Genomic DNA, 111,492 nt, shown 5'->3' on the forward strand with positions numbered 1-111,492 from the left:
GGTCACGACCCGGCTCGGCCCGGGCCGGCCGCACGCAGGCGGCGGCCGAGGCCGAGCGGGTCGCGAAGCTCTGGGGTTAGAACACCCTCCGCCGGGTGCCGCCCATCGGCACCAGGTTGAGCACCAGACCGACGACCAGCAGGATCGCTCCCACCGTCGTCAGGACGGGGATGCTCGCCACCAGTCCGATGATGAGCAGGATGAGTCCGAGGATGACCATGGTCTTCCTCCCTTTCTGTTCTGTTGTCAGGCTCCCGATTCCCTGACCGACCAATGCCCGTCGGCTGCTTCCGCCATACCGGCTCACCTGCCACGATGCAGCGGTGGCGCACCCGCAGATGTTCGACGACGACGACCCGGTGCTGGCCCGGGTGCGCGAGCTCGCGCTCGCCCTGCCCGGCGCGGGCCAGAAGGTCTCGCACGGGCGGCCGGCGTTCTTCACCACGAAGGTGTTCGCCTACTACGGCGGCTCGCTGCGCGTCGACGGCAGCTGGGTCGAGCACCCCAGCTGCCTGCTGGTGAACCTCGACGAGGCCGAGACCGCGGCGCTGCTGGAGGAGGACCGGTGCTTCGTGCCGGCCTACCTCGGCGCCTCGGGCTGGACGGGCGTCGACCTCGACGGCGTGCGACGCACCGACTGGGCCGAGGTGGCCGAGCTGCTCGACGCGTCGTTCCGCCGCACCGCGCCGGCGCGGCTGGTGGCCCAGCTCGACGATCAGCTCGACGCCCGCTGAGACCGCCCGGCTCAGACCGCCCGGCTCAGACCGCCCGGCTCAGAGCGGCCGGCTCAGAGCGGCTGGCGCGCGCGACGTACGTAGGGCGCCACCGGGGAGAACCGCAGCGCCTCGGGCAGCAGCAACCGCAGGTCGCGCGGACCGTCGAGCCGCACCAGGCCCTCGCGCACGGCGCGCGGCAGCTCGATGACGCCCTCCCAGACCTGGTAGAGCGACGACAACGTCGACTCCAGGGTCAGGTCGACCTCGTGCCCGGGGTCGGTGAAGCACAGCGAGACGTCCTGGGGGGTGATCACCAGCCAGTAGCGCGTGCGGCGGGCCTCGCTGAAGTGGACGTGGAGCACCACCCGGCGCTCGCCGAACGGCGTCGGGTCGATGCCGCCGCGGATCCACCACATCAGCACCGTGGGGTCGAGCTCGTCGGGTCGCGGCTCCCCGAAGGCCCAGCGGGCGCCCCACTCCGCGAGCCCGAAGATGATCGGGTGGAGGTCGCGGCAGGCCGGGGTCGGCAGGTAGCCGCCGTCGGCCCGGTCGACCAGTCCGTGGCGCTCCAGCTGGTCGAGCCGCTTCGAGAGCAGTGCCCGCGACATCCCGGGCAGGCCGCGCGCGAGCTCGTTGAACCGGGTGGCGCCGACGAGCAGGTCGCGCACCACGAGCAGGGTCCACCGGTCGCCGAGGATCTCCAGCGACCGCGTGATGGGGCAGTACTGCCCGTAGCGGGACACCCCGCCATGGTGACGCGCCCGGTTCAGTTTGTGAACTAGTAGCGGCCGGCCCCGGGCGCCAACCTCGAGGCATGACGATCACCCACGACGCCCCGGCCACGACCGGGGTCACCGACGACGAGATCCTGACCATGGCCGCGACGGTCGGTGCCGAGGCGGCCCGGCACGACGAGGCCCACGACCGCGCGGCGACGTTCGTCTCCGAGGCCTACGACGCCATGCACGAATCGGGCTACCTGGCCCTGCCCGTGCCGGTGGCGCTCGGGGGACGGGGCGCGACCCTGCGCCAGCTGGTGCTCGCCCAGGAGGAGCTGGGCACCCACTCCGGGGCGGCGGCGCTGTCGTCGACCATGCACCTCTACCTCACCCTGGTGCAGTGCTGGCGGCTGCGCCGCGGGGCGGCGGACGCCGAGGGCGTGCTCCGCAAGGTCGCCGACGACCGCCTGGTGCTGGCGACCAGCGGCGGCTCCGACTGGGTCTGCCCCACGACGGTCGCCACCGAGGTCGAGGGCGGCTACCTGCTGTCGGGGCGCAAGGTCTTCTGCAGCCAGGCGCCGGTCGCCGGGGTGGTCTCGACGAGTGCGGTGGTCGGCGCGCCGGGCCCGGACGCCGCGGTCATCCACTGCGGCGTGCCGCTCGCCGCCGACGGCGTGCGGGTCGAGGAGACCTGGGACACCCTGGGGATGCGCGGCACCGCCAGCCACGACCTGGTGCTCGAGGACGTCTTCGTCCCGCGGGAGAAGGTGCTCGGCACCCGGCCCTACGGCGCCCTCGCCGGCCCGCTGCTCGTGGCGGCAATCCACTTCGCCCCGCTCGTCGGCGCCGCCTACCTCGGCGTCGCCCGGGGAGCGTGCGAGGAGGCCACCGCGCTGCTGCGCCGCCGTCCCGAGCCGGCCGCGGCCGCCGTCCGCCAGGTCGGCGAGATGACGGCGCGGCTGCGGGTGGCCCGCTGGGCCCTGCTCGGGGCGGTGGCCGAGACCGGCGAGGACCTCGCGCCGGACGAGGACACCCTCGAGACGCTGATGACGGCCAAGCGGGAGGCCCTCACCGCGGCCCGGGTGGTGGTGGACACCGCCCTCGAGGTGGCGGGCGGGTCGGCGTTCTTCCGCGGGTCGCGCCTCGAGCGCGCCTACCGCGACGTGCGGGGAGGCCCGTTCCACCCGCTCACCCCCGAGGCCACCCTCGAGCTGGTCGGCCGCCGCCGCCTCGCCGGCTGAGATCGGCCTGCGTCACCGACCGTCACCGGCCCACCGGGGTCAGGCCGGGGACGTGCCCTGCTCCTCGACCAGCGCCTCGATCGCCTCGTGGATCTCCAGGGTGCGGCGGGCCGACTCGACGTGGAGGTTCTCCACCATCCGGCCGTTGTAGGTGACCACGCCGGAGCCGGCGCCGTCCTCCCAGGCCTGCAGGATGCCGCGAGCGTCCTCGACCGCCTGCTCGCTGGGGGCGAAGGCGCGGTTGGCGCCGTCGACCTGGCCGGGATGGATCAAGGTCTTGCCGTCGAACCCCATCCGGCGGCCCTGCTCGCACTCGGCGAGGAACCCGTCGAGGTCCTTCACGTCGTTGTAGACGCCGTCGATGATCGCGATCCCTGCGGCCCGGGCGGCCAGCAGGGCGGTGTGCAGCGAGGGCAGGATCGGCGCCCGGCCGGGCACGTGCTCGGCGTAGAGCTCCTTGACCAGGTCGTTGGTGCCCATCACGAACGCGCCGAGCCGGTCGGAGGCGCCGGCGATCGCGAGCGCGTCGAGGATCGCCACCGGCGTCTCGATCATCGCCCACAGCTTGGTGGTCTCGGGGGCCCCGGCGCGGTCCATCTGGGCGCCGAGGGTGCGGACCTCCTCGGCGCTCCCGACCTTGGGCACCACGATCGCGTCGGGCGCGGCGGCGCTGGCGGCAGCGATGTCGTCGGCGTGCCACTGGGTGTCGAGGCCGTTGACCCGGATGGTCAGCTCGCGACCGCCGTACTCACCCGAGGTGACGGCGGCGACCGCGGCCTCGCGGGCGGCCGGCTTGGCGTCGGGGGCGACGGCGTCCTCGAGGTCGAAGATGATGCCGTCGACCGGCAGCGTCTTCGCCTTCTCGAGCGCCTTGGCGTTGGAGCTCGGCATGTAGAGGACCGAGCGGCGGGGGCGGAAGCTCACGGGGTCACCTCGATCTCGTCGTAGGCCGCCTTGAGGTCGGGGTCGATCGCCGCCAGCTGCTCGGCGAGCTCGACCATCACCAGGCACTGCTTGAGGGAGGCGTCGTCCTCCATCTTGCCGTCGAGCATCACCGCGCCGGTGCCGTCACCCATCGCGGCGACCACCCGCCGCGCGTGCCGCACGTCCTCGACCGAGGGGCTGAACACCTTGGTGGCGATCGCGATCTGCTTGGGGTGCAGGCTCCAGGTGCCGACACAGCCCAGCAGGAACGCGTTGCGGAACTGGTCCTCGCAGGCGACCACGTCGGTGATGTCGCCGAACGGCCCGTAGTAGGGGTAGATGCCGTGGGTGGCGCAGGCGTCGACCATCCGCGCGATCGTGTAGTGCCACAGGTCCTGCTGGTACGTCGCGCGGGTGGCGTCGACGTCGGCGACCCCCAGCTCGTTGAGCGGCGGGTCCTGGCGCACCAGGTAGCCCGGGTGGCCGCCGCCGACCCGCGTGGTCTTCATCCGCCGGTCGGCCGCCAGGTCGGCCGGGCCGAGGGAGAGGCCCTGCATCCGGGGGCTGGCGCCGCAGATCTCCTCGACGTTCGCCATGCCCCGGGCGGTCTCGAGGATGGCGTGCACGAGGATCGGCCGGTCGAGCCCGGCCTTCGCCTCGAGCTGAGCCAGGATCCGGTCGACGTAGTGGATGTCCTCGGGGCCCTGCACCTTGGGGACCATCACCACGTCGAGCTTGTGACCGATCGCCGGCACCAGCGTGGTGAGGTCGTCGAGCGCCCACGGGCTGTCGAGCGAGTTGATCCGGGTCCAGAGCTGGGTCGTGGCGTCCGGGCCGCCGAGGCCGTCGGTGTCGCCCGCGATCCGCACCAGCCCCTCGCGGGCCGCGACCTTGTTGTCGGCCTTGATGGCGTCCTCGAGGTTGCCGAGCAGCACGTCGACGGTGCCGACCATCGCCGGCACCTTGGCGGCCATCTTCTCGTTGCTGGGGTCGAAGAAGTGGATCGCCCGGCTGGGCCGGGCGGGGATCTCGGTCAGGGGCGCGGGGGCGCCCACGGCGAGCGGGCGGAAGAAGTCCTTGGGGCTGCGGTGGGCCATGCCGCGGAACCTAGCAACTGCGGCTACCGGCCGGTATGACGCATCTGACACGGTCGGGGCGGTATGCGACGGGCTCGTCGGCTCGTCGGCGGGTGGCGCTGGTCGAGGTGCGGAGGTCGCTAGGCCGGAGCCTCGAGACCCGGTGAGACGAACGCCCTCCCGGTAGCGGGCGACTCCGGGGACGGGGCTCGGGCAGGTGGTGACTGCGGCTGGTGTGATCCGGCGGGCGGGTGGCTGTGGTTGGGGTGTGGGTGCGGGGTGCCGCGCGTGGGTGGGCACTGCGGCTGCTGCGCGCCGGACGTCGTTCGGCACTCGTTGCCGTGTCGCTGGACGCTGCCCTGCGGTTCCCCGGCGTTCATTTCGGCGCCACATCGGGCGTTGACGTGCCGAACGCCGCCCGTGGCTCCGCCGCCTCCCTGCCCTGCGGCGCGGCAGCCCGGCGTGCGGTGGTCGAGGTGCGAAGGCCGCCAGGCCTGAGCCTCGAGACCCGGTGAGCCGACCGCCCTCCCTCACCGCTGGTTGAGGAAGGACGAAGTCCTTCACTCGTTACCCGGTGAGCCGACCGCTCTCCCGTGGGTGGCGACTCCGGGGGCAGAGCTCGGGCGGGTGCCGATTCCGGGTGGTGTGGCCGGGGGGCCGGTGACTGTGGGTGGGGGTGGGTGCGGGGTGCCGCGCGTGGGTGGGCACTGCGGCTGCTGCGCGCCGGACGTCGTTCGGCACTCGTTGCCGTGTCGCCGGACTCTGCCCTGCGGTTCCCCGGCGCTCGCTGCGGCGCCACGCCGCCGTCTACGTGCCGAACGAAGCCCGTCGCTCCGCCGCCTCCGTGCCCGGCGGCGCGGCACGCCGGCTGGCGTACTGCTGGTCGAGCAGCGAGCGCCAGCGAGCGTCGTCGAGACCCGGTGAGCCGACCGCCCTCCCTCACCGCTGGTTGGGGAAGGACGAAGTCCTTCACTCGTTACCCGGTGAGCCGACCGCCCTCCCGTGGGTGGCGACTCCGCGGACGGGGCTCGGGCGGGTGCCGATTCCGGGTGGTGTGGTCCGGGGGGCCGGTGACTGTGGGTGCGGGGTGCCGCGCGTGGTGGGCACTGCGGCTGCTGCGCGCCGGCGTGCGCTGGTCGAGGTGCGAAGGCCGCCAGGCCTGAGCCTCGAGACCCGGTGAGCCGAGCGCCCTCCCGTTCCCACCGGAGGGCGTTCGGGTGCGGGGGTTTCGAGACAGTTGCTAGCACAACTTCCTCAACCAGCGGCGCCACTGCTGGTTGAGGAGGGACGAAGTCCCGTCTCGAAACCCGGTGCGACGGAAGCCCTCCCGTCCCCACCGGAGGGCGTTCGGCCGGCGGGGGTCTCGACGGGCGCTCCTCGCTGGGGCTCGTCGCTGCTCGACCACCGGTAGGGAGTCGGCGCTTGGCCGGCGGGGGTTTCGAGGCTCGCTTCGCTCGCACCTCGACCAGCGCGGGGCGCTGCTAGCGCGACTTCCTCAGCCAGCGGCGGCGGCGGGGCGGGGGGTCGGGGTTGGTGGCGGCGCGGGCGGCGCGGCGGGCGGCGCGGCGCTCGTGCCAGGCGGCGACGGTCGACTCGACGTCGCGGGGCATGGTGACGAGCGGCGGGCCCTCGGGGAGGCGGTAGCGGGCGGCGACCACCCGGCGGTTGAAGTCCTCGAGCTCGCGGCGCACCTCGCGCTCGGTGGGCAGGCCGTCGAGGCGGGCGTCGAGCCCGGCGTCCTCCTTGCGCAGCTGGACGCTGAGCGGCAGGACGACGACCTTCTCGCGCTCCACCAGCTGCTTGAGCCACCAGTCGGGGTCGTGGTCGCGACCGAGGTCGGGAAGCGGCTTGCCGGCGCCGGGCAGGTCGTCGAAGTCGCCGCGCGCCATGGCGATCCGCACCTGCTGGTCGACCCAGGTCTGCTGCTGCTCGATCCGCGCCCGCGCGGCGGCCCGGCTCTCGCGGTCGGAGCGCTCCGACGGCTCGGCCACGGACCCCACCTCCGTCGTCGATCGGTCCCGTCCGCCGTCCAGCCTAGGACGCCGCTGGTCGTCCCCAGCGTCCTCGGTGGACCACCTCGTCGACCGGGCGGCGACCGCGCCGCGCGGAGCCCGCGGTGCCGGGATCGGCGTGCCGGTGTCCGAGCGTGATCGCCCCGATCGGGTCGAACCGGTCGGGGATGCCGAACGCCGTGCGCACACCCGCGATGCGGTCGGGCGGGATCCCGAAGAAGCAGGCCCCGAGCCCCTCGTCGACCGCGGTCTGGAGGATCAGCAGCGCCGCCATGCCGGCGTCGACGTGCCAGTACGGCACCGGCCAGCGCTCCTCGTCGCGGTCGGTCCAGCCCTTGTCCTCCTCGGCGTAGCGGTCGAGGTACGCCGCCTTGCTCGAGCACGGCACCACCACGACCGGTGCCCGCATCATCCCGCGCAGCCACCGGTCGGGCCGGTCGACGTCGTCGCTCGTGGCCGTCCAGAAGGCGCGCACGTCGTCGGGGGTGTCGAGCACCAGGAAGCCCCAGCCCTGGCTGAACCCGGCGCTCGGTGCCCGCGTCGCGTTGGCGAGCGCCCGGTCGACCACGGCCGGGTCGACCGGCCGGTCGGCGTAGTCGCGGACCATCCGGCGACGGCGTACGACGTCCTGGAACTCCATGGCGCCCAGTATCGGGTGCTGCGCCGCGGTCTGGGATCCGAGACCTCTTCGCGCATCGGTCCCACGCGGCGGACGGTGACGACCTGCCACGATGGGCGGACCATGGTGGCGGACTTCGAGGCGATGTGGGCGGCGCTGGCGCCGGTGGGGCGGTCGGCGGCGTCGGGGGGCTACTTCCGGCAGCCGTGGACCAGCGCCGAGACCGAGCTGCGGGCGTGGTTCACCGAGGAGTGCCGGGCCCGCGGGCTGCGGGTCGAGGCCGACGGCCTGGGCAACGTCGTGGGGTGGTGGGACGCCGGCGAGGGGCCGGCGGTGCTCACCGGGTCGCACCTCGACTCCGTGCTCGACGGCGGGGCGTACGACGGGCCGCTCGGCGTGGTCTCGGCGCTGGCCGCGGTCGACCGGCTCCGCGAGCGCGGTGTCGAGCCGGCGCGACCGCTGGGGGTCTCGATCTTCGCCGAGGAGGAGGGCTCGCGGTTCGGGCTGGCCTGCCTGGGCTCGCGGCTGGCCACCGGGGCACTCGACTGGGAGCGCGCCCGCGAGCTGCGCGACCGCGACGGCGTGGCGCTGCCCGACGCGCTGGAGTCGGCCGGGCTCGACGGGCGGGTCGACCCCTCGCTCCTGGCCGGCGTCGGCTGCTTCGTGGAGCTGCACGTCGAGCAGGGTCGCGGCCTCGACGACCTCGACGCCCCGGTCGGTGTCGCGACCGGCATCTGGCCGCACGGCCGGTGGCGGTTCGAGTTCACCGGCGAGGCCAACCACGCGGGCACCACCCGGATGGAGGACCGCGCCGACCCGATGCTGACCTACGCGATGACCACGCTGGCCGCCAACAAGCAGGCCCGGCTGAGCGGCCAGCGGGCGACGTTCGGGCGGGTGGAGGTCGAGCCCAACGGCACCAACGCCGTGCCGTCGCGGGTCACCGCCTGGCTCGACGCCCGTTGTGCCGACGAGGCGACCCTCACCGGCCTGGTCGCGGCCGTCGAGCGCCAGGCGGCCGACCGCGCCGACCGCGACGGCACCACGTTGGTGGTGACGGCGGAGTCGGTGAGCGGGCTGGTGGAGTTCGACGCCGACCTGACCCGCCGCCTCGCCGGCGCGGCCGGCTGGCCGGCGCTGCCGACGCAGGCCGGTCACGACGCGGGCATCCTGGCCGCCGCCGGCGTGCCGACTGCGATGCTCTTCGTCCGTAACCCCACCGGCGTCTCGCACTCGCCGGCTGAGCGGGCCACCACCGCCGACTGCCTGGCCGGGGTCGAGGCGCTCGCCGACGCGCTGGGCCGGGTGGTCACGTGACGACCTCCGTGACGACTGCCGTGCTCGAGCGCGCCTGGGTGGCCGGCGCCGTCCGCGACGAGGTGGTGGTCGAGGTCGACGGCGACACGCTGGTGCGCGTCGAGCCGGGCGGCAGCGCGCCGGGGGCCGAGCGGGTGCGCGGCCTGACGCTGCCCGGCCTGGCGAACTGCCACAGCCACGCCTTCCACCGCGCGTTGCGAGGCCGCACCCAGCGTGAGCGCGGCACCTTCTGGACCTGGCGCGAGCAGATGTACGACCTCGCCGGCCGGCTCGACCCCGACGGCTACCTCCGCCTGGCCACGGCCGTCTACGCCGAGATGGTCGCGGCCGGGTTCACGACGGTGGGGGAGTTCCACTACCTCCACCACCAGCCCGACGGCACGCCGTACGACGATCCCCACGAGATGGCGCACGCGCTGGCGGAGGCGGCCCGGGCTGCCGGCATCCGGCTGGTGCTCCTCGACACCTGCTACGTCTCCAGCGGCTTCGGCGAGCCGGTCGAGGGCGTGCAGCGCCGCTACTCCGACGGCGACGCCGACCGCTGGGCCGAGCGGTTCGCGACCCTGCCCGGCAAGACGACGGGGGCGGCGATCCACTCGGTGCGCGCGGTGCCGGCCGACCAGGTCGCCACGGTCGCGGCCGCCGCGACCGGGCGTCCGCTGCACGTCCACCTGTCCGAGCAGGTCGCCGAGAACGACGCCTGCCTGGCGGCCCACGGCGTCACCCCGACCCGCCTGCTGCACGACGCCGGCGTGCTCGGCCCGCTGACCTCGGCGGTGCACGCGACCCACCTCACCGACGACGACGTGACGCTGCTCGGCAGCACGCGCACCACGACCTGTCTGTGCCCCACCACCGAGCGCGACCTCGGCGACGGCATCGGGCCGGGCCGAGCGCTCGCCGCCGCCGGCAGCCCGCTCAGCCTCGGCACCGACAGCCACGCGGTCGTCGACCCGTGGGAGGAGATGCGCGCCCTCGAGCTCGACGAGCGGCTGGCCACCCGGCAGCGCGGCCACTGGACCGCGGCCGAGCTGCTCGCCGCCGGTGCCCGCCACGACAGCCTCGGGCTCGCCGACGTGGGTGCGATCGCGCCCGGGCAGCGGGCCGACCTGGTGACGCTCGCGCTCGACACCCCCACCACCGCCGGCACCGGCGCCGACGAGCACACCGCGGTGTGGGCCGCGACCGCCGCCGACGTGCGCCGGGTGGTGCGCGACGGGCGGGTGGTCTTCGACGGCGACCGCGACGCGGTGGGGCGCGCGCTCGCCGCCGCGATCGAGGAGGTCTGGTCGTGACGAGCACCCTGCTGACCGGCATCGGCGAGCTGGTCACCAACGACCCCGAGGCCGACGACCTGCTCGGCGCGGTGGCCGGCGGCGCGCTCGTGGTCGAGGGATCGCGGGTGGCCTGGGTGGGCTCGGCGACCGAGGCCCCGGCCGCCGACCAGCAGGTCGACCTCGGCGGCCGCACCGTGCTGCCCGGCTGGGTCGACAGCCACAGCCACCTGGTCTTCGCCGGCGACCGGTCGCCGGAGTTCGCCGCCCGGATGGCCGGCCGTGCCTACGAGGCCGGCGGCATCCGCACCACCGTCGCCGCCACCCGGGCCGCCACCGACGAGCAGCTCACGGCCTCGGTCGGCCGGCTGGTGCAGGAGATGCTGCGCCAGGGCACCACGACCGTCGAGGTCAAGAGCGGCTACGGCCTGACCGTCCGCGACGAGGCCCGCTCGCTGGCGGTGGCCCGCCAGTTCACCGACGAGACCACCTTCCTCGGGGCCCACGTGGTGCCGGAGGGCGCCGACCCCGCGGCGTACGTCGAGCTGGTGACCGGCCCGATGCTGGCCGCCGCGGCGCCGTACGCCCGGTGGGTCGACGCGTTCTGCGAGCGCGGGGCCTTCGACGCCGACCAGGCGCGGGCGGTGCTCGAGGCGGGCACGGCCGCCGGGCTCGGCGGGCGGCTGCACGCCAACCAGCTCGGGCCCGGCCCCGGCGTCCGCCTGGCCGCCGAGCTGGGGCTGGTGGCGGTCGACCACTGCACCTACCTCGAGCCGGCCGACGTCGACGCCCTGCGCGACAGCGGCACCATCGCGACGCTGCTGCCGGGCGTGGAGTTCTCGACCCGGCAGCCCTACCCCGACGCACGGCGGCTGCTCGACGCCGGGGTCCGGGTGGCGCTCGCGAGCGACTGCAACCCCGGGTCCAGCTTCACCAGCTCGCTGGCGCTCTGCGTGGCGCTGGCGGTGCGCGAGATGGGGATGACGCCGGCCGAGGCGGTGCACGCGGCGACGTACGGCGGCGCGGCGGCGCTCGACCGCGACGACGTGGGGGCGCTGGTGCCGGGGCGGCGCGCCGACCTCCAGGTGCTCGACGCGCCGAGCCACGTCCACCTCGCCTACCGCCCGGGGGTCCCGCTGGTGACGGCGGTCTGGAAGGACGGGCGGCCCCTCGTCTAAGGCACCCCGCGAGCGGGCTCCGCAGGGATAAGGCACCTGCCCGATGTGCGGGGGTACCTCAGACGGCGAATCTCTCCTCATCAACCGGCGAGCTGAGGAGCCCGACATGTACTACTCGAAGGACGCGTACCAGGCCGAGATCGCCTACCGGGGCGAGCAGATCCGGGGCGGGGTGCGCCCCACCAGCCGCCGGGTGCGGCTGCCGCGGCGCCGCCCGCGCCGCCAGGAGACCGGTGGCCCGACCGCCTGACCGGCGGCGGATCCCGGGAATGCGAGACGGACAGGCCGCGGAGCGGCGGCGGATGTCGGTGGGAACCGTGAAGATGGACCACGTGGCCCACACCAGCCAGATCCTGGTCGGACGAGACGCCGAGCTGACGGAGCTTGCCTCGTCGCTCGGCGTCCGCGCGTCCGGTGACCTGCGGACCAGTGGGCCCGGGGTGGTGCTGCTCTCCGGCGACGCCGGGGTCGGCAAGACCCGCCTGCTCGTGGCGCTGCGCGACCTGGCGTTCACCGAGGGGTGGCAGGTGCTCGCCGGCCACTGCCTCGACTTCGGCGACTCCGCGCTGCCCTACCTGCCGTTCTCCGAGGTGCTCGGCCGTCTCGCCACCGACCTGCCCGACGTCGTCGACTCCGTCGCCGGCGTCCACCCGGCGCTGGCGCGGCTCCAGCCCGGACGCCGGGTGCTGACCGCCGCCGAGTCCGCGCCGGGCGAGCCCTCCGCCCTCGACCGGGGCGACCTGATGGAGGCGGTGCACGCCCTGCTCGAGGCCGCCGCCTCCCGGGCCCCGCTGCTGCTCGTGATCGAGGACCTCCACTGGGCCGACCAGTCCACCCGCGACCTGCTCAGCTTCCTGTTCACCCGGCCGTTCTCCGGCCCGGTCGCCGTCGTGGCGTCGTACCGCTCCGACGACCTCCACCGCCGCCACCCGCTGCGCCGCCAGGTCGCGGAGTGGTCGCGGTTGCGCGGGGTGGAGCGGATGTCGCTGGCGCCGCTGGGCGAGGAGTCGGTGCGCGCGCTGGTCGCCGAGCTGGTGCCGGACGGTCTCCAGGAGCGGGAGCTGGCCCAGATCGTCGCCCGCGCCGAGGGCAATGCGTTCTTCGTCGAGGAGCTGACCAGCGCCGCGTCGGGGCCCGACAGCTGGGTGCCGGCCGACCTCGCCGACGTGCTGCTGGTGCGCCTCGACCGGCTGGACGAGGCGGCCCGCCAGGTGGTGCGGGTCGCCAGCGTCGCCGGCCGCCGGGTCGGCCACGACATGCTGGTCGCGGCGGCCGGGATGCCGGTCGAGACCCTGGACGAGGGGTTGCGGCAGGCCGTCGAGATGCACGTGATGGTCGCCGAGGGTGGCCGATACGCGTTCCGCCACGCGCTGCTCGGCGAGGCGGTCTACGACGACCTGCTGCCGGGGGAGCGGGTGCGGCTGCACCTCCAGTACGCCGCCGCGCTGGCCGAGGGGCGGGCCCGCGGCACCGCGGCGGAGCTGGCCCGTCACGCCCGGCTCGGCCTCGACCTCGACGCCGCCCTGGCCGCCAGCATCCGGGCCGGCGACGAGGCGGCCGCCGTGGGCGGACCCGAGGAGGCTGCCCACCACTACCAGCAGGCGCTCGAGCTGCTCGCCGATCCCGCCCGCCGGGAGGCCCTCGACGTCGACCTGTCCAAGCTCGTCGTCGGCACCGCGGACGCGCTCACCAGCGCGGGCCGGCCGATGCGCGCGGCCGACGTGCTGCGCGAGCAGCTCGACCGGCTCCCGGCCGACGCGGCGCCGGCGTGGCGGCCGCGACTGCTCGGTGCGCTCGCCGACGCGCTGTTCATCACCGAGAGCCAGGCGGAGTCGCTGGCGGTCTCGGCGGAGGCCGTCGCGCTCCTGCCCGACGACACCCCCGCGCTGCGGGCCAAGGTGCTCAACATCCGGGCTCGGGTGCTGTCGGGTTTCGGTCACTACGACGAGGCCCAGGCCGTCGGCATGGACGCGCTCGCGCTCTCCGAGCGGCTCGACCTGCCCGAGATGGTCGCCGAGGCGATCACCACGCTGAGCGGCCTGAAGAAGGCCGGGCCGAAGGACGCGCTGCGCGCGGCGCTCGCCGACGCGATCGAGCAGGCGGCCGCGACCGGCGCCGTCCAGGCCGAGCTCCGGGGGCGGTTCCTGATGGCCCGCTCCTTCGAGGACTGGGCGGAGTTCGACGAGGCCGAGCGCTGGTTCAGGTCCGGCATGCAGGTGGGCTTCGATGCCGGACTGCCCTGGGCGCCGTACGCGTTCGAGGCGCGGTGGCAGCTCGCGCTCGTCGAGCTGGTGCGCGGTCGCTGGGACCGGGTGCTCGAGCTCACCGACACCGGGCGCGAGCCCGCGCCGCCGATCCCCTCGGCCATCCTGATGAGCGTGCGGCTGGTGGTCGAGCAGGCCCGGGGGCTCGACGTCCTCGACCGCGCCCGGGAGCTGCGCAAGCGCTGGGAGTTCGACGGCAGCATCCCGATCCACTCCGCGTCGGTCGAGATCGCCGACGCGGCCCGCCGCTGCGACGCGGCGGCCGCGCTGGCGGCGTACGACGACGCGGTGACGGTGCTCGGCAGCATCTGGCACGAGTGGTTCAGCGCCCGGATCCGGCTGGCCGCCCAGACCCTCGACGCGGTCTGCCGGGCATTACCCACCGCGAGCGCCGGCGAGCGCGCTGAGCTCGTCGCGCACGCGGAGCGGCTGCACGCCGACGGCCACACCGTGCTCGACCGCTACACCGACCCCTCCGGCCACTGGGGCCCCGAGGGACGGGCCTGGGTGAAGCGGCTCGACGCCGAGACGCTGCGGGCGCGCTGGCTGGCGGGGGTCGACGCACCGCCGCAGGAGGCGCTGGTCGAGACCTGGCGGGAGGCCGAGACGGTCTTCGCCGACTACGGCCACGTCCACGAGCTGGCCCGGGTGCGGCTGGTGCTCGCGACCGTCCACCGCGCCTCCGGCGACCTGGCGACCTCGCGCACCTACGCCGACCAGGCCCGAGCGACCGCTCACGAGCTCGGCGCGACCGTGCTCCTCGACGAGCTGCAGGCGCTCGGCACGACGCCGGTGCGCGGCGAGTCGGCCCCGGAGACGCTGACCGCGCGCGAGACCGAGATCCTCGCGCTGGTCGCGGAGGGCCGCTCGAACGGCGAGATCGGCAAGCAGCTGTTCATCAGCGCCAAGACCGTCTCGGTGCACGTCTCCAACATCCTCGGCAAGCTCGGCGCCGCCGGTCGCACCGAGGCCGCGGCCATCGCGCGGCGGCGGGGGCTGCTGCCGGACTGACCCCGCTCAGCGGCAGACGTAGCAGAGCGCCGGGGGCAGGTTGCGCCACACCGGCTCGGTCACCTCGACCTCGTCGAAGACCTCACCCAGCAGGCCGCGGAAGCGCCGGGCAGCCGGGAACCGCAACGCGTGCAGGTAGGCGAACGTCGTGAACGCGCCCGTCCCGCCCAGCAGCTGCCGGGCCGCGGCCAGGATCGCCCGCTGGGTGCCCCCGTCGAACAGCGCCCACGGCAGCCCCGACACCACCGCGTCGACCCTGGTCACGTCGCGCTCGCCGAGCAGCCGCACCAGGTCGCGCGCGTCGCCCTCGATCACCTCGAGCTGCGGCTGGCTGCGCCGCAGCGCCTCGACCATCCGCGGGTCGATCTCCACCGCCAGGTGCCGGGCTCCCGCGGGCAGCCGCTCGACGATCGCCGTGCTCACCGCACCCGTCCCGGGTCCGAGCTCGACGACGGTCGGCGTCCCCGTCGTCGGCACGACACCCGCCAGCACCGCCGTGAGCGCCGACGAGCTCGGCGCCACCGCCCCCACCCGCCCCGGGTGCCGCAGCGCCGCGCCGAGGAAGGCCAACGTGGTGCGGTCCATGGCGGCACCGTAGCGACCGTTGGCTGAGCAGGGACGGAGTCCCTCACTCGTTGCCCGGCGAGCCGGACGCCCTGCGTTGCGTTGGTTGAGGTGCGAGGAGCGCCAGCGACGAGCTTCGAAACCCGGTGAGGCGGACGCTGTCTGCGTTGGTTGAGGTGCGAGAGCGCTAGCGACGAGCCTCGAAACCCGGTGAGTCGAACGCCCTCCCTCGCTCGGGTTTCGGGTCACTCCGGTGGTGACTCGGGGTGCCCGCGCGCCTAACAGGCCGACGCTCGCCGTCAAGGATTCCCTGCGGCGCCTCCGGCGTCCTTGACCGCGAGCCTCGGTCGGCCTGCTGTCACGGCGCACTGCCGGCACTCGCAAGCTCGCGCCGCCAGCAGTGCGCGGGCTTGGCGTATCGCTGGTCGAGGAAGGACGAAGTCCTGTCTCGAAACCCGGTGAGACGAACGCCCTCCCTTGCTCGGGATTCGGCTCACTCCGGTGCTGACTCGATGCGCCCGCGCGGCTAGCAGGCCGACGCTCGCCGTCAAGGATTCCCTGCGGCGCCTTCGGCGTCCTTGACTGCGAGCCTCGGTCGCCCTGCTGGGACGGCGCACTGCCGGCACTCGCAAGCTCGCGCCGCCAGCACTGCGCGGGCGTAGGACGACCACCGGTGGTCGAGCAGCGAGCGCCAGCGAGCGTCGTCGAGACCCCGTACGACGAACGCCCTCCGGCGGCCACCGCTGGTTGAGGAAGGACGAAGTCCTGTCTCGGAACCCGGTGAGACGAACGGCCCCTCCGCAACCATCGTGGGGCGACTCAGGTTTCGCCGAGCCGTCGTCAATTAACGCCGGGTCGGCGCAAGGCGACGACAACAAGCGCCGGGTCGGCGATACCCCGAAGAGCATCCGGTGGAGACGGAGGGCGTTCGTGTGCGGGGTTTCGAGACAGTCGCTAGCGCGACTTCCTCAACCACCGGTTGGCGCTGGTTGAGGTGCGAGGAGCGCTAGCGACAAGCCTCGAAACCCAGCGCCCACACCGGAGGTAACGATCGGGTCACAACCCCGAATCCCGTTGTGGACAACGCGAAAACAGGCCCGGGACTGTCGGTGGTCGGTGCTTGAGTAGGACACATGACAAGCCCGCACACCACCCGCTACCGGCACCGCGTCACGCGTGCCGTGACCGATGCGCGTGGTGTGCTCGACGAGGTCCGCGACCTGCCGCTGTGGTCGATGGACGCCACCGAGACCGGCCATGCCCTGACCGAGCTCGCGAAGCTCAAGAGCCAGGTCGCAGCCCTCGAGCTGCGCGTCGCGAGGCACGCCCAGACCCAGAAGGTCGAAGCCGCCTCCGGCGCCACCTCGACCGCAGCGTGGCTCGCGGTCGCGACCCGCGCGACCCGCCGCGACGCGTCCAGGACGATGCGGCTGGCCGAGCAGCTCGACACCATGCCCGTCGTCGCCCAGGCGCTTGGACGGGGTGAGCTGTTGCTGGAGCAGGCCGAGGTCATCGCCAGGGCGATCGACAAGCTCCCCGACGACGTGGACGCCGCGGTCCGGGAGCAGGCGCAGGTCAAGCTGGTCGAGCTGGCCCGGCACCACGACCCCAGGGACCTCACCATCTTCGGCAACCGGATCCTCGACATCGTCTGCCCCGAGGTCGGCGAAGCAGCCGAAGCCAAAGCGTTGGCCAGGGAGGAGCGGGAAGCCGAGAAGGCCTGCAAGCTCACCATGCTCGACGACGGCGAGGGCCGGACCCACGGCCGGTTCGTCATCCCCACCCTGCACGCCGAAGCCCTGAAGAAGGCGTTGTTCGCCCACGCGGCTCTCACGCACGAGAAGGTGACGTCGCAGTCGCTGGGGCAGGCGTTCTGCGACTACATCCTCAAGTACCCCGCCGACCGGCTGCCCCAGCGCGGCGGCGTCAACGCCACCGTCGTCGTCACCATCCCCCTCGCCGTGCTCGAAGGACGCCTCGCCGCGTGCGAGCTCGACACCGGCACCCGCATCAGCCCCGGCGCCGCACGCCGGCTCGCCTGCGAAGCCGGACTCATCCCCGCCGTCCTCGACGGACAGTCGCAGGTCCTCGACCTCGGCCGCACCCGACGACTCTTCACCACCCCGCAACGCACCGCACTCGGACTCCAGCAGAAGACCTGCCGCTCCGAGGGCTGCGACCGCCCCGCCTCCACCTGCGAGGCCCACCACCGAGTCCGCTGGACCGACGGCGGCAACACCGACCTCCGCGACGGCGTCCTGCTCTGTCCCTCACACCACCAACGAGCACACGACCCGACGTACTGGACGAACTACCTACCGACGGGCAAGGTCCAGTTCCACAGGCGCACGTGAACCACCGGTGCCGTCCGACCAGGCGGGGGCGCACAAAGTAGACTGAATAAGTCATATTCAGGGTCGAGGCGGGGTGCGATGGCGGGCGTGGGCGTGGTCTCGCTGGTGTGCATCGGCGCGGCGCTGTTCGTCGGGTCCACCATGCAGGCGGTGGTGGGGCTGGGGATCGGGTTGGCGGCGGCGCCGGTGATCACGCTGCTCGAGCCCGACCTGATGCCCGGGCTGCTCATCATGCTGGCGCTGCTGCTGCCGTGCTTCACCCTGGTGCGCGACCACGACGACATCGACTGGGCCGGGCTGAACTGGTCGCTGCCGGCCCGGGTCGTCGGCACCGGGGTCGGGGTCTGGGTGGTCGCCCACTTCAGCCACCGGCAGCTCGGGATCGTGGTGGGGGTGGCGGTGCTGCTCGCGGTGCTGGTGACCTGGCGCGTCGTCACCGTGCCGGTCAACCACGGCACCTTGAGCGCGGCCGGCTTCATCGGCGGGATCACCGGGACGGCGACGTCGATCGGCGGACCGCCGTTCGCCCTGCTCTACCAGCACCGGCCCGCGCAGCAGGTGCGCACGACGATGGCGGTCTACTTCCTCATCGGGGCGCTGCTGAGCCTGGTCGGGCTGCTGGTCGCGGGGGACCTGACCCTGCACCAGCTGCGGGTGGCGGTCGTGCTCGTGCCGGCGCTGCTGCTGGGTGTGGTCGTCGGCGGGCCGTTGCGGCGGTGGCTCCCGGTCGACGCGGTGCGGCCGGCCCTGCTCGTGCTCAGTGCCGCCAGCGCGGTCGTGCTGCTGGCCCGGTCGCTGTGGCCGTGACGGGCACCACACCTCTTATTGACACCTTTTCAATGGGCACCAGCGCTCGTATGGTGGCAGGCGTGGCCGCCCTCAGCGACACCCCCGACACCCGCGAGCTGACCGAGCAGCGTTTCCGCCGGATGAGCTTCGTCGGCGGCGACGCGGCGCCCCCGGTGCCGACCGCCGAGCTGCCGCCCGGACCGCGGTGGCCCGCGCTGGCCCAGACCGTGGCGCTGCTGCGGTTCCGCCACCGGTTCCACCCCTGGCTGCAGCGCCGCTACGGCGACGTGTTCACCGTGCGGCTGGTGCCGCAGGGCCGCCCGCTGGTCTTCTTCACCCGGCCCGAGCACGCCAAGGAGATCTTCGCCGGAGACCCGGAGGTCTTCCACGCCGGCAAGGGCAACGGCATCCTCGGCCCCGTCATGGGCGAGCACTCGCTGCTGCTCCAGGACTCCGCCGCCCACAAGCGGGCACGCAAGCTGATCATGCCCGCGTTCAACGGCCACGCCCTGCGCGACTACCGCGGGCTGGTCGCCCGGCTGGCCGGCGACGAGGTCGCCACCTGGCGTCCGGGCGAGACGTTTCGCTCGCTCGACCGGATGAACCGGCTCACCCTCGAGGTCATCCTGCGCGTGGTCTTCGGCGTGACCGACGAGGAGCGGCTCGCGGAGCTGCGGCCGCGGGTCAACGCCACCGTCGAGATCAGCCCCGCGATCCTGCTCGGCTGGAGCTATCCCCGGCTGCAGCGCTACGGACCGTGGAAGCGGACCGTCGACAACCAGCGCGAGCTCGACCGCCTGATGTACGCCGAGATCCGCGAGCGCCGCGAGGCCCCCGACCTCGCCGAGCGCACCGACGTGCTCTCGAGGCTGATCCGCGTGGGGGCCGGGGGCGACGACCCCGACGGTGGACTCTCCGACACCGAGCTGCGCGACCAGCTGGTCACCCTGCTGCTGGCGGGCCACGAGACCACTGCGACCGCGCTGGCCTGGGCGCTCTTCGAGCTCGGCCGCCACCCCGACCTGCTCGCCCGGAGCCAGCGAGCGGCCGACGAGGGCGACGACGCGTGGCTCGACGCGGTGCTCAAGGAGTCGATGCGCCTGCACCCGGTGATCCCGATGGTGGTGCGGACGCTGATGGAGCCGGTGACCATCGCGGGCGTCGACCTGCCGGCGGGAGCGACGGTCGGGCCGTCGATCATCGTGGCGCACGGCCGCGCCGACAACCACCCCGAGCCCGAGCGCTTCGACCCCGACCGGTTCCTCGGCGACTCCCCGCCGGCCACCAACACCTGGATCCCGTTCGGCGGCGGCGTACGACGCTGCATCGGCGCCGGCTTCGCACTCATGGAGGGGGTCGAGGTGCTGCGCGAGGTGCTGCGCAGCCACGACGTCGAGGCGGTCGGCGGTGACGTGGCGAAGGTCCGCAACATCACCTCGGTGCCGCGCCGCGGCGCCCGGGTGCGGGTCTCGCCCCGCGGCTAGGACCACGGGCGGCTACGCCCGGAAGGCGGCCCAGCCGAGCGCCAGGAGGGAGGCGGTCGAGGTGGCCGCGCGCAGCGCGTTGAGCCGCACCCACGACGACTCGAAGTCGGCGCGGACGGCGGCCAGGTCGCCGATCCGGTCGACGGCGCCGGCCGCCTCGAGCGAGTCGTTCAGCGGCACGTTGCCGGCGCCGGTGACCACCACGGTCGCCACGGCCAACGCTGCTCCGGCCACCAGCCAGGTGCGCGCGGACGGCGGGCCCGCGACGGCGGCCAGCACGCCGAGCGCCGGCGCGCCGAGGAAGGTCGCGAGGAAGACCGGGTTGACGATCGCGACGTTCACCTGCTGCATCGTGTGCACGAACGTGCGGTCGTCGACCCGCGCCAGCCCGGGCATCACGCCGGACGCCCACGCGTAGTAGGTGCCGGCCTGGAGGCCGGTGGCGACCAGGGCGCCGAGGAGGAACGGGGTGCGGAGGGTCTCGAGGACGTCGTTCATGGCTCCAAGCCTGCCGTCGTATGCGCGAGGCACGCCATGGTCGAGCAGCGCAGCAGCATGCGCGAGCGTCTAGGCTCGGACGGTGGACGGTCTCGCTGCCCTGCTGGACGGGCCCCGAGCCCGGGGTGCGTTCCTGCTGCGGTGCAGCTTCGACGAGCCCTGGTCGGTGCGGCTGGAGGACCGGGCGCCGCTCTCGGTCACCGTCGTGACCCGCGGCCGGATGTGGGTGCGGCCCGACGACACCGACCCGGTGCTGCTCGAGGCCGGTGACCTCGTGGTGCGGGTCGGCACCGATCCCTGGACGATCGGCAGCGCACCTGACCGGGTCGCCGAACCGGACGCCGTGATCCTGCCGGGCCAGGTCTGCCGCACCCCCGACGGGCGCGACCTCGCCGACGAGCTCCGCCAGGGCGTCCGCACCTGGGGCACCAGCCCCGACGGACGCACCCTGCTGCTCGTCGGCGTCTACCTCGTCGAGGGCGAGGTGAGCCGGCGGCTGCTCCGCGCGCTGCCGGCCACCGTCGTCGTACGCCGGGCCGAGCTCGACTCGCCCCTCGTCGACCTGCTCGCCGGCGAGGTGGTGCGCGACGCGCCGGGGCAGGAGGCGGTGCTCGACCGCACCCTCGACCTGCTGCTGATCACCGTGCTGCGGCACTGGTTCGACCGCGCCGGGAGCGACCGGCCGGCGTGGTGGCTGGGCCAGGCCGACCCGGTCGTGGGGCCCGCGCTCCGGCTGCTGCAGCACCAGCCGGAGCACCCCTGGACCGTCGCCGACCTGGCCGCGCGGTCGGGCGTCTCGCGCGCGGCGTTCGCCCGGCGCTTCACCGAGGCGGTCGGCCAGCCCCCGATGACCTACCTGACCGGGTGGCGCCTCGACCTCGCCGCCGACCTGCTCCTCGAGCCGGGCGCCACCGTCGGCGCGGTGGCCCGCCGGGTGGGCTACTCCACGCCGTTCGCGCTGAGCGCCGCCTTCAAGCGCGAGCGCGGCACGAGTCCGCAGGAGTGGCGCCGCGCCCGGCTCGAGAACCCCGCCCGACCCACCGCAGGATGACGCCGATGACCCGTCCCGTGCTGCGCACCGAGCGCCTGGAGCTGCGTCCGATGACCCTCGAGCACCTGCCCCACCTGGTCGAGCTCGACAGCGACCCCGAGGTGCTCCGCCACGTGCTGGGCCGGGCCCGCACCGCCGAGGAGGTCCACGAGTTCTGGGGCCCGCGGTGCGCCGACACCGCGGCCGACGCGCAGGGGCTGGGGTTCTGGGCCGGCCACGTCGACGGCGAGTTCGTCGGCTGGTGGGACCTGGAGCCCTCCGGGGAGGGTCGTGCCGAGGCCGGCTGGCGGCTGCGCCGCGACCGGTGGCGCCAGGGCCTGGCCAGCGAGGGCGCCGTCGCGCTGCTCGACCACGCCTTCGGTGCGGCCGGCCTGCACACGGTCTGGGCGGAGACCCTGACCACCAACCTCGGCAGTCGTGGCGTGATGGCGCGGCTCGGCATGCGCCACGTCCGAACGGCCCACCCCGACTGGACCCGGTCCCTGCCCGACGCCGCGGAGGGCGCCGTCGTGCACGAGATCACCGTCGAGGAGTGGCGGGCCCGGCGCGGCTGACCCTCAGCCGGCGGCGCGGGCCGCGAGCCACTCCTGCCACGACGGACCCCGCAGCAGGGCCGCGGGACCCGGCAGCATCGAGCCCCCGGCCATCGAGGCCGGGGCCTCGACCGGCTCGACCGTGACGTCGTCGCCGAGGTGCGCGGCCCACCGCTGCACCAGGTCGATCAGTCGCTCCTGGCGCGGCCCGGCGAGGTCGGTGTCGCCGGAGGCGGCGCCGGTCGCCAGGTCGAGGAGCAGGCGGACGATCTCGGCGGTGTCGACGGGCTGGATCGGTACGTCGATGATCCGGGCGACGTCGCCGTCGCGGTTCCACTGCAGCATCTGGCCCGGGAAGTCGTGGAACTGGGTGGCGCGCAGCACCACCGCACCGGGTGCGTGGGCGCGGACCGCCTTCTCCTGCTCGGTCTTGGCGACGTAGTAGTCGTAGTCGGGGCTGAGGTCCGTGCCCACGATCGACAGCACCACCGAGCGGGCAACGCCGGCGGCGGTGGCGGCCCGGCCGAGGTTCTCGGCCACGGTGGTGAAGAACGCGGTGGCCTCGGGCCCGATGGCCGGGCCCTGGGTCACGTCGACCACGGCCTCGACGCCGATGAGCGCCTCGGCGAGCCGCGGGTCGTCGGCCTGCAGCAGGTCGAAGCCGGTCTCGCGGGCGATCTCGACGACCTCGTGCCCCTCGGTGCGGGCCAGGGCGGCGAGCCGGGTGCCGATCAGGCCGGTGGCGCCGGCGACTGCGATGCGCATGGTGTCTCCTCCAACAAACGCGGATAGAAAATGTCTGAGTTGATTGAAGCACAGAACTCGGACAGTTGTCATCCGGGTATGCTCGGTCTATGAAGATGTCGGCCGGGGTGGAGTGGGCGGTGCACTGCTGCGTGGTGCTGAGCCAGGCCGACGGGCCGGTGCCGGCTCAGCGGCTGGCCGACTTCCACGGCGTCTCGCGCACCTACCTCGCCAAGCACCTCCAGCAGCTTTCGCGCGCCGGTCTGGTCCGGTCGACCGAGGGCCGGGTGGGCGGCTACGCCCTCACCCGGTCCGCCGAGGAGATCTCGGTGCTCGACGTGGTGCTCGCGATCGAGGGTCGCGAGCCGGCGTTCCGCTGCACCGAGATCCGGCAGAACGGTCCGCTGCCGGCGACCGGGGAGGTGTGCCGCCGGCCCTGCGGCATCGCCCGGGCGATGTACGCCGCCGAGGACGCCTGGCGAGCGTCGCTGGCGGCGGTCTCGGTCGCGGACCTCGCGACCGGCGTGGAGGAGGACACCGGCGCGCAGACCTTCGTCCGGCTGCGCGGCTGGCTGGCGACCGGCTGAGGCCTCAGCGGATGGTGCCGACCCCGGGGACCAGGGGGAGGTCGAGCGCGGTCACCCAGCCCGGCGGCAGGTCGTTGACGGCCGGTACGGCGTTGAGCGCCCGCATCCCGGTCGCCAGGCAGCCGGCGACGGCGGGCGAGCGCCCCGAGCCGTCGGTGAACCGGAACGCCGTCTCCTGGCTGATCGAGGGCGAGCCGACGATGTCGACGCGGTAGACGTCGTCGCCCGACCCGGCCGGCCAGTCGGGCGCGGCGTCGAGGCCGATCCGGTTGACGTGCTCGAGCGTGATCACCTCGCGGCCGTCGTGCACGCCGTTGATCGTGAACCGGATCGCCGCGACGTTGCCCGCCTCGATCACGCCCTTGGCGGTGGTGCGGTCGGTGGGGGTGACCCACTTCTCCCAGGTGGTGGTGATGTCGTCGAGCTCGATGCCGGCGGCGTGCGCGATCATCGGCACCGTCGCGCCCCACGCCATCACCAGCAGGTCGGGAATCTCCAGCAGCGGCGTGAACGACGGCGGGCGGCCGATGCCCATCTCGTCCTCGTAGTCGCCCTCGTAGTCGGTGTAGTCGAGCAGCTCCGAGGCACGCACCGAGGTGACCCGGCCGCAGAGGCCCATCAGCGTCATCGGGAACAGGTCGTTGGCGAAGCCGGGGTCGATGCCGGTGGTGAAGCACGACGCGCCGCCCTCGGCGCACGCCACCTCGACCGGGTCGAGCCAGTTCCGCGGCGTCTGGGTCATCGCCGGCCACACCCAGGGCGTCATCGCCGTCGAGCACACGTCGATGCCGGCGCGCAGGAACGCCGTCATCACCCGGATGTTCTCCTCGGCGTGCTGGGCGGTGGGCCCGTAGTGCACGAGCGCGTCGGGCCGCAGCGCCACGAGCTCCTCGACCGAGTCGGTGGCCACGACCCCCACCGGGCCGACGCCGGCCAGCTCGCCGGCGTCGCGGCCCACCTTGGCGGGGTTGGAGACCCCCACGCCGACCAGCTCGAAGCGGGGGTGGTCGGCGAGCTCGGCGATCACCATCGAGCCGACGACGCCGGTGCCCCAGACGACGATCCGCTTGCGGTCCATGGGGTTCCTACCTGTCGAAGGCGTCGCGGACCTGGTCCTCGGTGAGGCCGTAGTCCTGGAGGGAGTAGCGGTGCCGGGGCGCGGCGCTGCCGTGCTTGGCCTCGCGGTCGATCTCCTCGATCGCCGCCGCCGCCTCGGGCGTCCAGTCGAGCCCGAACCGCTCGTAGACGGAGCGGGTCACGCCGAGCGGATCGGCCAGCAGGTCGGCGAAGTCGACGTCGACGAACTGGTCCTGGTCGTACGCCGGCCGCGCGTCGTGGAACGCGTGGTAGGCGCGCGACCACAGGTCGAGCTGGGTGTGGCCGATCACGCCGCCGACGTAGGTCTCGGAGTGACCGGCGGTGGTCTCGGCGGACAACGAGCACGAGGAGGCGATGCAGGTGACCGGGTCGCGGTGGGTGTAGACGACAAGCGCGTCGGGATAGACCGTCATCAGCGCGTCGAGGGCGGTCATGTGGGAGGGGTTCTTGAGCACCCAGCGCTTCTCGGTGTCGTTGAGCCCGACCAGCTGGAGGTTGGCCCGGTGGCGCGCGTAGGCGTCGGTCCAGTCCTGGCCGCGCAGCCACTCGCTGTAGCGCGGCAGGTTGGCCAGCGCCTCGTAGGAGTTGGACTTGCCGGTCTGGCGCAGCAGTCGCCAGCACTCCTCGACGGTGGTGGCGTCCATGTAGTGGATCCCCATGAAGTCGGGCGACTCCACGTGGTGGGCCGAGAACGCCTGCTGCATCGCGGTGAAGATCGGGTCGTCGTCCCAGGTCGCGCGCGGCGGCCGCGGCTGGGGGTACTGCGTCAGCCACATCTCCAGCCCCTGCGCGGCCGGGTCGGCGTGCAGCAGCCGGTGCAGGGCGGTGGTGCCGGTGCGCGGCAGCCCCATCACGAAGATCGGCCGCTCGATCGGCACGTCGACGTGCTCGGGGTGGGCGGTGAACTGGGCCTGGGTCAGCAGCACGCCGACCAGTGCGCTCTTGACCTCCGAGCGCTGGAAGTAGTTGCCGCGCGGGGTGAGCCCGGCCTCGGGGGACGCGAGGTCGTCGACCAGGACCCGCAGCCCCTCCTCGTGGGCGGTGTCCCCGAAGTCGGTGAGCCCGGTGGTGCGGACGGCGGCCGCCACGATGTCGTCGTAGGAGCCGACGTCCGGGCGCTCCCGGGTCATGATGTTGTCGGACATGGTCAGTCGTGGAACTCCCCGCAGTCGACCGTGAGCATCTGCCCGGTCACGGCCGAGGCGAGGTCGCTGGCCAGGAACAGCGTCGCCCGCGCGACCTCCTCCGACGACGCCAGCCGCTTGAGGTCGGTGGGCGCCGCCTTCTCGGCGTAGACCTCCTCGTGGGTCTTGCCCTCGACCGCGGCCAGGAAGTCGAAGTAGCCGCGGTTGACGTCCTCGTAGATGTACGACGGCGCCACGCTGTTGACCCGGATGCCGCGCGGCCCCAGCTCGGTCGCGAGCGACGAGGCGAGGTGCTCCAGCGCCCCCTTGGAGAGCTTGTAGCCGGCGTACTCGGGCTGGGAGCTGAACGAGACGCAGGAGTTGAGCATGATCACCGAGCCCTTGCTCGCGGCCAGCGCGTCGGCGAACAGCGCCGAGAGCCGCAACGGGGCGAACACGTTGGTCTCGTTGGCCTTCGCGAGGTCCTCGGGCTTGATCTGGGTGATCGGGTCCATCGGCGGGATCGCGAAGGCGTTGTTGATCAGGCAGTCGACCTTGCCGAACGCCGCCAGCGCCTGCTCGGCGAGGTTGGCCCGCGAGGCCTCGTCGGTGACGTCGGTCGGTACGATCACGGCCCGCCGGCCGTGGGACTCCACGACGGCGGCCATCTTCTCCAGCCGCGAGGCGGTGCGACTCGCCAGCACCAGGTCCGCGCCCATCTTGGCGGCCTCCTCGCCGAGGGAGCGGCCGAGCCCGGGGCCGACCCCCGACAGCACGATCACCTTGTCCCGCAGCAGCGGGACGGCCTCGTAGCGCTCCTCCACCGAGGTGTCGTGCGCCTGTGCGTATCCGAGCTCGCTCATCCTGATCTCCTGTTCGACCCGTGGTCCATCGGTCAGCTCAGCATCCGGCGCGCGACCGCGCGCTGCCGGGCGGTGATCCGCGCGGCGCGCTCGTCGGCGCCCAGCGGCTTCGTGAACGGCAGGTGCTCGGCCACCTCGTCGAGGGCGCACACGACGACCGAGGGGCCGTCGGCCTCGGTGAGGTCGCGCTCGAGCCGCTGCCAGCGCAGCATCATCGACCCGGTGCGGTGCCCGGTGGTCTCCAGCCAGTTGGCGATCCCGGCCGGGCCGAGCGGCGGCACCTCGCTGACGACGAACCGCATCAGGCCGTCGGGGTCGGCCTCGGCCTGCGCCTTGGTCAGCGAGGTCTGGTGGGTCTCGTAGTCGGTGGAGGCGTACCAGTCGGAGCCGATCTGGATCGCCTGGTAGGCGCAGTCGTCGCAGCGCGGCACCGTCACCACCATCGCCTGGTCGTCGGCCAGCTCGTAGTGACCGATCGAGGAGCGCTGCGAGGCCAGCCCGCCCGGCGTCGACCGCGGCGGGGTGAGGGTGTTGACCGGCTCCTTGTACTGGAAGAAGTGGGGGAAGGCGAACCAGGTCTGGATCGAGCCGACCAGCGACCGTGCCGCCACCTCGTACTTCTTGCGCAGCCCGGCCTCGCTGAGCGGGCGTGCCGGCTGGCCCAGGGTGTCGGTGCGCTCGATGGTGAGCGTGCCGCGCTCCTCGGTGTCCCAGTCGTTGAAGACCTCGCGCACGATCATGGTCTTGGCGCCCGGCTCGGCCACGTAGGTGAACTCGAAGCGGCCGTCGGCGTCGATCTCGAGCTCGCGGTCGTCGTAGGCCAGCATCGAGGTCGCGGCGGAGTCGGCGGAGTAGGCGCCGCCCATCACCTGGAACGACAGGTCGGCGCTGGTGCCGCGGCGACCGCGGACGACGTACTCGACGCCCTCGCGGAGGTAGGCGTGGAAGTAGACGGCGTCGGGGTTGTCGAGGCCCTGCCGCGAGAACTGGTGGGTGGGGTTGATGAACAGCGGCCGGTCGAGGTCGTAGTCGAACGCCGTCTGCATCGCCATCCGGATCCGGCCGGCGAGGTAGTCGTAGCCCTCGAGGCGGTCCTGCTCGGTGCGGATGAACGGCGCGTTGGCGACCAGCTCCTCAGCCTCGGCGATCGCCTCGCGCAGGGGAGCGGTGAGGTCGAGCGACCCGCTCATCTAGGAGACCTTGCCGATGACGTCCTCGGCGTAGCGCTCGAGGTGCTTGATCTTGGTCTCCAGCGGCTCGGTGTCGGGCCCCTTGATGTAGGGCACCCGGAAGCCGACGATGCAGTCGGTGACGCCCTTGTCCTCGAGGCGCTTCACGCCGTCGACGGTGTAGGCGTCGTAGGAGATCACGTGCACCTCGAAGTCGTCGCGGGTGTCTCCCTCCTCGGCCCGGATCTCGGCCAGCCGGGTCAGCAGCCGGTCGAGCTCCTCGCCGTCGCCGCCGGCGTGCATCCAGCCGTCGCCCTTGCGCACCGCGCGCCGCAGCGCGGCGTCGGCGTGGCCGCCCACGAGGAGCGGGATCCGCTCGGTCGGCGCGGGTGACTGCTTGAGCTCGTCGATCCGGTAGAACTCGCCCTCGTAGCCGAACCACTCACCGGTGGTGAGCCCGCGCAGGATGTCCATGCACTCGTCCATCCGCTTTCCGCGGCGCGCCCAGTCGACCTGGAGGTTGGCGAAGTCCTCGGGCCACGGCGAGATGCCGACCCCGAGCCCCAGCCGGTTGCCCGAGAGGTAGGCCAGCGAGGCGGCCTGCTTGGCCACCAGCACCGGCGGCCGCACCGGGAGCTTGAGCACGAACGGCGTCAGCCGCAGCGTGGTCGTGACCGCGAACAGGTGGGCGCACAGGATCATGCACTCCACGAACTCCTTGCCCTCGAGGAACTCCCGGTCGCCCGTGTCGGTGTAGGGGTACGTGGAGTCGGACTCCTTGGGGTAGATGAGGCTGTCCGCCACGGTCATCGACGTGTACCCCGCCGCCTCGGCCGCCTGCGCGAGGGGTGCGTAGTAGGCGGCGTTGGTCATCGCTTCCGCGTAGGAGAACCGCATGGGAGCAGAGACTAGAACGTGTTTCACTTTTCTGCCAGAGTGGTCCGGTGGACCTGCAGGAGATTTCCGACCGGCTCGAGATCACCGACGTGCTCATCCGCTACACGCGGGCGATCGACACCGGCGACTGGGACCGGCTCGACACCGTGTTCACCCCCGACGCCGAGATCGACTACACCGAGTCCGGCGGCATCAAGGACGCCTTCGGGGTGGTGAAGCCGTGGCTGGCCGAGATGCTGCCCGCCTTCTTCCCGAAGCGGATGCACACGCTGGGCCAGCTCGAGATCGCCGTCGACGGCGACGACGCCACCTGCTCGGCGTACTTCCACAACCCGATGCCGATGGACGACGGCAACGGCGGCGAGAAGCTGGTCGAGCTCGGCGGCATCTACCACCACCGGCTGGTGCGCACCGGAGCCGGCTGGCGGAGCCGGCGGCTGCACGAGGAGGTCGTCTGGAAGGTCGGGCTCTGATGGGCCTGCCCGAGGAGCGGCCTCCGGGCCTGGACTCCCCGTGGACGGTGCGGGTGATCAAGCTGATGGCCCGCGTGCAGACCCGGGTCTTCAAGCTCACCAACGGTCGGGTCGGCAACACCTGGCGGATCGGCGCGGGCTGGCGCAAGCCGGTGCCGACCCTGCTGCTCGAGCACCGGGGCCGGAGGAGCGGCCGGGAGTTCGAGACCCCCCTGCTCTACCTCGAGGACGGCCGCGACCTCGTGGTCGTCGGCTCCCAGGGCGGGCTGCCCAAGCACCCGCAGTGGTACCTCAACCTCCGCGCCCACCCCGACACCCACGTCAGCATCCGCGGCGAGCGCCGCCGCCCGGTCCGGGCGCGGGTGGCCGACGCGGCCGAGCGGGCCGCGCTCTGGCCGCGCCTGGTCGACCTCTACGCCGACTTCGAGAAGTACCAGCGCTGGACCGAGCGGGAGATCCCGGTGGTCGTGCTCGAGCCGCGCTGACCCCGGCTGCCCGCCCGCCGGGACGCGAGTTGGTGAGCCGGGCAACCTCGCGGACAATGGCGGCGTCACACCAGCGTGCGCCAGCAGCAGAGACGGGGGAGCAGCGTGTCCGACCACGACGACGACCGCGGCGAGGGCCGCCCGGTCCTGACGGGCGTGCTCGCGCTGCTCGGCGTGGGCCTCGTCGTCGGGCTGGTGCTGAGCATCATCACGCTGGTCGGCGTCACGGTCCTCGGCGTCGGTGACGACGAGGCGGACGCCGGCCCGACCCGCGCGTCGTCGTTCTACCTGCCCGAGCCGGTGCCGACCGAGGAGGAGTCGGGCCCGCTGGTCACCCTCGAGCCGTCACCGACCCGCTCGAACCGCCCGGACGACGACGAGGACCCGACCAGGTCGGAGTCGCCCAAGACGAAGATCTCCCTGTCGGCCTCGGACACGTCGGTCTCCCAGATGGAGCAGGTCACCCTGTCCGGGGTCTACCCCGGGGGCGAGGGCGCGATCCTCCAGGTCCAGCGCTTCGACGGCGGGCGCTGGGTCGACTTCGCCGGCATCGACGCCAACGTCAGCAACGAGACCTTCTCGACGTACGTCCAGACCAGCCGCACCGGCGTCAACCGCTTCCGCGTCGTCGACTCCGACACCGACCTCGCCTCCAACGAGGTCAAGTTCACCGTCGGCTGACGGGCGCCCGCTGGTCGAGGAAGGACGAAGTCCTGTCTCGAGACCCGTGAGCCGACCGCCCTCCGATGGGGACGGGAGGGCGTTCGGCCGTCGGGGGTTTCGAGACAGTTGCTAGCGCAACTTCCTCAACCAGCGGCGTCGACCAGCACCCGCTCCCGCTCCGGGGCCGCCACCCCCACCGGCGTACGGCGCCGGCGGAGCCGGGCGGCGAAGGCAGGCTGGCCGGCCAGCACGCCGAGGAGCACGAGCGTCATGCCCAGCGCCTGGGTGGGGCCGAACGCCTCGTGCGCCAGCACGATCCCGACGACGGTGCCCGACACGGGGTTGAGCAGGCCCACGAGCCCCACCGCGGCGGCGGGCAGCTCGCGGAGGCCGCGGAACCACACGACGTAGGCCAGCACGGTCCCGGCCAGGCCCAGCCAGGCGAAGCCGGCCAGGTCGGTGAGCCCGAGCGACGGCGGGGCCCCCTCGACGAGCAGGGCGACGGGCAGCAGCACCAGGCCGCCCGCGACCAGCTGCCAGGCGGTGAAGGTCAGCAGGTCGACCGGGGGCTGCCAGCGCTTGACCAGCGCGAAGCCGAACGACGACATCACCACTGCCGACAGCGAGGCGACCACCCCGATCGGGTCGACCGCGAAGCCGGCGCGCAGCACCAGCAGCGCCACGCCGGTCGCGCCGACCACGGCGCCCACGAGGGAGACGACGGCCGGGCGCTCGCGGACCAGCAGCCAGGCGAACAGCATGATCGCGATCGGCGAGGTCGCGGTCAGCGTGGCGGCCAGGCCGCCGGGCAGGTGGTAGGCGGCGACGAAGATCAGCACGAAGAAGGCGCCGATGTTGAGGGTGCCGAGCACGAGGGTGCGCCACCACCAGATCCCCGAGGGGAGCCGGGGGCGGAACGCGAGCAGGAGCAGGCCGAACGGCAGCGCGCGGACGGTGGCGCCGAAGAGCGGGCGGTCCGGCGGCAGGTACGTCTCGGTCACGTAGTAGCCGGTGCCCCACGCGACGGGGGCGAGCGCGGCCATCAGGAGGATGCCGAGACGGAGCCGATTGCTTTCCACGGAAACTATAATAGCTTCCGCGTCAGATATATTCCACCCATGCCCCGAGATCTCGATCACGTCGGCCGGATCCTCGAGCAGTGGGCGCGCGAGCGCCCCGATCTCGACGTCTCACCGATCGGGGTCGTCGCGCGGCTGCACCGCCTCGCCGCGGCCCTCACCGACGAGCTGGTCGCGGTCTACGCCGAGTTCGGCCTCGGCGAGGGCGAGTTCGACGTGCTGGCGACGCTGCGGCGCAGCGGCACGCCGTACGCCCTCACCCCGAGCGAGCTCGGCGCCCAGACGATGGTCAGCTCCGGGGCGATCACCAAGCGGGTCGACCGCTGCCTCGAGCGCGGGTGGGTGACCCGCCAGGTCAGCGCGACCGACGGCCGGGGCCGGGTGATCGCGCTGACCGAGGCGGGTCGCGAGGTGATCGAGCGGGCTTTCACGGCGCACGTCGCCAACGAGCACCGGCTGGTCGCGGGGCTGAGCGCCACCGAGCGCGACCGGCTGGCCCGCCTGCTCGAGAGCTGGGGACGCTCGCTCGGGGTCTAGCGCCGGCTGCTCAGGGCAGGTAGGCGAAGGTGTCGGGGTTCGGGCCGGTGCGGCCCGGCTCGCCCCGGTCGAGGCCCGAGATCTGCGCGACCTCCTCGTCGGTGAGGGAGAAGTCGAAGATTTCGAAGTTCTCGCGCATCCGCTCGGCGTGCATGGTCTTGGGGAACACGATGTCGCCGCGCTCGACGTGCCAGCGCAGCGTGACCTGCGAGGTGGTCTTGCCGTGCGCCTCGGCGATCCGGGTGATCACCTCGTCGTCGAGCACGGCACCCTGCGCGATCGGCGACCACGCCTCGACGACCGAGCCGATCTCGTGGGTCGCCGCCCGGGCGGCCTCGTTGGTGAAGTAGGGGTGCACCTCGACCTGGTTGACGGCCGGCACGACGCCGGTCTCGTCGACGATCCGCCCCAGGTGCGCGGGCTGGAAGTTCGAGACGCCCACGGCGCGGGCCCGGCCGTCGCCGACGAACTCGGCGAGGGTGCGCCACGTCGACACGTAGTCGCCGTCGTAGAGCGTGGGGAGCGGCCAGTGGATGAGGAACAGGTCGACGTGGTCGAGGCCGAGCTTGGCCAGGGTCTCGTCGAAGGAGCGTCGGGCGTCGTCGGGCCGGTGGAAGCCGTTGTTGAGCTTGCTCGTGATGAAGAGCTCCTCGCGCGGCAGGCCGGAGGCCGCGACCGCGGCGCCCACCCCCTCCTCGTTGCCGTACATCTGCGCGGTGTCGATGTGCCGGTAGCCGACCTCGAGGGCCTGGGTCACCGTGTCGGCGGTCTTCGCCGGAGGGACCTGGAAGACGCCGAAGCCCAGCTGGGGGATGGTGGTCTGGTTGTTCAGGGTGATCGTGGGAACGGTCATGACAGTCCAAGTGTCCGGAAGGGCTTCGAACATTCCCGAGCCGGGCAGACTGGGGCGATGAGGTGGCCGACCGGGCTCGCGCTGGCGCTGCTGCTGGCGGCGTGCAGCACCGACGAGCGGCCGGCGCCCGAGCCCACGCCGTCGGTGTCGGCGAGCCCGACGAGCGGGCCGCAGCAGGCCCCGGCGCCACCCGCCCCGGAGCTCGTCGTGGTCGGCCATGCCACCCGGCCCCAGCTCGACCTGACCCGGGCCCAGGCGGCGGCGGTCGCAGCCGGGGAGGTACGACGGGTGGCCGGTCGGCGGGTCGTCGGCTCGATGCGCGCGGTCGAGCGCGACCCGGGTGCGGTCGCGGCGGTGTCGCTCGACGAGGTCGGGCCGACCGTGGTCGTGGCCAGGGTGGGCGGCGTCGACCCGGTGCGCGACCGGCCGGACGCCGTGCGGCTCACCGTGGTCGGCGACGTGATGCTCACCCGCGGGGTGCGCGACCCGGCGGCGGCGCTCGCGCCGCTGCGCCGGCTGCTCCGCTCCGCCGACCTGACCGTCGGCAACCTCGAGAGCACGCTGTCGGTGCGGGGCGCGCCCACCCAGGGCGGCGACTCGTTCGGGGGCACCCCGGCGCTGCTCGGACCGTTGGCCGACGCCGGCTTCGACGCGCTGTCGCTGGCCAACAACCACGCCGGCGACCACGGCACCGGGGCGCTGCTCGACACGGTCGCCGAGCTCCGCGCCAGCCCGGTGGTGCCGTTCGGGGCCGGCCGCGACGACCGCGCGGCCGCCCGGCCCGCCGTGCTCCGGGCCGGCGGCACGACGTACGCGTTCGTGGGGTTCAACGCCATCGGCGAGACCCCGCGCGCCGAGCGGGGGACCCCGGGAGCGCTGTCGGTGCGGATGCCGCCGCGCACCGGTCCGCTGGTGCGCTCCGACCTGCGCCGCGTGCAGCGCGCGATCCGGGCCGCCGGCCGGCGCGCCGACGTGGTGGTGGTGCTGCCGCACTGGGGCACGCAGTACACCCACGCCCCCGAGCCGGTGCAGCGCCGGGTCTCCCGGGCCCTGGTCGCTGCCGGCGCCGACCTGGTCGTGGGCGGCCACCCCCACTGGGTGCAGGGCCTCGACGTCGTCGCCGGCGTGCCGGTCGTGCACTCGCTGGGCAACTTCGTCTTCGACATGGACTTCATGGAGCAGACCATGGAGGGCGTCGTGCTCGAGACGACCTGGTGGGGCGAGGACCTCAAGGCGCTGCGGTTCGTCCCCTACCGGATGGACCCCGCCACCTTCGCGCCCCGCCGCGCCCGGGCTCCGGTGGCCGCGGGCATCCTCGCCGACCTGTGGGGCTCCTCGACCGGCCCGTTCGCCCCCTCCGATGGTTGAGGAAGGCGGTCGCCGAGCGGGTGCGCGGGTTTCGAGGCTCGCTTCGCTCGCACCTCAACCAGCGCCTGCGGTGTTGCGCTGGTCGAGGTGCGAAGGCCGCTAGGCCTGAGCCTCGAGACCCGGTGAGCCGATCGCCCTCCGTGGGGGACGGTCGGTGTCCGGGTGCGCGGGTTTCGAGGTTCGCTTCGCTCGCACCTCAACCAGCGCTGGGTCAGCGGAGCCAGGCGACGACCAACCGGGCGGTACGGCGGAGCTGCGCGGGGTCGACCACCGAGGGGACGTCGGCGGCGGAGTGGTAGCCGGCGTACGGCGTGGAGCCGAGGCGGATGCCGGGGAGCCCGGCGCGGACGAACGACCAGTGGTCGCTGGAGCGCTGGCCCACCTCGGGCAGCACCGGCACGCCGGCCCGGCGGGCGGCGCGCATCAGCTGCGGGCGCAGCGGGTCGTCGGCCGCCACGCTGCCGACCGGCACGACGTCGCCGACGCCGACCCGGTCGAGCGACACCATGCCGCGCAGGGTGCGGCGCTGGGCGGCGGTGAGCGAGGCGACGTGGGCGCGGGAGCCGTAGTGGTGGTCGTCGTCGCTCGGGCCGCGCGGCTCCTCGGAGCCGTAGGCCACCAGCACGACCGGCAGCCGGGTGCGGCGCCCGGCCACCGCCTCCGCCACCGCGAGCAGCACCCCGACCCCCGACGCGTTGTCCTCGGCGCCGGGCGCCTGCGGCACCGTGTCGAGGTGGGCCCCGACCGCGAGCCAGGGCCGCCCCGGGCGTACGTCGCCGCGGGTCGCCACCAGGTTGACCGACGGGCCCGCCGCGACCGGCACGCCCCACGACACGCCCCCGGGCGTCGGGAAGCGCTGCCGCTCCACCCGCCAACCCAGCGCCTCGAGCCGGCGCTGCACCCACCCGGCGGCCCGGAAGTACGCCGGCGACGTGCCCGGTCGCGGACCCACACCGGAGGCCAGGTGGCGCACCGCCGACATCGCGGTCGCGGCCCGCACGGCGTCCGGGTCGGCTCGGGGGGTCGGGGTCTGCGTGACGGGCGGGGATGCTGGCGGCGCGGACGGCGCGGACGGCGACGGCGTCCCGGCCGTGACCGTGGGTGCCGCGGCGGGCGGCTCGGGCTCGGAGTCGGCGCTGCACCCGGCCGCCAGCACGGCGAGCACGAGGAGCTGGCCGGCGCGGGTCACCGAGCCATTCAACCCCCTCGCTGCACGCGCTGCGCAGGGCCGCGGCGAGAAAGTTCGCCGTCCGGGGCAACCGAATCGGGGCCGCTCCCCTCGATCATGGGTGAGGGGCCGCGACGGGCCCGCAGTCCGAGGAGGGGCATGGCAGACCGACGGCGCGAGGGTGAGTTCACCGAGTTCGCGCGGGGCCAGCAGCAGCGGATGTACCGGCGTGCTTACCTGCTCACCGGCAGCCGCGAGGAGGCCCAGGACCTCGTGCAGACCACGCTGGTGAAGCTCTACGTCGCCTGGCCGCGCGTCGACCAGCCCGCGGCGTACGCCTACCGGGTGCTGGTGCGGGCGTTCCTCGACGGCCGCCGGCGGTCCGAGCGCGAGCGCGCGCTGCACGTGCCGATCGAGCCGGCCGCGCCGCCACCCGACCCCGACCGGGCGCTGACCCTCCTCGCCGCCCTCGCCGAGCTCCCGCCCCGCACCCGCGCGGCCGTGGTGCTCCGCTACTGGGAGGACCTGCCGGTCGCGCAGGCCGCCGCGGCGCTCGGCTGCACGCCCGGCACCGTCAAGTCCCTCTCCAGCAGGGGGCTCGCCCTCCTGCGCGACCTCCTCGGCGAGACGTTCGAGGAGCCGGTCACCGAAGGAGCCACCCGATGAGCCCCACCACAGACCAGCTGCGCAGCCGGATGGCCGCCGAGCTCGACGACCTCGGGCCGCTGCCCGACCAGGTCGCCACCGCCGCCCGGGCCGGTGCCCGGGTGGTCCGGAGGCGCCGGGTCGCGACCGGCGCCCTGCTCGGGGTGGCCGGCGTCGGCGCGGTCTCGATCGGCGGCGCGGTCGTCGCGGGCGGCCTGCCCCAGCGCGGCGAGGTCGGCGACGGCCCCGCCCCCACCCCGGTGCCGACGCTGGTGCCCTCCGAGCCGCCGGTCGACCCGCCGTCCGAGCCGCCGCGGGACGTGCCGGAGCCCACGCCCGTGCCGACCGTGCCGGCGCTCCCGCAACCGCTCGAGGGGACGCCGGGCGACGTGCCGGTGCCGATGCCGACCGTGCCCCCGACCGACCAGGGCGGACCCCTGCAGCCCGGCCCCGCCGAGGTGCCGGTGCCGATGCCCACCGTGCCGCCGCGCGACCAGCCCACCCCCGTCCCGGCGGAGCCGGCGCCCACCCGGTGAGCCCCCACCCGGCAGACTGGCCGGGTGCTGGACTACACCGACTACGACACCCGCCTGGCGGCGTACGCCGTCGTGGTCGACGACGCCGAGCGGGTGCTGCTGGCGCTGTGGAACGAGCCGGCGGAGCCGCTGTGGACGCTGCCCGGCGGCGGGGTCGACCTCGGCGAGCGGGTCGAGGACGGCTGCGTGCGCGAGGTCCGCGAGGAGACCGGCTACGACGTCGCGCTGGGGCGCCTGCTCGGCGTGGACACCGCGGTGATCGAGCCCGGCCGGCGGCGGGTGGAGACCGCACGACCGCTCCAGGCGGTGCGGATCTTCTTCGAGGCCCGGGTGACCGGCGGCACGCTGACCCGCGAGCTCGACGGCACCACCGACGAGGCCCGCTGGTTCCCGCTGGCCGAGGTCCCCGACCTGCCCCGGGTGGCGATGGTCGACACCGCGCTCGGCCTGGTCGGGCGCTGACGCCCAGCCGCGGTCAGAGCAGCCCGTGGTGCCGGAACATCCGGTCGTAGATCTCCAGCACCACCGGCTCCTTGTGGGCGTTGTAGTCGAGCATCGAGCCGCCGCTGGCCAGGGTCGCCCGACCGGCGGCGCGCTTGGCGGCGGCGTAGCGCTCCCGGTCGTCGGCGTGCTCGCGCAGCCAGTCGCGGAACATCAGGTGTCGCACCACCTCCGGGCAGTCGGGGCCGAAGACGTGCAGGTGCACGTAGCGCGGCTCGCGCCGCTGGAGCAGCCGGTGCTCGTGCCACCACGGCTCGCGCACCCGGTGCACCCAGCCGGCCGCGGTCAGCACCGGCACGTACGACGCCTCGTCGGCCGGGTCGGCCACCACCAGGTCGACGTCGAGCACCGGCTTGGCCGGCAGCCCCGGCACCGAGGTCGAGCCGACGTGGTGGAGCTCGAGCACGACCGGCCCGAGCAGGTCGCGGAGCGCGGCCGCCTCCTCGGCGTACGCCGCGGGCCAGGCGGGGTCGGGCTCGACGACGTCGACCTCCAGCGGCCCGGAGCGCTGGCCGGGCAGGAACGGGTCGCGATCGGCCGGGACGGCGTGGTGACGGGTGATCTCGGCGGGCGTCGGCACCCGGGAATGATCCTGCGCCGACCTCCGTTGGGACCAGTGAGCAAAGTTGAGTTGAATCGGCTCAACTTGTTTGCCAGACTCGCCGCAGCGGCGCGAGGATGGCCGCGAACCGTCTCTACCAAGTGAGGTACTCAGCAATGGCACGTGCGGTCGGAATCGACCTCGGCACGACGAACAGCGTCGTGTCCGTCCTCGAGGGTGGCGAGCCCACCGTCATCGCGAACGCCGAGGGTGCGCGCACGACCCCCTCGGTCATCGCCTTCGCCAAGAACGGCGAGGTGCTCGTCGGCGAGGTGGCGAAGCGCCAGGCGGTCACCAACGTCGACCGGACCATCCGGTCGGTCAAGCGGCACATGGGCACCGACTGGACCGTCGACATCGACGACAAGTCCTTCACGCCCCAGCAGATCAGCGCCTTCGTCCTCCAGAAGCTCAAGCGCGACGCCGAGGCCTACCTCGGCGAGCCGGTCACCGACGCGGTGATCACCGTCCCGGCGTACTTCTCCGACGCCCAGCGCCAGGCCACCAAGGAGGCCGGCGAGATCGCGGGCCTCAACGTCGCGCGCATCGTCAACGAGCCGACGGCGGCTGCGCTCGCCTACGGCCTCGACAAGGGCGACGACCAGACCATCCTGGTCTTCGACCTCGGTGGTGGCACGTTCGACGTGTCCCTGCTCGAGATCGGCGAGGGCGTCGTCGAGGTCAAGGCGACCTCGGGCGACAACCTGCTCGGCGGCGACGACTGGGACGCCCGGATCGTCGACTGGATGGTCACCAAGTTCAAGAACGCCAACGGCGTCGACCTCGCGGCCGACAAGATCGCCAAGCAGCGCCTCCAGGAGGCCGCGGAGAAGGCGAAGATCGAGCTGTCGTCGAGCTCCGAGACCACGGTGCACCTGCCCTACATCACCCACGGCGAGTCGGGCCCGCTGCACTTCGAGGAGAAGCTGACCCGCTCGGAGTTCCAGAAGCTCACGGCCGACCTGCTCGACCGCACCAAGGCGCCGTTCCAGCAGGTGCTCAAGGACGGCGGCGTCGCGGTCTCCGCGATCGACCACGTCGTGCTCGTCGGCGGCTCCACCCGGATGCCGGCCGTCACCGACCTGGTCAAGGAGCTGCTCGGCGGCAAGGAGCCCAACAAGGGCGTCAACCCCGACGAGGTCGTCGCCATCGGCGCCGCGCTCCAGGCCGGCGTGCTCAAGGGCGAGGTCAAGGACGTGCTCCTGCTCGACGTCACCCCGCTGAGCCTCGGCATCGAGACCAAGGGTGGCGTGATGACCACGCTGATCGAGCGCAACACCACGATCCCGACCAAGCGCTCCGAGATCTTCACCACCGCCGACGACAACCAGCCGTCGGTGGAGATCAAGGTCGCGCAGGGCGAGCGCCCGATGTGGGGCGAGAACCAGCCGCTCGGCAACTTCGAGCTCACCGGGCTGCCGCCGGCGCCCCGGGGCGTGCCGAAGATCGAGGTCACCTTCGACATCGACGCCAACGGCATCGTCCACGTCACCGCCAAGGACCAGGCCTCCGGCAAGGAGCAGTCGATGACGATCTCCGGCGGCTCGGCGCTGAGCAAGGACGAGATCGACCGGATGGTGCGCGAGGCGGAGCAGTACGCCGCCGAGGACGCCAAGCGGCGCGAGACCATCGAGGCCCGCAACCAGGCCGACTCGCTCGTCTACACGACCGAGAAGTTCCTCACCGACAACGAGGACAAGCTGCCCGACGACGTCAAGACCGAGGTCCGCACCGACGTCGACTCCCTCAAGGCGCTGCTCGAGGACGCCGAGGCGTCCGCGGAGTCGCTGAACGCGGCGATCGCCAAGGTCAACGAGTCGAGCCAGAAGATGGGCGCGGCGATGTACGCCGCCGCCGAGGCCGACCAGGCCGCGGCCGGCGGTGCGACCGGCGCGACGGGTGAGGCCGACGAGGACATCGTCGACGCCGAGGTCGTCGACGCGGAGGTCGTCGACGACGACGCCGACGGCGAGACCAAGTGACCGAGCCCCAGGGCGACGTCACGCCGGGGGAGGAGCCCACCACGGCTCCTCCTCCGGGCGAGGCCGCGCCCAGCGACCAGCCCAGCGACCAGCCCAGCGACCAGCCCAGCGACCAGCCCGACGACCAGTCCTCGTCGTCCGGGGAGCCGGCACCGTCCGGTGAGCCGGACCTCGCGGTCCAGCTCGCCGAGCGCACCGCCGACCTCCAGCGGCTGCAGGCCGAGTACGTCAACTACAAGCGTCGCGTCGACCGCGACCGCGAGCTGGTGGTGCAGAACGCCACCTACGCCGCGCTCGCGCCGATCACCGAGGTGCTCGACAGCATCGACCGGGCCCGCGAGCACGGTCCGCTCGACCCCGGCTTCCAGGTGGTGGCCGACCAGCTCGAGCGGGTGGTGGCCGGCCTCGGGCTCACCAAGTTCGGTGCCGTGGGCGACGCGTTCGACCCCACCGTCCACGAGGCGCTGAGCCACATCGGCCAGGACCCCGAGGTCGAGGTCACCACCTGCAAGGTGGTCGCCAAGTCCGGCTACCGGATCGGCGACCGGGTGGTGCGGGCCGCGCAGGTGCTCGTCGTCGACCCGATCGACGGCCCCGCTGGGGAGCCCGCCGCGCCCGAGCAGCCCGCCGACTCCACCGAGCCCACCGGGCCCACCGAGGCCGCCGACTGATCCACACTCGTCCCACCGACCACGGAGAGGGGGTGCGCGCATGAGCACCGACCAGGGCTTCCGCCCCGACTGGGCGCAGAAGGACTTCTACGCCGTCCTCGGCGTCTCGAAGGACGCCTCGGCGGCCGACATCAAGAAGGCCTACCGCAGGCTGGCGCGCGACAACCACCCCGACTCCAACCCCGGCGACGCCGCCAAGCACGAGACGTTCAAGGCGGTGGCCGAGGCCTACGACGTCGTGGGTGACCCCGAGAAGCGCGCGAAGTACGACGAGATGCGCTCGCTCTACGCCGGCGGCCGGATGCCGGGCGGCTTCGGCGGCGGGGGCGGGTTCACCGCCGACGACCTGCTGCGCGAGCAGGCCGGCGGCGGGTTCGGTGACATGTTCGGCGACCTGTTCGGGGGTGGCTTCGGCCGCGCCCGCCAGCAGGCGCCTCGCCCCCGCAGGGGCGCCGACGTCGAGACCTCGGCGACGATCTCGTTCACCGACGCCATCGACGGCGTCACGATCTCGCTGCGGCTCAGCTCCGACGCGCCCTGCCCCGACTGCAAGGGCTCGGGCGGCAAGCCCGGCACCCGCCCCCACGTCTGCGGCCACTGCGACGGCGCCGGCTACGTCGTCAACAGCATGGGCGGCTTCTCGATCAACGAGACCTGCCCGGTCTGCGGCGGCCGCCAACTGGTCTACGACGAGGCGTGCCCGACGTGCGGCGGCTCCGGCCGCGGCCTGTCGTCGCGCACCATCCAGGCCCGGATCCCCGCCGGGGTGAAGGACGGCCAGCGGATCCGGCTGCGCGGCAAGGGCGCGGCGGGCGAGAACGGCGGCCCCGCCGGCGACCTCCTCGTCGCGGTCAAGGTCGCCCCGCACCGGCTGTTCGGCCGCAAGGACGACAACCTCACCCTCGAGGTGCCGGTCTCGTTCGCCGAGGCCGCGCTGGGCGCCGAGATCACCATCCCGACGCTGGGCGGCTCGCCGGTGACCGTGAAGGTGCCCGCAGGCACGCCCAACGGCCGCACCTTCCGGGTGCGCGGCAAGGGGGTGCCCCGCGCCGACGGCACCCACGGCGACCTGCTCGCCACCGTCGAGGTGCAGGTGCCGGCGGTGCTCGACGACGCCGCTCGCGCGGCCGTCGAGGCCTACCGCGACGCCACCCGTGACAAGCCGCTGCGGGCCCGGCTCTTCGACGAGGCCACCGCATGACCGGCCGCTCGCCCTACGAGGCCCCCGGCCCCGACGCGGCCGTCTTCGTCATCTCGGTCGCCGCCGAGCTCACCGGCCTGCACCCGCAGACCCTGCGTACCTACGAGCGGATGGGGCTGATCGTGCCCGCCCGCACCGGCGGCGGCGGGCGCCGCTACTCCCCGCGCGACATCGACCTGCTCCGCGAGATCAGCGAGCTCACCGCGGCCGGCATCGGCATCGAGGGGGTCCGCCGGATCCTCCAGCTCGAGAACCAGGTCGCCGCCCTCGCCGCCCGCAACGAGGAGCTCCAGGCCGAGCTCGACGCCACCCGCGACGCGCTCCGCCAGGCCGTGACGGCTCGGCCGGCCGGGCCGCCCGCCGGCGTACGGCCCGATCGCCTCCCGGTGCTCCGCCAGCCTGCGACCGGTCAGGTCGTGGTCTGGCGCCGGGGTCGTTGAGGCGGGTCGCGCCGACCGCAGGTGTCCGTGACACGGTGTCCTCGGACCCGCTCCTGCGGATAGTCTCGCCCGGGTCGGGCCGGGGGACCGGTCCGCCGGGGCCGAGCACGAAGGGGTGCGCGTGGACTGGTTGGGCGAGTGGTTCGCCGACATCCACTGGCTGCACTTCGCCACGATCCCGGTGTTCACCGGCGTCATCGGCTGGCTGATCAACTGGTCCGGCCTCTGGATGCTGTTCAGCCCGGTGCGGTTCCGCGGCTTCACCGTGCCCGGCATGCGCGAGCTCGCGACCGTGCTGCCCCGCAAGCTCCAGGAGGTCCCGGGCATCCTCCAGGGCGGCATCGGGTGGCAGGGGATCATCCCGGCCCGGGCGGCCAAGATGGGCTCGATCGCGGTCGACAAGGCGATCTCGAAGCTCGGCACGCCGGCCGACTTCTACCAGCAGCTCGAGCCCGACAAGATCGCCGAGCACATCGTCACGGTGTTCCGTCCCGAGATCCCGGGCCTGGTCGACGAGGTGATGCGGCGCGAGCACCCGCGGCTGTGGCGCGACCTGCCCCGGCCGGTGCGCGAGGCGATCGTCGAGCGGGTCCAGGTGCAGCTGCCGGCCGTGGTCGGCCGGGTGACCGACGAGATCGGCGTCCACATCGACCAGCTGCTCGACCCCAAGATCATGGTCATCGACCACTTCCAGAAGAACCCCGCCCTGGTCGTGCGGATCTTCCGCGACTTCGGGCAGCGCGAGCTGAACCTGATGGTCGCGTTCGGCTTCATCTTCGGGTTCTTGCTCGGCATCCCGGTGGCCGTGGTCGACAGCATCTTCGGGCAGTGGTGGCTGCTGCCGATCCTCGGCGTCGTGGTCGGCTGGGTGACCAACGCGCTTGGCATGTGGCTGATCTTCGAGCCGCCGGAGCCGCGGCGGATCCTCGGCTTCACGGTGCACGGGCTGTTCCTGCGCCGGCAGGACCAGGCGGCTGAGGTCTACGCCCGGATCATCGCCCAGGACGTGATCACCCTCGAGCGGATCGGCGACTTCCTGCTCGACGGCCCACGTGGCGACCGCACCCGCTCGATGCTGGCGACCGCGCTCCGCCCGGCGATCGACCGGGCCGCCGGCCCGGCCCGGCTCGCCGTCCGGGTGGCGGTGGGGCCGCGGCGCTTCGACTCGATCCGCGACCAGGTCGCCGAGGCCGCCGTCGGGCGCACCCTGGTGCCGTTCCGAGACCCCGAGTTCAGCGCCCAGCAGGCCGAGAACATCCGGGTGCTCGTCGAGCGCCGCACCAAGGACCTCCCGCCGCGAGACTTCGTGGAGATGATGCGGGCGGCCATCAAGGAGGATGAGTGGATGCTCTACGCACACGGCGCCGTCATGGGCCTGGCTGGAGGCTTCCTGCACCTCGCGATCTTCGGGGTCTCCTGATGGCCGTGGCCCCCGGTGCCGGCAGCGGCGACGAGACCCCGCGGCCGCGGGTCACCGACCAGGGGTACGACGACGGGCTCGACGGCATCGAGCTGCCCGAGATCCCCGGCTACCCCGAGCGGCCGCGGGTCCAGATCCCCACCGAGCTCGACCCGGTCGTCGAGGCGCTGCCCGGTCTGGCGCGGGTCGCGGCGTCCGCGGCCTGGCACACGACCGAGTGGGGGGTGCGCACCTACGCCCGCACCTGGCTGCGGGTCGCCCGCGCGGTCGCCGACCCCGAGGAGGCCAGCGCCCTGGCCCGCGACGCCACCCAGGCCGCGGCGGTCGTGGGCGACCTCGCGCGCTCGGTCTCGCAGGGCACCCCGATCGCCAAGGCGCTGACCTCGGCCGGGCTGGCCCTCGGCGAGCTCGCCGACCCGCCCACCGTCTCCGGCTCGGTGGTGCACCACCACCACCGCCGTCCGACGCTGCGCGAGCGCGGCGCCGACCTGCTGGAGCGCTCCCGGGACGTGTGGAACGACGACGCCGGCCACCCGGCGTTCGACCGGATCCTCGACGAGCTCGCCCCCGACGAGGGCCGGATCCTGCTGCTCCTGCTCCAGGGCGGACCGCAGCCCACCGTCGACGTGCGCACCGGCGGGCCGGTGGGTCTGGTCAACAGCCAGCTGATCGCCCCCGGGCTCTCGATGATCGGCGCCCGGGCCGGCTGCCGCCACACCGACCAGGTGCCGGCGTACCTCAACAACCTGTTCCGGCTCGGCCTCGTCTGGTTCTCCCGCGAGTCGCTGCGCGACCCGCTGGCCTACCAGGTGGTGGAGGCCCAGCCCGACGTGCTCGCCGCGATGCACTCGGTGAAGTTCGCCAAGGTGGTGCGCCGCAGCATCCACCTCACGCCGTTCGGCGAGGACTTCTGCCGGGCGGTGCTGGTCGAGGAGGACGCCGCCGCGCACCCGTTCCCCGAGCACGCCAAGCCGCCGGCCGGGGAGGACAGCGCCGAGCCGCCGAGCGAGCGCTGAATCAGCTCGTCGGGGCCTGCTCCAGCTCGATCCGCTCGTGCGCGCCCAGCGGCGTGATCGTCACCTGGATCGGCTCCAGCGGGTTGGTGTGCCACCGTCGGGCGACTCCGATGTCGGGCTCGGTGCCCTTGTCGGGCCCGTCGGGCGCGGTGAGCTCGCACTCCAGCCGGGTGCGGTCGCCGTCCGCGGGATCGACGACGCCGGCCCCCGACAGCGACACCGAGTCGCCCACCGTCGACTCGGTGGAGTCGTCCGCCGTGAAGAGCACGTCCTGGCCGGCCTGCTGCTGGCGCAGGTAGCACTCGACCTTCAGTGGCTGGGCACGGGTGCCGGTCGCCCCCTCGAGGTACGCCGACCAGGTCACCATCGCGGGGCTCGTGCCGAGGTGGGGCGTGAGGTCCCATCCGAACGACCCGCTCGCCCGCCCGTCCGGCACCGTGATCCGCAGCTCCGTGGTGGTCGGCGCCGGTGCTGCCGACGGGCTCGGCTCGGTGGCGGGCTCGTCGGCGTCGCCGGTGCACCCGGCGAGCGCGGCCAGCACGGCGACCGCGGCCACGCCGCGGGCGATCAGCTTCGTGTCCACGGCCCTGATCCTGACAGGCCCGTGTCATCGCTGGTCGAGGAAGGACGAAGTCCTGTCTCGACACCCCGTGAGCCGGAAGCCCCCCGTTCCCACTGGAGGGCCTTCGGGTGCGGGGGTTTCGAGACAGTTGCTAGCGCAACTTCCTCAACCAGCGGCGCCACCGCTGGTTGAGGAGGGACGAAGTCCCGTCTCGAAACCCGGTGAGCCGGAAGCCCTCCGTCCCTACTGGTGGGCGTTCGGCCGAGTGGGGTCTCGACGGGCGCTCCTCGCTGGGGCTCGCCGCTGCTCGACCACCAGCGCAGCGGTGGTTGTGCCGTCGCGGGAAGGGGCGTTGCATGGGGGCATGGAGCTCGGGACCCTGATCGCCTTCCTCGTGGTGGCTGCGGTCGCCTACGTCACGCCCGGACCGGACTGGTTCGTGGTGATGCGGCACGCGACGACGTCGCGGCGGCAGGGGTGGGTGGCGGCGGCAGGGGTGCAGTGCGGGCTGCTGGTGCACATGACGGCGGCCGCGGTCGGGGTCGCGGCGGTGATCCTGGCGAGCGCCCAGGCGTTCACGGTGCTCAAGCTGGTCGGCGCGGCGTACCTGGTCCTCCTCGGCGTCCGCGCGCTGCGCGACTCGTGGCGTCGCAGCAGCGCGCCCGATCGGCCCGATCGGCCCGACCGGGCCGAGGCGGAGCAGCCGTGGGGGCGGGTGTGGCGGCAGTCGTTCACCGCCAACGTGCTCAACCCCAAGGCCGCGCTGTTCTTCGTGGCGGTGCTGCCCCAGTTCGTCTCCGGGTCGCTGCCCGTGGCGTCGCAGGTGGTGGTGCTCGGGCTGCTCGACGTCGCGCTGGGGCTGGCCTGGTGGGCGGTGTTCGTGGTCGGCGTGCGTGGGGTCCGGTCGGTGCTGGGCGGGGCACGGTCGCGGGTCGTGGTCGACCGGGTCGCGGGTACGGCGCTGATCGGGCTCGGCGGGGTGCTGGCGCTGAGCGATCGGCGTGCCTGAGCCGGGTGGGCCGATTCCGCAAGGTCAGATAAGTTGAGTGGAACAGACTCAACTCTGGCGACGTTGGGCTTGGTGAGAACCCGTCACGACCCGCAGGAGACCCAGGCATGACCCAGTTCGGTGCCGACAAGTTCACGACCCGCAGCCGCGAGGCCATCGAGGCCGCGCAGCTCGACGCCACCCGGGCCGGCCACAGCACGGTCGAGCCCGCCCACCTCCTCGTCGCCCTCCTGGCCCAGCCGGAGGGCACCGCCCGCACGCTGACGACCAAGGCCGGGGTCGACCCCGAGACGCTGCTCGCCGCCGCGCGCAGCGTGGTCGCCGCGCTGCCGAGCGCGACCGGCAGCACGGTCCGCCAGCCGGCCGCGGCGCCGGCGCTGACCCGGGTGCTGGCCACCGCGCTCGACCTGGCCGCGGGTCTCGGCGACGACTACGTCGCCAGCGAGCACCTCGTGCTGGCCCTCGCCGGCACCGAGAGCAGCGCCCAGAAGGTGCTGCTCGACTCCGGGCTGACCCAGGACGTGCTGCGCGACAACCTCACCGCCGTGCGCGGCAACCGCCGGGTGACGAGCCAGGACGCCGAGTCGACGTACGAGGCGCTGGCGAAGTACAGCGTCGACCTCACCGCCGCCGCCGAGCAGGGTGCGCTCGACCCGGTGATCGGCCGCGACGCCGAGATCCGCCGCGTGATCCAGGTGCTGAGCCGACGCACCAAGAACAACCCCGTGCTGATCGGCGAGCCCGGCGTCGGCAAGACCGCCGTCGTCGAGGGGCTCGCCCAGCGGGTGGTCGACGGCGACGTGCCCGACTCGCTCAAGGGCCGCCGGGTGCTGAGCCTCGACCTCGCCGCGATGGTGGCCGGCGCGAAGTACCGCGGCGAGTTCGAGGAGCGGCTCAAGGCGGTGCTCGAGGAGATCAAGGACGCCGGCGGCCAGGTGATCACCTTCATCGACGAGCTGCACACGGTCGTCGGCGCGGGCGCCGGTGGCGACTCGGCCATGGACGCCGGCAACATGCTCAAGCCGATGCTGGCCCGCGGCGAGCTGCACATGATCGGCGCGACCACGCTCGACGAGTACCGCGAGCGGATCGAGAAGGACCCCGCCCTCGAGCGCCGGTTCCAGCAGGTCTTCGTGGGCGAGCCCAGCGTCGAGGACACCATCCAGATCCTGCGCGGCATCCAGGAGAAGTACGAGGCCCACCACGGCGTCCGGATCACCGACGCCGCGCTGGTCGCGGCCGCGACCCTCTCCGACCGCTACATCACCGGCCGCCAGCTGCCCGACAAGGCGATCGACCTGGTCGACGAGGCGGCCTCGCGGCTGCGGATGGAGATCGAGTCGTCGCCGGAGGAGATCGACCAGCTGCGACGGCAGGTCGACCGGCTGAAGATGGAGGAGTTCGCGCTCGCCAAGGAGAGCGACGACGCCTCGGTCGAGCGGCTGGCGGCGCTGCGCGCCGACCTCGCCGACCGCGAGGAGGAGCTGCGCGGGCTCGAGGCCCGCTGGGAGCGCGAGAAGTCCTCGCTCGAGGGCGAGGGCGAGCTGCGCCGCCAGCTCGACCAGCTGCGGATGGAGGCCGACCGGCTCCAGCGCGACGGCGACCTCGGCGCCGCCAGCGAGATCCTCTACGGCCGGATCCCCGAGCTGGAGCAGCAGATCGCGCGCGTCGAGCAGGTCGAGCAGACCGAGCTCGAGCCCCTCGTGGGCGAGGAGGTCGGTGCCGCCCAGATCGCCGACGTGGTCGAGGCCTGGACCGGCATCCCCACCGGCCGCCTGCTCGAGGGCGAGACCTCCAAGCTGCTGCGGATGGAGGAGGTCATCGGCGAGCGGCTGATCGGCCAGCACGACGCCGTCCGCGCGGTGAGCGACGCCGTACGCCGGTCGCGGGCCGGCATCGCCGACCCGGACCGCCCGACCGGCTCGTTCCTCTTCCTCGGCCCCACCGGCACCGGCAAGACCGAGCTCGCCAAGTCGCTGGCCGACTTCCTGTTCGACGACGAGCGGGCGATCGTGCGCATCGACATGAGCGAGTACTCCGAGAAGCACGCCGTCTCGCGCCTGGTCGGGGCGCCGCCCGGCTACGTCGGCTACGACGAGGGCGGTCAGCTCACCGAGGCGGTGCGGCGGCGGCCCTACTCGGTGGTGCTGCTCGACGAGGTCGAGAAGGCGCACCCGGAGGTCTTCGACATCCTGCTCCAGGTGCTCGACGACGGCCGGCTCACCGACGGCCAGGGCCGCACGGTCGACTTCCGCAACACCCTGCTGGTGCTGACCAGCAACCTCGGCTCGCACTTCCTGGTCGACCCCACGCTCGACCCGGTCGCCAAGCGCGAGTCGGTGATGACGGTGGTGCGCTCGTCGTTCAAGCCGGAGTTCCTCAACCGGCTCGACGAGGTGGTCGTCTTCGAGGCGCTGACCCGGGACGAGCTCACCCACATCGTCGACCTCCAGCTGGGGCTGCTCGAGAAGCGCCTCGCCGCCCGGCGGATCACCGTGACCGTCACCGACGCGGCCCGCGCCTGGCTCGCCGAGACCGGCTACGACCCGGCGTACGGCGCGCGTCCGCTCCGGCGGCTGGTGCAGTCGGCGATCGGCGACCCGCTCTCGCGGCTGCTCATCGGCGGCGAGGTCACCGACGGCGGCTCGGTCACGGTCGACCGGGCCGAGGACGGCCTGGTGCTGCGCGTCTGAGCCGGTCCTCGAGCCGCCCGAGGCGGGGTCGGGTGCGTTGTCGAGGGCATTGGCCGGGTCTGTTGGAATGGGGGCATGAGCGACAAGCCCCTGCCGCGCCCCGGCCAGGCCACCCTGGCGGGCTGGATGGTGGTCGTGGGGTCGGTGCTGGTCGTCGTGAGCGCCTTTGAGCGGCTCGGGTCGCTGCGCTCGCTGGAGACCCAGGAGGCGATCGAGGAGTTCCTCGCCGAGCCGCCCGCCGACGGGCTGGGCCTGTCGCTGCAGGACGTGACCTCGCTGCTCCACGTGCTGGTGATGGTCACCGCCGGCCTCGCGACGGCGTCGGCGATCCTGGGCTGGTACGCGCTCCGGCGCTCGCGCAGCGCCCGGCTCGCGCTCGGCGTCCTGGCCGGCCCGCTGTTCCTGGCCGGGCTGTCGGTCTCGGGCCTGATGCCCGCGATCGTGGCGGCGTCCGTCGTCGTGCTCTGGTTCCAGCCGGCCCGCGACTGGTTCGACGGGGTGTCGCGGCCCGAGCCGCCGACCGCCCCGGTCGAGCGCCGGCCGGTCTGGCCCCCCGAGCAGCCGCCGGCGGGCGAGGAGCCCTGGCGCTCGGCCCCGCCGCCGACCGGTCCCGGCCTGCCGCCGGTAGCCGGCCCGCCGCAGCCGCCGTCCGTCACGGGCTCGCAGGCGCGGCCGGTGAGCGGGTTCGGCGAGACCCGACCGACGTGGCCGGCCACCCCCGGCCCGGCCCGGCGGCCGGCGTCCGTGGTGTGGGCCTGCTTCCTCACCTGGGCGTTCAGCGTGACGGCGGCGCTGGTGCTGACGGTCTCGGTGGTCTGGATCCTCAGCGACACCGACCGGTTCCTCGCCGAGATGGTGAAGCAGGAGCCCGAGCTGCTGGAGATGATGTCGCGGTCGATGGTGGTGACCTCGGTGGTCGCGACGCTGGTCGGCCTGATCGTCGCCGTGGTGGTGGTCAGCGGCTTCGCGGTGCTGGTGTGGCGCGGCGTGCCGTGGGCGCGGCTCGCGCTCACGATCTCCGCCGCGCTGGGTGCCGTCGGCAGCCTGGTGCTGCTGGTGGGCGCGGTGGCGATGGTGGTGCCGCTCGTGGGCGCCGCAGCGATCCTGATGCTGATGCTGCGCCCTGACACCGCGGCCTGGTTCGACCGCCGCTGACCGCGCGCGGGTCGTCAGGCCCGCAGCTCGGCGGCACCGAGCCGGCGCAGACCCTCCTCGATGACGTCGGGCGTCTTGCAGAACGCCCAGCGCACCAGCTGGTCGCCGGCGTCGGAGTCGTGGAAGCCCTGGCACGGGATCGCCACCACCCCCGCGCGCTCGGGCAGGGCCAGGCAGAACGTCAGGCCGTCGGGCCAGCCGAGCCCCGAGATGTCGGTGAGCGCGAAGTAGGTGCCCTCGGGCACGCGGACGTCGAGGCCCGCGTCGGTCAGACCCGCGCAGAGCAGGTCGCGGCGCGCGCGCAGGTCGGCCGCGAGCTGGGTCGGGAAGTCCGGCTCGTCGTCGAGGGCCTGGGCGATCGCCGGCTGCAGCGGCGCGCCCGAGGTGAAGGTCAGCCACTGCTTGGCGGCCATCGCCGCGTCGACGAGCGCGGCGGGGCCGGTGGCCCAGCCGACCTTCCACCCGGTGAACGAGTACGACTTGCCGGCGCTCGACAGGGTGAGGGTGCGCTCCCACATGCCCGGCAGGGTCGCGATCGGCACGTGCTCGTGGCCGTAGGTGAGGTGCTCGTAGACCTCGTCGGTGACCACCACCAGGTCGTGCTCGACCGCCAGGTCGGCCACCGCCTGCAGCTCGGTGCGGGTCAGCACGGTGCCGGTCGGGTTGTGCGGTGAGTTGAGGAGCACGAACCGGGTGCGCGGCGTCACCGCCGCCCGCAGCTGCTCGACGTCGAGCCGGTAGTCCGGCGCCCGCAGGGTCACCGGGCGGCGTACGGCGCCGGCCATCTGCAGCATCGCGACGTAGCTGTCGTAGTAGGGCTCGAGCACCACCACCTCGTCGCCCGGGTCGACCAGGCCGAGCAGCGCCGACGCGATCCCCTCGGTGGCGCCGGTCGTGACCAGCACCTCGCGGTCGGGATCGACGTCGAGGCCGTAGTGCCGGGCCTGGTGGGCGGCGATCGCACGCCGCAGCTCCGGCACGCCGTACCCCGGCGCGTACTGGTTGTGCCCGGACCCCAGGGCCTCCACCGCCCGGACCACCACCGACGGCGGCCCGTCGACGTCGGGGAACCCCTGCCCGAGGTTGACCGAGCCGGTGCGCGCGGCGAGCGCGGACATCCGGGTGAAGATCGTCGGGGGGATCCCGTCGAGACGAGCGGCCGGGCGGATCATGCCGCCACGCTAGCCGCCGGTCGCCGCCCTTGCTGGTGCGTCGGCGCCGGCCGTAGCGTCGCCGGATGCCGAACTACCCGCTCTTCTCGGGCTCCAGCTCCGCCGCGATCCTGGCGCTCACCGCCATCCAGACCGCCCGGGGCGCCGACCCCGCTGCCGCCGTCGAGCGCGCGGCCCGCGCCTGGCACGGCCGGCTCGTCGAGGTCGGCACCGACTCCTGCGAGCTGCACGAGCTCACCGCGCTCGTCGAGGCGGTGCTGGGGCAGCCGGGCTGAGGAGGGTGGTGGAATCCCCGGTCGGCCGGGGATTCCCAGCGTTGTCGGGCATGGCAATGCCCATCAACACTCAGAACCGGCCGACAAGTCGCCCTGCACCAGGGCGAGGTCGGGGAACCGGCGGCGGGCGCGCTCCAGCATCCCCGCGGACGGGTCGGTGCCGACGACGCGGAAGCCACGGGCGGCGAGGTCGTGCGCCTGGTGGCCGGTGCCGCAGCCGACGTCGACGACGGGGCCGCGGTCGGGGACCTCGCGGAGCGCGGTCGCGAAGAGGTCGACCGCGGCGCGCTCGGTCTCCGACCCGTACGCGGTCGGGAACGTCTCGTCGTACAGCCCCGCGAGGGCGTCGTAGCCGGGCTGCGCCGTCACGGGGCGAGGCTAGCGCCGTCGGGCCGCCCGATAGCCTGCGGGCGTGACAGCCGACCCGACCCTGGCCGCCGACATCGACGCCGTGTGCCGCCTCTCCGGCACCTTCACCCTCCGCTCGGGGCAGGTGTCGTCGGAGTACTTCGACAAGTACCTCTTCGAGGCCGACCCCCGGCTGCTGGCCCGGGTCGCCGCGCAGATGGTCGGGCTGGTGCCCGCCGACACCGAGCTGCTCGGCGGGCTCGAGCTGGGCGGGGTGCCGATCGCGACGATGGTGAGCAGCCTGACCGGCACGCCGGCGCTGTTCGTGCGCAAGGAGGCCAAGCAGTACGGCACCTGCAAGCTCGCGGAGGGCCAGGACGTCGCCGGGCGCCGGGTGACGCTGGTGGAGGACGTGATCACCACCGGCGGCGCCGTGCGCGACGCGACCCGGGCCCTGCGCGAGGCGGGCGCCGTCGTCGAGGTGGTGGTCTGCGCGATCGACCGCAGCCCCGAGGGCGAGAACCCGCTCGCCGACGTCGGGCTCGAGGTGCGCCCGGTGCTCACCAAGGCCCAGCTCGACGCGGCGCGCGCGTGACGGCCCACCATGCCGCCCTGCTGGCGGCGGCCAAGGACCCCGACGACCTGACCGGTGTCGCGGGCTGGGCCGTCGACGTGATGGACCGGCTCGGCGGTCTCGGCGCGGGGCTGCTCATCGCGCTGGAGAACCTCTTCCCGCCGCTGCCCAGCGAGCTGATCCTCCCGGTCGCGGGCTTCACGGCCAGCCGGGGCGACATGGCGCTGGCCTCGGCGCTGATCTGGACGACGGTCGGCTCGGTGGTCGGTGCGCTCGCCCTCTACGGCCTCGGTGCGGCGTTCGGCCGCGACCGGGTGCTCGCCGTCTACCGCCGCCTCCCGCTCATCGAGGAGCGGGACTTCCACCGCACCGAGGAGTGGTTCGACAAGCACGGCCGCAAGGCGGTCTTCTTCGGCCGGATGATCCCCATCTTCCGCAGCCTGATCTCGCTCCCGGCCGGCGTCGAGCGGATGCCGGTCAGCCAGTTCGTGCTGCTCACCACGGCCGGCAGCGCGGTCTGGAACTCCACCTTCGTGCTGATCGGCTACCAGCTCGGCGAGCAGTACGACAAGGTCGAGCCGGTCGTGGCCTACCTGCAGTACGCCGTGATCGCGGCGGTGCTGCTGGCGATGGCGTGGTTCGTGATCAGCCGGCTGCGATCTCGTCGGTTCCCGGCTGCCTGACCGGCGCCTCGACGACCGGCCCGTCGACGACGGGCGTGCCGGCGGACTCGGCCCGGCGGTGGTGGCGGTGCCGCCACCACTCGATGACGATCGGCACGGCGGTGAACGCCAGGATCGCGAGGATCGCCAGGTCGATGTTCGACTGCAGCCACGGCACGTTGTCGCCGAGGAAGTAGCCGAGCGAGGTGATGCTGACGACCCACAGGACGCCGCCGACCAGGCTCCAGAAGTAGAAGCGACCGCGGTCCATCCGGGTCACGCCGGCGACCACGGTGATGTAGGTGCGCACGAAGGCGATGAAGCGCCCGATGACCAGGGCCTTGTTGCCGTGCTCGGCGAAGAACCGCTCGGTGTTGTCGAGGTACTTCCTCTTCAGCAGCCGACCGTCGCGCTGCCGCAGCGGCGGCCCGATGCCGCGCCCGATCTCGTAGCCGATCGCGTTGCCGAGCCACGCGGCGCCCAGCAGCAGCGTCATCGCGAGCAGCATCTCGACCAGCCGGGTGCCCGGGAACTGGTCGATCTGGCCGGTGGCGATGAAGATGCCCAGCGCGAAGAGGAGGCTGTCGCCGGGCAGGAACGGGAAGAACAGCCCGCACTCGACGAAGATGATGATGAGGCACACCCAGAAGAACTGGGTACCGAACCTGTCGAGGAGCCACTCGGGGTCGAGGTAGTCGATCCCGAGGAGCAGGCTCGTGGCCCACGGCTGGAGCTCGGCGATCGAGGGCACGGGCCCAACTTACCCGTGCCCGCCCACCCCGTGCCGCCGCGTCCCTAGGCTGGTCCTGTGACGACGCCGGACGCCGACCCGCCGCGCGCGCCGTACGACCCCATGCCGCACGGCCCGGCCGAGGTCGGGGTCGGACCGTGGGAGGGTCCGTGGCCGGAGGGCGCGCAGTACGACGCCGCCCTGCTCGCGGAGGGCGACCGGCGCAACGTCGTCGACCGCTACCGCTACTGGTCGCTCGAGGCGATCGTCGCCGACCTCGACACCCGGCGCCACGACTTCCACGTGGCGATCGAGAACTGGCAGCACGACTTCAACATCGGCACGATCGTCCGCTCGGCCAACGCGTTCCTCGCCCGCGAGGTGCACATCGTCGGCAACAAGCGGTGGAACCGTCGCGGCGCGATGGTCACCGACCGCTACCAGCACGTGCGCCACCACGACGACGTCGCCGCCCTGGTGGCGCACCTCGCCGAGCAGCCGGGCGAGCCGGTGCCGCTGCTCGGCATCGACAACCTGCCGGGCTCGCAGCACCTCGAGACGATGGCGGTGCCGCGCCGGGTCTGCTTCCTCTTCGGCCAGGAGGGGCCGGGACTGTCGGAGCAGGCCCGCGGGCTCTGCGACGGCACCTTCTCGATCGCGCAGTTCGGCTCGACGCGCTCGATCAACGCCTCGGCCGCCGCGGCGATCGCCATGCACGCCTGGGTGCGCGCCCACGCCGACCTGTCCGACGACGCGGCCTGGCGGGGCTGAGCCGCCAGGCCGCGACCGGTCAGCGCGAGGTCTTGGTGAAGCAGGCGATCACGAAGCGGTTGCGCGCCAAGGGCCGGTAGGACCACCGGAAGGTCCGGCTGGACACCTTCGGGGAGCACTTCCGGATCGCCGCCTTCCGCAGCAGCCTCTCCACCTTGCTGTCCGAGCCGCGCGCCTTCGTCACGAACGCGTGCACGCTGCGGTAGGCGTGCGGCTTGTTGCAGGCGGTGAACTTGCCGCTGCCGGTGGTGCAGCGGGCCACCTTGTCGGGCACCCGCTTGCCCTTCTTCAGCTTCGGCAGCGGACCCTTGGGCAGGGGCAGCAGCCGCGACCCGGCGTCGAGGGCGACGTGGCAGGAGATCCAGCGGGCCCCGGCGGCCCGCTGGCCGGCGTCCGGGACGAACCACCACGACGAGTAGAGCGACAGGTAGTACTTGCGCGGGTCCTTGCCGGCCAACCGCCAGTGGTCGGGGTCGCAGGTCCTGCCGACCGCGGCGAACAGGGCGGGCGAGTCGTCGACCAGCGAGACCCCGTCGGGGACCAGCCCCACGGCGTAGACGCGGCTGGTGTGGCGGCCCGAGCACTGCACCGCGTTGTGCGCGTACGACGACTCCCAGCCGGCCTTGACGGTCAGTCGGTAGCAGGAGCCCTCGGCGGGCGCGCCGGCCATCGGGTCGGCCGCGACGGCGGGGGCCGAGGGCAGCAGGAGCAGGCCGGTGCCGGCCAGGAACAGCGAGAGGAGCGCCCCGAGGGCGCGGCGGGAGAGGGACATGGCAGGTCCAGTCGGGCTGGGCCCGGACCCGTCGCCCGGGCGGTGCGTGACCCTAACCCGCGGAAGACGGTCGTGTCAGCGCTTGGGCTTGAGGCAGACCACGCGCTTCTCGCCGGCCTTCCAGGCGCCCTTCGGCGCCCACTCCCAGCGGTAGTCGCCCTTCTTGTTCGACGCCGACTTGCACTTCTGCCGACCGATCTCGCGCAGCCGGTCGGCGCCGGGCCAGCGGCCGCCGAGCACCACGACCTTGACCGCCCGGAAGCGGTGGGGCCGCGCGCAGGAGGTCATGTGGAGCTTGCCGGTGCGGCAGCCGGCGACCGTGCGTGGCAGCGGCTTGCCGGGCAGTCGCGGCGACGGCAGGGTCTCGAGGCGGCGACCGCCGCCCAGCACCAGGTCGCACCGCAGCCAGCGGGCGCCCTGCGCGCGCTGCGCCTTGGTGGGCGCGAAGAACGCGTACTGGTACGCCGAGAGCGCGCGGGTCGCGACGTTGCGGCCGAGCGCCCGGGCGAGTGCTGCCGTGCACGGACGGGCGGTGGCCGCGGCGGCCTGGGCGGCGTTGGTCAGCTTCACCCGCTTGGGCGTGCGCACCACCGCGATCGTGAGCGCCGTGTGCGGGCCGGCGCACGAGACCGGCGTGCTCCGGTCGGAGACCTGGTCGAGGGTGCGCACGCCGTAGCTGCGGCACTCGCCCACGCGCGGCTGGCCGGCGGCCGGGTCGGCCTGCGCAGCGGCACCGCCGGCGACCAGCCCGGAGACCAGCCCGGAGACCAGCAGGGCGAGCAGCGCGCCGAGGGCGGCGGTGCGGGACAGGAGGAGCTGCACGGGGAGGGCCTTTCGTGGGGAAGCGCCGGCGGGAGTGGCACGACCGGACCGTCGATCGTAAGCACGGCGGCGCCGGCCCGGGCAACCTGAGCGGCGGCCTCGTGAGGGAGGTCTCACCCGAGCTCGGTGCGGGTGCGGCGGTGGGTCAGCTCCACCACCGCCTCCCGGGCCGGCAGGTCGGCGAGCAGGTACGCCGCGCCGACCAGCCCCTGCGGCGCGAGCCGCACCGTCTGGGTCAGCGTGCAGCCGGTCGAGCGGGCCCGGAGCGTGCTGGTCAGCTCGACCCGGCCGGGGGAGCGGACGTCGGCGACCAGGACCAGGCGCCGGGCCCGGCGGTCGGCCTCGACGACGTGCCAGAAGCCGGCGCGGTCGCCGGCGCGCAGCAGCGGGTGCTCCGGCACCGGCCAGCGGCGGCCGCCGCCACCGACCAGCCGGTCGACGAGGCCGCGGAACCGCAGCGGCGCCGCGTCGACGTACCACCGTGGCTCGGCGCCGGCGGCGGCCAGCCGCACCCAGCCCTCCTCGACGGGGATCGCGAGCGTGCTCGACCGGGACGACGAGGTCAGCGAGGAGCGGCGGCGCACGTCGTCCACGCTACGGACCCGGTGCACGCGCGAGCCGCTAGGGTCGAACCGTCCGCCGCAGACCTTCCGAGGAGCCCCGCGCCATGCCCATCGCCACCCCCGAGAAGTACGCCGAGATGCTCGACTCCGCCAAGAACGGCGGCTACGCGTTCCCGGCGATCAACGTCTCGTCCTCGCAGACGCTCAACGCGGCCCTGCAGGGCTTCGCGGAGGCGGGCTCCGACGGGATCATCCAGGTCTCGACCGGTGGCGCCGAGTACTTCTCCGGCCCGTCGGTGAAGGACATGGTCACCGGCTCGGTCGCGTTCGCGACGTTCGCGGCCGAGGTGGCGAAGAACTACCCCGTCAACATCGCGCTCCACACCGACCACTGCCCGCAGGACAAGCTCGACGGCTTCGTCCGCCCCCTCCTCGACCTCTCGGTCGAGCGGGTCGCGCGCGGAGAGGCGCCGCTGTTCCAGTCGCACATGTGGGACGGCTCGGCGGTGCCGCTCGACGAGAACCTGTCGATCGCCGCCGAGCTGCTCGAGAAGTGCACGCGCGCCAACATCGTCCTCGAGATCGAGGTGGGCGTGGTCGGCGGCGAGGAGGACGGCGTCGAGAACGCCATCAACGACAAGCTCTACTCCACGCCCGAGGACGCCATCGCCACCGCGAAGGCGCTCGGCACCGGCGACCGCGGTTTCTACATGACCGCGCTGACCTTCGGCAACGTGCACGGCGTCTACAAGCCCGGCAACGTCAAGCTCCGCCCCGAGGTGCTCAAGGAGGCCCAGGCGGCCGTCAGCCGCGAGCTCGGCCTCGACGAGGGCAGCAAGCCGTTCCACCTGGTCTTCCACGGCGGCTCGGGCTCCAGCGCCGAGGAGATCGCCGCCGCGGTCGACTACGGCGTGGTGAAGATGAACGTCGACACCGACACCCAGTACGCCTTCACCCGCCCCGTCGCCGCGCACATGTTCAGCAACTACGACGGCGTGCTCAAGGTCGACGGCGAGGTCGGCAACAAGAAGGCCTACGACCCGCGCGCCTGGGGCAAGGCCGCCGAGGCCGGCATGGCCGCCCGCGTCGTCGAGGCCTGCGAGCACCTGCGCTCCGCCGGCCGCACCATCGGCTGACCCGCCCCCGGTGGTCGAGCAGCGAGCGTCAGCGAGCGTCGTCGAGACCCCGTACGCCGCAAGCCCTCCCGTTCCACCGGAGGGCGTTCGGCCTTCGGGGGTCTCGACGGACGCTCCTCGCCGGGGCTCGTCGCTGCTCGACCAGCGGGGACGGTCGGCACCGACCGGACCCCGCGGGGGATGATGGACCCATGAGCTCCTTCGGCGGCGACCTGATGGCCGGCCCTCCCCCCACCCACCTGCCCCACGACCCCGCGGCCGACGTCCTCGCGGCCGGCATCGACAAGATCGACGTCGTGCGCCTCCACCCGGCGTCGCCGCTGGCGTGGTCGATGCTGGGGGCGCAGACGGCGGCGGAGGAGGGCGACCCGGTGACGGTCTACGCCTACGCGCGGGTCGGCTACCACCGCGGCCTGGACCTGCTGCGCCGCAACGGGTGGAAGGGCCACGGCCCGGTGCCGTGGGAGCACGAGCCCAACCGCGGCTTCCTCACCTGCCTGGCGCTGCTGGCCAAGGCCGCCAAGGCGATCGGGGAGACCGACGAGTGGGAGCGCTGCTCGCAGTTCCTGCGCGACTCCAGCCAGACGGCCTACGACGTGCTGTTCCCCGAGGCCGGCTGACCCGGCGTACGCCGGGCGATCCGCAGCAGGTCGGCGGCCGCACCCGCGGGGCGCCGCTCGGGCAGCCAGACCGCCCGCAGCGCCCGCCCCAGGTCGAGGTCGGCGACCGGTACGGCGACCAGGAGGCCGGTCGCGAGCTCGCCGGCGACCGCCAGCTCGCTGAGCACCGCGGCGGCGTCGCCCTCGACGGCCGCGGCCTTCACGGCGGCGGTGCTGGCCAGCTCGAGCGGCTGGTCGCGGAGCGTGAGCCCGGCCAGCGCGAGCGCCCGGACCAGGGTGTCGCGGGTGCCGGAGCCGGCCTCGCGGAGCACCAGGTCGCCGGCGACCAGCTCGTCCGCGCTCAGCGACGTGCGGCGACGGGCCCACGGGTGGCCGGCGGCCACGACGACCACCAGCCGGTCGCGGGCGACGGTCGTCGACTGCACGGTGCGCGGCACCGTGGGTGACTCCACGAACCCCAGCGCGACCGCGCCGTCGCGCACCCGCCGCAGCACGTGCCCGGTGTTGCCGACCTCGAGGCTGACCTGGAGGTCGCGGTGGCTGACGCGGAACCGGGCCAGCCAGCGCGGAGCGAGGTGCTCGGCGACCGTCAGGCTGGCGGCGACGGTGAGGTGCGCGGCCCGCTCGGCGGCCAGCGACCGCGCGCCGTCCGCCACCCGGTCGACGGCGTCGAGCGCGTCGCGGGCCCAGGCCACCACGACCTCGCCCTCGGTGGTGAGCCGCGAGCCCCCGGGCCCGCGCACCAGCAGCGTCAGCCCCAGCTGACGCTCGAGGCGGCCGAGGGCGCGGCTCGCGTTGGGCTGGGCCATGCCGACCTCGCGGGCCGCGGCGCCGAGCGAGCCGCTGCCGGCGACCCGGACCAGCAGGTCCAGTGCGGTGAGGTCGGGGCGGGCGGCCATGCGCGGACGATATGCCTGAGCGTCAAGACATATCAACAGCGCATGGGTCGTGGCCCGAACGACGCCTACCGCCATACGGTCCCGTGGCCGAACGTGGGAAGCGTGGACCCCCGACTGCCCGGCCTCGCCGTCGCCGCCGTCGGTGCGGCGGTGGCGCTGGGCGTGCACGCGATGGTGCCGGCCCTCGGCGCGACGCTGGTGGCGATCGTGGTCGGGCTCGCGCTGGGTGCGGGACGCCGCCTGGGGCCCGTGCACCAGCCGGGGCTGGCGGTCGCCACGCGCACGCTGCTGCGCGCAGGCGTGGCGCTGCTCGGGCTCCAGCTGGTGCTCCCCGACCTGCTCGCCCTGGGCTGGCCGGTGCTCGCCGTCGCCGCCGGCGTGGTGGTGGCCGGCATCGGCGGCACCCTTCTGCTGGCCAACGGTCTCGGCGTGCCGGCCGACCAGGCGCTCCTGGTGGCCTGCGGCTTCTCGATCTGCGGCGCGGCGGCCGTCGCCGCGGTCGACGGCGTACGCCGGGCCCGGCGCGAGTCGGTCGCCACCGCGGTCTCGCTGGTGGTGGTGCTGGGCAGCGCGACGATGCTGCTGCTGCCCGCCGCGGCGACCGCTCTCGGGCTGCGCCCGGAGGCGGCCGGGGCGTGGTCGGGCGCGTCGGTGCAGGAGGTGGGTCAGGTCGTCGTCGCCGGCGGGCTCGTGGGCGGCGCGGCGCTCCAGGTGGCGGTGGTGGTCAAGCTGGCCCGGGTGCTGATGCTCGCGCCGGTGCTGGCGGTCCTGTCGGTGCGGGCCCGGCGCGAGACGGTGCCGGGGGAGCGGCCGCCCGTGGTGCCCGGGTTCGTGCTGGCCTTCGCGGGGTGCGTGCTGGCGGCCTCGGCCCTGCCGCTGCCCGGCTGGCTGCTGGCGGCGGCGGGCGGCGTGCAGGCGGCGGCGCTCACGACGGCGATGGTCGCGATCGGTGCCGCCCTCGACCCCGCGGTGCTGCGCCGCACCAGCCCCCGCGTCGTGGGGCTCGCCCTCGGGGCGACCGTGCTGGTCGCCGGGCTCGGGCTGCCCGCGGCGTACCTGGTGTGAGCGTCAAGCGGGGGTGAGCAGCGAGCGCACCTTGTCGGCGCCCAGGGCGAGGAAGAGCGTCGGCAGTCGCGGCCCCCGGTCGGCGTCGACGAGCAGGTTGTAGAGCAGCCGGAAGAACGCCTTCTGGTCCGCCTTCACCTCGTCGGTGGGCGCGGCGTCGAGGGTCAGCCCCCGACCGAGCTTCGGCACGCCGTAGATCAGCTCGGTGGTCGGCTCGAGCGTGAGCTCGTCGGGCAGCCGCTCCAGCAGCGCGTCGATCCAGCGGCGCTCGTCGTCGGCGAGGGACGCCAGACGCGCGGTGTCGGGCTCGCTGCGCACGGTGGTGCGGTCCTCGGCCGGCACGAAGTCACGGGTCCAGGTCATCGCCCGCTCCAGCCGCGGCTGGAGGTCGTCGACCGAGCCGTGCGCGTGGCCGGTGCCGGCGACGATCCGCGAGATCAGCTCGGCGCTGCCGGCGGTCACGTCGGCCACCGACGAGAGCAGCCGGAACGGCACCACGACCGGCGGGGTCGGCAGGGTGCCGGCCCACGCCGTCGACGACGCCCGCTCCCAGGCCAGCACCTGGGCGTCGCGCTTCTCGGGGTCGGCCGCCTTGCGGCCCAGGGCGTCCCACTCGTCGTAGAGGCGCACGACCTCGGGACCGAAGTCGATGTTGAAGGTCTGCCGGGGGTTGCGGCGCACGTAGAGCCACCGCAGGATCGGCGCCTCCAGCACCCGCAGCGCGTCGGCGGCCGTGGGCGCGCCGCCCGCCGACGACGACATCTTCTGCACGCCGGCGAAGCCCACGAACCCGTAGCCGAACCAAGCGGGTCGCTTCATCCCGTAGATCGACTCCACCAGCTCGTGCCCCACGGTGAACGACGACCCCGGGGTCGCGTGGTCCATGCCGGCCGGCTCGAAGTCGACCTGCTCGAAGGCCCAGCGCATCGGCCAGTCGACCTTCCACACCAGCTTGCCGTCGAAGTCGGTGGACAGGTTGGTGGTGCCGTCGTGGGCGCACGCGTCGCAGGTGTAGGTGAGCGTCGTGGTCTCGTCGTCGTACGACGTGATCGTGGTGGTGTCGCGGCCGCAGTCGGCGCAGTAGGGCTTGTAGGGGAACCGGGCCAGGTCGCCGGAGCCGGTGGTCTCGTCGTCGGCGGCGACCGAGTCGGCCAGCGCGGCGGCCTCCTGCTCGGTCTCGGCCTCGACCGGCTTCTTGGTGCGGTGGCGGGCCAGCACCGCCTCGATCTCGTCGCGCCGCGCCACCGCGGTGAGCACCTGGTCGCGGTAGGTGCCGGCGCGGTAGCGCTCGGTCTGCGAGATCTCCTCCATGTCGACACCCATCGCGTGCAGGGCGTCGCGGAGCGGGGCCTTGAAGTGGTCGGCCCAGGAGTCGTGGCAGCCCTCCGGGTCGGGCACCCCGCTCAGCGGCCGGCCGATGTGGTCGGCCCACGACGGGTCGACGCCGGCCGGCACCTTGCGGAACCGGTCGAAGTCGTCCCACACGTGCAGGTGGCGCACCTCGAGGCCGCGCCGGCGCAGCTCCTCGGCGACGAAGTGGACGGTCAGGAACTCGCGGAGGTTGCCCAGGTGCACCGGGCCGGACGGGCTGGCCCCCGACGAGCAGGTGATCCGCGTGGTGCCGCCGCGCGCCTCGGCGTGGCGGACGGCGTCGTCGGCAGCCCTCGTCACCCAGTCGTGGGGCGCTGCGTCGTTGCCGGGCCGTGCCATCCGTGGTGCTCCTCGTGCCGGTGGTGGGGGGCCCCGTCGGCCCCGGATCACGCTAGCGCGCCGGCCGCGGGCGCAAGAACGCCGGGGGCGTCCCCTGCGTCGGCCCCCGGCGTTCCGCCGACGTCGAGCGTCGGCCTGGTCATGGTGCCCTGTCCCGTCGCGGCCAACCGTCCCTCGGCGGTCGCTGGCACCAACCTGCCACTAGGCTGGCCCGGTGCCCCGCGCCCCCAGCTCGCTGATGACCGCCCTCGGGTTCTCGCGGGCCACCGACCGGGTCTACCACCGGGTGCTCGCCCAGTCCGGCCGCGAGCTGGTCTCGGTCGCCGAGGCACTGCTCCGCTCGCCCGAGGAGCTGCTGCGCGAGCTCGCCCCGCTCATCGACGTCGGCATCGTGCACGTCGAGGACAACCGGGTCTTCGTCTCCACCCCGGCCGAGGCGGTCTCGCGGATGCTCGACGAGACCGCCACCAGCGCCGCCCGCGCCCACGCCCGGCTCGGCGACATCTCCCAGGCGATCCCGTTCCTCACCGCCACCGGCACCCGCCCCGCGCCGGGCGAGGTGCACGACGTCCTGCCGCTGGACGGCGAGGTCAGCTCGGGCGGCAACATCCCGGGCCTGCTCACCGCCCTGCTCACGCAGTCGGCCGGCGACGTGCTGCAGCTCCGGCCCGACCAGTGGCGCACGGCCGGCCCCGACCCGGTCACCGACGTGCTGCGCGAGGTCGTCGCCTCCGGGCGCCGGCTGCGCTCGATCTACCCCCTGCGCGCCCTGCAGGAGGGGCGCCCGGTGCTCGAGGCCCGGGCTGAGCTGGGTGAGGAGATCCGGCTGATCGCCGACGTCCCGACCCGGATGCTGATCCTCGGCACCACCCACGCCATCCTCCCCGAGCCCCTCGGCTTCGCCTCCGAGCCGCGCAGCCTGATCCGCCAGCGCGGTGTCGTCGAGGCCCTCACCGCCTGGTTCTCGCTGCTGTGGCAGCACGCCACCCCGGCGCCGTTCGCGGACCAGTCCGAGCCCCGCCCCGACCTGCGCCGTTTCCTCCTGCAGCAGCTCGCCCAGGGCGCCCAGGACGAGCAGATCGCCCGCCGCCTCGGCGTCAGCCTCCGCACCGTCCGCCGCCGCGTCGCCGACGTCCTCTCCGAGCTCGGCGCCGACACCCGCTTCCAGGCCGGCGCGGAGGCCGTGCGGCGCGGGTGGCTGTAGGCGCTGGTTGAGGTGCGGTCACGAAACCTCGTACGACGCCCGGGACCACGCGTCGGGTCACTTCAGTGCTGACTCGGGGCGCCCGCGCGCCTAGCTGTACCCGGCCATCAGGTTGGTAGCAGGCGGCTGATGGGTGGCTTGCCTCCGAGTGCGCTGTGGCGGCGTTCAGTGTTGTAGTGCTCGAGCCAGGGCGCAAGGGCTGCGGATCGTTCATCGTTGTTGGTGAAGACGCGGCGGTAGGCCCACTCGGTGGCGAGGGTTCGGTTGAGGCGCTCGACCTTTCCGTTCTGCCAGGGGCAATGGGGCTTGATGAACGTCTGCCTGATGTCGTGGTCGGCGCACACGCCGCGCAGCGAGTAGCGGTAGGCGAAGGCGTTGTCGGTCATCAGCCGTTCGATCCGGGTGATGCCGTGTGCGGCGAAGTAGTCGATGGCGCGCTTGAGGAACTCGGCGCAGGTGAGGCCTTGCTCGTCGGGCAGGATCTCTGAGTAGGCCAGGCGGGAGTGGTCGTCGACGAGCGAGTGGACGTAGTCGTAGCCGACCTTGATCTTCTTGCGGGCAGCGGTGGAACCCATCTGCCGGCCGTGGGCCTTCCAACCGCCACCGTCGGGGATCTTGCCGAGCTTCTTAACGTCCATGTGGACCAGCTCGCCGGGCCGTTCGCGCTGGTAGCGGACCGCGGTCTGCTTGGAGGAGCGGATCACCTCGCCCGGTGATCGGATCGAGCTCGCGCAGGTAGGGCACACCGTGGCGTCGCAGGATCCGCGACACCGTGCGGGCCGGCACGCCGATCTTCGGCCCGAGCACATCGGGGCCATCGCGATGCTCGGCCCGAGCTGCGAGGACTTTCTGCTCGACCTCAGCGTTGGTGCGTGTGGGCATCGTGTGCGGGCGCGAGGACCGGGTTTCCAGTCCGGCCTCTCCTTCGGCCGCGTATCGGTCGATCCAGGTCTTCACGCACTTGCGTGACACGCCCATCGCGGCGGCGATGTGGGCTTGTGGCCAGCCGGCCTGGTGGCGCTGGACGATCAGTCGACGACCGTGAACGGTCAGCCGGGCACTACCGTGGGACACGAGAACCTCCGGGTGGAAGTGGGCCTTAGACAAGCCACATCCCATTCGGAGGTTCTCGTTCGTTCAACCAGGCTCGCCGCTACCAACGTCCTGGCCGGGTACACCTAGCAGGCCGACGCTTGCCGTCAAGGATTCCCTGCGGCGCCTTCGGCGTCCTTGACTGCGAGCCTCGGTCGGCCTGCTGTACGGCGCACTGCCGGCACTCGCAGGCTCGCGCCGCCAGCACTGCGCGGGCTCGCCCACCGCTGGTTGAGGAAGGCGTGCAACGCCTGTCTCGAAACCCGGTGAGCCGGCAGCCCTCCGGCAACCACGGCGGGCGGCCCCGCTTTCGCCGAGCCGTCGTTAATTAACGCCGGGTCGGCGCAACCCCGATCCGCATCCGTTGGGGACGGAAGGGCGTTCGGCCTGCGGGGGTTTCGAGACAGTCGCTAGCGCGACTTCCTCAACCAACGTGGGCGGCGCCGGGCGCTGGTTGAGGTGCGAGGAGCGCTAGCGACGAGCCTCGAAACCCGGCGAGACGGACGCCCTCCCGCAACCACAAAGAGAATCCAAATGCCCCTGTGGACAACGCCCAAACCGGGGTCCGACTGTCGGTGGCCGCTGCTTGGATGAAGGTATGGCAGCCAGCCACGCCGAACCCTTCGACACCGCCGACGCGGTGCTCGACCGGCTGCGCCCCAACCGCACCGAGATCGCCCGGCTCGAGGCCGACAACCTCGCCTGGGCCTGCACCTGGGCCGACCTCCACCCCGGCGAAGCCCTCCTCGACACCGTCCCCGGCAGCGAGCAACTCGCCCGGCTCGGCGGCCACGGCTGCCCCGAGGTCGCGGAGTTCTGCGTCGCCGAGCTCGGCACCGCCCTCGGCACCTCCACGCACGCTGCAAGGTCCTACCTCGCCGAGGCCCTCGAGCTGCGCCACCGCCTCCCCAGGCTCTGGCACCGGGTGCAGTCCGGGCACACCGTCGCCTGGAAGGCCCGCCTCGTCGCCCGCCAGACCATGACCCTGCCGAATGCCGGCGCGGCGTACGTCGACGAACGCCTCGCCCACAAAGCGTCCAGGCTCGCGCCCAGGCAGATCGATGTCCTCGTCAACGAAGCCCGGCTCCGGTTCGACCCCGAACAAGCCGAAGCCGACCGCATCAAAGCCGCCGAGCAGCGGCACGTCACCATCACCCACGGCCCCAACGGCATCGCCTACGCCGACGCGATCGTCGACACCGCCGTCGCCATCGACCTCGAAACAGCGCTCGCCAGGGCAGCCGCGAAGATCGACACCCAGGACTCGCTCGACGTGCGCCGCTCCATCGCCCTCGGCCACCTCGCCCACGGTGACGCCGGACGCGAGATCGTCATCCACCTCCACGACCAGCACGTCGGGTTGCTCGAGACCACCGGCCAGCCCCTGCTCGTCACCCAGGTCGAGCAGTGGTGCCGAGAAGCCGGCACCACCGTGACCGTCAAGCCCGTCATCTACCTCAACCAGCACCTGCAGACCGACAGCTACCACCCCACCGAGCGACTGCAACGCCAGACCCAGCTGAAGATCCAGCACTGCGCAGCCCCCTGGTGCACCCGCCCAGCCCGACGCTGCGACACCGACCACACCCTGCCGTACGAGCAGGGCGGCACCACCTGCGCCTGCAACCTCGTCCCGCTCTGCCGGTGGCACCACCGGATGAAGACCCACACCCGCTGGACCTACCACCGCATAGCACCCACCACCTTCCTCTGGAGGACACCCCACAACGGCTGGGTCGTCGTCGACCACACCGGCACCTGGGAACCCTGACCACCCCGCCCCACACCCCGCCGCCCCAGCACCACGAGAGGGCAGCGGGGTCAGCGGTCTGCCTGCTCCTCGGCGGGCAGCACCATCGAGTACGCCGCGGGCTCGAGGCGCCAGGTGCGGTGCCGCTCCGGGCCGGAGAGCTCGCCGTCGGCGCTGAGCCAGAACTTCTCGCCGGAGACGGTGACCGTCGAGCCGCGGAGGTAGGTGACGTCGGTGCGCTCGGCATGCCGGCCGACGACGAGTCCGGCGGCGTAGCCGAGCATGGCGAGCCTGCCGGCGGGGCGGGAGATCATCACGTCGAGGCGGCCGTCGCCGGCGTCGGCGTACGGCGTGAGCTCGGTGCCGCCGCCGACCTGCGCGCCGTTGCCGACGGCGACCTGGAGCACCGGGCGGTCGCGGTCGGCGACGACCTCGCCGTCGACCTCGACGGTCAGGCGGAGGGTGCGGGGGCGGAGCGCGGCGACGAGGGCACCGATGGGGTAGCCGAGGCGGCCGAGGTTGACCTTGCCGACACCGATGCTGCCGAGCCGCTCCTTGACCCGGGCGCCGATCCGGCTGGCCTGCGCGCCGGCGCCGACGTGGACGTTGTTGACCACGACCTGGCCGGTGTCGTCGACCACCAGGTCCCGCGGCCGCACGACGCCGCTGCACAGCACCCGGGCGGCCTCCTCGATGTCGAGGGGGATGCCGTTGCCGCGGGCGAAGTCGTTGCCGGTGCCGAGGGGGAGCAGGCCGACGACGGCCTTCTTCAGCTCGTTGCGGCGGTGGAGGGCGGCGATCACGGCGTGCAGGCTGCCGTCGCCGCCGGCGACCACGATCCGGCGCGACCCGGCGCGGTGGAGCACGCTGTCGAGCTCGCCGGAGGTGGCGGTGCCGGCGACCTCCACCGAGCACTGCTGGCGCAGCACGGCGAGCGCCGTCTCGAGCACCGCCTCGTCGGAGGTGCCGGCGGCGCTGTTGCTGATCACCAGGATCGGGTCCATCAGCCGGACCCTACTCCGGAGGACGGGCGGCCCCGCTTTGGTAGCGTGTGGCCGCAAGAGCCCCGGCCTTGTGCCGGGGCTCCGGCCTTTCCAGCACCGACCGTGAGAGTGAGCCAGCGATGCCCGCGATCGCCATCATCGGAGCCCAGTGGGGTGACGAGGGGAAGGGCAAGGCGACCGACCTCCTCGGCAGCCGGGTCGACTACGTCGTCAAGTTCAACGGCGGCAACAACGCCGGCCACACCGTGGTGATCGGCGACGAGAAGTACGCCCTCCACCTGCTGCCCTCCGGCATCCTGACGCCGGGCTGCACGCCGGTGATCGGCAACGGCGTGGTGGTCGACATCGACGTCCTCTTCGAGGAGATCGACGGCCTCGAGGCGCGCGGGGTCGACACGTCGCTGCTCCGCGTGAGCGCCAGCGCCCACGTGATCCCCGACTACAACCGCTCGCTCGACAAGGTCACCGAGCGCTTCCTCGGCTCCCGGCGGATCGGCACCACCGGGCGCGGCATCGGCCCGACGTACGCCGACAAGATGAACCGGATCGGCATCCGGGTGCAGGACCTCTTCGACGAGAAGATCCTCGCCCAGAAGGTCGAGGGCGCCCTCGACCTCAAGAGCCAGGTGCTGGCCAAGATCTACAACCGGCGCGCTCCCTCGGTGGAGCAGACCGTCGAGGAGCTGCTCACCCACGCCGAGCGGCTGCGCCCCTACGTCTGCGACACCGGACTGCTGCTCAACCAGGCGCTCGACCGCAGCGAGACCGTGCTGCTCGAGGCGGGCCAGGCGACGCTGCTCGACGTCGACCACGGCACCTACCCCTTCGTCACGTCCTCGTCGGCGACCGCCGGCGGCGCCTGCACCGGCTCGGGCATCCCGCCGACCCGCCTCGACCAGGTGATCGGCATCGTCAAGGCCTACACCACCCGCGTGGGCGAGGGCCCGTTCCCCACCGAGCTCCACGACGACGCCGGCGAGCACCTGCGCACGACCGGCGCCGAGTTCGGCACCACCACCGGCCGGCCCCGGCGCTGCGGCTGGTACGACGCCGTCATCGCCCGCTACGCCGCCCGGGTCAACGGCGTCACCGACTTCGTGCTCACCAAGCTCGACGTGCTCACCGGCCTGGAGCGGGTGCCGGTCTGCGTGGCCTACGACGTCGACGGCGTGCGCCACGACGAGATGCCGGTCAACCAGTCCGACTTCCACCACGCGGTGCCGGTCTACGAGTACCTGCCCGGCTGGCAGGAGGACATCTCCGGCGCCCGCTCCCTGGCCGACCTCCCCGCCAACGCGCGGACCTACGTCACCGCGGTCGAGGAGATGTCCGGGGCCCGGATCTCGGCGATCGGGGTCGGTCCCAAGCGCGACGAGACCGTCGTCGTCCACGAGCTGGTCTAGCCGCTCGAAACTGGTTGGCCTGACCCGAACGGGCCATGCCCGCCGTCGTTCGACCCATCCGCCCGGGTGGCTTTGGGCTCGGGTCCGCGTGAGCGTGTTCACATCACCGGACCCCGGACGTACGTTGCCCGAGCCGGTTCACCGGCACCTTCCGGTGGGGGCCGGGAGGTCGGGACTCTCGAAGGGACACACCCACCTATGCACACCACCACACCGAGACGCGTCGGGCGTCTCGCTGCCAGCGCAGTCGTCGGGGCCCTCGCCACGGCGGGGCTCGCGTCGGTCGCACCCGCAGCACAGGCAGCCGACGAGATCGTCGTCTGGTCGCACACCATCGACCTGTCCGAGACCCGCGCGACGGGCCACAACGACTTCTCGCCCAACGGCGGTGTGCGGGTCTGGACCGAGGGCAGCACCTCCACCGACAAGGCCGCGGGCTACTTCGACGTCGACCAGCCGCTCGCCGACGTCGGCGAGCCGAGCATGTCGTGGGTGTCGACGGGTCCGGTCGCCGCCGGGCAGCTCAAGCCCTCGGTGCAGCTCAAGACCGACTTCGACGGCGACGGCAACATCGACGGCATCCTGGTCGGTGAGCCCACCTACGCCAACGGGGCGCCGCTCTACGGCAACGACTGGTGGCTGAGCAACGGCTCGGAGCAGTTCGTCAAGGACGCCGCCCCCTCGCACAGCGGCGGGTCGGGCTCGGAGAACCACGGCACCCTCGCCCAGTGGCGCACCGCGTTCCCGGATGCCTCCGTCGTCCAGGGTGGCTGGTCGCTGGGCTCCGGCGTCAAGGGTGACGGCACCATCGAGGCGATCATCATCGGCGGTGACCCGTACATCCCGTTCCCGTCCCCCGAGGGCAGCACGGTCGTCAAGTACGAGAGCGACGTCGACCTCTCCGAGACCAGGGCGAAGGGCAGCAACGAGTTCCGGGCCCTGGGCGGCGTGCGCGTCACGACCCAGGCCAGCGACTGCCAGGACCCCAAGCCCGGTGGTGGCACGTGGTGCGCCAACAAGGCGGCCGGCTACTTCGCGGTCGACGTCCCGCTCGCCGAGGCCGGCGAGCCCTCGATGGACTACGTCCACTACAGCGGCGCCCGGCCCAGCGTGCAGCTGGTGACCGACTTCGACGGCGACGGTGACGCCGACGGCATCCTGGTCGGCGAGACCATCTACGGTCGCGACTGGTGGGTGCCCGGGAGCGCCCAGCAGTTCGTCAAGGACGGCGCGCCGTCGCACGCCGGCGGTTCGGGCTCCGAGAACCACGGGCTGCTGTCGGAGTGGCGCGCGGCGTTCCCCGACGCCCGGGTGCTGCAGGCCGGCTGGTCCCTCGGCTCGGGCGTCGAGGGTGACGGCGTCGTCCGCTCCATCACGGTCGGCCTCACCACCTTCACCTTCTCCGGGGCCAACCGCGCCCCCGTGGCGGCCGACGTCACCGGCGCCACCGTCGCCGGTGGCACCACCGCCGTGACCCTGTCGGGCACCGACGCCGACGGCGACGCGCTCACCTTCGCCACGTCCGAGCCGGGTGCGAGCGTCGCCGGCAGCACCCTCACCTACCAGGCGCCGGCGAACTTCGTCGGCACCAAGGTGATCGCCTACACCGTCAGCGACGGCACGACCACCGACGGCGGCACCGCAACGGTCACGGTCGCCAAGGCGGCCTCGACGACCACGCTGGCGATCAAGCCGGTCACGATCACCACCAGGACCAGGAACCCGCGGGCGCAGGTGGGGGTCACCTCGACCGGTGCCGTCGCGGGCGCCACGGTGGTGCTGCGTGACGGCACCAAGAAGGTCGGCCAGGGCGTCGTCGGCGCCAACGGCAAGGTCAAGATCACCTTCGCCGGGTTCCTCAAGAAGGGCCGGCACACCTTCCGGGCGCGGTTCCAGGGCTCGGCCTACGCCACCGCCTCGACCGCGACCGTGGTCGTCCGGGTCAAGAAGGCCTGACCCAGCAAGACCAGCCGGACCAGCACCACCCGAGCCGGGGCCCCGTCGCACGACGGGGCCCCGGTCCTCGTCCCCGCCCCGGACCCAGCCGATAGGCTCGCCCACCGTGACGAACAGCCCCCTGACCGTGCTGGTCATCGGCACCGGAGGCCGGGAGCACGCCCTCGCCCGGGCGCTCTCCCGCGACCCAGGGGTGGCCGCCGTCCACGCCGCCCCCGGCAACCCCGGCATCGCAGCCGTGGCCACGCTCCACGACGTCGACCCGCTCGACGGCGCGGCGGTCGCCGGGCTCGCCGAGTCGGTCGGCGCCGACCTGGTCGTGGTGGGCCCCGAGGCGCCGCTGGTGGCCGGGGTCGCCGACGCCGTGGCAGCGCGCGGCATCGCGGTCTTCGGCCCGTCGCGCGAGGCGGCCCGGCTCGAGGGCTCGAAGGCGTTCGCCAAGGAGGTGATGGCCGCCGCCGGGGTGCCGACCGCCCGGGCGCGCTCGTGCCGCACCGCCGCGGAGGTCGCGGCCGCGCTCGACGAGCTCGGCGCGCCGTACGTCGTGAAGGACGACGGCCTCGCCGCCGGCAAGGGCGTCGTGGTCACCGACGACCGGCAGACGGCGCTCGACCACGCGGCCGGCTGCGACGTGGTGCTGGTCGAGGAGTACCTCGACGGGCCCGAGGTCTCGCTGTTCGCGATCACCGACGGCACCACCGTGCGACCGCTCCAGCCCGCCCAGGACTTCAAGCGCATCTTCGACGCCGACCAGGGCCCCAACACCGGCGGCATGGGCGCCTACACGCCGCTGCCGTGGGCGCCCGACGACCTCGTCGACGAGGTGCTGCGCACCGTGCTGCAGCCGACGGTCGACGAGCTGCGCCGCCGCGGCACGCCGTTCGCCGGCCTGCTCTACGCCGGGCTCGCGCTCACCTCGCGCGGCACCCGGGTGGTGGAGTTCAACGCGCGCTTCGGCGACCCCGAGACCCAGCCGCTGCTGGCGCTGCTCGACTCGCCGCTCAGCCCGCTGCTGCTGGGTGCGGCCACCGGCACCCTGGCCGACGTGCCGGAGCCGCGGTGGCGCCCCGGTGCGGCGGTCGCGGTGGTGGTGGCCAGCGCCGGCTACCCCGAGTCGTCGTCGCGCGGCGACGTGATCACCGGCACCGACGCCGCCGAGGCGCTGGAGGGCGTGCACGTCATCCACGCCGGCACTGCCCTGGACGGCGACGACCTGGTCACGGCCGGGGGCCGCGTGCTCGCGGTGGTCGCGGTCGGCGACTCGGTGGCCGACGCCCGCGCGGCGGCGTACGACGGGGTGGCGGCGATCTCCTTCGACGGCGCCCAGCACCGCACGGACATCGCTGCCGGCCGCTGACGGGAGCGTGGGACGATGGCACCCGTGACCGTCCCCAACGTCCTGGCCACCCGCTACGCGGGCGAGGACCTCGCCTCCATCTGGTCGCCGGAGCACAAGATCGTCCTGGAGCGGCAGCTCTGGGTCGCGGTGCTCAAGGCCCAGCAGGACCTCGGGATCGAGGTGCCCGACGGCGTGGTCGCGGCCTACGAGGCCGTGGTCGACCTCGGTGAGAAGGGTGTCGACCTCGCCTCGATCGCGGCCCGCGAGCGGGTCACCCGCCACGACGTGAAGGCCCGGATCGAGGAGTTCAGCGCGCTCGCCGGCCACGAGCACATCCACAAGGGCATGACCTCGCGCGACCTCACCGAGAACGTCGAGCAGCTCCAGGTGAAGCAGTCGCTGGAGCTCCTGCGCGACCGGGCCGTGGCGACGCTGGCCCGGCTGGCTCGGCTCGCCTCCGAGCACGAGACGACCGTGATGGCGGGGCGGTCGCACAACGTCGCGGCGCAGGCGACCACGCTCGGCAAGCGGTTCGCGACCATCGCCGACGAGATGATGATCGCGGTCGAGCGGGTCGAGGACCTGCTGGCCCGCTACCCGCTGCGCGGCATCAAGGGCCCGATGGGCACCGCGCAGGACATGCTCGACCTCCTCGACGGCGACGGCTCGCGGCTGGCCGACCTCGAGCAGCGGGTGGCCCGCCACCTCGGCTTCGTCCGGGTGCTCGACAGCGTCGGGCAGGTCTACCCCCGCTCCCTGGACTTCGACGTGCTCTCGGCGCTGGTGCAGCTGGTGGCCGGCCCGTCCAACCTGGCCACCACGATCCGGCTGATGGCCGGCAACGAGCTGGTGACCGAGGGCTTCAAGGAGGGCCAGGTCGGCTCGTCGGCGATGCCACACAAGATGAACACGCGCTCCTGCGAGCGGGTCAACGGCCTGGCCGTCGTCACCCGCGGCTACCTGTCCATGGTCGGCGAGCTCGCCGGTGACCAGTGGAACGAGGGCGACGTCTCCTGCTCGGTCGTACGGCGCGTGGCGCTGCCCGACGCGTTCTTCGCCGCCGACGGGCTGTTCCAGACCTTCCTCACCGTGCTCGACGAGTTCGGCGCGTTCCCGGCCGTGATCCAGCGCGAGCTCGACCGCTACCTGCCGTTCCTCGCCACCACCAAGGTGCTGATGGCCGCGGTGCGCAACGGCGTCGGCCGCGAGACCGCCCACGAGGCGATCAAGGAGGCGGCGGTCGGGGTGGCACTCGACATGCGCCGCGGCCAGGCCGACAACGACGTCTTCGCGCGGCTGGCCGCCGACGACCGGCTCGGCCTCACCACCGACCAGCTCGCGTCCCTGGTCGCCGAGCCGATCACCTTCACGGGCGCGGCGGTCGCGCAGACCCAGGCGGTCGTGCGGCGGGTCGCCGAGGTGGTCTCCCGCCACCCCGACGCGGCGGCGTACTCGCCTGGCGCGATCCTCTAGTCCCTAGCCGGCGGTCCTGGCGGTCCCGGCGTCGGTGCGCTCGTGGCGGAGCGCACGCACCGACATCGCCAGCGCCAGCAGCACGATCGCCGCGCCGGTCAGCAGCGCGGCCCGGACGGCGGCGTCGTCGCCGTGGCCGTCGGCGGTCACCTGGTAGACCGTCACCAGCACCGCCGCCCCGATCGAGGCGCCGATCCGCTGACCGGTCTGCAGCGCGGCACCGGCGGCCCCACCCATCCGGGGCGGCACCTCCGTGAGCGTGAGCGTGATGTTGGGCGAGACCACCGCCCCGGCGCCCAGCCCGGCGACCAGCAGGGGCGGCGCCAACCAGGCCCACAGCGGGTCGCGGCCAGGGGCGACCAGCGCCACCAGCACGACGCCGGCCACCATCACGCCGAGGGCGAGCACGGTGACCCGGCGCCCCACGTCGGCGACCCAGCGGCCCGCCAGCGGGGCGCTCACCGCCGAGCCCAGCGCGAACGGCACCAGCAGGAGACCGGCCGCGAGCGGGGTCATGCCGAGCCCCTCCTGCACGTGGATCGACAGCACCAGGAGCAGCCCGGTGAAGCCGGTGAAGTAGAGCGCGCCGACCGCCAGACCGTTGACGTAGCCGGGCAGCCCGCGCAGCAGCGCGAGGTCGAGCAGCGGCGGGTGGCCGCGGCGGGCGGTCCGCCGCTCCCAGGCCACGAAACCGGCACCGAGCAGCGGCACGAGCGGCAGCAGCACCAGCGGCCAGCGCTGACCGCCCTCGAGGGCGACGACGGGGTAGAGCAGGCACAGCACCGTGAGCCCGAGCAGCACCGCGCCGGGCAGGTCGATGCGCCCGTCGGTGCCCGCGGCGCGGCGGCGGCGCGGGACCAGCCGAGCCACCGCGAGCATCGCGACGAGGCCGATCGGCACGTTGACCAGGAACAGCCAGCGCCACCCGTCCTCCGAGCCCGCGAGCCCGAGGATCAGCCCGCCGACCACCGGGCCCGCGGCCGACGCCGTCGACACGGTGAACCCGAAGAGACCGAACGCCCGGCCCCGCTCGCGACCGCGGAAGAGCTGCTGGATCAACCCGGAGTTCTGCGGGGTCAGCAGCCCGGCGCTGGCACCCTGGGCGAGCCGGGCCAGCACCACCAGCTCGACGTTCGGAGCGAGGCCGACGGCGGCGCTCGAGGTGATGAAGCAGGCCAGCCCGACGAGCATCAGCCGGCGCCGTCCGTACGCGTCGCCGAGGCGGCCGCCGGCCACCAGCGTCAGCCCGAAGGCGAGCGCGTAGCCCGAGACCACCCACTGCACGGCGCCGGCGCTGGTGTCGAGGCCGCTGCGCATCGAGGGCACGGCGACGTTGACGACCGAGACGTCGAGCAGCGACATGAAGCCGACCACGAGCGACACCGACAGGATCCGCCAGCGGTGCGGGTGCGGCTCGTACGCCGGCTCGTCCTCCTCGTCGCGGGTGTCGACGACGTGCTCGGTCACGACCCCACCCTGCCGGTGCGGTGGTTGCCGGTGCGGTAGCGGGCGGCGGCCGCTCCCACGGCAGCATGGAGCCATGAGCCAGCCGGTCACCGTCTCGATCACCCGTCACGTCGCGCCCGGGCATGCCGACGAGATGCTGGCCTGGATCCGGGCCGGCTCGGCGCTGGCCTCGCGGTTCGACGGATTCCTCGGGTCGGGCTGGGTGCGGCCGGCGGTCGACTCCGACCGGTGGCACATGCTCTACCGGTTCGCCGACGACGCCTCGCTCGCCGCGTGGGAGGCCTCCGAGCAGCGCCGCTGGTGGCTGGGAGCGGCGCAGGGGCTGGTGGGGGAGAGCAAGGTCGAGCGGTTCACCGGCATCGAGGGCTGGTTCGACCCGCCGGCCAGCTACGACGTCGACGACCTCCGCCCGGCGCCCAGCCCACCGCCGCGCTGGAAGCAGGCGTGCGTGATCTTCCTGGTCTTCTTCCCGCTGAGCCTGGCGGTCAACTGGGCGGCGACCCACACCATCGGCAGATGGCCGCTGCCGCTGCGGGTGCTGACCAGCGTCGTGGTGATGACCCCGGTGATGACCTACCTGGCGCTGCCGTGGATCACCAAGCGGATGGAGTGGTGGCTGCGCCGCTGACGGTCAGGACCGGGCCGGACCGTCAGATCCGGGCCGCACCGCCCCAGTTGGCCAGCTTGGTCGCGATCGTGTGGAGGTCGGCCAGCCAGACGTCCTCGGGGCCGGGCGGGATGATCTCGTCCCAGTCGATCACCGGCGAGCCCAGCACGTGGGAGAGCCGGGCGGTGCGGCCCGCGAAGAAGGCGTGCATGTGGGAGCCGCCGTCGCCGTACTTGAGCACCTGGCAGCGCGCCACGTTGTCGAGACCCTCGACGATCCGGGCCAGCCGGTTGGCGATCCGGCCGAACTCCGAGGCGCGGTCGTCGTCGAGCTGCCCGAAGTCGAGGTGCTCGCGCGGGCACAGGTTGAGCAGCACCGGCAGCCCGGTCGGCGCCGGGGGTCGCAGCAGCACCCAGTAGTCGTCCTCCCACACCACGCGCTCGGGCGGGAAGCCGTCGGTGCACAGCTCGCACGGCCGGCCGCCCTCGCCGGAGCGGGGGGCCTCGTCGGCGGGGGCCGGCAGCGGTCGCGGTGCCACGGCGCCGTCGACGGCGACCCACGGGAAGATGTCCCAGCCACCCTGGGGCGGCATCGGGAGGTGACCGCCGTTCGCCTCCGCGGCGGCGGTGAGACGGGCATGGACCTGCTCGGCTGACTCGGCCATGCGCCCACTCTGCCAAATCCGTCCGGTGCCACCGCCGATAGGGTGCGGAGGTGCTGAACATCCCGGCCGCACCCGAGATCCCGGGCGCGCGACACCTCCACTCGGGCAAGGTCCGCGACCTCTACGAGCTCGTCGAGGGCCCGCACGCCGGCCGGCTGCTCATGGTCGCCAGCGACCGGATCTCGATCTTCGACTTCGTGCTCGACTCCACGATCCCCGACAAGGGCGAGATCCTGACCCGGATGTCGCTGTGGTGGTTCGACCAGCTCGCCGACCTGGTGCCCCACCACGTGCTCTCCACCGACGTGCCCGCCGCCGTCGCCGGCCGGGCCGTGGTGTGCGAGCGGCTCGAGATGCACCCCGTCGAGTGCGTGGCCCGTGGCTACCTCACCGGCTCCGGCCTGCTCGACTACCGCGCCACCGGCGAGGTCTGCGGCATCGCGCTGCCCGCGGGACTCGACGACGGCAGCCGGCTGCCCGAGCCGATCTTCACTCCGGCCACCAAGGCCGAGCTGGGCGAGCACGACGAGAACGTCTCCTACGACGCCGTGGTCGCCACCGTCGGTGCCGAGCGCGCCGCCGAGCTGCGCGAGCTCACCCTCGCGATCTACGGCCGGGCCGAGGAGCTCGCCCGCGAGCGGGGGATCATCCTGGCCGACACCAAGCTCGAGATGGGATCGCGGCCCGACGGCACCACCGTGCTCGGCGACGAGGTGCTCACGCCCGACTCGTCCCGCTTCTGGCCGGCCGACGACTGGGTGCCGGGCCGCGCGCAGCCGTCGTACGACAAGCAGATCGTGCGCAACTGGGCGCTCTCGCCCGAGTCGGGGTGGGACCGCGCCTCCGGCGAGGCGCCGCCCCCGCTGCCGCCCGAGGTGGTCGAGCGCACCCGCAGCCGCTACCTCGAGGCCTACGAGCGCCTCACCGGCGAGCGGTTCTGAGGTGGCCGGGGTCGGGTTCGGCGCCCCGCCCGAGGTGGTCTTCGACTACCTCGTCGACCCCGCCAACCGGCCCCAGTGGCAGTCGAGCCTGCGCCGGGTCACCGACGTCGACGGCGACGTGCGGGTCGGCCAGACCTGGGTCGACGTGACGACCGTCGGGGTGCGCCCCCGGATGGAGACCACGGCCCTGGAGCGACCCGGGCTCTGGCGCGAGGTCGGCACCTGGGGGCTCTTCTCGGCCGAGGTGACGCTGACGATCCGCCCGGACGGCGCCGGCTCGGTGGTCGACGTCGCCCACCGGGTGGCCGCGCGCGGCCCCCTGGCGCCGGTCGGCTGGCTGCTCGACCGGGTCGCGCCGCTCGCCGTCCGGGCCGACCTGCGGCGGGCCGCCGCCGCCCTCTCGCGACGTTCGTGACCACTGAGTAGGTTGTGCACCACCCCTGATCGATGGGCCCACAGCGATGGAGGCCACGTGTCCTACAACCTTGCCGCGCTCCTCGAGCAGAGCGCCGCGACGTACCCCGACCGCACCGCCCTCGTCTTCGGCGAGACCCGGCTGAGCTTCGCGCAGGTGAACGGCGCGGCCAACCAGGTCGCGAACCTGCTGGTGTCGCGCGGCATCCAGCCCGGCGACAAGGTCGCGCTCAGCTGCCCGAACCTGCCGTACTTCTCCCTCGTCTACTGGGGGATCCTCAAGGCCGGCGGCACCGTGGTGCCGCTGAACGTGCTGCTCAAGGGGCGCGAGGTCGCCTACCACCTCGACGACTCCGACGCGAAGGCCTACTTCTGCTTCCAGGGCACGCCGGAGCTGCCGATCGGCCAGGAGGGCTTCGCCGGCTTCCAGGAGACGCCCGGCTGCGAGCACTTCTTCGTCATCACCGCCGACCCCGCCGCCGAGTCGCCGATCGAGGGCGCCGAGACGATGGGTCGCGCGATGGCGCAGCAGCCGCCGACGTTCGAGACCGTGGCCACCGACGAGGACGACACCGCGGTGATCCTCTACACCTCGGGCACCACCGGCCAGCCCAAGGGCGCCGAGCTGCGCCACCGCAACATGCGTGACAACGCGCTGTCGGGCGCCGAGCTCTTCGGCGCGTCCGCGGAGCGCCCCGACACCTACCTGTGCGTGCTGCCGCTCTTCCACTCCTTCGGCCAGACCGTGATCCAGAACGGCGGGGCGGCGTTCGCCGGCACCGTGGTGATGCTGCCGCGCTTCGAGGCCAAGCCGGCGCTCGACCTGATGCTCAAGGAGAAGGTGACCTTCTTCGCCGGCGTGCCGACGATGTACTGGGGCCTGCTCGGCGCGCTCGACGACTCCGTCGACGTCGGCGCGATCCGGGACGAGCTCCGGGTCGCCGTGGCCGGCGGCTCGGCGCTGCCCGTCGAGGTGCACAAGAACTTCGAGCAGCGCTTCGGGGTCACCATCCTCGAGGGCTACGGCCTCTCGGAGACCTCGCCGGTCGCGAGCTTCTCCAAGTTCGGCGAGCCGGTGCGGGTCGGCTCGATCGGCACCCCCATCCCCGGCGTCGAGATGAAGCTCATCGACCCCGAGACCTGGGAGGAGGTCGCGTGGTCGCCCGACGCGATCGGCGAGATCGCGATCAAGGGCCACAACGTGATGAAGGGCTACTACCGCCGTCCCGACGCCACCGCCGAGGCGATCCGCGACGGATGGTTCCGCTCCGGGGACCTGGCCCGCCGCGACGAGGACGGCTGGTACTACATCGTCGACCGCTCCAAGGACATGATCATCCGGGGCGGCTACAACGTGTACCCGCGCGAGGTCGAGGAGGTGCTGATGACCCACCCCGACGTCTCACTCGCCGCGGTCATCGGCGTCCCGCACGAGAGCCACGGCGAGGAGGTCAAGGCGATCGTGATCCTCAACGACGGCGCGACCACCACCCCCGAGGAGCTCGTGGAGTGGGGCAAGGGCCAGATGGCGAGCTACAAGTACCCGCGCCTGGTCGAGATCGCCGAGGCCCTCCCGATGACCGCCACCGGCAAGATCCTCAAGCGCGAGCTGTCGTGACGCTGGGCCGCGCCCTCGGCCTCGCCGCCGCGGGCCTGATGTTCCTGCTCGGCCTGGTCTGGACCCTCCAGGGCCTCGGCTACCTCGAGGGCAGCTCGATGACCGGCGAGAAGACCTGGGCAGTCGTCGGCCCGGTCGTCGCCGGCCTCGGCGTCGCGCTCGGCATCGTGATCGTCCAGAACGCGCGGACGAAGTAGCCCCGGCCGCCGCTGGTCGAGCAGCGAGCGCCAGCGAGCGTCGTCGAGACCCGGTGAGCCGAGAGCCCTCCGTGCTGGCGGTTGGGACCGGGGACGGGGCTCGGGCGGGGCCTGACTGCGGGTGGGGTGGGTGTGCGGGGTGCCGCGCGTGGTGGGGCACTGCGGCTGCTGCGCGCCGGACGTCGTTCGGCGCTCGTTGCCGTGTCGCCGGACGCTGCCCTGCGGTTCCCCGGCGTCCGCTGCGGCGCCACATCGGGCGTCTACGTGCCGAACGCCGCCCGTCGCTCCGCCGCCTCCGCGCCGTGCGGCGCGGCCGCTCGCTGGTTGAGGAAGGCGTGCAACGCCTGTCTCGAAACCCGGTGAGCCGAGAACCCTCCCGTCCCCACCCGGAGGGCGGTCGGGTGCGGGGGTTTCGAGGCTCGCTTCGCTCGCACCTCAACCAGCGCCGGTGAAGGCCGAGCACGCCGAGCGACCGGCGGGTTCGCCGAGCCGTCGTTAATTGACGCCGGGTCGGCGGAACGCGAGCAGCCCAAGGTGGAGCGGTGCCTGCGCCGGTCGAGGTGCGAAGGCCGCTAGGCCTGAGCCTCGAGACCGGGTGAGCCGAATGTCCTTCCGTCCCCACGGAGGGCGGTCGGGTGCGGGGGTTTCGAGGCTCGCTTCGCCCGCACCTCCACCAGCGGCGGAGGGTGTCAGCCGGCGAAGGGGTCCGGGAGGGCGCCGGGGAGCTGGGCGAGGAGCTCGCGGGCCTGGGCGGCGACCTTGTGCTCGACGAGGATCTCGTAGCGGGTCGCGACCACGCTGGTGACCGAGGAGAAGTCGCGCTGGCCGCGGGTCATCGCGTAGCCCACCATCGCCCAGATCAGGCCGAACAGGGCGCCGAAGACGACGGTGGAGAGGATCACCCCGAGGGCGCCCTCCTCGGTGAAGAGCGTGAAGATCAGGCCGATGAAGAGGCCGAACCAGACGCCGGAGAGCGCGCCGCCGAGGGCGACCCGGCCGGTGGTGAGGCGGCCGGTGATCCGCTCGATCCGCTTGAGGTCGGTGCCGACGATCATGCACTGCTCGACCGGGAACTTGTGGTCGGCGAGGAAGTCGACGGACTTCTGCGCGGCGGCGTAGTCGTCGTAGACCGCCAGTGACTGGGGGAACTCCAGCTTGAGGGGCGACGCGGTGCGCGGGGGGAGGCCGGGGTTCTGCATGCTCATGCCTCCAGTCTGCCGCAGGGACCCTCGGCGGTCGCCGATACGATGGGGCCATGCCTCGAGTCGTCGTCGACGTCATGCCCAAGCCCGAGATCCTCGACCCCCAGGGCAAGGCGGTCCTCGGGGCGCTGCCCCGGCTCGGGTTCGGCGGGGTGACCGACGTCCGTCAGGGCAAGCGCTTCGAGCTCGAGGTGGAGGGCGAGGTGACCGAGGCGGTGCTGGCGCAGGTGCGCGAGATGGCCGAGACGCTGCTGTCCAACCCCGTGATCGAGAACTTCGACGTCCGCGTGGAGGAGACCGCATGAGGATCGGCGTCGTCACCTTCCCGGGCTCGCTCGACGACGTCGACGCCCGGCGCGCGGTGCGGCTCGGCGGCCACGAGGCCGTCGCGCTCTGGCACGGCGACCACGACCTGCGCGGGGTCGACGCGGTGGTGCTGCCCGGCGGCTTCTCCTACGGCGACTACCTGCGCTGCGGCGCAATCTCGCGGTTCGCGCCGGTGATGACCGAGGTCGTCGAGGCCGCCGGTCGCGGGATGCCGGTGCTGGGCATCTGCAACGGGTTCCAGATCCTGTGCGAGTCGCACCTGCTGCCGGGCGCGCTGGTGCGCAACGAGAGCCAGAAGTTCGTCTGCCGCGACCAGCGGCTGCGGATCGAGAACAACCGCACCGCCTGGACCTCGGCCTACGCCGAGGGGCAGGAGGTCACGATCGTGCTCAAGAACGGCGAGGGCGGGTTCATCGCCGACGCCGAGACCCTCGACCGGCTCGAGGGCGAGGGTCAGGTCGTGGCGCGCTACCTCGACGGCAACCCCAACGGTTCGCTGCGCGACATCGCCGGCATCACCAACGAGCGCGGCAACGTCGTCGGCCTGATGCCCCACCCCGAGCACGCGGTCGAGGAGCTCACCGGCGCCGGCACCGACGGGCTGGGCTTCTTCACCAGCGCGCTGGCGGCGGTCGAGGAGACCTTCGCCTGATGTCGGTGCCCTCGCCGCTGATGCTGTTCCGCCGGGTGGCGGTGGCCGAGGCCGTGACCTGGGCCGGGCTGCTGGTGGGCATGTTCCTCAAGTACGTCACCGACACCACCGAGCTCGGCGTGCGGGTGTTCGGGATGCTCCACGGCGTGGTGTTCATCGCCTACTGCGTGACGACCGCCGTGGTCGCGGTCGACCAGCGCTGGCCGCGGGGCCGGGCCCTGCTCGGGCTCGCGAGCGCCGTGCCGCCGTTCATGACGATCTGGTTCGACCGGCACGCCGAGCGCCGGGGGGCCCTGGCCCGCGAGTGGCGGCTGGTCCTCGACGACCCCGCCACCCCGCTCGACCGCCCGGTCGCCTGGCTGCTGCGCAACCCGCTGCGCGGGCTCGCCACCGCCCTGGTCGCGGTGCTGGTGCTCACCGGGGTCGCGCTGCTCGTCGGCCCGCCGGGCTGACCGTCGTCACTCTTCGGTAATTCCCCGGACCCGTCTTCCGGTCCGCTGGGTGCGGGCGCACGCTGACGAGATGGTCCGTCTCCTCACCCGGGCCGCGACGGCCGGGTTGCTCCTCCCCCTGCTGCTCCTGCCGGCGCCCGGACGGGCGGCCGTCACCCCGGAGGTCCACGTCGACTCCCAGGCCCGCCAGGGCCAGTTCAACACCATCACCGGGAGCCTGCGCTTCCGCTGCGCCGCCGGCCTGGTCGCCGAGGTCCGGCTGACCTGGAGCCAGGCGGGCTTCACCTCGCCCGAGGCCCCCGGCCGCCCGGCGTCGTGCACGGGCGGCTGGCAGCGGCAGGCGTGGGCGTCGTACGAGGGCTTCGACCCCGGTCCGGCCGTGGTGCGGGCCCGGCTGCTGCTGACCGACGCCCAGGGGACCCCTCGCGGCGGGGCGGTGCAGACCAAGCAGGTCTACGCCCGGCCCGCGGCCAAGGTCGTGCTCCCGCGCACCGCGCTGCTGCGTCCGCGGGGCGTGGTCAGGGTCGTGGTGCGGGCGAGGTGCGACCGCCCGTGGGTGCTGGCGGGCTTCCACGTGGCGGCGACCCAGGGTCAGCGGACCGCCAGCCGCAGCCCGGGCCTGCGGTGCGACGGCGTCGAGCACGACGTCACCGTCTGGCTGAAGCCGGCCGCGGGTCGCTTCCGGGCGGGCTGGCTCGACGTCTCCGCGGAGGTGACGCTGCTCGACGCCGTCCACCAGGACCCGGTGGCGCAGGCCCGTGCCTCCCGGTCGGTGCGGGTCGTCGTGCCCTAGCCTCGCGCGGGTGACCGAGACCATCGAGATCCCGCTCGACCGGGTGCGGCTGTCGGCACTGGCGTGGGGGCCCGCCGACGGTCCGCTCGCCGTGCTGCTGCACGGCTTCCCCGACACCGCGTGGAGCTGGCGGCACCTGGGGCCGCGGCTGGCCGCCGACGGGTGGCGGGTCGTGGCGCCGTTCCTGCGCGGCTACGGGCCGAGCGCGGTGCCGGCCGACGGCTGCTACGCCGTGGGCGCGCTCGTCTCCGACGCCGTGGGGGTGCACACCGCGCTGGGCGGCGACGACCGGGCGGTGCTGGTCGGCCACGACTGGGGCGCGATCACCGCCAACGCCCTGGGCGCCCACCCGCGCTCGCCGTACGCCCGGGTGGTGTCGATGGCGGTGCCGCCGCTGTCGCTCATGGGCGGCGGCAGCCCCGGGCTGCTGCTGCGGCAGGCCCGGCTGAGCTGGTACACGGTGTTCAACCAGCTGCCCGTGCTGCCGGAGCTCGCCTTCGAGCGGCTGGTCGCGCGGCTGTGGGAGGACTGGTCGCCCGGGCACGACGGCGCCGACGACGTCGCCCGGGTGCTCGCCGCGGTGCCGGACCGTGGTCGGCGCTCGGCCGTGCTCGGCTACTACCGCGCGGTGCCGCGCTCGCTGCGTCCCGGCTGGGTGCCCGAGCCGTACCGTGACTGGCACACGACCTGGGACGGCGTGCCGACCGTGCCGGGACTGGTGCTGCACGGCACCCGCGACGGCTGCCTCCAGCCGGCGCTGGCCGAGCGGGCCGCGGCTCGGCTCCCCGCCGGCGTGCGCTTCGTGGCGGTGCCGGACGCCGGGCACTTCCTCCAGGTCGAGCAGCCCGAGCAGGTGGGCGACCTGGTGGCGGAGTTCGTGCGGGGTGCGGGCTGAGGGAGCAGACGAACGACGACGACCCCCGGGTGCAGCCACCCCCCACCGGGGCTGCAGCGACTCGGGAGGCCGTCGTCGTCCGATGATGGTAGGCACGTCCGTGTCGGAACTGACATACCCCCCTAGGTACCAAGAAGGTGTCGTCCGACGAGGGCCAGGCCACCGACCTCGGCATCACGGACCTCGGTGACCACCAGACCGGCGTCCTCGAGCAGTGCCGTGGCGGCGACGCACTGGGCCCCGGCGACCTCGATGACCAGCCGGCCACCGGGGGCGAGCCAGTCGCCCACCTCCGCGGCGACCCGCCGGTGCACGTCGAGCCCGTCGGCGCCGCCGTCGAGGGCCAGGCGGTGCTCGTGGTCACGGGCCTCCGGCGGCATCGCCGCGATCTCGGCGGTCGGCACGTACGGCGCGTTGCAGGTCACGAGGTCGACGCCACCCCGGATCCGCGGCGGCAGTGCGGCGAACAGGTCGCCCTCGTGCACCCGCTCCGGCGGCAGGTTGCGGCGGGCCGCGGCGACGGCCGCAGGGTCGAGGTCGGCCGCGTGCACCTCGGCGTCCGGCCACGCGGCCAGCAGCCCGGCGGCCAGGGCGCCGTTGCCGCAGCAGAGGTCGACCGCCACCCCGGCCCGCTCGGCGAGCGCGGCGCGCAGCAGGGTCCGGGTGCGCCGTCGCGGCACGAACACCCCCGCCGCGACGTGGAGGCGGAGCCCGGCGAAGTCGACCGAGCCGACCACGACCTCCAGCGGGGTGCCCGCGACCCGCGCCTCGACCATCTCGGCCAGCGAGCTCTCGTCGCCGGCGGCCGCCTCGACGAGCAGCGCCGCCTCGTCCTCGGCGAAGACCGAGCCCGCGGCACGGAGCCGCGCGACCAGCGCCGGTGGCGGGAGCGGGACGGGCATCGTCGAGAATGGTCCCATGTCCGGACCGCTCGACCAGATCAGCGTGGTGGCCATCGGCTACGGCGTCCTGGTGACCCTGGCGGCGGCGTACTCCCTGTACCGCTGGCGGGCCCGGCCGCCGTGGCTCTCGCAGCTGGTGTGGATGCTCGAGTTCCTCCTCGGCCTGCGCGCGGTCGCGGGTCTCGGCTCGCTGCTGGCCGGCAACCGGCCCGACGAGCCGGTGACCTACGTCGGCTACCTCGTCGTCTCGGTCGCGACGCTGCCGCTGGCCCTGCGCTCGGTCGACGGCGACGAGTCCGGCTGGGCGGTCGGCGTGCTCGGCGTCGCGGCGCTCGCGGTCACCGTGGTGGCCTGGCGGACGCTGGTGACCGGATGAGCGACGCGCCGGTGCCCCGTTCCGGCCCCCACCAGGTGCTGGTGGTCGTCTACCTCGTCTTCGCGGTCGCGGCCGGCGCGCGCAGCGCGGTGCAGCTGGCCACCCGGGCCGGAGAGGCGCCGTTCGCCTACGCGCTGTCGGCGGCCTCGGCGGTGACCTACGTGCTGGGCTGGTGGGCGATCCGGCGCGCGGTCGCCGGCCGGCCGGCGTTCGCGCGGGTGATGCTGTGGGTGGAGCTGGCGGGCGTGCTGGTGGTCGGCACCCTCAGCCTGGTCGAGCGCGACTGGTTCGGCGACCAGACCGTGTGGACCTGGTACGGCGCCTACTACGGGCTGCTCCCGCTCGTGCTGCCCGTGCTGGGGCTGGTGTGGCTGGCCCGGACCTTCCCGAGAACTGGAACAGGTTCTAGATTGACCGGGTGACCCCTCCCGATGTCTTCGCCCCGGCGACCCTGGGCCCGGTCCGGCTGCGCAACCGCACGGTCAAGGCCGCCACCTTCGAGGGGCAGGCACCCGAGGGCCAGGTCACCGACGGACTGGTCGACTACCACCTCGCGGTCGCCCGCGGCGGCGTCGGCCTCACCACCGTCGCCTACCTCGCCGTCGCGCCCGAGGGTCGCACCCACCGCGAGCAGATCGTGGTCGGACCCGCGACAGTGGGCGGGCTGACCCGGCTGGCCGACGCCGTGCACGAGGCCGGGGCGGCGATCGCGGGCCAGGTGGGCCACGCCGGGCCGGTGGCCAACGGGCGCTCCAACGGCGTGCACGCGCTCAGCGCCAGCCGGATGCCCAGCCCCCTGTCGATGCAGATGATCCGCTCGGCGACCGAGGCCGACCTCACCCGGATCACCCGCGCGTACGTCGAGACCGCGCGCACCCTGGTGACGGCCGGCTTCGACGTGCTCGAGCTGCACATGGCGCACAGCTACCTGATCTCCTCGTTCCTCGCCCCTGGGCTCAACCGGCGCAAGGACCGCTGGGGCGGGTCGTTCGAGAACCGGTCGCGGCTGGCCCGCCAGGTCGCGCGCGCCGTGCGCGAGGAGGTCGGCGGCGCGGTCGCGGTCACCGCCAAGGCCAGCCTCGGCGACGGGTTCCGGGGCGGGGTGACCACGGAGGAGTGCATCGACCTGCTGGGCCTGCTCGAGGCCGACGGCAGCGTCGACGCCGTGCAGCTCAGCGGTGGGTCGTCGCTAATGAACCCCATGTACCTCTTCCGCGGCGAGGCGCCGGTGCGCGAGTTCGCTGCCACCATGCCGGCGCTGGTGCGGTGGGGGATGCGCACGCCGGTGGGCCGCGGCTTCCTCAAGGAGTACCCCTTCGAGGAGGCGTACTTCCGCGAGAAGGCGCTACGGGTGCGCGCCGCGGTGTCGCTGCCCCTGATGCTGCTCGGCGGCATCAACCGGCGCGAGACGATGGAGCAGGCGATGGTCGACGGCTTCGACTTCGTGGCCATGGGCCGCGCACTGCTCCGCGAGCCCGACCTCGTCGCCAAGCTCTCCGCCGGCAGCCAGGCGACCGGCCTGTGCATCCACTGCAACCGCTGCATGCCGACGATCTACACCGGCACCCGGTGCCCGGTCGTCACGCCGGTCTGACGCCTGCCCTTCCGCGAAACTAGAACCTGTTCTATCTTTCGTCCATGTCCCAGGTCATCCCCGAGAAGCCGCTGCGCGTCGTCGTCTGGTCGACAGGCACCATCGGTCGCCACGCCATCGCCGGCATCGACGCCCACCCCGACCTCGAGCTGGTGGGGGTCTGGGTCAGCAACCCCGACAAGCACGGCAAGGACGCCGGCGAGCTGGCCGAGCTGGGTCGTGAGCTCGGCGTACGGGCCACCACCGACCGCGACGAGCTGATCGCCCTCGCCCCCGACGCCATCGTGCACACCGCCATGGCCGACGACCGGGTCTTCGAGTGCATCGACGACCTCAAGTCGTTCGTGGCTGCCGGCATCAACGTCACCAGCAGCGGCCCGGTGCTGCTGCAGTGGCCCGAGGAGATCCTGCCGCCGGAGATGATCGCCGACCTCGAGGACGCCTGTGCCCGCGGGGGCGCGAGCATGCACGTCAACGGCATCGACCCCGGGTTCGCCAACGACGTGCTGCCGCTGGTGATGACCAGCCTCTCCCAGCGCATCGACGAGGTGCGGGTGATGGAGATCTGCGACTACTCCACCTACTACCAGCCCGTCGTGATGGGCGACCTCTTCGGCTTCGGCAAGCCGATGGACCAGGTCGGCATGCTCTGGCTCCCCGGCATCCTCGGCGCCGCCTGGGGCAGCGTGGTCCGCCAGATCGCGGCCGGCCTCGACATCACCCTCGACGAGCCGCTCACCGAGGAGGTCGAACGCCGGCCGGCCGAGCGGGACACGCCCTCGGTCTCCGGCGACGTCGCCGCGGGCACCATGGGCTCGGTGCGCTTCCAGGTGATCGGCAAGGTCGACGGCGTGCCGCGCGTCGTGCTCGAGCACATCACCCGCACCGCCGCCGACTCCGACCCGGACTGGGAGAAGCCCCCGGCCGGCACCGACGGCTGCTACCGGGTGCGGATCAGCGGCGAGCCGATGATGCAGGTCGACTTCACCCACCACGGCGAGCACGGCGACCACAACGTCAGCGGCATGATCACCACCGCGCAGCGGATCGTGAACGCCCTCCCGGCCGTGGTCGCCGCGCCCCCCGGCATCGTCCGCGCCATCGACCTGCCGCTGGTCACCGGCCGCGGGCTGGTCGCCCGGTGAGCGGCATCCTCGACCGGTTCGCCGTCACCGACCAGGTCGCGATCGTCACCGGCGCCGGTCGCGGGCTCGGCGCCGCCACCGCCGTCGCGCTCGCCGAGGCCGGCGCCGACGTGCTGATCTCGGCGCGCACCGAGGCACAGCTCGACCGGGTCGCCGAGCAGGTCCGCGCGACCGGCCGGCGCTGCCTCGTCGTGGCCGCGGACCTCAGCGACCTCGACGCGGTCGCCGGCCTCGCGCAGGCGGCGTACGACGAGTTCGGCCGGCTCGACACGGTCGTCAACAACGTCGGCGGCACCTTCCCGACCGAGTTCCTCAAGACCAGCAACGAGTTCCTCAACGAGGCGTTCAGCTTCAACGTCACCACCGCCCACGCGCTCAGCCGGGCCGCCGTGCCGCTGATGCTGTCGGCGGCGCCCGACGCGCAGAAGAGCATCGTCACGATCAGCTCGATGATGGGCCGCACCGCCGACCGCGGCTTCATCGCCTACGGCACCGCCAAGGCTGCACTGGCCCACTGGACCAGGATGGCCGCCCAGGACCTCGCCCCGACCATCCGGGTCAACGGCATCTACGTCGGCTCGATCATGACCAGCGCCCTCGAGTACGTCGCCGGGCAGCCCGAGCTGATGGACCAGCTCGAGACCAAGACCCCGCTCAAGCGGGTGGGCGAGCCCGAGGACATCGCGGCCGGCGTGCTCTACCTCGCCTCGCGTGCGGGGCAGTACGTCACGGGCAAGCTGCTCGAGATCGACGGCGGGATCCAGCAGCCCACCCTCGATCTCGGGTTCCCCGACGTGGCGCCGTAGGGTCCGCAGGGTGGCTCACGACCCCGGCACCTCCACGGCGTACGCGGTCTCACCCGACTCCGGCGAGCACTGGACCGCCGAGGGCGCCTGGGAGGTCTCGCCCGGCGTCCACCGGGTGCCGCTGCCGCTCCCGATGGACGGCCTGCGCGCCGTGAACGTCTACGTCGTCGAGAACGACGACGGGCTCACCCTCGTCGACGGCGGCTGGTCGATCGAGGTCGCGCGCGACCTGCTGCAGCGCTGCCTGAGGTCGATCGGTCACGACTTCCGCGACATCCGGCGGTTCCTCGTCACCCACGTGCACCGCGACCACTACACACTCGCCCGGGTGCTCGGCGCCGAGGTGGGGGCCGAGGTGGCGCTCGGCCGCGACGAGCAGCCGGCGCTCGAGCTGCTCAACAACGTGCACGAGCTGACCCGTAGCCCGTTCATCGAGGTGCTCGAGTCGGCCGGCGCCCACGACGTCGCCGCCCAGTGGGTGCGGCTCGACGCCGACGGCGACCTGCCCGACGCCGCGATGTGGGCCTACCCCGACACCTGGCTCGAGGGCGACCAGCAGCTCGAGGTCGGCAGCCGCACGCTCGACGCCGTGCACACACCGGGCCACACGCCGGGCCACTTCGTCTTCGCCGAGCGCGCCGCGGGCCTACTCTTCGCCGGCGACCACGTGCTCCCGACGATCACCCCGTCGATCGGGTTCACGGTGCCGCCGACGCCGCAGCCGCTGGGCGACTTCATGGCCTCGCTGACCAAGGTGCGCGCCCTCCCCGACCTGCGGGTGCTGCCCGCCCACGGCCCGGTGGGCATGTCGTCCCACGAGCGGGTCGACCAGCTGCTCGCCTTCCACGGGGGCCGCCTCGACCAGACCCTCGCCGCCGTGCTCGGCGGGGCCCGCACCGGCCACGACGCCGCCCAGCACCTCGGCTGGACCCGCCACGAGAAGGCCTTCCCGACCCTCGACGTCTTCAGCCAGGGCATGGCGGCGATGGAGACCAAGGCCCACCTCGACCTGCTCGCCGCCCAGGGCCGGGTCACCCGCACCCGCGACCCCGACGGCTCGTTCCGCTACGCCCCTCCCGTCCCCGACTGACGGACCACCCCGTCGCTGGTCGAGCAGCGCTGCTCGCTGGTTGAGGAGGGACGAAGTCCCGTCTCGAAACCTAGTGAGACGACAGCCCTCCGTCCCCACCGGAGGGCGTTCGGCCGTACGGGGTTTCGAGACAGTTGCCAGCGCAACTTCCTCAACCAGCAGCCGGGTCGCGGCGCATGGGGAGGTGGGGGATGCCGTCCTCGAGGAACTCGGGGCCCGTGACGGTGAAGCCGAACGACGCGTACCAGTCGGCGAGCGGGGACTGGGCGTCGAGGACGACGGGGCGGGCGGGGCAGGCGGCGAGGGCGGCGGTCATCAGGACGTCGGCGAGGCCGCGGCCGCGGGCGGCGGGGGCGAGCACGACGCGGCCGACCCGCCAGACCTCGCCGTCGTCGAGCACCCGCGCGACGCCGAGGAGGGCGCCGTCGTCCTCGAGCAGCACGTGGCGGGTGCCGGGCTCGTCGTCGCGGCCGTCGAGGTCGGGGTAGGGGCACTGCTGCTCCACGACGAACACGTCCTGCCGCAGCCGCCACACGGCGTACGCCGTCGCGGCATCGAGGTCGGCGAAGGCCAGGGCACGGGTGGTCGGCACGGTCGAAGTCTCACAGAGCAGGGGGCTGGCCCCGGCCGCGAGGGCACCCAGTAGGTTGGGAGGACAAGACAGGGGAGCACCCCGTGGTGCTGAGAGTGCGGATCCGCCGCAGACCCTCCGAACCTGCTCCGGTTAGCACCGGCGAAGGGAGTCATCGATGCGTCGCACGCATGCGTCAATCACCGTCCTCGGCCTGGCCCTGGCGGCCACCACGGCGGGCTGCTCGCTCGGTGGGGGAGGCGACGACGAGGGTGCCGGCAAGGCCGAGCAGGTCGTGCTGGTCACCCACGAGTCGTTCGCCCTGCCCGACGAGGTGGTCGCGCAGTTCGAAGAGGAGTCGGGCTACGACCTCGTGCTCCGGGCGTCCGGCGACGCCGGCGCGCTCACCAACAAGCTCGTGCTCACCAAGGACGACCCCACCGGCGATGCGGCGTTCGGCGTCGACAACACGTTCGCCAGCCGGGCGCTCGACGAGGGCGTCTTCGACACCGCCGAGGCCGAGCTGCCCGCCGGCGCAGACCGGTTCGCGCTCGACGGCGACGGTGCCGACCGCCTGGTGCCGGTCGACAACGCCAACGTCTGCATCAACGTCGACACCACGTGGTTCGCCGAGCAGGGCGTCGAGCCGCCCGCGACGCTGGAGGACCTCACCCGCAAGCAGTACGCCGACCAGCTCGTCCTCCCCGGCGCGGCCACCAGCTCGCCGGGCCTCGCGTTCCTGCTCACCACCGTCGCGGCCTTCGGCGACGACTGGCCGTCGTACTGGCGCGACCTGGTGGCCAACGGCGCCAAGCTCACCGAGGGCTGGTCGGACGCCTACCAGGTCGACTTCACCCAGGGCGGCGGCGGGGGCGACCGGCCGATCGTGCTGTCCTACGACTCCTCGCCGGCGTTCACGATCGCCGACGACGGCACCACCACCACCGCGGCGCTGCTCGACACCTGCTTCACCCAGGTGGAGTACGCCGGCGTGCTGGCCGGGGCCGAGAACCCCGAGGGGGCGCGCGAGCTCGTGCAGTTCCTCACCGGGCCCGAGGTGCAGGCGGCCCTGCCGACCTCGATGTACGTCTTCCCGGTGTCGTCGGAGGTCGAGCTGCCGGCGGAGTGGGCGGAGTTCGCGGTGCAGCCGGACGACCCGTGGTCGGTCGACCCCGCCGAGATCAGCGCCAACCGCGACGCCTGGCTGCGTGAGTGGAGCGACGTCACCTCGCGATGAGGCGCGCCCTCACCCTGCTGGGGCTGGCCGCGGTGCCGGTCCTGGTGCTGGCCGTCTTCTTCGTGCTCCCGGTCTCCGGGATGCTGGCCCGCGGCTTCTGGCCCGACGGGCGCTTCGACCCCGGCGCGGTGCTGGAGGTGCTGACCCGGCCCCGGGTGCACCGCGTGCTCTGGTTCACGATCTGGTCGGCTGGGCTGGCGACCGCGGTCAGCGTGGTGCTGGGGCTGCCGGCGGCGTACGCGCTGCACCGGTTGGCGCTGCCGCTGCGCCGCACGATCCGGGCCGCGCTGCTGGTGCCGTTCGTGCTGCCGACCGTGGTGGTGGGCGTCGCTTTCCGCCAGCTGCTGGGCGAGGCCGGGCCGCTGGGCTTCCTCGGTCTCGACGGCACGCCGGTGGCCATCGTCGGGGCGCTGGCCTTCTTCAACGTCGCCGTGGTGATCCGGTCGGTGGGCGCCTCCTGGGAGTCGCTCGACCCCCGCCCGGGCGAGGCCGCCGCGGCGCTCGGGGCCAGCCCCGCCCAGGTGTTCCGCACGGTGACCCTGCCGGCGCTGCGGCCCTCGATCGTCTCGGCGGCGAGCGTGGTCTTCTTGTTCTGCGCCACGTCGTTCGGCGTCGTGCTGACCCTCGGCGGACTGCGCTACTCCTCGGTGGAGACCGAGATCTACCTGCTCACCACCAACCTGCTCGACCTCCAGGCGGCCGCCGCGCTGTCGATCGTCCAGCTGGTCGCGGTGACCGCGCTGCTGGTCGTGGCCGGCCGCCTCCGGCGGGTGCCCGACCCCAGCCTGGCCCGGGTGGTGGCCCGTCCGCGCCGGGTCCGTCCGGGCGACGCCGCGCCGGTGGTGGCCACCGTGCTGCTGCTGGTGGTCGTCGCGCTGCCGGTGGTCTCGCTCGTCGTCGGGTCGCTGCGGCAGGGCGACCGGTGGACGCTCGACCACTACCGCGCCCTCGCCGGGCGCGGCGCCGACGAGGCGCTCCTCCAGCCGGCGAGCGACGCGCTCCTGCTGTCACTGCGCACGGCCGTCGACGCCACCTGGATGTCGCTGGTGCTCGGCACCCTGGTGGCGGTCGTGGTCTCCCGTCGCTCGCGCGGCCGGGCCGAACGGCGGTTGCGCGGCGTGCTCGACGGGTTCTTCATGCTCCCGCTGGGGGTCTCGGCGGTGACCCTCGGCTTCGGCTTCCTGATCACGCTGGGCCGCCCGCCGCTGGAGCTGCGCGACTCGGCGCTGCTGGTGCCGGTCGCCCAGGCGCTGGTGGCGCTGCCGCTCGTCGTGCGCACCCTGGCCCCGGTGCTGGCGTCGGTCGACGAGCGCCAGCGCCAGGCGGCCGCCTCGCTCGGGGCGGGTCCGCTACGGGCCGCCCTCACCGTCGACCTGCCGGTGGTGTGGCGGCCGCTGCTCGCCGCAGCCGGCTTCGCGTTCGCCGTGTCGCTCGGCGAGTTCGGCGCCACGTCGTTCCTCGCCCGCGACGAGCGGCTCACCCTGCCGGTCGCCATCTACCGGCTCATCGGCCACCCGGGCGCCGCCAACTACGGCATGGCGCTCGCGGCCTCCGTCGTCCTGGCCGCCACCACGGCCGTCGTCATGCTCGCGGTCGAGCGGCTGCGGGTCCCGTCGTTGGGAGCGTTCTGATGCTCGGTGTCGACCACGTCGACGTGGACTACGACGGCGTCCCCGCCGTCGTCGACGTCTCGCTCGACCTGCCCGACGGCCTGGTGCTCGCCGTGCTGGGCCCGTCCGGCTCGGGCAAGTCCACGCTGCTGCGCGCGATCGCCGGACTCGAGCCGGTGCGGTCGGGACGCGTCACGTGGGACGGCGCCGACCTGGCCGGCACCCCCACGCACAAGCGCGGCTTCGCGCTGATGTTCCAGGACGGTCAGCTCTTCCAGCACCTCACGGTGGCCCGCAACGTCGCCTACCCGCTGCGGCTGCGCCGGGCCCGCGACACCGCCACCCGCGTGGCCGAGCTGCTGGAGCTGGTCGGGCTCTCCGGCTACGGCGACCGGCTGCCCGCGACCCTGTCCGGCGGCGAGCGGCAGCGGGTCGCGCTGGCGCGGTCGCTGGCCGTCGAGCCGCGGCTGCTGCTGCTCGACGAGCCGCTCTCGGCCCTCGACGCCGGCCTGCGCGAGCGGCTGGCCGGCGACCTGTCCCGGATCCTGCGCGCGGCCGGCACCACCGCGCTGATGGTCACCCACGACCACGAGGAGGCGTTCGCGGTGGCCGACCGGATCGCTGTGATGCGCGACGGTCGGCTGGTGCAGCACGGCGACATCGACGCCGTCTGGCGTGCGCCGGTCGACGCCGCGACCGCGCTGTTCCTCGGCTACGCCTCGGTGCTCGAGGGCGGGGCCGCGGCGCGGGTGCTCGCCGCCGCGGGACTGCCGGCGGCACCCGGGTCGGCCGTCGCCGTACGCCGCTCCGCGCTGGCGCTGGCCGAGCGCGGCCCGCTCGCCGCGACGGTGGTGTCGGCCCGCGCGACCCCCGAACAGGTGCGGCTGGTCGTCGACGTCGTCGGCGCCGGCGCGCTGGACGCGGTGGCTCCCCTCGACCACCCGGCCGCGCCGGGCCAGGAGGTGCACCTGGTCGTGGACCGCACCCGGCTCGCCGTCCTCCCGGGTGCCGCCCGGGAGGACCTCTCCCTAGACTGACCCGCGTGTACCGCCGCGCCTACGCCCTCCTCGTGGGCAACGCCCTGCTCATGGGCGGGCTCGCGGTCGTCGCGGCGATCGTCCTCGACAAGCCCCTGGGCGACCCCGAGGGCAGCTTCCTCGGCCCGTCCTACATCCGGCTGCCGCTGCTGCTCTTCGGCGCGCTGCTGCTCGACATGCTGCCCCGGCTGGTGTGGCAGGCGCGGCTGAACCCCAAGCGGATGCCCACGGTCGTCCGCGAGCGGTTGCGCAGCCACTGGAGCCGCGAGCGGATGACGCTGGTCGCGCTCGGGATCATCTGCTTCTACATCGTCTACGTGTCGTACCGGAACCTGAAGTCGTTCCTGCCCTCGATCATGGGCGACACCAAGTACGACCGCGAGCTGCACCTGCTCGACAAGGCGCTGTTCTTCGGGCACGAGCCGGCCACGATCATCCACTCGATGCTCGGCACCAACATCTCGGCCCACGTGCTCAGCTACATCTACCTGTGGTTCCTGCCGATGGTGCCGCTCGGCGTCACCGCCTGGCTGGTGTGGTCGCGCAACATGAGCTTCGGCTACTGGTTCGTGACCTCGCAGTGCGTGGCCTGGACCCTCGGCACGCTCTCCTACTACGCGCTGCCGACACTCGGCCCGGGCTTCCGCTACGTCGAGCTCTACACCGACCTGACCTACACCCCCACCAGCCGGCTGATGGACTCCCTCGCAGAGGACAGACACACGGTGCTCCACGGGAGCGTCGAGGGAGCCATGCAGACCGTTGCGGGGTTCGCGAGCCTGCACACGGCGATCACGCTGCTGCTCGCGCTGATGGTGCAGTACACGATCCGCAACCGCGCGGCCCGGATCGCCTGCTGGGTCAACTTCGGGCTGACGATCATCGCCACCATCTACTTCGGCTGGCACTACCTCGCCGACGACCTCGCCGGCATCGTGATCGCCCTGGTCGCCTTCTACGTCGGCGGCATCGCCAGCGGCCAGAAGTTCGAGCGCAAGGGCACCGCCTCGCACCCGACGACCACCACCTCCGCCGTACCCGTCCTGCGCGACTGACCGCCCGCAGGTCGAGGAGGGACGAAGTCCCTCGTTGCCCGGCGAGACCCGAGCCGTTCCCGTTCCCACCGGAGGACGTCCGGGTGCGGGGTTCTCGACGGCGGCGTGCCTGCGCTGGTCGAGGTGCGAGGAGCCCTGGCGACGAGCCTCGAGACCCGGTGAGGCGCGAGCCCTCCCGTTCCCACTGGAGGGCGTTCGGCCGGCGGGGGTTTCGAGGTTCGCTTCGCTCGCACCTCAACCAGCGCCGGTGGTCGCTCCTCGCTGCTCGACCGCCGATTCTCGAGAATGACATCGTTGTGATTCGCAAGCCGACACGCCGGGGACTGGTGAGAAATCTGAGGATTTTGTGGCATTTGGGGCGAATGTGACTTAGGTTCGTCCGCGTGCCTCTTCCCCGCACCGTCCTTCGCCTGCCCGTGACCGGCCGTCGCGCCGCCGTCGCCGTGGCCGCGCTGAGCCTGGTCGCCGGCGGTGTCGCCGGCACCGCGCAGCTGGCCGCCGCCGACCCCGGCAGCGACGCGCCGACCGCGCAGGACGTGCGGGACGCGCGGCAGGACGTGCGCGACCGCAAGGACGACGTCGCGTCGGTGCAGGCCGCACTGAGCGCGGCGACCGCCCGGCTCCAGGCCGCCCAGGTCGAGGCCGGCCGGGCGGCGGAGGCCTACAACGGCGCCCGCTACGCCGCGCAGCAGGCCCGCCGCGAGGCGAAGCGTGCCGAGCGGGCTGCGGCCGCGGCCGACCGGGCCCTGGCGACCCAGCGCGAGCTGTACGCCGACGCGGTGGTGCAGAGCTACCAGATGTCCCCGAGCCTGGGCGCGCTCGGCGCGATCGGGCAGGCCGACGGCGTCGAGGAGGTCATGGGGCGGCTCGCCAGCGTCGACAACGCCCAAGCCGCCCTCGACGCGCGGCACACGGAGTTCACCCAGGCCTCCGAGGCGGCCGAGACCGCGGCCGACCAGGCCGTCGCGGCCCGCGAGAAGGCCGGCCGCACCGAGGCGGCGACGCGCAGCAAGCGCGACGCGGCGATGTCGGCCGCGGCCGCCGCCGAGGCCGAGGCCGGCGCGGTCGCCGCCGAGCGCGACCGGCTGGTGGCCGACCTGGCCCGCCTGCAGGGCGTCAGCGTCGAGCTGGCCGAGCAGCGTCAGGAGGCCCTCGAGCAGGCCGCCCAGCAGGCCGCCGCCCAGGAGGCCGCCCAGGAGGCCGCCGAGCAGGCCGCGCAGGAGCAGCAGGACCAGCCCGCCGGGCCGACCGGCGCCGCCGAGGAGCCCGTCGAGCAGCCCATCGAGGAGCCGACCGAGGAGCCGGCGGACGAGCCGGCCGCCGAGGAGCCCGCCGAGCCCGCCGACCCGACCCCGCCCGCCCCCGGCGGCGGTGCGTCGGCCGCCATCGCCTTCGCCCGCGCCCAGCTCGGCGAGCCCTACAAGTGGGCCGCTGCCGGTCCCGGCGCCTGGGACTGCTCGGGCCTGACCATGGCCGCGTGGCGCGCCGGCGGGAAGTCGCTGCCCCATTACTCGGTCGCCCAGTACGAGCAGTCGACCCCGATCTCCAAGTCGCAGCTGCGCCCCGGTGACCTGTTGTTCTGGGGCGACTCGGGCCGGCCGTCCTCGATCTACCACGTCGCGCTCTACGTCGGCGGCGACAGGATGATCCACGCGCCCCGGCCGGGCCGCGGCGTCGAGGAGGTCTCGATGTACTACTGGATCACACCCAACTTCTTCGCCCGTCCCTGAGGCGTCGGCCCACCCCCACGTGCGGTGACCGCGGCGGCGTACCGCCAGTAGGTTTGTCGCCATGGCCACCGAGACCAGCGCCCCCGAGACCAGCGTCCCCGAGGCCGCCGCGCCCGGCACCTACGTGCAGCCGACGATCGACGTGCCGGCGCTGACCGCGCTGCTCGACGGTCGCTACGCCGACGTGCGCCAGCTGGTGCGCACCAACCTCGTCGACTACGCCTCGATCCTCGAGGAGGCCGAGACGCTCTCGCAGGCGGAGTTCCGCGAGCGGGTCAAGGAGGTCGTGGTCGAGATGGCCGCGACCGGCCAGACGGGCATGGGCTTCCCCGAGCAGTACGGCGGCGGTGGCGACATCGGTGCCTCGCTCGCGGCGTTCGAGACGCTGGCCTTCGGCGACCTGTCGGTGCTGGTCAAGGTGGGCGTACAGTTCGGCCTGTTCGGCGGCGCGATCCTCCAGCTCGGCACCCAGCGGCACCACGACGCCTACCTGGCGGACCTCGTGACCGGCTCGGTGATGGGCTGCTTCGCGATGACCGAGACCGGCCACGGCTCCAACGTCCAGGCGCTCGGCACGGTCGCGACGTACGACGCCGCGAGCCAGGAGTTCGTGATCACCACGACCCGCGACGACGCCAGCAAGGACTACATCGGCAACGCCGCCCAGCACGCCGAGCTCGCCGTGGTCTTCGCGCAGCTCGAGGTGGCGGGGGAGTCGCACGGCGTGCACGCGTTCGTGGTGCCGATCCGGGTCGACGGCGAGCCCGCCCCTGGCGTGCGGATCGCCGACGACGGCCTCAAGATGGGCCTCAACGGCGTCGACAACGGCAAGCTCTGGTTCGACGGCGTGCGGGTGCCGCGCACCGCGCTGCTCAACCGGTTCGCCGACGTGACGCCCGAGGGCGTCTACGAGAGCGCGATCGACAACCCCAACCGCCGGTTCTTCACCATGCTCGGCACCCTGGTGCAGGGCCGGGTCTGCGTCGGCGGCGCCGGCATCAACGCCGCCAAGGTGGCGCTCACGATCGCCGTCCGCTACGCGCTGCGGCGCCGCCAGTTCGAGGCCACGTCGGACGACGAGGAGGAGCTGCTGCTCGACTACGGCCAGCACCAGCGCCGGCTGTTCCCGCTGCTGGCCCGGACCTACGCGCTCCACTTCGCCCAGGAGGTCGTGGCCGCGCAGTGCCACGACGTGTTCAGCGGCGCGGTGAGCGACGAGAAGGTGCGCCGCGAGCTCGAGTCGCGGGCAGCCGGCACCAAGGCGCTCGGCACCTGGCACGCCACCCGGGCGATCCAGGAGAGCCGCGAGGCGTGCGGCGGCGCCGGCTACCTCGCGGTCAACCGGTTCGCCGCGCTCAAGGCCGACACCGACGTCTTCACGACGTTCGAGGGCGACAACACCGTGCTGCTGCAGCTGGTGGCCAAGGGTCTGCTCACCGACTACTCCAGCGAGTTCGAGGACCTCGACCAGTTCGGCATGGTCCGCTTCGTCGCCAGCCTGGCCGTCGACACCGTGATCGAGCGGACCTCGGTGCACAAGCTGCTGGAGCGGGTCCGCGACCTCATGCCCGGCGGGGACGACTGGGACCAGGAGGCCGGGCTGCTCGACCCGGCCTACCAGCTCGCGATGCTGCGCTACCGCGAGGAGCACATGCTCGCCGGCGTGGCCCGGCGCCTCAAGCGCGGCATCGACCAGGACATGAACCCCGGCACGGTGTTCTCGCAGGTGCAGGACCACGTGATCGCGGCCGCCCGCGCCCACGTCGAGCGCCTGGTGCTCGAGGCGTTCGTCGAGAAGACCGCGGCGCTGCCCGACGGCGACCTCAAGGTCGCGCTCAACCTGCTGTGCGACCTCCACGCGCTGTGCACCATCGAGGCCGACCGCGCCTGGTTCATGGAGCACGGCCGGCTCACCGTCCAGCGCTCCAAGTCGATCAGCCGCGAGATCAACGAGCTGTGCCGCAAGATCCGCCCGCTCGCCCGGGAGTACGTCGACGGGTTCGGCGTGCCCGAGGCGATGCTCCGCTCGCCCGAGCTGATCTGATGAGGGTGCCCGGACTCGGAGGCTGGTCCGACGACCCGCTCTGGGCGTCGTTCTACGACTGGACCGTCGAGCACCCGCGGGCGGGAGGCGCGCTCTGGCGGGCCGGGATCAACAGCGACCTGCGCCTGCTCTACCGCGCCGCCGACGAGATCGGGCGGCAGCCGGCCGGGGCCCGGGTGCTCGACGTGCCCTGCGGCGGCGGGGTCGCCCTGCGCGGGCTGCGGCCCGGCCAGGGGGTCGACTACGTCGCCGCCGACATCGCCCCGGAGATGCTCGACCGCACCACCGCGGCCGCGCGCGACCGCGGGGTCGAGGACCAGGTCACCACCCGCCTCGCCGACGTGGGCGCCCTGCCCTTCGCCGACGACGAGTTCGACCTGGTGGTCTCGTTCACCGGCCTGCACTGCTTCCCCGACCCCGCGCTGGCGGTGGTCGAGATGCTGCGGGTGCTGCGTCCGGGCGGGGTCGTCACCGGCAGCGCGCTGTTCAACGACACCGGCCTGCGCTTCGAGCCGCTGCGGCGGGTCGGCCGGCTCGCGGGTCTGCTCGGCCCGGGGTGCACCCGCGACGCCGTGCGGGCGTGGCTCGGGGTGCGCTGCGACGACGTCACGCTGACGACGAGCGGCGCGATCGGCTACTTCCGCGGCGTGAAGCGCGGCGGCTGACCGGCCTCAGTGGATGCCTCAGTGGATGGCGCCGGGGTTCTCCTTGAGCCGCTCGAACGACGCGGCCACCTCGGCCTCCGCCTCGGTGCGGCCGACCCACTCGGCGCCCTCGACCGACTTGCCGGGCTCGAGGTCCTTGTAGACCTCGAAGAAGTGCTGGATCTCGAGCCGGTCGAACTTCGACACGTGGCTGATGTCGCGCAGGTGCTCCAGGCGCGGGTCGGTGGCCGGCACGCACAGCACCTTGTCGTCGCCGCCGGCCTCGTCGGTCATCCGGAACATGCCGATCGCACGGCACTTGATGAGGCAACCGGGGAAGGTGGGCTCCTGGAGGATCACCATCGCGTCGAGCGGGTCGCCGTCGAGGCCGAGGGTGTGCTCGATGTAGCCGTAGTCGGCGGGGTACTGCGTGGAGGTGAACAGGGTCCGGTCGAGGCGGATCCGACCCGACTCGTGGTCGACCTCGTACTTGTTGCGCTGACCCTTGGGGATCTCCACCAGCACGTCGAACTCCAGCACGTCCCTTGCCTCCACTCACGTCGACCGGCCCACGTCCGCGGGCCCGGGCCAGTGTCGCGCACAATGGGCCGGAGCGCGCAAACGGACAGGAGCACCGGTGCCCCGACGTGACCGATCCCACGACGACCGCGGCCTCGTGGGCCGCCTCGTCGCGCTCGTCGTCGTCCTGGCGCTGTCCGCCGCGGGCGTGGCGGCGTGGCGGCTCGACCTCGTCGTGCCCTGGTACGAGCACCTCACCGGCGACGACCGCGAGCCGGTCTCGCCCGCCGCGGTCGCGCCGCCCCCCGGGCTGGACCTGCCGGTCCTGCCGGCGGGCGCGCCGGTGGCCGCGCCCGCCGACGGGCCAGGCCTGGCGCCGGCGAAGGTACGCCGGGCGCTGGCCCCCCACCTCGCCGACCCGCGCCTGGGCCCGCACGTGCTGGCGACCGTCGTCGACCTCGAGACCGGGGAGGTCGTCCACGACCGCGGCTCGGGCGCCGCCGTGCCGGCCTCGACCACCAAGGTCGTGACCGCGGTGGCCGCCCTGGTCGCCCTCGGCCCCGAGCACCGGTTCACGACCCGCGTGGTCGCCGGTGGCGGCAACCGGGTCGTGCTGGTGGGTGGCGGCGACCCGCTCCTGGGGTCCGCCCCGCCCGACGGCGAGACGGCGTACCCCGCCGAGCGCGCCGACGTGGAGACCCTGGCCCAGCAGACGGCGGTGTCGCTGCGCGAGCGGGGCCGCACCCGGGTGCGGGTCGGCTACGACGACTCGCTGTTCGCCGGGCCGTCGTTCAACCCCGCGTGGCCGCCGACCTACCGCGGCGACGTGGTCGCCCCGGTCACCGCGCTCTGGGTCGACGAGGGCCGGCCCGCCGAGGGCTACGGCCGGGTCGAGGACCCCTCGCTGGTCGCCGCGACGGCGTTCGCCGGGGCGCTCTCGCGGGCCGGGATCGAGGTCGTCGGCGAGCCGCAGCGCGGCGTCGCGGGTGCGGGCGGTGCCGAGCTGGCGTCGCTGGCGAGCCCGCCGGTGCGCGAGATCGTCGAGCGGGTGCTGCTGGTCAGCGACAACGAGGCCGCCGAGGTGCTGGCCCACCACGTGGGGCTGGCCCGGGGCCAGGAGGGCAGCTTCGAGGGCGGTGCCGCCGCGACCGAGGCGGTGCTCGCCGAGCTCGGGGTGCCGCAGCAGGGCCTGCGGCTGCGCGACGGCAGCGGCCTCTCCCGAGAGAACCGGATCAGCCCCGAGGCGCTGGTCGCCGCCCTCGCGGCCGCCACCGCCCCCGACCGGCCCGCGCTCCACTCGGTGCTCGGCTCGCTGCCGGTCGCCGGCTTCACCGGCTCGCTTGCCTACCGGTTCGACGAGGGCGACCCCGCCGGTCGCGGCAGCGTGCGCGCCAAGACCGGCACCCTCACCAACGTCCGCAGCCTCGCCGGCGTGGGCACCGACCGCGACGGCACGCCGTACCTCTTCGTGCTGATGGCCGACCGGATCCGCAAGAAGGACGACGACTACGCCCAGCGCGTCCTCGACCGCGCAGCCGGCGCCCTCGGCGCCTGTCGCTGCTCGGTGGCCCCCTCGGCCGGGTGAGGAACGACGCCCGCCGCTACTCGGGCAGCGGGCGCCGGTGACTACCGCTGGTCGAGCAGCGAGCGCCAGCGAGCGTCGTCGAGACCCGGTGAGACGAGAGCCCTCCCGTCCCTACCGGTCGCGCTCGGGTGCGGGGGTCTCGACGGGCGCTCCTCGCTGGGGCTCGTCGCTGCTCGACCACCGGTGCCTGCGCTGGTCGAGGAAGGACGAAGTCCTGTCTCGAGACCCGGTGAGGCGGGAGCCCTCCCGTCCCCACCGGAGGGCGTTCGGGTGCGGGGGTTTCGAGGCTCGCTCCGCTCGCACCTCAACCAGCGCAGTTCCCCCCCGAGGGCGTTCGGTCGCCTGGGGTTTCGAGACAGTCGCCAGCGCGACCTCCTCGACCAGCGCAGCGCGGCCGCCGAACGGCGGCCGGATAGGTTCGCAGCATGAGTGACGACGGGATGGTCGACTGGGACCTGGCGGTCCGGATCGGGTCGCGGCTGGCCGGGGACGGGCCGGTCGTGGGCCGCGAGGAGGCGGACGCCGCCGTCGCGGAGCTGCGGGCCGGGGCGGAGCGGTCGACCGGTCTCGTCAAGGCGTTCACCGGGCTCGACGCGCCGGCCGGCACGGCGCCGCTGCTGGTCGTCGACCGGCCCGGCTGGGTGCAGGCGAACGCCGACGCGTTCCGCACCATCCTCGGGCCGATCACCGGCAAGATGACCGAGAAGCGGCCTCCCGGTGCGGTGGCGCGGGCGATCGGGTCGCGGGTCACCGGGGCGGAGGTCGGGGGCGTGCTGGGCTTTCTGGCCGGCAAGGTGCTCGGCCAGTTCGACCCGTTCCACGACCCCCACGGCCGGCTGCTGCTCGTCGCGCCCAACATCGTCCACGTCGAGCGCGAGCTCGGTGCCGACCCGTCCGACTTCCGGCTCTGGGTCTGCCTGCACGAGGAGACCCACCGGGTGCAGTTCACGGCGGTGCCGTGGATGCGCGGCCACCTCTTCGACGAGATCGGCAGCCTGGCCGACTCGATGGAGCCCACCAACCTCGTGGAGGAGGGGCTGCCGCGGCTGCTCGAGGCGATCAAGGGCGGGGCCCGCGGTGGCAACCTGCTCGAGCTGGTGGGCACCCCCGAGCAGAAGGCGCTGCTCGACCGGATGACCGGCGTGATGTCGCTGCTCGAGGGGCACGCCGACGTCGTGATGGACGGCGTCGGCCCGTCCGTCATCCCGAGCGTGGCCGCGATCCGCAAGAAGTTCACCCAGCGCCGCAAGGGGGTCGGGGTGCTCGACCGGTTCCTGCGCCGGCTGCTGGGTCTCGACGCCAAGATGGCCCAGTACCGCGACGGCGCGGCGTTCGTGCGCTCGGTCGTCGACAAGGTCGGGATGGAGGAGTTCAACGCCGTCTGGGCCGGTCCCGAGAACCTGCCGACCAAGGCCGAGATCGCCGCCCCCGACGACTGGGTGCGGCGGGTGCTCACGGCGTGAGCCTGCACCCCTCGGTCGCCGCCGTCCGCCTCGCCGTACGGCGGACGCTGGCCGACCTGGCCGCCACGGAGCCCGACCGGCCGCGCGCGGTGCTGGTGGCCTGCTCGGGCGGGGCCGACTCGCTGGCCCTGCTGGCGGCCACCGTGTTCGAGGCCCGGACCGCCGGGGTGCGCGTCGTGGGTGTCACCGTCGACCACGGGCTGCAGGACGGTTCGGCGGAGCACGCCGCCCACGTGGTGGGCCAGATGGCCGGCCTCGGGGTGGACGAGACCGTGTCGGTGCGCGTGCAGGTGGCCGGGGACGGCGGCACCGAGGCCGCCGCCCGCCGGGCCCGCTACGCCGTGCTCGACGAGGTGGCGGAGCGGTTCGGCGCCGACGTCGTGCTGCTCGGCCACACCCTCGACGACCAGGCCGAGACCGTGCTGATGGGCCTGGCCCGCGGCTCGGGCGGGCGGTCGATCGCCGGGATGCGCCGCTCCTTCGACCGCTACCGGCGCCCCCTGCTCGACGTCACCCGGGTCGACACGGTGACCGCCTGCCAGGTCGAGGGCATCGAGTTCTGGAACGACCCCCACAACGTCGACCCCGCCTACACCCGGGCCCGGGTGCGCAAGCGGGTGCTGCCGGTGCTCGAGGACGAGCTGGGCCCCGGCATCGCCGCCGCCCTGGCCCGCACCGCCGACCAGCTGCGCCAGGACATGGACCACCTCGACGACCTCGCCGACGCGGCGTACGACGCGCTCGTCGGCCCGCACGGCGTCGACTCGTTGCGGGCGGCCCGCCAGCCACCGGCCGTGCTCGGCCGGGTGCTGCGCCGGGCGGCGCTGGCGGCGGGCGCGACCGACGCCGAGCTGTTCCGGGTGCACGTGCAGGCGCTGGTCGACCTGGTCGCCGGGCCGGCCGACCATCGGGTGGCCCAGCTGCCCGGGCACGTGACCGCGTTCCGCGACGGGCACCTGCTGCGGTTCCGCCGGACCACTGTGCAAGGCTGACGCCCATGGACTCTGCCCACGTGGAGAACGACCTGGTGAACGTCCTCTTCACCGAGGCCCAGATCCAGGAGCGGATCGGTGAGCTGGCCGCCCGGATCGAGCACGACTACGAGGGTCAGGACCTGCTGATCGTCGGCGTGCTGCGCGGTGCGGTGATGGTGATGGCCGACCTCGCCCGGGCCTTCGCCCGGCACGTCGAGATGGACTGGATGGCGGTCACCTCCTACGGCTCCGGCACCAAGTCGAGCGGCGTCGTGCGGATCCTCAAGGACCTCGACACCGACATCTCCGGGCGCCACGTCGTGATCGTCGACGAGATCATCGACACCGGCCTCACGCTGTCGTGGCTGACCTCCAACCTGGTCTCGCGCAACCCCGCGAGCGTCGAGATCGCGACCCTGCTGCGCAAGCCGGAGGCGCTGCAGATGCCGGTCGACGTCAAGTACGTCGGGTGGGACATCCCCAACGAGTTCGTCGTCGGCTACGGCCTCGACTACCGCGAGCGCTACCGCAACCTGCGCGACATCGGCACCCTGGCGCCCCACGTCTACTCCTGACCACCCCCGCCGGCAACCGGCGCCGGCACCGCGATCACGCCCGCCGCTGGTGCCCCGGGCGGTCGCTGCTGCGAGAATGGTCGTTGCCCGCGACATGTACCGTCGTGGGTTCAGACGTGTTGATTGCGAAAGAAGCCTGTGAAGCGCTTAGTCAAGGGGCCTTGGCTCTGGATCGTCCTGGCCGTGGTCGGCGTGCTCGTCGCCATGCAGCTCCTCGCCCCCAACAGCGGTGGCGACGAGATCTCCTCCGACCGGATGCTCGAGTACATCGAGAAGGGCGAGGTCAAGGAGATCACCTTCGTCGACGGAGGTGACCAGCAGATCAAGGCGGTCCTCGACGACGACGTCGACCGCTCCGACAAGGAGGTCACCTCCTACTGGCTGGCCGGCACCCAGCGCGACATCGTCAACGCGGTGCAGGAGCAGGTCGACGAGGGCACGATCGAGAAGTACACGACCGACGTGCCCCAGCCCAGCTTCCTGGGCTCGCTGCTCATCACGCTGCTGCCGATCATCCTCATCGTCGGGCTCTTCCTGTTCCTGATGAACAACATGCAGGGCGGCGGCCGCGGGGTCATGCAGTTCGCCAAGTCCAAGGCGAAGCTGATCTCCAAGGACATGCCGAAGACGACGTTCGCCGACGTCGCCGGCTGCGAGGAGGCCATCGAGGAGCTCGGCGAGATCAAAGAGTTCCTCCAGGAGCCCGCCAAGTTCCAGGCCGTCGGCGCCAAGATCCCCAAGGGCGTGCTGCTCTACGGCCCGCCCGGCACCGGCAAGACGCTGCTCGCGCGCGCCGTCGCGGGCGAGGCCGGCGTCCCGTTCTACTCCATCTCCGGCTCGGACTTCGTGGAGATGTTCGTCGGCGTGGGCGCCTCACGGGTCCGCGACCTGTTCGAGCAGGCCAAGGAGAACGCCCCGGCCATCGTCTTCATCGACGAGATCGACGCCGTCGGCCGCCACCGGGGCGCCGGCATGGGCGGCGGGCACGACGAGCGCGAGCAGACGCTCAACCAGCTGCTGGTCGAGATGGACGGCTTCGACGTGCGCGGCGGGGTCATCCTGATCGCCGCCACCAACCGGCCCGACGTGCTCGACCCGGCGCTGCTGAGGCCCGGCCGCTTCGACCGGCAGATCCAGGTCGACGCCCCCGACCTGGCCGGTCGCCACGAGATCCTCAAGGTCCACTCGCGGGGCAAGCCGATGTCGACCGACATCGACCTGCTCGCCGTGGCCCGCCGTACCCCCGGGTTCACCGGCGCCGACCTCGCCAACGTGCTCAACGAGGCCGCGCTGCTCACCGCGCGCGGCAACGAGAAGCTGATCACCAACTCCTCGCTCGACGAGGCCATCGACCGGGTGATCGCCGGTCCGCAGCGGCGCACCCGCCTGATGAGCGAGAAGGAGCTGCTCATCACGGCCTACCACGAGGGCGGCCACGCCCTCGTCGCGGCGGCCCTGCCGGGCACCGACCCGGTGCACAAGATCACGATCCTGCCGCGCGGCCGGGCGCTGGGCTACACGATGGTGCTGCCCGACGAGGACAAGTACTCCCAGACCCGCGCCGAGATGCTCGACAAGCTCGCCTACATGCTGGGCGGCCGGGCGGCCGAGGAGATGGTCTTCCACGACCCCACCACCGGCGCCGGCAACGACATCGAGAAGGCCACCAGCCTCGCCCGCGCGATGGTCACCCAGTACGGCATGACCGAGCGGCTGGGCGCGATCAAGCTCGGCGACTCCACCTCCGAGCCGTTCCTCGGCCGTGACATGGGCCACCAGCGCAACTACTCCGAGGACGTCGCCGCGATCATCGACGACGAGACGAAGAAGTTCCTCGCGGTGGCCCACCAGGAGGCGTTCGACATCCTGGAGGAGAACCGCGACGTCCTCGACGCGCTGGTGCTCGAGCTGCTCGACAAGGAGACGCTCGACAAGGAGCAGGTCGCCCGGATCTTCGAGCCGCTGCGCCGGCGTCCCGAGCGGCCGGCGTGGACGGGCTCGCCCGACCGCACGCCCTCGGCCATCCCCCCGATCGAGATCCCGCAGGCGATCCGCGACCGGGCGGCCGCCAACGGCGCCGCCACCGCGCAGGCCGGGGCGATCCTGACCCCGCCCGGGTCGGGCGGCGACGTCCACGACCCCGAGCTCGGCGGCGGCCAGGTCCCGCCGACCCCGCCCTCCCCGGGCGGCGCCGGACCCACCTGAGCCGATGACCGACCCCATCGACCGCATCGAGCGGCGGCCCGAGGACGTGCCCGCCTTCGACCAGCCGCGCGCCGAGGCCGCCGTACGCGAGCTCCTCGCCGCCATCGGTGAGGACCCCGACCGCGAGGGCCTGGTCGACACCCCGGCCCGGGTCGCCCGGGCGTACGCCGAGCTCACGGTGGGGCTCCGGATGGCCCCCGAGGACGTGCTCACCACGACCTTCGACCTCGGCCACGACGAGCTGGTGCTGGTGCGCGACATCGAGCTGTGGTCGATGTGCGAGCACCACCTGGTGCCGTTCACCGGCGTCGCCCACGTCGGCTACATCCCCGCGACCACCGGCAAGATCACCGGCCTCAGCAAGCTCGCGCGGCTGGTCGACGTCTACGCCAAGCGCCCGCAGGTGCAGGAGCGGCTGACCACCCAGGTGGCCGACGCGCTGATGCGGCTGCTCGAGGCCCGCGGCGTGATCGTGGTGATCGAGGCCGAGCACCTGTGCATGACCATGCGCGGGGTGAAGAAGCGCGGAGCCCGCACCATCACCTCCGCCGTGCGCGGCACGATGCGCTCCAACGCCGCCACCCGCAGCGAGGCGATGGCGCTGATCCGCGGCACGCACTGACGCAGGCGCAGGGGTGGCGGTGTGTCAGCCGCCGTTTGGTGGTGTCGTTGCGGGGTGTGCTCACCGCTGCCTGGGGTGGCGCAGGGGTGGCGGTGTGTCAGCCGCCGTTTGGTGGTGTCGTTGCGGGGTGTGCTCACCGCTGCCTGGGGTGGCGCCGGGGTGGCGGTGAGCCAGCCGCCGTTCGAGCGTGCCGTTCCGAGGCCTGCTCACCGCCGCCCGGGGCGGCGCCGGGGCAGCGGTGCGCCAACCGCCGTCCGGTGGCGCCGGAGCGAGGGCTCCTCACCGCCGCCCGGCCACTAGGCTCGGCCGGGTGACCAGACCCGACGCCTTCGACGACCTGGCCCGGGCCCACCCGTGGCCCGCCGAGCCGCCGCACCCGGGGGTGGCGCCGGTCGGCAGACCCGCCCGCGGCTTCGAGCTCATCGCACGGGCGCTGGCGGCGTCCGAGACCCCCGCGCCCGTCGTGCTCGAGATCGGCGCGGAGTTCGGCGGGAGCACCCGGCGGTTCCTCGGGATCGAGGGCACCCGCGTGGTCTCGGTCGACCCGTGGCCGGACTGGTACAGCTACCGCGGCTGGGACACCCTCCAGTCGTTCCGCGACCAACCGGACGCCTTCTACGAGCTGTTCCTCACCTTCAACTTCGAGCACCGCGACCGGCTGGTGCCGATCCGGCGCCCCTCGCCCGAGGGACTGATCGAGGTCCACGACGCCGGCCTCGACGTCGACCTGGTCTACATCGACGGCGACCACCGCTTCGACGCCGTGATCCGCGACCTCGACGTGTGCCACGCGCTGTTCCCCGGCGCGATGCTCACCGGCGACGACTGGGAGTTCACCGCCGGGGCGAAGAAGTACGAGGGGCTCGTCCACCCCACCCGGCTGGCCGTCCAGCGCTGGGCGCAGTTCCGCGACCACCACGTCGAGCACGAGGCCAACACCTGGCTGATCGACCCGGCGCGGCCGTTCAACCTGGAGAAGCTGGTGCCGTCGTACGACGTCGCGCGGCCCCGACCCCGGCGGAAGACGCCGCCTCCCCCGCCCCCACGCCCGGCCTGGCGGGTGCTGGCCGGCGGTGCGCGCCGCCGCCTGCGCCGGCTCGCCGGCCGCTGACCGACCACCTCACGCCCCAGGAGTGCGCCGCCAGTGATCCTGTCCCGCCAGCACGGCTTCATCTTCATGAAGACGCTGAAGACCGCCGGCACCAGCGTCGAGATCGCGCTGTCGCGGGTCTGCGGGCCCGAGGACGTGATCACCCCGCTGCCGGCCGAGGACGAGGTGCTGCGCCGCGAGCGCGGCGGTCGACCGCCGCAGAACTACGAGTCGCCGCCGCTGCCGCACCGGGTGACCGAGCACATCCGGGCCGGCAAGCTGCGCCGGATCATCGGCTGGCAGGAGTGGTCGTCGCACTACCGGTTCGCCATCGAGCGCAACCCGTGGGACGCCGTGGTGTCGCTGTACTTCTGGGTGACCCGCAACCTCGACGACCCGCCCACCTTCGAGGAGTACCTCGCCGGGCCGCGGCCCGAGACCCTGGCCGTGCGCAACTTCCAGATGTACCACTTCGAGGGCAAGGTCGCGGTCGACCGGGTGCTCCGCTACGAGCACCTGGCCGACGACCTGGCCGAGGTGTGGCACCACCTGGGCCTTCCCGGCGAGCCCGACCTGCCGCGGGCCAAGGGCGGGGCCCGACCGGCGGGGGCCGACTACCGACGGTTCTACACCGAGGAGTCCGCAGCCCGGGTGGCCGAGCTGTTCGCCCAGCCGATCCAGGAGATGGGCTACTCGTTCTGAGCCACCCCGACGCGGGCCCCCGGGCGGCCCGATAGGTTGCCGCACGTGACCTCGACGGCGTCGCTCCTGGAGCCCCGGGCCCGCCCGCGGGTGATGGGGGTCGTCAACGTCACGCCCGACTCCTTCTCCGACGGCGGCCGGTTCACCAGCCCCGAGGCCGCGATCGCCCACGGCCGCCGGCTGCTGGCCGACGGCGCCGACCTGATCGACATCGGCGGCGAGTCGACCCGCCCGGGCGCGACCCGGCCACTGGTGGCCGAGGAGCTGGCCCGCGTCGTACCCGTGATCGAGGCGCTCGCCGCCGAGGGGGCGGTGGTGTCGGTCGACACCATGCGCGCGGAGGTCGCCCGGGCCGCCATCGACGTGGGGGCCCGGATCGTCAACGACGTCTCCGGTGGGCTGGCCGACCCCGAGGTGCTCGACGTGGTGGCGGCCGCCGACGTCGTCTACGTCGCGATGCACTGGCGGGCCCACTCCGACCGGATGACCGACTTCGCCTCCTACGACGGGCCGGGCGGCGTGGTCGCCGCCGTGCGCGACGAGCTGGGGGCACGGCTGGACGCCGTGCGCGCGGCCGGCGTCGACGAGCGCCGGGTGGTCCTCGACCCCGGGCTGGGCTTCGCCAAGCGCGGCGAGCACAACTGGGCGCTGCTGGCCTCCCTCGACGCGCTCGACGTCCTGGGCCGACCGCTGCTGGTGGGGGCCAGCCGCAAGTCGTTCCTCGGCACCCTGCTGGCCGGCCCCGACGGCGCCCCGCGGCCCGTCGACGAGCGCGAGGCGGCCAACACCGCCGTCACGACGCTGTGCGCCCGGGCCGGGGTGTGGGGCCTGCGGGTGCACGACGTACGGTCCTGTCGCGACGCGCTCGCGGTGGTCGAGGCGCTGTCGCGGGAACCGGACCGGGAGGAGGACCGATGACCGACGAGCTGGCCGTGCTGGGCGTCGAGTGCTGGGGTCACCACGGCGTCTTCGACTTCGAGAAGCGGCAGGGACAGGCGTTCGTCGTCGACCTCGTGCTGGGCCTCGACACCGCGGCTGCGGCGGCCTCCGACGACTTGCACGACACCGTCGACTACGGAAGTCTCGTGACCTCGGTGAAAGCCGCCGTCGAGAACGATCCGGTCGACCTGATCGAGACCCTCGCCCAGAGGATCGCGGACGTCTGCCTCTTGGACGTCCGTGTTGAATGGGTGCGCGTCACGCTTCACAAGCCGGACGCCCCCATCGACGCCACGTTTCGGGACGTGGCGCTGACGATCACCCGGAAACGCGAGGGCCCCCGTGACTGAGACCCCCAACCCCAACATCGTCGACGCCGACACCCTGACCGGCGAGATGCGTCCGATCCGCCGTGCGGTGATCGCGCTGGGGTCCAACCTGGGTGACCGCATCGACAACCTGCAGGGCGCCGTCCAGGCCCTCGCCGACACCCCCGAGGTCTGGATCACGGCGGTCTCACCGGTCTACGAGACCGAGCCGGTCGACTGCCCGCCCGACTCCGCGCCGTTCCTCAACGCCGTCGTCCTCGCCGACACCACGCTCGCCGCCGCCCGCCTGATGGACCGCGCGCTGGCGATCGAGGACGCCTACGAGCGCGACCGCTCGCAGGTCCGCAACGCCCCGCGCACCCTCGACGTCGACCTGGTCGTCGTCGGCGACCGCCGTGCCGACGAGCCCGGCCTGCAGCTGCCCCACCCGCGGGCGGCGCAGCGGGCGTTCGTGCTGCGGCCCTGGTTCGACCTCGAGCCGGGGGCCGAGCTCCCCGACTCGGGACCCATCTCCGAGCTGCTGGCCACGATCGGCGAGGACGGCATGAAGAAGCGGGACGACCTGGTGCTCGAGGTCGAGTGACCTCCCCGCCCGACCCGGAGCGGGACCCCGACCCGCTCGCGCGGATGGGGCCCACCTCCCCGGCCGCGCTCGCGGCCTGGGCGGTCGCCGGCCTGGCGCTCGGCTGGCTGTGGCGCCCGGTCTCGGGCCGCCTGTTCGACACCCCCACGGTCGTCACCTGGGCGCAGCCCACGGCGCTGGCGATGGTCGCGGCGATCCTGGCCGCCGCCGCGTGGGCGACCTGGCGGTCGGTGCACGTGCACCGGGTGCGGCTGGAGCCGCACCAGGCGGTCAACCGGCTGGTGCTCGCCCGCGCCTGCGCCTACGTCGGCGCGCTGACGGCCGGCGGCTACCTCGGCTACGCGCTCAGCTGGGTAGGCGTCGACACCGAGCTGGCCGACCAGCGCCTGTGGCGCTCCCTGTTCGCGGCGGGCGCGGCGGCCGCGGTGGTGGCGGCAGGAGTGCTGCTCGAACGTGCGTGTCGCGTCAGAACGGACGACGAAGAGCCCTAGTCTGCGTCCATGGCTTCCCCATCAGTCACACAGGTCACACGGAAGCGTCGGCGCGGCACCCGCGTCTCGCTGGCCGTGGGCCTGCTGCTGCTCGCGGGCCTGGTCGTGGCCGTCGCCGTCCCCAGCGGCGCCGTGCTCGCGCTCACCGGCGCCGCCTGCCTCGCCGTGGCGCTCGGCGCCGCGGCGACCCGGCTCGTCTACGTCGAGCTGCTCGACACCCGCCGCGAGTCGGCCGCCGAGCGGGCCGCCCAGGCCCAGGGCTACCGGTGGATGGCCGAGATCCGGGCCGCCGAGACCGCCACGTTCGTCGAGACCATGCAGGCCCGCATCGCCGAGCGCGAGCAGGCCATCGAGGAGCTCGAGGTCGCGCTGACCTCGGCCCAGCGCCGGGCCGCCCAGGCCACCCGGCGTCGCAACGCCGAGGGCCGCCGTGCCGCCGCCCTCGACGTCCAGCTCGCCGAGAGCGAGCTCCGCACCGGCGAGGCCCGGCTGCGCATCGCCGAGCTCGAGGTCGAGGTCGCCACCCTGCGCGCCGAGCTCGACTCGGTCACCGCCGCCTGGCGGGCTGCCGACCGGCAGCGCAAGCACGCCTGACCCGCCACCTCGCCCGCTTCGCCCGACCCGCCCCGCTGCGGTAGTCCCTGACGTGTCCGGGGTCCCCGGGGCCGCCGTACCCCGGACACGTCAGGGACTATCCCGGCCCGCCCGCCCGGCCACGGGCTCGCGGAAAGGTCCGGACGGTTGCCGCCGCCGGGTGCGGACGGACGGTGAGGCACAATCGGACGCCGTGCTGCCCGAGGAGTCCCGCTTCGAGTCCGACCCCGACGCGATCGTGGGCGAG

The 111,492-nt window shown here is 73.5% G+C and carries 115 protein-coding genes, 1 pseudogene and 1 riboswitch (2 of these 117 running past the window's edge); of the genes and pseudogenes, 81 read left to right on the top strand and 35 right to left on the bottom strand.

The annotated features are described in order from the left end of the window. Positions 1-80 carry the 3' portion of a patatin-like phospholipase family protein gene (locus JT721_RS05500; protein ID WP_205471945.1) on the top strand. It extends 766 nt beyond the left edge of the window, so 80 of the gene's 846 nt are visible here — the last part of the coding sequence; its start codon lies beyond the left edge, outside the window; it ends in the stop codon at positions 78-80. Here the strand turns inward: JT721_RS05500 and JT721_RS05505 are convergent. Further along, complete coding sequence (locus tag JT721_RS05505) at positions 77-220, bottom strand: hypothetical protein (protein WP_205471946.1); 144 nt, start codon at positions 218-220, stop codon at positions 77-79. The genes JT721_RS05500 and JT721_RS05505 overlap by 4 nt on opposite strands. 103 nt (positions 221-323) lie before the next feature. On the opposite strand from JT721_RS05505, the gene JT721_RS05510 reads away from it, so the two are divergent. Then, positions 324-734 (top strand): MmcQ/YjbR family DNA-binding protein, encoded by a 411-nt coding sequence (locus JT721_RS05510; RefSeq protein WP_205471947.1) that lies wholly within the window; start codon positions 324-326, stop codon positions 732-734. A gap of 53 nt (positions 735-787) precedes the next feature. Here the strand turns inward: JT721_RS05510 and JT721_RS05515 are convergent, their stop codons facing one another. Continuing rightward, positions 788-1,459, bottom strand: coding sequence for a helix-turn-helix domain-containing protein (locus JT721_RS05515; protein ID WP_205471948.1), 672 nt, complete (start codon positions 1,457-1,459; stop codon positions 788-790). 71 nt (positions 1,460-1,530) lie between these two features. Here JT721_RS05515 and JT721_RS05520 point away from each other — a divergent pair, with 71 nt between their 5' ends. Next, positions 1,531-2,676, top strand: coding sequence for an acyl-CoA dehydrogenase family protein (locus JT721_RS05520; protein WP_205471949.1), 1,146 nt, complete (start codon positions 1,531-1,533; stop codon positions 2,674-2,676). A gap of 39 nt (positions 2,677-2,715) precedes the next feature. On the opposite strand, the gene JT721_RS05525 is transcribed toward JT721_RS05520, so the two are convergent. From JT721_RS05525 to JT721_RS05540, 4 genes are all read right to left on the bottom strand, one after another. Continuing rightward, positions 2,716-3,600 (bottom strand): CoA ester lyase, encoded by an 885-nt coding sequence (locus JT721_RS05525; protein WP_307827901.1) that lies wholly within the window; start codon positions 3,598-3,600, stop codon positions 2,716-2,718. Beyond that, positions 3,597-4,697 carry a CoA ester lyase gene (locus JT721_RS05530; protein WP_205471950.1) on the bottom strand — a complete coding sequence of 367 codons (1,101 nt, stop codon included), beginning with the start codon at positions 4,695-4,697 and terminating at the stop codon, positions 3,597-3,599. The genes JT721_RS05525 and JT721_RS05530 overlap by 4 nt, the downstream gene beginning before the upstream one ends. Positions 4,698-6,157: 1,460 nt before the next feature. Beyond that, positions 6,158-6,667 carry a DUF1992 domain-containing protein gene (locus JT721_RS05535; protein WP_307827902.1) on the bottom strand — a complete coding sequence of 170 codons (510 nt, stop codon included), beginning with the start codon at positions 6,665-6,667 and terminating at the stop codon, positions 6,158-6,160. A gap of 43 nt (positions 6,668-6,710) precedes the next feature. Further along, entirely contained in the window at positions 6,711-7,328 is a 618-nt protein-coding gene (locus JT721_RS05540; RefSeq protein ID WP_205471951.1) for a nitroreductase family protein, read from the bottom strand. 102 nt (positions 7,329-7,430) lie between these two features. On the opposite strand from JT721_RS05540, the gene JT721_RS05545 reads away from it, so the two are divergent. The 5 genes from JT721_RS05545 (at position 7,431) to JT721_RS05565 (ending at position 14,351) form a co-directional block, all read left to right on the top strand. Further along, complete coding sequence (locus JT721_RS05545; RefSeq protein ID WP_205471952.1) at positions 7,431-8,624, top strand: allantoate amidohydrolase; 1,194 nt, start codon at positions 7,431-7,433, stop codon at positions 8,622-8,624. After that, on the top strand, positions 8,621-9,919 hold the full coding sequence (locus tag JT721_RS05550; protein ID WP_307827903.1) for a formimidoylglutamate deiminase: 1,299 nt from the start codon (positions 8,621-8,623) through the stop codon (positions 9,917-9,919). Before JT721_RS05545 ends, JT721_RS05550 begins: the two co-directional genes overlap by 4 nt. Continuing rightward, positions 9,916-11,076: an imidazolonepropionase gene (gene hutI / locus JT721_RS05555; RefSeq protein WP_205471953.1), complete on the top strand. Its 1,161-nt coding sequence runs from the start codon at positions 9,916-9,918 to the stop codon at positions 11,074-11,076. The genes JT721_RS05550 and hutI overlap by 4 nt, the downstream gene beginning before the upstream one ends. 106 nt (positions 11,077-11,182) lie before the next feature. Beyond that, positions 11,183-11,326, top strand: a complete 144-nt coding sequence (locus JT721_RS05560; RefSeq protein WP_205471954.1) for a hypothetical protein — start codon at positions 11,183-11,185, stop codon at positions 11,324-11,326. A 19-nt stretch (positions 11,327-11,345) separates the two neighbouring features. Further along, positions 11,346-14,351, top strand: coding sequence for a helix-turn-helix transcriptional regulator (locus tag JT721_RS05565; RefSeq protein ID WP_205471955.1), 3,006 nt, complete (start codon positions 11,346-11,348; stop codon positions 14,349-14,351). A 6-nt stretch (positions 14,352-14,357) separates the two neighbouring features. On the opposite strand, the gene JT721_RS05570 is transcribed toward JT721_RS05565, so the two are convergent. After that, positions 14,358-14,936 carry a class I SAM-dependent methyltransferase gene (locus JT721_RS05570; RefSeq protein ID WP_205471956.1) on the bottom strand — a complete coding sequence of 193 codons (579 nt, stop codon included), beginning with the start codon at positions 14,934-14,936 and terminating at the stop codon, positions 14,358-14,360. A 1,112-nt stretch (positions 14,937-16,048) separates the two neighbouring features. Here JT721_RS05570 and JT721_RS05575 point away from each other — a divergent pair. The 3 genes from JT721_RS05575 (at position 16,049) to JT721_RS05585 (ending at position 19,542) form a co-directional block, all read left to right on the top strand. Beyond that, the gene (locus JT721_RS05575; RefSeq protein ID WP_205471957.1) at positions 16,049-17,269 is read left to right on the top strand and encodes an HNH endonuclease signature motif containing protein; all 1,221 of its coding nucleotides are present in this window, start codon (positions 16,049-16,051) and stop codon (positions 17,267-17,269) included. Positions 17,270-17,347: 78 nt separating this feature from the next. Beyond that, positions 17,348-18,076 carry a sulfite exporter TauE/SafE family protein gene (locus JT721_RS05580; protein WP_205471958.1) on the top strand — a complete coding sequence of 243 codons (729 nt, stop codon included), beginning with the start codon at positions 17,348-17,350 and terminating at the stop codon, positions 18,074-18,076. Positions 18,077-18,138: 62 nt separating this feature from the next. After that, on the top strand, positions 18,139-19,542 hold the full coding sequence (locus JT721_RS05585) for a cytochrome P450 (RefSeq protein WP_307827904.1): 1,404 nt from the start codon (positions 18,139-18,141) through the stop codon (positions 19,540-19,542). 12 nt (positions 19,543-19,554) lie between these two features. Here the strand turns inward: JT721_RS05585 and JT721_RS05590 are convergent, their stop codons facing one another. Then, complete coding sequence (locus JT721_RS05590) at positions 19,555-20,040, bottom strand: DUF1772 domain-containing protein (RefSeq protein ID WP_205471959.1); 486 nt, start codon at positions 20,038-20,040, stop codon at positions 19,555-19,557. Positions 20,041-20,122: 82 nt separating this feature from the next. On the opposite strand from JT721_RS05590, the gene JT721_RS21635 reads away from it, so the two are divergent. Then, a complete protein-coding gene (locus tag JT721_RS21635) occupies positions 20,123-21,091 on the top strand; it encodes an AraC family transcriptional regulator (protein ID WP_205471960.1) in 969 nt (322 codons plus the stop codon). Between the two features lie 5 nt (positions 21,092-21,096). Then, positions 21,097-21,645 carry a GNAT family N-acetyltransferase gene (locus JT721_RS05600; protein ID WP_205471961.1) on the top strand — a complete coding sequence of 183 codons (549 nt, stop codon included), beginning with the start codon at positions 21,097-21,099 and terminating at the stop codon, positions 21,643-21,645. A gap of 3 nt (positions 21,646-21,648) precedes the next feature. Here the strand turns inward: JT721_RS05600 and JT721_RS05605 are convergent, their stop codons facing one another. Further along, positions 21,649-22,389, bottom strand: a complete 741-nt coding sequence (locus tag JT721_RS05605) for an SDR family oxidoreductase (RefSeq protein WP_205471962.1) — start codon at positions 22,387-22,389, stop codon at positions 21,649-21,651. Between the two features lie 89 nt (positions 22,390-22,478). On the opposite strand from JT721_RS05605, the gene JT721_RS05610 reads away from it, so the two are divergent. Continuing rightward, on the top strand, positions 22,479-22,955 hold the full coding sequence (locus JT721_RS05610; RefSeq protein WP_205471963.1) for an Rrf2 family transcriptional regulator: 477 nt from the start codon (positions 22,479-22,481) through the stop codon (positions 22,953-22,955). A gap of 4 nt (positions 22,956-22,959) precedes the next feature. Here the strand turns inward: JT721_RS05610 and JT721_RS05615 are convergent, their stop codons facing one another. Genes JT721_RS05615 through JT721_RS05635 form a run of 5 tightly spaced genes read right to left on the bottom strand, consistent with a single transcriptional unit; the run spans position 22,960 to position 28,106 of the window. Further along, positions 22,960-24,033, bottom strand: a complete 1,074-nt coding sequence (locus tag JT721_RS05615) for a dihydrodipicolinate reductase (RefSeq protein ID WP_205471964.1) — start codon at positions 24,031-24,033, stop codon at positions 22,960-22,962. Positions 24,034-24,040: 7 nt separating this feature from the next. Continuing rightward, positions 24,041-25,198, bottom strand: a complete 1,158-nt coding sequence (locus JT721_RS05620; RefSeq protein WP_240340206.1) for a sulfotransferase — start codon at positions 25,196-25,198, stop codon at positions 24,041-24,043. 2 nt (positions 25,199-25,200) lie between these two features. After that, positions 25,201-26,040 (bottom strand): SDR family oxidoreductase, encoded by an 840-nt coding sequence (locus tag JT721_RS05625; RefSeq protein ID WP_205471965.1) that lies wholly within the window; start codon positions 26,038-26,040, stop codon positions 25,201-25,203. Between the two features lie 32 nt (positions 26,041-26,072). Next, positions 26,073-27,230 carry a hypothetical protein gene (locus tag JT721_RS05630; protein ID WP_205471966.1) on the bottom strand — a complete coding sequence of 386 codons (1,158 nt, stop codon included), beginning with the start codon at positions 27,228-27,230 and terminating at the stop codon, positions 26,073-26,075. Then, on the bottom strand, positions 27,231-28,106 hold the full coding sequence (locus tag JT721_RS05635; protein WP_205471967.1) for a TIGR03619 family F420-dependent LLM class oxidoreductase: 876 nt from the start codon (positions 28,104-28,106) through the stop codon (positions 27,231-27,233). A gap of 47 nt (positions 28,107-28,153) precedes the next feature. On the opposite strand from JT721_RS05635, the gene JT721_RS05640 reads away from it, so the two are divergent. From JT721_RS05640 to JT721_RS05650, 3 genes are all read left to right on the top strand, one after another. Further along, positions 28,154-28,579 (top strand): nuclear transport factor 2 family protein, encoded by a 426-nt coding sequence (locus JT721_RS05640; RefSeq protein WP_205471968.1) that lies wholly within the window; start codon positions 28,154-28,156, stop codon positions 28,577-28,579. Continuing rightward, entirely contained in the window at positions 28,579-29,064 is a 486-nt protein-coding gene (locus JT721_RS05645; protein WP_205471969.1) for a nitroreductase/quinone reductase family protein, read from the top strand. The genes JT721_RS05640 and JT721_RS05645 overlap by 1 nt, the downstream gene beginning before the upstream one ends. Positions 29,065-29,169: 105 nt before the next feature. Then, entirely contained in the window at positions 29,170-29,745 is a 576-nt protein-coding gene (locus JT721_RS05650) for a hypothetical protein (RefSeq protein WP_205471970.1), read from the top strand. 125 nt (positions 29,746-29,870) lie between these two features. Here JT721_RS05650 and JT721_RS05655 read toward each other — a convergent pair whose 3' ends face one another. After that, entirely contained in the window at positions 29,871-30,806 is a 936-nt protein-coding gene (locus JT721_RS05655; RefSeq protein ID WP_307827905.1) for an EamA family transporter, read from the bottom strand. Positions 30,807-30,845: 39 nt separating this feature from the next. Here JT721_RS05655 and JT721_RS05660 point away from each other — a divergent pair, with 39 nt between their 5' ends. Beyond that, positions 30,846-31,343, top strand: coding sequence for a MarR family winged helix-turn-helix transcriptional regulator (locus JT721_RS05660; protein WP_205471971.1), 498 nt, complete (start codon positions 30,846-30,848; stop codon positions 31,341-31,343). A gap of 10 nt (positions 31,344-31,353) precedes the next feature. Here JT721_RS05660 and JT721_RS05665 read toward each other — a convergent pair whose 3' ends face one another. Continuing rightward, positions 31,354-32,196, bottom strand: a complete 843-nt coding sequence (locus JT721_RS05665; RefSeq protein WP_205471972.1) for an aldo/keto reductase — start codon at positions 32,194-32,196, stop codon at positions 31,354-31,356. A gap of 57 nt (positions 32,197-32,253) precedes the next feature. Here JT721_RS05665 and JT721_RS05670 point away from each other — a divergent pair, with 57 nt between their 5' ends. Further along, positions 32,254-33,564 (top strand): CapA family protein, encoded by a 1,311-nt coding sequence (locus JT721_RS05670; RefSeq protein ID WP_205471973.1) that lies wholly within the window; start codon positions 32,254-32,256, stop codon positions 33,562-33,564. Positions 33,565-33,775: 211 nt separating this feature from the next. On the opposite strand, the gene JT721_RS05675 is transcribed toward JT721_RS05670, so the two are convergent. After that, the gene (locus tag JT721_RS05675) at positions 33,776-34,753 is read right to left on the bottom strand and encodes a M28 family metallopeptidase (protein WP_205471974.1); all 978 of its coding nucleotides are present in this window, start codon (positions 34,751-34,753) and stop codon (positions 33,776-33,778) included. A 138-nt stretch (positions 34,754-34,891) separates the two neighbouring features. Here JT721_RS05675 and JT721_RS05680 point away from each other — a divergent pair, with 138 nt between their 5' ends. Genes JT721_RS05680 through JT721_RS05690 form a run of 3 tightly spaced genes read left to right on the top strand, consistent with a single transcriptional unit; the run spans position 34,892 to position 36,375 of the window. Next, positions 34,892-35,398 carry a SigE family RNA polymerase sigma factor gene (locus tag JT721_RS05680; RefSeq protein WP_205471975.1) on the top strand — a complete coding sequence of 169 codons (507 nt, stop codon included), beginning with the start codon at positions 34,892-34,894 and terminating at the stop codon, positions 35,396-35,398. Beyond that, positions 35,395-35,913, top strand: a complete 519-nt coding sequence (locus JT721_RS05685) for a hypothetical protein (protein WP_205471976.1) — start codon at positions 35,395-35,397, stop codon at positions 35,911-35,913. Before JT721_RS05680 ends, JT721_RS05685 begins: the two co-directional genes overlap by 4 nt. A 24-nt stretch (positions 35,914-35,937) precedes the next feature. Continuing rightward, entirely contained in the window at positions 35,938-36,375 is a 438-nt protein-coding gene (locus tag JT721_RS05690; protein WP_205471977.1) for an NUDIX hydrolase, read from the top strand. A 13-nt stretch (positions 36,376-36,388) separates the two neighbouring features. Here JT721_RS05690 and JT721_RS05695 read toward each other — a convergent pair whose 3' ends face one another. Then, complete coding sequence (locus JT721_RS05695; RefSeq protein ID WP_205471978.1) at positions 36,389-36,994, bottom strand: GrpB family protein; 606 nt, start codon at positions 36,992-36,994, stop codon at positions 36,389-36,391. Positions 36,995-37,131: 137 nt separating this feature from the next. Here JT721_RS05695 and dnaK point away from each other — a divergent pair, with 137 nt between their 5' ends. The 6 genes from dnaK to JT721_RS05725 all read left to right on the top strand — a co-directional run bounded on the left by dnaK (position 37,132) and on the right by JT721_RS05725 (position 43,745). Then, a complete protein-coding gene (gene dnaK / locus JT721_RS05700) occupies positions 37,132-38,997 on the top strand; it encodes a molecular chaperone DnaK (protein ID WP_205471979.1) in 1,866 nt (621 codons plus the stop codon). Next, on the top strand, positions 38,994-39,668 hold the full coding sequence (gene grpE, locus JT721_RS05705) for a nucleotide exchange factor GrpE (RefSeq protein ID WP_205471980.1): 675 nt from the start codon (positions 38,994-38,996) through the stop codon (positions 39,666-39,668). Before dnaK ends, grpE begins: the two co-directional genes overlap by 4 nt. Positions 39,669-39,708: 40 nt before the next feature. Continuing rightward, the gene (gene dnaJ, locus JT721_RS05710; RefSeq protein WP_205471981.1) at positions 39,709-40,869 is read left to right on the top strand and encodes a molecular chaperone DnaJ; all 1,161 of its coding nucleotides are present in this window, start codon (positions 39,709-39,711) and stop codon (positions 40,867-40,869) included. Then, positions 40,866-41,309, top strand: coding sequence for a heat shock protein transcriptional repressor HspR (locus tag JT721_RS05715; protein WP_205471982.1), 444 nt, complete (start codon positions 40,866-40,868; stop codon positions 41,307-41,309). The genes dnaJ and JT721_RS05715 overlap by 4 nt, the downstream gene beginning before the upstream one ends. Before the next feature lie 121 nt (positions 41,310-41,430). Further along, complete coding sequence (locus tag JT721_RS05720; RefSeq protein ID WP_307827906.1) at positions 41,431-42,729, top strand: hypothetical protein; 1,299 nt, start codon at positions 41,431-41,433, stop codon at positions 42,727-42,729. Then, complete coding sequence (locus JT721_RS05725; RefSeq protein WP_205471984.1) at positions 42,729-43,745, top strand: Abi-alpha family protein; 1,017 nt, start codon at positions 42,729-42,731, stop codon at positions 43,743-43,745. The genes JT721_RS05720 and JT721_RS05725 overlap by 1 nt, the downstream gene beginning before the upstream one ends. 1 nt (position 43,746) lies before the next feature. On the opposite strand, the gene JT721_RS05730 is transcribed toward JT721_RS05725, so the two are convergent. Then, the gene (locus tag JT721_RS05730; protein ID WP_205471985.1) at positions 43,747-44,328 is read right to left on the bottom strand and encodes a hypothetical protein; all 582 of its coding nucleotides are present in this window, start codon (positions 44,326-44,328) and stop codon (positions 43,747-43,749) included. Between the two features lie 343 nt (positions 44,329-44,671). Here JT721_RS05730 and JT721_RS05735 point away from each other — a divergent pair, with 343 nt between their 5' ends. The 3 genes from JT721_RS05735 (at position 44,672) to JT721_RS05745 (ending at position 49,164) form a co-directional block, all read left to right on the top strand. Next, on the top strand, positions 44,672-45,316 hold the full coding sequence (locus JT721_RS05735; protein WP_205471986.1) for a LysE family translocator: 645 nt from the start codon (positions 44,672-44,674) through the stop codon (positions 45,314-45,316). 107 nt (positions 45,317-45,423) lie between these two features. After that, the gene (gene clpB / locus JT721_RS05740; RefSeq protein WP_205471987.1) at positions 45,424-48,009 is read left to right on the top strand and encodes an ATP-dependent chaperone ClpB; all 2,586 of its coding nucleotides are present in this window, start codon (positions 45,424-45,426) and stop codon (positions 48,007-48,009) included. A 75-nt stretch (positions 48,010-48,084) separates the two neighbouring features. After that, complete coding sequence (locus JT721_RS05745) at positions 48,085-49,164, top strand: hypothetical protein (protein WP_205471988.1); 1,080 nt, start codon at positions 48,085-48,087, stop codon at positions 49,162-49,164. Between the two features lie 14 nt (positions 49,165-49,178). Here JT721_RS05745 and JT721_RS05750 read toward each other — a convergent pair whose 3' ends face one another. Then, positions 49,179-50,336 (bottom strand): pyridoxal phosphate-dependent aminotransferase, encoded by a 1,158-nt coding sequence (locus JT721_RS05750; protein ID WP_205471989.1) that lies wholly within the window; start codon positions 50,334-50,336, stop codon positions 49,179-49,181. A gap of 65 nt (positions 50,337-50,401) precedes the next feature. Here JT721_RS05750 and JT721_RS05755 point away from each other — a divergent pair, with 65 nt between their 5' ends. After that, positions 50,402-50,611: a hypothetical protein gene (locus JT721_RS05755; RefSeq protein ID WP_205471990.1), complete on the top strand. Its 210-nt coding sequence runs from the start codon at positions 50,402-50,404 to the stop codon at positions 50,609-50,611. A gap of 63 nt (positions 50,612-50,674) precedes the next feature. Here JT721_RS05755 and JT721_RS05760 read toward each other — a convergent pair whose 3' ends face one another. Further along, positions 50,675-50,980, bottom strand: coding sequence for a class I SAM-dependent methyltransferase (locus JT721_RS05760; RefSeq protein WP_205471991.1), 306 nt, complete (start codon positions 50,978-50,980; stop codon positions 50,675-50,677). Between the two features lie 43 nt (positions 50,981-51,023). Here JT721_RS05760 and pyrE point away from each other — a divergent pair, with 43 nt between their 5' ends. Both pyrE and JT721_RS05770 read left to right on the top strand, forming a co-directional pair. Continuing rightward, positions 51,024-51,554, top strand: a complete 531-nt coding sequence (gene pyrE / locus JT721_RS05765) for an orotate phosphoribosyltransferase (RefSeq protein WP_205471992.1) — start codon at positions 51,024-51,026, stop codon at positions 51,552-51,554. Continuing rightward, complete coding sequence (locus JT721_RS05770; protein ID WP_307827907.1) at positions 51,551-52,216, top strand: DedA family protein; 666 nt, start codon at positions 51,551-51,553, stop codon at positions 52,214-52,216. The genes pyrE and JT721_RS05770 overlap by 4 nt, the downstream gene beginning before the upstream one ends. On the opposite strand, the gene JT721_RS05775 is transcribed toward JT721_RS05770, so the two are convergent. Next, positions 52,179-52,946, bottom strand: a complete 768-nt coding sequence (locus JT721_RS05775; protein WP_307827908.1) for a VTT domain-containing protein — start codon at positions 52,944-52,946, stop codon at positions 52,179-52,181. The two genes, JT721_RS05770 and JT721_RS05775, sit on opposite strands and share 38 nt — an antisense overlap. 102 nt (positions 52,947-53,048) lie before the next feature. Here JT721_RS05775 and JT721_RS05780 point away from each other — a divergent pair, with 102 nt between their 5' ends. Then, complete coding sequence (locus JT721_RS05780) at positions 53,049-53,696, top strand: TrmH family RNA methyltransferase (RefSeq protein WP_205472091.1); 648 nt, start codon at positions 53,049-53,051, stop codon at positions 53,694-53,696. Positions 53,697-53,715: 19 nt separating this feature from the next. On the opposite strand, the gene JT721_RS05785 is transcribed toward JT721_RS05780, so the two are convergent. The 3 genes from JT721_RS05785 to JT721_RS05795 all read right to left on the bottom strand — a co-directional run bounded on the left by JT721_RS05785 (position 53,716) and on the right by JT721_RS05795 (position 55,874). Continuing rightward, on the bottom strand, positions 53,716-54,468 hold the full coding sequence (locus JT721_RS05785; RefSeq protein WP_205471993.1) for a hypothetical protein: 753 nt from the start codon (positions 54,466-54,468) through the stop codon (positions 53,716-53,718). A 75-nt stretch (positions 54,469-54,543) separates the two neighbouring features. Further along, on the bottom strand, positions 54,544-55,290 hold the full coding sequence (locus tag JT721_RS05790) for a septum formation family protein (protein ID WP_205471994.1): 747 nt from the start codon (positions 55,288-55,290) through the stop codon (positions 54,544-54,546). Positions 55,291-55,403: 113 nt separating this feature from the next. Beyond that, the gene (locus JT721_RS05795; RefSeq protein WP_205471995.1) at positions 55,404-55,874 is read right to left on the bottom strand and encodes a DUF2867 domain-containing protein; all 471 of its coding nucleotides are present in this window, start codon (positions 55,872-55,874) and stop codon (positions 55,404-55,406) included. 83 nt (positions 55,875-55,957) lie between these two features. Between JT721_RS05795 and fbaA the strand changes: the two genes are divergently transcribed. Both fbaA and JT721_RS05805 read left to right on the top strand, forming a co-directional pair. After that, the gene (fbaA, locus tag JT721_RS05800; protein ID WP_205471996.1) at positions 55,958-56,989 is read left to right on the top strand and encodes a class II fructose-bisphosphate aldolase; all 1,032 of its coding nucleotides are present in this window, start codon (positions 55,958-55,960) and stop codon (positions 56,987-56,989) included. Positions 56,990-57,180: 191 nt separating this feature from the next. Then, positions 57,181-57,609, top strand: a complete 429-nt coding sequence (locus JT721_RS05805; protein WP_205471997.1) for a DUF3151 domain-containing protein — start codon at positions 57,181-57,183, stop codon at positions 57,607-57,609. Here the strand turns inward: JT721_RS05805 and JT721_RS05810 are convergent. Then, on the bottom strand, positions 57,579-58,508 hold the full coding sequence (locus tag JT721_RS05810) for a LysR substrate-binding domain-containing protein (RefSeq protein ID WP_205471998.1): 930 nt from the start codon (positions 58,506-58,508) through the stop codon (positions 57,579-57,581). The two genes, JT721_RS05805 and JT721_RS05810, sit on opposite strands and share 31 nt — an antisense overlap. 102 nt (positions 58,509-58,610) lie before the next feature. Between JT721_RS05810 and JT721_RS05815 the strand changes: the two genes are divergently transcribed. Further along, a complete protein-coding gene (locus JT721_RS05815) occupies positions 58,611-59,573 on the top strand; it encodes a YeiH family protein (protein ID WP_205471999.1) in 963 nt (320 codons plus the stop codon). A 3-nt stretch (positions 59,574-59,576) separates the two neighbouring features. On the opposite strand, the gene lysS is transcribed toward JT721_RS05815, so the two are convergent. Beyond that, positions 59,577-61,283 (bottom strand): lysine--tRNA ligase, encoded by a 1,707-nt coding sequence (gene lysS, locus JT721_RS05820; protein ID WP_205472000.1) that lies wholly within the window; start codon positions 61,281-61,283, stop codon positions 59,577-59,579. Between the two features lie 214 nt (positions 61,284-61,497). On the opposite strand from lysS, the gene JT721_RS05825 reads away from it, so the two are divergent. Next, the gene (locus JT721_RS05825; protein WP_205472001.1) at positions 61,498-62,487 is read left to right on the top strand and encodes a helix-turn-helix transcriptional regulator; all 990 of its coding nucleotides are present in this window, start codon (positions 61,498-61,500) and stop codon (positions 62,485-62,487) included. 107 nt (positions 62,488-62,594) lie between these two features. Here JT721_RS05825 and JT721_RS05830 read toward each other — a convergent pair. Beyond that, positions 62,595-63,561: pseudogene (locus tag JT721_RS05830) on the bottom strand (IS481 family transposase). Between the two features lie 616 nt (positions 63,562-64,177). Here JT721_RS05830 and JT721_RS05835 point away from each other — a divergent pair. After that, positions 64,178-65,350 (top strand): HNH endonuclease signature motif containing protein, encoded by a 1,173-nt coding sequence (locus tag JT721_RS05835; protein WP_205472002.1) that lies wholly within the window; start codon positions 64,178-64,180, stop codon positions 65,348-65,350. A 50-nt stretch (positions 65,351-65,400) separates the two neighbouring features. Here the strand turns inward: JT721_RS05835 and JT721_RS05840 are convergent, their stop codons facing one another. Then, positions 65,401-66,333 carry a diacylglycerol kinase family protein gene (locus JT721_RS05840; RefSeq protein WP_240340207.1) on the bottom strand — a complete coding sequence of 311 codons (933 nt, stop codon included), beginning with the start codon at positions 66,331-66,333 and terminating at the stop codon, positions 65,401-65,403. A 119-nt stretch (positions 66,334-66,452) separates the two neighbouring features. Here JT721_RS05840 and JT721_RS05845 point away from each other — a divergent pair, with 119 nt between their 5' ends. The 4 genes from JT721_RS05845 (at position 66,453) to purB (ending at position 72,504) form a co-directional block, all read left to right on the top strand. After that, positions 66,453-67,736 carry an adenylosuccinate synthase gene (locus JT721_RS05845; RefSeq protein WP_205472003.1) on the top strand — a complete coding sequence of 428 codons (1,284 nt, stop codon included), beginning with the start codon at positions 66,453-66,455 and terminating at the stop codon, positions 67,734-67,736. Positions 67,737-67,934: 198 nt separating this feature from the next. Further along, the gene (locus JT721_RS05850; protein WP_205472004.1) at positions 67,935-69,692 is read left to right on the top strand and encodes an Ig-like domain-containing protein; all 1,758 of its coding nucleotides are present in this window, start codon (positions 67,935-67,937) and stop codon (positions 69,690-69,692) included. A 121-nt stretch (positions 69,693-69,813) separates the two neighbouring features. Further along, positions 69,814-71,049 (top strand): phosphoribosylamine--glycine ligase, encoded by a 1,236-nt coding sequence (purD, locus tag JT721_RS05855; RefSeq protein WP_205472093.1) that lies wholly within the window; start codon positions 69,814-69,816, stop codon positions 71,047-71,049. A 15-nt stretch (positions 71,050-71,064) separates the two neighbouring features. Beyond that, the gene (gene purB / locus JT721_RS05860) at positions 71,065-72,504 is read left to right on the top strand and encodes an adenylosuccinate lyase (protein ID WP_205472005.1); all 1,440 of its coding nucleotides are present in this window, start codon (positions 71,065-71,067) and stop codon (positions 72,502-72,504) included. 3 nt (positions 72,505-72,507) lie between these two features. On the opposite strand, the gene JT721_RS05865 is transcribed toward purB, so the two are convergent. Continuing rightward, a complete protein-coding gene (locus tag JT721_RS05865) occupies positions 72,508-73,971 on the bottom strand; it encodes an MFS transporter (protein ID WP_205472006.1) in 1,464 nt (487 codons plus the stop codon). A 73-nt stretch (positions 73,972-74,044) separates the two neighbouring features. Here JT721_RS05865 and JT721_RS05870 point away from each other — a divergent pair, with 73 nt between their 5' ends. Beyond that, a complete protein-coding gene (locus JT721_RS05870) occupies positions 74,045-74,599 on the top strand; it encodes an antibiotic biosynthesis monooxygenase (RefSeq protein WP_205472007.1) in 555 nt (184 codons plus the stop codon). Positions 74,600-74,621: 22 nt separating this feature from the next. Here JT721_RS05870 and JT721_RS05875 read toward each other — a convergent pair whose 3' ends face one another. Further along, positions 74,622-75,242, bottom strand: a complete 621-nt coding sequence (locus tag JT721_RS05875) for a hypothetical protein (protein ID WP_205472008.1) — start codon at positions 75,240-75,242, stop codon at positions 74,622-74,624. Between the two features lie 50 nt (positions 75,243-75,292). Here JT721_RS05875 and JT721_RS05880 point away from each other — a divergent pair, with 50 nt between their 5' ends. The 4 genes from JT721_RS05880 to JT721_RS05895 are packed head-to-tail and all read left to right on the top strand — an operon-like array spanning position 75,293 to position 78,412. Continuing rightward, positions 75,293-76,183, top strand: a complete 891-nt coding sequence (locus JT721_RS05880) for a phosphoribosylaminoimidazolesuccinocarboxamide synthase (RefSeq protein WP_205472009.1) — start codon at positions 75,293-75,295, stop codon at positions 76,181-76,183. A gap of 1 nt (position 76,184) precedes the next feature. Further along, complete coding sequence (locus JT721_RS05885; RefSeq protein WP_205472010.1) at positions 76,185-76,598, top strand: SRPBCC family protein; 414 nt, start codon at positions 76,185-76,187, stop codon at positions 76,596-76,598. 57 nt (positions 76,599-76,655) lie between these two features. Next, complete coding sequence (locus JT721_RS05890) at positions 76,656-78,215, top strand: long-chain fatty acid--CoA ligase (protein ID WP_205472011.1); 1,560 nt, start codon at positions 76,656-76,658, stop codon at positions 78,213-78,215. Next, entirely contained in the window at positions 78,212-78,412 is a 201-nt protein-coding gene (locus JT721_RS05895; protein ID WP_205472106.1) for a hypothetical protein, read from the top strand. The genes JT721_RS05890 and JT721_RS05895 overlap by 4 nt, the downstream gene beginning before the upstream one ends. Positions 78,413-79,101: 689 nt before the next feature. Here the strand turns inward: JT721_RS05895 and JT721_RS05900 are convergent. Next, positions 79,102-79,617 (bottom strand): general stress protein, encoded by a 516-nt coding sequence (locus tag JT721_RS05900; protein ID WP_374220873.1) that lies wholly within the window; start codon positions 79,615-79,617, stop codon positions 79,102-79,104. A 50-nt stretch (positions 79,618-79,667) separates the two neighbouring features. Between JT721_RS05900 and purS the strand changes: the two genes are divergently transcribed. The 5 genes from purS (at position 79,668) to JT721_RS05925 (ending at position 82,733) form a co-directional block, all read left to right on the top strand. Further along, on the top strand, positions 79,668-79,919 hold the full coding sequence (gene purS / locus JT721_RS05905; RefSeq protein ID WP_205472012.1) for a phosphoribosylformylglycinamidine synthase subunit PurS: 252 nt from the start codon (positions 79,668-79,670) through the stop codon (positions 79,917-79,919). Continuing rightward, entirely contained in the window at positions 79,916-80,593 is a 678-nt protein-coding gene (gene purQ, locus JT721_RS05910) for a phosphoribosylformylglycinamidine synthase subunit PurQ (protein ID WP_205472013.1), read from the top strand. The genes purS and purQ overlap by 4 nt, the downstream gene beginning before the upstream one ends. Beyond that, complete coding sequence (locus tag JT721_RS05915; protein WP_205472014.1) at positions 80,593-81,045, top strand: DUF3817 domain-containing protein; 453 nt, start codon at positions 80,593-80,595, stop codon at positions 81,043-81,045. Before purQ ends, JT721_RS05915 begins: the two co-directional genes overlap by 1 nt. A gap of 70 nt (positions 81,046-81,115) precedes the next feature. Continuing rightward, positions 81,116-81,838: a hypothetical protein gene (locus tag JT721_RS05920; protein WP_205472015.1), complete on the top strand. Its 723-nt coding sequence runs from the start codon at positions 81,116-81,118 to the stop codon at positions 81,836-81,838. Positions 81,839-81,848: 10 nt separating this feature from the next. Then, positions 81,849-82,733: an alpha/beta fold hydrolase gene (locus tag JT721_RS05925; protein WP_205472016.1), complete on the top strand. Its 885-nt coding sequence runs from the start codon at positions 81,849-81,851 to the stop codon at positions 82,731-82,733. Positions 82,734-82,855: 122 nt separating this feature from the next. On the opposite strand, the gene JT721_RS05930 is transcribed toward JT721_RS05925, so the two are convergent. Continuing rightward, on the bottom strand, positions 82,856-83,635 hold the full coding sequence (locus JT721_RS05930) for a putative protein N(5)-glutamine methyltransferase (RefSeq protein WP_240340208.1): 780 nt from the start codon (positions 83,633-83,635) through the stop codon (positions 82,856-82,858). 16 nt (positions 83,636-83,651) lie between these two features. Here JT721_RS05930 and JT721_RS05935 point away from each other — a divergent pair, with 16 nt between their 5' ends. The 6 genes from JT721_RS05935 to JT721_RS05960 are packed head-to-tail and all read left to right on the top strand — an operon-like array spanning position 83,652 to position 88,646. Then, on the top strand, positions 83,652-84,011 hold the full coding sequence (locus tag JT721_RS05935; RefSeq protein ID WP_240340209.1) for a hypothetical protein: 360 nt from the start codon (positions 83,652-83,654) through the stop codon (positions 84,009-84,011). Then, complete coding sequence (locus tag JT721_RS05940) at positions 84,008-84,433, top strand: hypothetical protein (RefSeq protein ID WP_205472018.1); 426 nt, start codon at positions 84,008-84,010, stop codon at positions 84,431-84,433. Before JT721_RS05935 ends, JT721_RS05940 begins: the two co-directional genes overlap by 4 nt. After that, positions 84,430-85,605, top strand: a complete 1,176-nt coding sequence (locus JT721_RS21640; protein WP_307827909.1) for an NADH:flavin oxidoreductase — start codon at positions 84,430-84,432, stop codon at positions 85,603-85,605. Before JT721_RS05940 ends, JT721_RS21640 begins: the two co-directional genes overlap by 4 nt. Positions 85,606-85,649: 44 nt before the next feature. After that, on the top strand, positions 85,650-86,750 hold the full coding sequence (locus JT721_RS05950) for a diacylglycerol kinase (RefSeq protein WP_205472019.1): 1,101 nt from the start codon (positions 85,650-85,652) through the stop codon (positions 86,748-86,750). After that, on the top strand, positions 86,747-87,556 hold the full coding sequence (locus tag JT721_RS05955) for an SDR family oxidoreductase (protein WP_307827910.1): 810 nt from the start codon (positions 86,747-86,749) through the stop codon (positions 87,554-87,556). The genes JT721_RS05950 and JT721_RS05955 overlap by 4 nt, the downstream gene beginning before the upstream one ends. 10 nt (positions 87,557-87,566) lie before the next feature. Continuing rightward, on the top strand, positions 87,567-88,646 hold the full coding sequence (locus tag JT721_RS05960) for an MBL fold metallo-hydrolase (protein ID WP_205472020.1): 1,080 nt from the start codon (positions 87,567-87,569) through the stop codon (positions 88,644-88,646). A 151-nt stretch (positions 88,647-88,797) separates the two neighbouring features. Here JT721_RS05960 and JT721_RS05965 read toward each other — a convergent pair whose 3' ends face one another. Further along, complete coding sequence (locus JT721_RS05965; protein ID WP_205472021.1) at positions 88,798-89,238, bottom strand: GNAT family N-acetyltransferase; 441 nt, start codon at positions 89,236-89,238, stop codon at positions 88,798-88,800. Between the two features lie 60 nt (positions 89,239-89,298). Further along, positions 89,299-89,405: riboswitch (TPP riboswitch) on the top strand. On the opposite strand from JT721_RS05965, the gene JT721_RS05970 reads away from it, so the two are divergent. The 7 genes from JT721_RS05970 (at position 89,396) to JT721_RS06000 (ending at position 98,595) form a co-directional block, all read left to right on the top strand. Then, complete coding sequence (locus JT721_RS05970; protein ID WP_205472022.1) at positions 89,396-90,454, top strand: thiamine ABC transporter substrate binding subunit; 1,059 nt, start codon at positions 89,396-89,398, stop codon at positions 90,452-90,454. Its footprint overlaps the riboswitch before it by 10 nt. Continuing rightward, positions 90,451-92,085 (top strand): iron ABC transporter permease, encoded by a 1,635-nt coding sequence (locus JT721_RS05975; RefSeq protein WP_205472023.1) that lies wholly within the window; start codon positions 90,451-90,453, stop codon positions 92,083-92,085. Before JT721_RS05970 ends, JT721_RS05975 begins: the two co-directional genes overlap by 4 nt. After that, a complete protein-coding gene (locus JT721_RS05980; protein ID WP_205472024.1) occupies positions 92,085-93,101 on the top strand; it encodes an ABC transporter ATP-binding protein in 1,017 nt (338 codons plus the stop codon). The genes JT721_RS05975 and JT721_RS05980 overlap by 1 nt, the downstream gene beginning before the upstream one ends. A gap of 5 nt (positions 93,102-93,106) precedes the next feature. Continuing rightward, positions 93,107-94,156 (top strand): phosphatase PAP2 family protein, encoded by a 1,050-nt coding sequence (locus JT721_RS05985; RefSeq protein WP_307827911.1) that lies wholly within the window; start codon positions 93,107-93,109, stop codon positions 94,154-94,156. 416 nt (positions 94,157-94,572) lie between these two features. Beyond that, positions 94,573-95,886: an NlpC/P60 family protein gene (locus tag JT721_RS21645; protein ID WP_205472025.1), complete on the top strand. Its 1,314-nt coding sequence runs from the start codon at positions 94,573-94,575 to the stop codon at positions 95,884-95,886. A gap of 61 nt (positions 95,887-95,947) precedes the next feature. Further along, positions 95,948-97,930: an acyl-CoA dehydrogenase gene (locus JT721_RS05995; protein WP_205472026.1), complete on the top strand. Its 1,983-nt coding sequence runs from the start codon at positions 95,948-95,950 to the stop codon at positions 97,928-97,930. After that, positions 97,930-98,595: a class I SAM-dependent methyltransferase gene (locus JT721_RS06000; RefSeq protein ID WP_205472027.1), complete on the top strand. Its 666-nt coding sequence runs from the start codon at positions 97,930-97,932 to the stop codon at positions 98,593-98,595. The genes JT721_RS05995 and JT721_RS06000 overlap by 1 nt, the downstream gene beginning before the upstream one ends. Positions 98,596-98,613: 18 nt before the next feature. Here JT721_RS06000 and JT721_RS06005 read toward each other — a convergent pair whose 3' ends face one another. Next, positions 98,614-99,111 (bottom strand): inorganic diphosphatase, encoded by a 498-nt coding sequence (locus tag JT721_RS06005; RefSeq protein WP_205472099.1) that lies wholly within the window; start codon positions 99,109-99,111, stop codon positions 98,614-98,616. Positions 99,112-99,211: 100 nt separating this feature from the next. Here JT721_RS06005 and dacB point away from each other — a divergent pair, with 100 nt between their 5' ends. The 14 genes from dacB to JT721_RS06075 form a co-directional block, all read left to right on the top strand. Next, the gene (gene dacB / locus JT721_RS06010; RefSeq protein ID WP_205472028.1) at positions 99,212-100,678 is read left to right on the top strand and encodes a D-alanyl-D-alanine carboxypeptidase/D-alanyl-D-alanine-endopeptidase; all 1,467 of its coding nucleotides are present in this window, start codon (positions 99,212-99,214) and stop codon (positions 100,676-100,678) included. Between the two features lie 425 nt (positions 100,679-101,103). Beyond that, a complete protein-coding gene (locus tag JT721_RS06015) occupies positions 101,104-102,141 on the top strand; it encodes a zinc-dependent metalloprotease (RefSeq protein WP_240340211.1) in 1,038 nt (345 codons plus the stop codon). Next, positions 102,138-103,133 carry a tRNA lysidine(34) synthetase TilS gene (gene tilS / locus JT721_RS06020; protein ID WP_205472029.1) on the top strand — a complete coding sequence of 332 codons (996 nt, stop codon included), beginning with the start codon at positions 102,138-102,140 and terminating at the stop codon, positions 103,131-103,133. The genes JT721_RS06015 and tilS overlap by 4 nt, the downstream gene beginning before the upstream one ends. A gap of 5 nt (positions 103,134-103,138) precedes the next feature. Next, positions 103,139-103,690 carry a hypoxanthine phosphoribosyltransferase gene (gene hpt / locus JT721_RS06025; protein WP_205472030.1) on the top strand — a complete coding sequence of 184 codons (552 nt, stop codon included), beginning with the start codon at positions 103,139-103,141 and terminating at the stop codon, positions 103,688-103,690. 138 nt (positions 103,691-103,828) lie between these two features. Then, the gene (ftsH, locus tag JT721_RS06030) at positions 103,829-105,895 is read left to right on the top strand and encodes an ATP-dependent zinc metalloprotease FtsH (protein WP_205472031.1); all 2,067 of its coding nucleotides are present in this window, start codon (positions 103,829-103,831) and stop codon (positions 105,893-105,895) included. Between the two features lie 4 nt (positions 105,896-105,899). Then, positions 105,900-106,517 (top strand): GTP cyclohydrolase I FolE, encoded by a 618-nt coding sequence (gene folE / locus JT721_RS06035; RefSeq protein ID WP_205472032.1) that lies wholly within the window; start codon positions 105,900-105,902, stop codon positions 106,515-106,517. Between the two features lie 310 nt (positions 106,518-106,827). Next, positions 106,828-107,628, top strand: coding sequence for a class I SAM-dependent methyltransferase (locus JT721_RS06040; RefSeq protein ID WP_205472033.1), 801 nt, complete (start codon positions 106,828-106,830; stop codon positions 107,626-107,628). Positions 107,629-107,661: 33 nt separating this feature from the next. Next, a complete protein-coding gene (locus JT721_RS06045) occupies positions 107,662-108,309 on the top strand; it encodes a hypothetical protein (RefSeq protein ID WP_205472034.1) in 648 nt (215 codons plus the stop codon). 93 nt (positions 108,310-108,402) lie between these two features. Then, positions 108,403-109,227, top strand: a complete 825-nt coding sequence (folP, locus tag JT721_RS06050; RefSeq protein WP_205472101.1) for a dihydropteroate synthase — start codon at positions 108,403-108,405, stop codon at positions 109,225-109,227. After that, positions 109,224-109,598 (top strand): dihydroneopterin aldolase, encoded by a 375-nt coding sequence (gene folB, locus JT721_RS06055; RefSeq protein ID WP_205472035.1) that lies wholly within the window; start codon positions 109,224-109,226, stop codon positions 109,596-109,598. The genes folP and folB overlap by 4 nt, the downstream gene beginning before the upstream one ends. Next, a complete protein-coding gene (folK, locus tag JT721_RS06060; RefSeq protein WP_205472036.1) occupies positions 109,591-110,160 on the top strand; it encodes a 2-amino-4-hydroxy-6-hydroxymethyldihydropteridine diphosphokinase in 570 nt (189 codons plus the stop codon). The genes folB and folK overlap by 8 nt, the downstream gene beginning before the upstream one ends. Before the next feature lie 44 nt (positions 110,161-110,204). Further along, the gene (locus tag JT721_RS06065; protein WP_205472037.1) at positions 110,205-110,651 is read left to right on the top strand and encodes a DUF3180 domain-containing protein; all 447 of its coding nucleotides are present in this window, start codon (positions 110,205-110,207) and stop codon (positions 110,649-110,651) included. Positions 110,652-110,660: 9 nt separating this feature from the next. Beyond that, complete coding sequence (locus JT721_RS06070; protein ID WP_205472038.1) at positions 110,661-111,245, top strand: hypothetical protein; 585 nt, start codon at positions 110,661-110,663, stop codon at positions 111,243-111,245. Positions 111,246-111,438: 193 nt separating this feature from the next. Then, positions 111,439-111,492: the beginning of a GNAT family N-acetyltransferase gene (locus tag JT721_RS06075; protein ID WP_205472039.1), read on the top strand. The gene runs 1,053 nt beyond the window's last position; only the first 54 of its 1,107 coding nucleotides appear in the window; it begins with the start codon at positions 111,439-111,441; its stop codon lies beyond the right edge, outside the window.

The organism is Nocardioides sp. SYSU D00038 (genome assembly GCF_016924665.1).
In the GTDB taxonomy this organism is placed as follows: Bacteria; Actinomycetota; Actinomycetes; order Propionibacteriales; family Nocardioidaceae; genus Nocardioides.

Excerpts from the sequence above, each read along its gene's own strand:
- JT721_RS05605 (WP_205471962.1), bottom strand. The coding sequence starts at position 22,389 with ATGCGCATCGCAGTCGCCGGCGCCACCGGCCTGATCGGCACCCGGCTC.
- JT721_RS05750 (WP_205471989.1), bottom strand. The coding sequence starts at position 50,336 with ATGATCCGCCCGGCCGCTCGTCTCGACGGGATCCCCCCGACGATCTTC.
- JT721_RS05745 (WP_205471988.1), top strand. The coding sequence starts at position 48,085 with ATGAGCGACAAGCCCCTGCCGCGCCCCGGCCAGGCCACCCTGGCGGGC.
- JT721_RS05635 (WP_205471967.1), bottom strand. The coding sequence starts at position 28,106 with ATGCGGTTCTCCTACGCGGAAGCGATGACCAACGCCGCCTACTACGCA.
- folE (WP_205472032.1), top strand. The coding sequence starts at position 105,900 with ATGACCGACCCCATCGACCGCATCGAGCGGCGGCCCGAGGACGTGCCC.
- JT721_RS05685 (WP_205471976.1), top strand. The coding sequence starts at position 35,395 with ATGAGCCCCACCACAGACCAGCTGCGCAGCCGGATGGCCGCCGAGCTC.
- JT721_RS05785 (WP_205471993.1), bottom strand. The coding sequence starts at position 54,468 with ATGTCCCTCTCCCGCCGCGCCCTCGGGGCGCTCCTCTCGCTGTTCCTG.
- JT721_RS05950 (WP_205472019.1), top strand. The coding sequence starts at position 85,650 with ATGTCCCAGGTCATCCCCGAGAAGCCGCTGCGCGTCGTCGTCTGGTCG.
- JT721_RS05600 (WP_205471961.1), top strand. The coding sequence starts at position 21,097 with ATGACCCGTCCCGTGCTGCGCACCGAGCGCCTGGAGCTGCGTCCGATG.
- JT721_RS05975 (WP_205472023.1), top strand. The coding sequence starts at position 90,451 with ATGAGGCGCGCCCTCACCCTGCTGGGGCTGGCCGCGGTGCCGGTCCTG.
- folB (WP_205472035.1), top strand. The coding sequence starts at position 109,224 with ATGACCGACGAGCTGGCCGTGCTGGGCGTCGAGTGCTGGGGTCACCAC.
- folP (WP_205472101.1), top strand. The coding sequence starts at position 108,403 with ATGGGGGTCGTCAACGTCACGCCCGACTCCTTCTCCGACGGCGGCCGG.
- clpB (WP_205471987.1), top strand. The coding sequence starts at position 45,424 with ATGACCCAGTTCGGTGCCGACAAGTTCACGACCCGCAGCCGCGAGGCC.
- purS (WP_205472012.1), top strand. The coding sequence starts at position 79,668 with ATGCCTCGAGTCGTCGTCGACGTCATGCCCAAGCCCGAGATCCTCGAC.
- JT721_RS06070 (WP_205472038.1), top strand. The coding sequence starts at position 110,661 with ATGGCTTCCCCATCAGTCACACAGGTCACACGGAAGCGTCGGCGCGGC.
- dnaK (WP_205471979.1), top strand. The coding sequence starts at position 37,132 with ATGGCACGTGCGGTCGGAATCGACCTCGGCACGACGAACAGCGTCGTG.
- JT721_RS05805 (WP_205471997.1), top strand. The coding sequence starts at position 57,181 with ATGAGCTCCTTCGGCGGCGACCTGATGGCCGGCCCTCCCCCCACCCAC.
- lysS (WP_205472000.1), bottom strand. The coding sequence starts at position 61,283 with ATGGCACGGCCCGGCAACGACGCAGCGCCCCACGACTGGGTGACGAGG.
- dnaJ (WP_205471981.1), top strand. The coding sequence starts at position 39,709 with ATGAGCACCGACCAGGGCTTCCGCCCCGACTGGGCGCAGAAGGACTTC.
- JT721_RS05735 (WP_205471986.1), top strand. The coding sequence starts at position 44,672 with ATGGAGCTCGGGACCCTGATCGCCTTCCTCGTGGTGGCTGCGGTCGCC.
- JT721_RS05505 (WP_205471946.1), bottom strand. The coding sequence starts at position 220 with ATGGTCATCCTCGGACTCATCCTGCTCATCATCGGACTGGTGGCGAGC.
- JT721_RS05715 (WP_205471982.1), top strand. The coding sequence starts at position 40,866 with ATGACCGGCCGCTCGCCCTACGAGGCCCCCGGCCCCGACGCGGCCGTC.
- JT721_RS05575 (WP_205471957.1), top strand. The coding sequence starts at position 16,049 with ATGACAAGCCCGCACACCACCCGCTACCGGCACCGCGTCACGCGTGCC.
- JT721_RS05875 (WP_205472008.1), bottom strand. The coding sequence starts at position 75,242 with ATGGCCGAGTCAGCCGAGCAGGTCCATGCCCGTCTCACCGCCGCCGCG.
- JT721_RS05570 (WP_205471956.1), bottom strand. The coding sequence starts at position 14,936 with ATGGACCGCACCACGTTGGCCTTCCTCGGCGCGGCGCTGCGGCACCCG.
- JT721_RS05870 (WP_205472007.1), top strand. The coding sequence starts at position 74,045 with ATGAGCCAGCCGGTCACCGTCTCGATCACCCGTCACGTCGCGCCCGGG.
- purQ (WP_205472013.1), top strand. The coding sequence starts at position 79,916 with ATGAGGATCGGCGTCGTCACCTTCCCGGGCTCGCTCGACGACGTCGAC.
- JT721_RS05680 (WP_205471975.1), top strand. The coding sequence starts at position 34,892 with ATGGCAGACCGACGGCGCGAGGGTGAGTTCACCGAGTTCGCGCGGGGC.
- JT721_RS06065 (WP_205472037.1), top strand. The coding sequence starts at position 110,205 with ATGGGGCCCACCTCCCCGGCCGCGCTCGCGGCCTGGGCGGTCGCCGGC.
- JT721_RS05780 (WP_205472091.1), top strand. The coding sequence starts at position 53,049 with ATGCCGCACGGCCCGGCCGAGGTCGGGGTCGGACCGTGGGAGGGTCCG.
- JT721_RS05940 (WP_205472018.1), top strand. The coding sequence starts at position 84,008 with ATGAGCGACGCGCCGGTGCCCCGTTCCGGCCCCCACCAGGTGCTGGTG.
- purB (WP_205472005.1), top strand. The coding sequence starts at position 71,065 with ATGGCACCCGTGACCGTCCCCAACGTCCTGGCCACCCGCTACGCGGGC.
- JT721_RS05665 (WP_205471972.1), bottom strand. The coding sequence starts at position 32,196 with ATGACCGTTCCCACGATCACCCTGAACAACCAGACCACCATCCCCCAG.
- JT721_RS05900 (WP_374220873.1), bottom strand. The coding sequence starts at position 79,617 with ATGAGCATGCAGAACCCCGGCCTCCCCCCGCGCACCGCGTCGCCCCTC.
- JT721_RS05980 (WP_205472024.1), top strand. The coding sequence starts at position 92,085 with ATGCTCGGTGTCGACCACGTCGACGTGGACTACGACGGCGTCCCCGCC.
- JT721_RS05995 (WP_205472026.1), top strand. The coding sequence starts at position 95,948 with ATGGCCACCGAGACCAGCGCCCCCGAGACCAGCGTCCCCGAGGCCGCC.
- JT721_RS06000 (WP_205472027.1), top strand. The coding sequence starts at position 97,930 with ATGAGGGTGCCCGGACTCGGAGGCTGGTCCGACGACCCGCTCTGGGCG.
- JT721_RS05850 (WP_205472004.1), top strand. The coding sequence starts at position 67,935 with ATGCACACCACCACACCGAGACGCGTCGGGCGTCTCGCTGCCAGCGCA.
- JT721_RS05670 (WP_205471973.1), top strand. The coding sequence starts at position 32,254 with ATGAGGTGGCCGACCGGGCTCGCGCTGGCGCTGCTGCTGGCGGCGTGC.
- JT721_RS05930 (WP_240340208.1), bottom strand. The coding sequence starts at position 83,635 with ATGCCCGTCCCGCTCCCGCCACCGGCGCTGGTCGCGCGGCTCCGTGCC.
- JT721_RS05530 (WP_205471950.1), bottom strand. The coding sequence starts at position 4,697 with ATGGCCCACCGCAGCCCCAAGGACTTCTTCCGCCCGCTCGCCGTGGGC.
- JT721_RS05545 (WP_205471952.1), top strand. The coding sequence starts at position 7,431 with ATGGTGGCGGACTTCGAGGCGATGTGGGCGGCGCTGGCGCCGGTGGGG.
- JT721_RS05560 (WP_205471954.1), top strand. The coding sequence starts at position 11,183 with ATGTACTACTCGAAGGACGCGTACCAGGCCGAGATCGCCTACCGGGGC.
- JT721_RS05610 (WP_205471963.1), top strand. The coding sequence starts at position 22,479 with ATGAAGATGTCGGCCGGGGTGGAGTGGGCGGTGCACTGCTGCGTGGTG.
- JT721_RS05920 (WP_205472015.1), top strand. The coding sequence starts at position 81,116 with ATGGTCCGTCTCCTCACCCGGGCCGCGACGGCCGGGTTGCTCCTCCCC.
- JT721_RS05590 (WP_205471959.1), bottom strand. The coding sequence starts at position 20,040 with ATGAACGACGTCCTCGAGACCCTCCGCACCCCGTTCCTCCTCGGCGCC.
- JT721_RS05915 (WP_205472014.1), top strand. The coding sequence starts at position 80,593 with ATGTCGGTGCCCTCGCCGCTGATGCTGTTCCGCCGGGTGGCGGTGGCC.
- JT721_RS05810 (WP_205471998.1), bottom strand. The coding sequence starts at position 58,508 with ATGGCCGCCCGCCCCGACCTCACCGCACTGGACCTGCTGGTCCGGGTC.
- JT721_RS05935 (WP_240340209.1), top strand. The coding sequence starts at position 83,652 with ATGTCCGGACCGCTCGACCAGATCAGCGTGGTGGCCATCGGCTACGGC.
- JT721_RS05660 (WP_205471971.1), top strand. The coding sequence starts at position 30,846 with ATGCCCCGAGATCTCGATCACGTCGGCCGGATCCTCGAGCAGTGGGCG.
- JT721_RS05970 (WP_205472022.1), top strand. The coding sequence starts at position 89,396 with ATGCGTCGCACGCATGCGTCAATCACCGTCCTCGGCCTGGCCCTGGCG.
- JT721_RS05845 (WP_205472003.1), top strand. The coding sequence starts at position 66,453 with ATGCCCGCGATCGCCATCATCGGAGCCCAGTGGGGTGACGAGGGGAAG.
- JT721_RS05725 (WP_205471984.1), top strand. The coding sequence starts at position 42,729 with ATGGCCGTGGCCCCCGGTGCCGGCAGCGGCGACGAGACCCCGCGGCCG.
- JT721_RS05620 (WP_240340206.1), bottom strand. The coding sequence starts at position 25,198 with ATGTCCGACAACATCATGACCCGGGAGCGCCCGGACGTCGGCTCCTAC.
- JT721_RS05520 (WP_205471949.1), top strand. The coding sequence starts at position 1,531 with ATGACGATCACCCACGACGCCCCGGCCACGACCGGGGTCACCGACGAC.
- JT721_RS05615 (WP_205471964.1), bottom strand. The coding sequence starts at position 24,033 with ATGGACCGCAAGCGGATCGTCGTCTGGGGCACCGGCGTCGTCGGCTCG.
- JT721_RS05580 (WP_205471958.1), top strand. The coding sequence starts at position 17,348 with ATGGCGGGCGTGGGCGTGGTCTCGCTGGTGTGCATCGGCGCGGCGCTG.
- JT721_RS05625 (WP_205471965.1), bottom strand. The coding sequence starts at position 26,040 with ATGAGCGAGCTCGGATACGCACAGGCGCACGACACCTCGGTGGAGGAG.
- JT721_RS05540 (WP_205471951.1), bottom strand. The coding sequence starts at position 7,328 with ATGGAGTTCCAGGACGTCGTACGCCGTCGCCGGATGGTCCGCGACTAC.
- JT721_RS05565 (WP_205471955.1), top strand. The coding sequence starts at position 11,346 with ATGCGAGACGGACAGGCCGCGGAGCGGCGGCGGATGTCGGTGGGAACC.
- JT721_RS05645 (WP_205471969.1), top strand. The coding sequence starts at position 28,579 with ATGGGCCTGCCCGAGGAGCGGCCTCCGGGCCTGGACTCCCCGTGGACG.
- JT721_RS05835 (WP_205472002.1), top strand. The coding sequence starts at position 64,178 with ATGGCAGCCAGCCACGCCGAACCCTTCGACACCGCCGACGCGGTGCTC.
- hpt (WP_205472030.1), top strand. The coding sequence starts at position 103,139 with ATGGACTCTGCCCACGTGGAGAACGACCTGGTGAACGTCCTCTTCACC.
- JT721_RS06015 (WP_240340211.1), top strand. The coding sequence starts at position 101,104 with ATGAGTGACGACGGGATGGTCGACTGGGACCTGGCGGTCCGGATCGGG.
- fbaA (WP_205471996.1), top strand. The coding sequence starts at position 55,958 with ATGCCCATCGCCACCCCCGAGAAGTACGCCGAGATGCTCGACTCCGCC.
- JT721_RS05840 (WP_240340207.1), bottom strand. The coding sequence starts at position 66,333 with ATGGACCCGATCCTGGTGATCAGCAACAGCGCCGCCGGCACCTCCGAC.
- JT721_RS05630 (WP_205471966.1), bottom strand. The coding sequence starts at position 27,230 with ATGAGCGGGTCGCTCGACCTCACCGCTCCCCTGCGCGAGGCGATCGCC.
- JT721_RS05755 (WP_205471990.1), top strand. The coding sequence starts at position 50,402 with ATGCCGAACTACCCGCTCTTCTCGGGCTCCAGCTCCGCCGCGATCCTG.